The following is a 115,343-nucleotide window of genomic DNA, read 5'->3' as shown; positions in this document are numbered from 1 at the left end:
GTACTACTGGCTATTACTTCGCAACTGCCGTTCCCGACTCTGATTGCAATCTTGTTCCTTATCCTAACGACCACGTTCATCGTGACCACAGGTGACTCAATGACCTACACCATCAGTGTAGTAATGACAGGTACAACAGAGCCTAACTCAGCAGTTAGAACATTCTGGGGCGTCATTATGGGTGCAGTAGCTATCGCGCTTATCTCAATGGGCTCTGGCGGTATCTCAGCTCTGCAGTCGTTCATTGTGATTACTGCTGTTCCTGTTTCGTTTATCTTGCTGCCATGTCTATGGCATGCACCTAAGATCGCAAAGCAGATGGCAAGAGATCAAGGCATCGCTTAATACCTAATCCGATTTAGTTTCGGATAGCGTAGAACACTAAAAAGCCACTCAAGTGATTTACCTGAGTGGCTTTGTTGTATCTGTAGCGTTATCTATATCTAAGATACGTTTTCTAGTTTGTTGGAGCTTCATGGTTAAAACACTGTCTAGTCACCAAACCCCATTTTTCGTCCTGATATTGATCTTCCACGTAGTTACCTGATGTGTAGTCATTAACGACCTCTATCCAGAACTTAACTGCATGCTCTGCGCCCAGTACTTGCTTGATCTCCCAACTGCCTTTTAGATGTTCAAACAGTTCACAGATGAACCGTTTTCCTGCTTTGTTTTTACGAAAATAGGGCACAACATAGAAGTCGCAGATCTCAAACTCGTTTGGCACTTTGGTTTCAATGGCTGTTAACGCAGCAGGGACACCATCAATGTAGAGTAAATAGCCCGTTACGGTATCGCCAAGCGTCGGATAAATCTCGAACAAGCCGTACTCGTCAGGCTTATCGCCGATGATTTTTGAAAACTCGGCCGCATAGCCCTGATACAAATTTGCATATACCTGCTGATTGCCACTATACACTGTCACAATGTTCATAAACTGATCTCTGTATTATGTCGCACCACAGTTGCTATGAGCTCATCTTGTCTAAATCTATTCTCGTATTGATCATAGAACAGATAATAAATATCAAACATTCGCTTAAGAAAGTATCGCTTTACGGTAATAATTGGCGTCTTGGTTTTGCCCTTTAAATACAATGTAATTCTCTACATGCGTAACTAAGTCAAAACCGGCCTTGGATAAGATTTTATTTGAGCCGACATTACCCACTAACGCATAGGCATCAACATATTTAAGATTTGTCTGTTCCGTCAAGTAGACTAGAAACTGCTTTACTGCCTTAGACGCAATTCCTTTAGAACCAAAGGAATGACCCACTCGATAGCCTAGCTCACCACTGTGAGCGCTCTGGTCGATATCACGAATGTTGATTCTTCCACAGACTGTGCCATTGGCGTCCTTGATCAACATAGGGATCATCTCTCCGTTTTCATATTCAGTGAGAAAGCCGATGATTTGCTCGGCCACACCTGCATTTGAATAAAAGCGATCATCCCTAGCTGGAACAAATTGCTCAAACCACTCTCTATTTTCAACTTCAAACTCCAATAAAGCACTGACATCGCTTGGGTGAAGTAAGTGTAAAAATACATCCATAAATAATCGCCTACACTTATTTAATATGTCATGTTCAAACCTGATACTAAAATCACAAACAAGCCGAAGCAATTATGCGAGAGCCTTTAAGTCAGTTGGAATAGTGATAGTTGGCAGTGGTTCAAAAATTCCACGAGACTATTTACTAAAACAGCCCAACCAACACGACTGACAACAGTACGCCGCCGATAAAGCTTGGGGCATGAAATGGTCGAGCTTTAGATCTAACATACTCTTTCTCAAGATCTTCTTGGTAAGTTTTGACGGCGAGTTCTTTTACGTAGTTATTTTGCATAATAAGCTCCTTCTCTATGAATAGAAGAAGCTTAATACTTAAAGTTAAGTTGAGGTAAAGTGAAATTTTACATTAATTGTGCATATAAGATTGTTACTCGAGCATGACTCTAAACACATCATTGTTCACACCACCAACATCCACTAACTCTCCCGGCTTCATAAGAAGTAAGGTGTTTAATTGCCGCTTTGAACGTGGTGCTCTATTTTCTCTGATCACTAACATATCAACTAAGTAACCTGAGTTTTGCTTTGATAGTGAGCCCGAGAAAGTAACACTCTCTCTTCTATCGGCTAGAACCGAATTAAATGTTTTATCTTCTAAGACACCCGCCGAGATCGACGTCTCGCCATAAAAAAGCGTGATAGTTGTCGGATCAAGTGTTAGCTCTTGATTAGATGAACACCCCACTATCGCTAGGCACAACAAAAAAATAACTCGAAATTGCATACAATTAATTTTCTTTCTCACATTCTAATTCTATTTTCGGTTCTTGGTACATCGCTTCTATGAGCCCCAACGTAGTTACTCGTAATCAAGTTTAAGCTTCTTTAATCTGGAACTGAATAGGTACCTTTAAAATACTCGATACGCTCTAAAATCATTCTTAGCTTACACTCTTCGATTTGAACCCCGGCCCAAACAGAAGGCGTATACGCTTGACCAATAAATTCACACTCAGCGTCTCTATATTTCAACCAAGCTTGTTGAGCTCTTCGGAAAGGTTCTTCTAGATCGATGTGAAACTCGATTTTTTGCAATTCGGCTTCTTCCTCGACTATTCGCATAATGGCTTCTTGATATGTTTTATCGAGATCGATGTTTGCTACTTTCATTTTCTCTTCGACACACAGATAACCCGCAGTAACCCCTCCACCTTCAACGTTACAAGGATCTTCATCATCAACAGCGAAACAAGATGTAGTAACTAACGCCAGTAAAATTAATGACTTTTTCAAAAGCACCTCCAATACAGTCTAAAATCTGCGATATCTACTCGACAAGCACTAGTTCGAATCACCAGTATTGATCATTTCTTCGGGCTCAGGCTAGCTAAACGTTTAACTAACTATTTCTAACGGTATGAGAGTGTTCGGTACAGCCGACAATTTAACGAAGGAGCAGATCAGATCATCACCGACAATCTGACCGCTTAGTTTGAAGTGGGTTTAATTATGTTTAAGCAATTACATCTTGTGGTGGCGTGCCTTCACAGTTAGAAACGACGGCATCAATTTGGATTAGAGCATTCATAGGAATTTCAGAAACTCCGACTACCGTTCTTGCCGGTAAATCAGCATTAAAGAACGTTGTGTAAATCTCGTTCACCGCGTCAATATCTGAAATATCCTTAAGTTGAATATTAATTTTCACCGTATCGTCCATGCTGTGGTCAACACTTTCAATGATCGCCTTAATATTGTTCAAACATTGTTGAGCTTGTTCTTTTACACCACCAGCAACCACTTGATTTGTTTTCGGGTCTAAAGGTAATTGACCTGAAATATGATTGTAGTGAGAAAAAGCAACAGTATGCGAATAAGGCATGAATGGTGCAGCAACAGTATTATTGGTTTCAATAACCAGTAAGCGAGTGTCTTCTGGTAATTGCGGTGGTGTACCGTCGCCATGTGAAACGGATGTATCAATTTGAATTAAAGCGCCCATTGGTAATTCAGCTGCGTTAACAACGGTACGAGCAGGAACGTAGCTTGGGAAGAATTTAGCACACACTTCATTTACCACTTCCGCATCTGCGATATTTTTTAAGTAGATAGTCGTTTTAACCACATCATTCATGACATGACCGATGCTTTCTAGAATCGCTTTAATGTTTGCTAAACATTGTGACGTTTGCGCTTCGATACCACCATCAACCAACTCACCTGTGGTTACATCGATAGGCAATTGAGCTGAAAGGTTGTTGTAGTGAGAAAAAGCAGCTGTCTGCGTCGATACAGCACTTTGAGGCGCATTATCTGTATTTCTTGATACCTTAACTAGCGCACAAGGTGCTTGTGGTTTAGTACCTTCGCCGTTAGAAATAAGCGCATCCATTTGCACTAGCGCATCGCTGTTTGGTAGTGCAGCAACACCCACAACAGTACGTGTAGGTAGGCTGTTGTTAAAGAAGCTTTTGTAAACTTCATCGATAGCAGCAATATCAGAAATGTTTTTCACGAAAATATTAATCTTTACGACATCATCCATAACATGATCGATGCTTTCAACAATAGCTTTGATATTATTTAAACATTGTACTGCTTGATCTTTAATATCACCAATTACTATTTCTCCCGTTTTAGGGTCAACAGGAAGTTGAGCCGAAAAGTTATTATAATGAGAAAAAGCGACCGTTTGTGTAGATACAGAATTAATTGGTGCATTTTCAGTATTTCTTGAAATTTTAATGATATCGCTACTCATCGGAATTATCCTTTTAATAATATAGGAATACGTATTTATATTTAACAATCGTATTGGAAAGAATGATTAAAGTAGCGCCATGTTAAGTGAATTATTTTAGGGTAAACGTGATACCCGTCAGACTCCAAGGTGACTATAAATCAGCAAGTTACAGGATAATTAGTCATCACACGACTAATTATCCGTCATACTAGGCTTTATCAACTGCTAAATTCTATTTAATTTTAAGTCTATTCAATAATCCTGAATACTCTCTCTGAGAATACGGTGAGTAATTCCCGAATTTTAGATAATATTTGATAGGTTGTTCACAATAAATCAGCCTTATTATCAGAACCATTGAACTACCACAGAAATATCCTGCATAAACTCTTAAGCAATTTAACTAATTATTTTAAAGAGGCTGTTTTATACAAGTAAGTTAATAATATGTTCGATACTCAAATGCCAATAGTCTAACAACACCCATTATTAGATACATATCCTCATATAATTAAACAATTGAGAAGCCTAGGGTAACAGCAGAGAAAGGTGGTTGTGATACTAAGAAGTGGTGCTTTCTAAAATGAAGATGGCGTCAGACGAATTATCGACGCCATAGCTTTCGGGACATAAATATTGAGTAAAAACTAAACCGCTCTTGGGGTGGTATTGAAGTGGCGCTTAAATTCTCGGCTGAATTGGGATGGGCTGGAGTAGCCGACTCGGCGTGCGGCATCGTTGATTCGCAGGCCTTCTAACTGGATCAGCTCTTTGGCTTTGTTGAGCCTTACCTTCTTCAAGTATTGAAGTGGCGATTCAAAGGTGACGTTACGGAAAGCATTATGGAAAGCAGACACACTCATGTTCGCTTCATCGGCTAGCGATTGAACGGTAATGGTTTGGTCATACTCTTCATGTACTTTAGACAGTGCTTTGGCAACACGTGCGTAATGGCCGTCGTGATGGGCGAGATCGAATAACACACGCCCTTCTGAACCGGTTAGGGCGCGGTAGACAATTTCGCTGACCATGGCATCACCCAATATGTTGGCTTCGATGTCGCAATGCAGCATTTTCACCAATCGAGTAAAACTTTCTAGCATTTGCTCTTCCATCGGCGTGGACTCTAAGCCGCTAGAATTCTGTTTGTGCTTATTGCAGTAGCTCTCAAGAAAGCCTTGGTCTTCTAACTTTTTTACCAAGCTGTGCAAACGTTGAGAGTCAATGTTGATAGATAAACCAAGTAATGGTTCGCCATTAACAGGCAAGGCCTCACACTCCAACGGCATTGGCACACCGACTACAAGGTAATCTCCTGCTGCGTAAGTTACTGGGCGTTCGCCAATATAGATGTTCTTTTTACCTTGCCCGAGCATTATGATGCCAGATTGGTAAGTAAAAGGCTGACGCTGATTGCCACCGCTGCTTCTATATAACCACACGCCGTCAATTTCTGTTTCTCTGATCCCTTCGAGATCATCCCAACCTTTGTGTTCAACGTAAGACTGCATTAACTGAGCGAGTGTATTCATAACTGGCGATATTCCATTCAAGGTGCGGAGTGTATTTGCACAAAAGCCCAAAAAGAATAACAAGTTTGTAGAAATAGGCAATTAATTTGGAGAAACTGGCCTTCACCACCCTAAATTCCTGTACTAATATGCAAATATAGAAATTGAGCAACACATCAGAATAAAAAATCTAGCTTTACACAAGGAACCTACAATGCAATTTACTTATGTTAACCCTACAGTCATCCACTTCGGCCAAGGCCAAATCAACGCTATCAGCCAAGCGGTTGATACTTCAAAGAAAGTACTTGTCATCTACGGTGGCGGCTCAATCAAAAGCAATGGTGTTTACGACCAAGTAGTCGCATCTCTTAAAGATCACGCTTGGATTGAGTTTTCTGGTGTTGAAGCAAACCCAACCAAAGAGACGCTAGATAAAGCCGTCGCTCTTGTTAAAGAAGAAAACGTAGAATTCATTATCGCTGTTGGCGGTGGTTCGGTAATCGATGGTTCTAAGTATGTTGCTGCAGCGGCTAAATACGACGGTGACGGTTGGGACATCCTAGCGGGCAAACACCAAGTAACAGAAGCGACGCCAATCGGCGCAGTGCTGACGCTTCCTGCTACAGGGTCTGAATCTAACATGGGTGCAGTAATCACTCGTAAAGCAACTCAAGAAAAATTGGCATTCATGAACCCTGCGGTACAGCCTAAGTTTGCAGTAATGGACCCAGATGTAATGAAGTCTCTACCAGAGCGCCAATTAGTGAATGGTCTGGTTGATGCTTGGGTACACGTATGTGAGCAATACATCACAATGCCAACAGACGCGATGGTTCAAGACGGTTACGCAGAAACTCTGCTGAAAAACCTACTTGTACTGGGTAAGCAATACGACGAGCGTGACAACGACGCATGGCGTGCCAACCTAATGTGGACAGCAAACCAAGCGCTTAACGGCCTGATTGGTACGGGTGTTCCTCAAGATTGGGCAACACACATGATTGGCCATGAGTTCACAGCACTATGGCACGTAGACCACGCGCGTTCTCTTGCGATTGTTCAACCTTCACTACTTCGTAATCAAATCGAAGCGAAGCGTGGCAAGCTAGAGCAAATGGGTCGCAACGTATTTGGCCTAGAAGCGGGGGCTGATTTAGCCGAGCGTACAATCGCGGCAATCGAAGCCTTTTACCACAGCCTAGACGTTCCAACCATGTTCGACGGTTACGAAGCAACGAAAGCGGCAGCAATCGACAACGTTGTTGCTCAACTTGAATCACACGGTTACCTGCAACTTGGCGAAAACCAAGCAATCACGCCAGAGAAAACGCGTGAGATTTTAGAGTCTGCGATTCAATAGCAGTCAAAATTAGAGCAAGGAAAACAAGGTTCTAAAGAAAATCACCATAATCTAAAAATTTATTCCGTGAAACTGAACCAAATTCTTTGCCTTTGCGTATATCCTCAAGCAGCGTCCAAATCAGGCGCTGCTTTTTAATTTGCCCTACAAGATGCTATTAAATTCTCATAAGTCCTTAATTTAATGTGCAATCATATTTCTATATTGTTAAGGTAAACCTGTCTCTTTATTAGGTATGAACAACGATTTGAACAATCTCAAGGAAATGGTTAAGTTTAAGTCACTTAACAAGTGGTATGGTGATTTTCATGCCCTAAGGGATATCGATTTAAAGATTGAACAAGGAGAGATACTGGTGATTTGCGGGCCATCAGGTTCGGGTAAATCAACTTTAATCCGTTGTATCAATCAGCTAGAACCTTTCGAAAGTGGCGAGCTTTGCGTGTTAGAACAAGTACTTCCGAGTAAATTCAACACACCTGGCCAAGTTGGAATGGTGTTTCAGCATTTTCATTTATTCCCCCATCTTACCGTGCTTGAAAACCTGACTCTGTCGCCGATTCGTACGCTGAAAAAAAGCAAACGAGAAGCCGAGAAGCTTGCAATGCACTATCTCGAGCGCGTACACATCGCTGAACAAGCCAACAAATACCCAGTACAACTTTCTGGCGGTCAGCAACAACGTGTAGCTATCGCCCGTTCGCTGTGCATGAAGCCTGAATTACTGCTTTTTGATGAACCGACTTCAGCGCTTGATCCGGAGATGATCAACGAAGTGCTCGACGTGATGGTTGAATTGGCGAGCGAAGGTATCACCATGGTGTGTGTGACCCACGAAATGGGCTTTGCGAAACAAGTGGCCGACCGCGTTATCTTCATGGATGAAGGACAAATTGTGGAATCGAATACGCCACAAGCGCTCTTTGAAAACCCTCAACATGAACGTACTCAAGCGTTCCTAAATCAGATCCTGACTTATTGATGTTGATTCGAATTATTAAACCCGCCCTATCTGCTTTGGTACAGATTGTTGTACTGGTGGCTGCTGTTGTTTGGATTCTCGACTCTGGCGCACAAACCATGGGATACAGCTGGCAATGGGAGCGTGTGCCGGACTATATTGCTTTCTATGAAGATGGTGAATGGTGGCCTGCAGAATTAGTTGAAGGGCTACTGGTTACCATCAATATCTCTCTGATTTCTTTGGTTGCTACGCTGATCATTGGTTTAACGACGGCGCTATTGAGGAACTCAAATTCTGTGGTTGGACGCACCTTAGCCACCAGCTATGTTGAGTTGATTCGTAACACGCCGTTATTAGTACAAATTTATTTGCTCTATTTTGTATTTGGCCCCGTGTTAGGGCTGGATCGCTTTAGCACTGCCGTTTTAGCCTTGGCACTTTTCCAAGGCGCTTACACCGCCGAGATATTTCGTGCCGGTTTAAATGGTATTGCGAGAGGACAATTTGAAGCAGCTCAATCCTTGGGATTATCAAAGACCTATACTTACTGGGATGTGATTCTTCCTCAGGTGGTGCAACGCACCTTGCCACCTTTGACCAATGAAGTGATCTCTCTAATTAAAAACTCTTCGATTGTGAGTGTCATGGCTATTTTCGACCTGACAACCGAAGCCAGAAACATTGTTTCTGAAACCGCGATGCCATTCGAGATTTGGTTCTCTGTGGCGATCATTTATCTTGCTCTTACACTTTCACTTTCTGCCGTTGCTGCTTGGCTTGAGCATAAGCTCGGAGCTAACTGGCGAACACAATAAGGATTTATCAGCATGAAGCTATTTAAAACCGCGATTACAGCCCTACTTGCGCTTGCCGTAAGTTTGCCTGCACTTGCTTCTGAAACGCCTAACCTCGATAAAATCAACGAACGTGGCTCACTGCGCGTTGGTATGTCGACATTTGTTCCTTGGGCGATGCGTAACAAACAAGGCGATCTCGTTGGCTTTGAAATCGACGTGGCGAAACGCCTTGCCGAAGATTCAGGTTGGAAAGTCGAATTTGTACCTACGGCATGGGACGGCATTATCCCTTCTCTATTATCGAAGAAGTTTGATGTGATCATCGGCGGTATGTCTATTACTGAAGCGCGAGCTAAAAGCGTACTGTTCACTGAACCATACTCGCACTCTGGTGTTCAACTGGCTGCTAATAAAGAGCTAGCGGAAGGTTTTACTCAGATCTCTGATTTTGATTCTCGTCGCGTGAAAATTGCTGCTCGTCGTGGTGCGTTCACAGTTCAAGTGGCTCGTGAAACCTTCCCTAAAGCGAAAGTTCTACAGTTCGATGACGATGCTCAAGCATTCCAAGAAGTGTTAAACGGCAACGCGCACGCGGTTATCGCGTCTAGCCCGAAACCAGAACACGAAGCGATCAAAAACGCAGACACGCTATTTATTCCATTTGAAGAGCGTCTATCCAAAGGTAACGAAGCATTTGCAGTTCGCCTGGGTGAAACTGACAAGGCAGAGTTCTTCAACGAATGGATCAAAGCACGTACTGAAGACGGTTGGTTGAAAGAGCGTTACGAGTACTGGTTCTCTACTTTAGATTGGCAAGACCAGATTGCTCAAGGTCAGTAATCTGAAGTTGAGCTCACTTTTTAATATGAGCTAATCTGTCGAATCTAAATCAAGGCAGTGCACTGTTTGCACTGCCTTCTCATCGACGATTTAAGTAGCCTTTTTAAGTAGCTTTATTTGATTCGTCTTAGATCCAAGCAACAACCCAATAATAATTAATGTTTAAACAGGAATGACGTGAGTAGTACTAGCGCATTAACAACACCTAAGCCCAACGTTCATATGAAGCCTTGGTATCAACGCCTTACTCTTTTAGATGGTGTGTTACTCGCTGTCATTTGTGTGTTTGCAGGCTGGCTTTATTATCGCTCTGCTGTTGGTATTAACTACCAGTGGCGCTGGGAAGATGCGTTTACCCTGATTTTTATTCCGCCATCCGAAGGTAACGTCCCGTACTTTTTCCAAGGCTTGATCGCCACACTGCGCTTGAGTGTCTGGAGCATAGTGTTAGCACTCTCTTTTGGCACATTACTTGGCGTCGCAAGGCACTCCAAAATCGCTTTCTTCAGAACGCCTGCACTGATTTTTATCCAGTTGGTTCGAAATATTCCGCCACTGGTGTTTGTCTTCATCTTCTATTTCTTCGTTTCTAACCAACTGATTCCATTACTTGGTTTAGAAAGTATCTTACGTGAGCATAATGGCGAGATTAACGCTGCTCAAGGTTTCCTGTTCGGCCCAGCTAACCTTTGGGAAAACTTAGCGTCTGGTGTTATTTGTATTGGCTTACTCTCTTCTGCTTATATCGCGGAAGTGATTCGAGCGGGTTTAGAAGGTATTCCTAAAGGCCAATGGGAAGCGGCCGATTCGCTTGGCTTATCTGCATTGTCTAAGTATCGATTTGTGGTAGGCCCACAGGTGTTAACTGCCATCACCCCACCATTGGCTGGCCAAGCAATCTCCTTGGTTAAAGACACGTCGATTGTGTCTCTGATTTCGATCCAAGAGATGACGTTTGTTGGTACTGAGATGGCAAACTCTTCAGGTTTGATCTTCGAGATCTGGCTGATTGTTGGCTTCGTATATTTTACTTTGTGCTTTGCACTTTCGCGTCTATTCAAAGTGATTGAGCAGCGTTCTAGCGCCTACCTTAACCATCAGTAACACCATTAATCAAAAGTATCGACTCGCCCGACTATTCATTGCCCTTATCAATTTCACCTGATTGGTTTAAGCTATTGACTAATCAGGATTTATCTCTTCATATTTCTTCTTAGAAACACAGCAAAATACTCGCCTAATCACTATACTTAAAGTATCGAACTGCGTTGATTCTTCTCAAGGACATCACTCAACATGGACAATCATAAAGAAAGAGCTTTTTACGCTGTTGTTGGCGCCTTGGTTGGCGACGCCGCTTCAATGGGGCTGCACTGGCTGTATGACCAAGAGAGAATCTTACACGTAGCGGGTTTTGAGCCAGAGTTTCGCTCACCGAATCAGTTCGATTACCAAGACAAGGGCTACTTTGCGCACCAAGGTAAAACCGCAGGTGAACAATCGCAATACGGTGCTCAGCTCTTGGCGATGGTCGACAGCTTAGTCGACAATAAAGAATACGATGAAGCGAGTTACATCAAACACTTCCGCTTCTGGTTTGATTTTGGTGGCAGTTGGCGAGGTTACATTGATAAAGCCACTCGTATGAGCTTGCTGAACATCCATCAATTAGAACTAGAGAACGCCCCAATTACAGCTTGTGGCGCAGACGACACGCAGCTCCCCGCAGTGTCAAAGATCATTCCATTGGTGGCGTGTACTTACACCTCTCACACCTTACCAGCGATGGTAGAGAGCGCGGTACGAGTGACCAACAACAACGACAAAGCCGTGGAATGGGCGCAAGCCATCACCCTGTTGATTCAAGCAGCGATACAAGGTAATTCACCACTACAGTCGGTAGAAATAGTGCGACAAACTTGCAGCAGATTTATACATGATCAAATCGATGAAGCATTGGCTGAACCTGAGCTTTCAATAACAGATGCCGCGAAGAAGTTCGGATTGCATTGTGAATTGAGTGCCGCGTTTCCACTGTTGATTCGCATCATTGCGGGTGCTCAGAGCTTTAAACAAGCTATTCGAGATAACATCTTATGTGGCGGTGATAGCTGCGGTCGTGCGATTGTGATTGGCGCGGTATTAGCGACTTGCTTCTATGAAGAAGACGGAGCGATTCCAACAGAATGGCTAAACCAAGTCGAACTCAATGGTGGTGTTTTGTCTTTGCCGATTGAGTGATTCCCACAATAACGAACTAAAGTCTGACATAAGACAAGCACACTTCTAGGCCGGAGACTGTCGTTCCTATAAGGTTGGAACACACTGTGACAACTCATTCTTTAGCCAAACCACAAACGGGCTTTCTGGTTCATCGTGCTTGTCATCTTGTGTGAGCAATATGTACTGATGACCGGAAGGCACAAAGCCGAACGGTGCGATTAAGTTGCCTCTATTCAAATCATCAACCACCAATGGATAAGAGCCAAGAGCCGCTCCTAACCCATCAACGGCCGCTTGAAAGCAAAAATAGAAGTGTGCAAAGGTTTGGTTTGAAATAGCTTGCGGCACCATTCGGCTATCAAATTCACTATCTTCGGTGATGGATGCCCAGTGGCTCCAAGCGTTTGGTCGCGTGCTGCTGTGCAGTAATTTTACATCGGCTAACTTGTCTTTGACCTGTTGCCAGTAATCAGGCGAGAACACAGGGCCAACCCACTCTTCAACTAACGGAATCTGTTTATAATGCTCGATTACGTTGAAGTCGTCTCGGCGAATGGCCATATCTAATCCAGTTGCGCCTAATGTCACAGGTCCACCTGCGGTAGACAATCGGACATCAATTCCGGATTCGTTATAGAAATCACCGAGTCGAGGCATTAACCAACGCATGGTCAATGTGGGTTCGCATGAAACCTCCAACGCGTGATGATTCAGCTGATTAAGCTTGTGGACTCCAGTTTCCAAGGCTTGGAACGCTTGCTCTGTGTAACCTTTGAGTAGTTCCCCCTCTTTGGTGAGACACACATTCCTGCCCTGTTTATAGAACAAGGCGTGAGATAAGTGATTTTCCAATACCTTGATCTGCTTACTCACTGCGCCATGTGTGATATTGAGTTTATCCGCCGCATCACTGTAACTGCTCGAATGCGCTGCTATGTGGAAAGTATGAAATGCTTTCAAATGTCTCATGTGTGATTTTTTCTCACAGATAGATGGAGTTCATTTCGATTATAGGCAGCAATAAAAAACCATACAATGCTCGCTCATCAAATATAAAGAGTTGGAGTTATTATGGAGTGGTTAAGCCTAGCAGTATTGGGACTATTGATTGTTATTAGTCCAGGAGCTGATTTCGTTTTAGTTTTGAAAAACAGTGTCAATCAAGGAAGACAAGCAGGGATTTGGACTGCAATAGGTGTGAGTTTAGCGATTTGTGTTCACATCAGTTATTCAATGCTTGGGATCAGTTACTTAATCTCACAGAATGAGCAGCTGTTTGACATGATCAGATACGCAGGTGCAGCCTATCTTATTTATCTAGGGCTAAAAGGTATCTTGAGTGCGGACAACAAGCTTGCACCGATGGAAGATGCAAAACAAAGCACCAATGTTTGGCGCTATTTAGCCCAAGGCTTTTTATGTAACGTGCTCAACCCAAAAACCATGTTGTTCTTCTTGAGCATCTTCAGCCAAGTCATCTCACCTGATGCAGAAAACCAGCATGTCGCACTCGGCTATGGACTTTACATGATCGTTCTTCACGGCTTATGGTTTGGAATTGTCGCTATGCTGTTTACTTCGAATACATTGCAAAAGCATCTATTGAGAGCAAAGAAAAGGCTTAATCAAGCGTGTGGATTTGGCTTAGTGACGTTCGGAGCACTATTGGCGGTTAAGTCTTAAATAGAAGCTAAAACTAATAAACTCAATGATACAGTGTTCCATTGAGTTTATTTACAATTTCCAGCTAAGTTAACCAGTTTTAAGGCAGCTAATACTTTGGAGCCAACGAACGATTAGAGCTGCTGACTCTTGGGAGTTTCTATATTCCACCCTTCACCGATAGTATCTGATACCGCAAGCAGACCCTCAAGGTAAATGGAAACTTCTTCACTTGATTCAACTGTGAAATAAAAGTCCTTCTCAGTTTCCTGAGCAGCAAAGATTAGGTCATCAGTTAAAGTCAATGTGTTGGGTTTAACCATGTACTCACTCGACATTTCGATAGAGTGGTAACGTTTATATCCGTCTACAACGATCCCTCTTGGAACATTGCAGCGTGCTTCTTTAACAACGTAACTACCTGGCTTGATATTATCAAACAATACGTACTCTAGATCTTCGTAGACTGTCATTCTCAACGTCTCCGGTTCTTGAGCGAGTTCATCACCAATCTTTTCGTACATTAGAATCGAAAAAGTATCACACGGATAAACACTACCAACCTTAATGATCTTCGTAGTAATACCAATAGCTCCATCTCCATGAGGAGCAGATAGAGTATTCGACGCATTATGAGGTAACGTCATACAACCCGTTAAGCCAGCTACCAAAGCCATTGGCAGAAAACGTTTCATATAAAGCCTTTATTCTTATCAATGTAATTATTCGGCGACCCTATCATTAAAAATACAGACCGAAAACACAGATTGATAAAATATTGATATGGTTAGCATTATTTTATAATTCAGCTGACAATTCTCATATTTACACGTCATCTGTTGGAAAGATTAAGGCAACTATCTGATGGAGGTACAGGCTAAAGGAATGAGTTAATCTCAATTATTACAAACTATTCACGCCACATATAAACAAACTGATCGTTTTGCGAGGTGATTTCGAAGCCAAACCTTAAATACAACTCCCCAACTCGATTACCTTGTAAATAACACAACGCCACAGGCTTATTGAGTTTGGCTGCTTGAGCTAAGCAATCCATTAAAACTTGGCTACCAATACCTTTGCCATGGTATTCGGGCAGTAGGAAGAACCGACAAAAATAGAAGTGCTCGCCTTTGTCTTGCAACAACACACTACCAATCGCTTTACCCTGATATTCAATGATTTCAGGCCGTTCTTCTGCCCACTCTTCGGCATGTATATCTCGTTGAATCTGCTCGTCCCAGCCAAAAACAGCTTTGATTGGCTCAAATTCAGCCGCCTTTTTTAGCTCGAACAGAAATTCATAATCTGATGACTGAGCGGGTCTTGTCGAATACTTCAAAATATCTCCAACAATAATCAATGAACTATAACTAATGAATCAGAATCACCAGCGGCTTCATTTCCAAAAAACTCGCTCACGATAAGCAAGTGAGAATTGGAAGGTGCCATGCTTCAGTGTTCATGTAGGGTTTAGTTGATAGCGTAGAACTTCGTGTTTATCTTGCTCTGAGTAAAAGGTATTTAAGAACTGCCCACCACACTTCTCAATCACTTTTTGCGAAGCAATATTGCCGTACTCACAGGTAATAATAGCGTTTTCGGTAAGTACGTGACGTTGAACCCAAGACAACATATGACTTGCGATACCTTGTCCTCTCGCTTGTGACAAAGTCTCGTAGCCTATATGGCCGATAACGTCATGAATGTATTCACTGGTGCCATGACGAACTCTTATGACACCAAGGATTTGACCAGAGTCGATACAAAAATACGTAGAAGCAGGCGTCCAACCTTCTGGCAGTTCCTCACCTTTTGAATAAGCGACTCGCCTTTTTAAATACGCATCACTACTGTCAGAAATACCTGTATAAATATCTAACCCATCCTCAGAGCAAGCATTCACATAGCGATGAAAGGCTCTTGAGTGCGAAATATTAGCTTTGACCATGTCCATATAGTTTCGATTCCTAGTTACTGCTCTTTCGGGTTTAGCTATCAAGCCTAAGCTAAGTGCATGGTGTATTCTTGATGCCCTGTATGTTCATCAACTTGTTCACTCACAATAGAGAATCCTTGGGACAAGTAGAACTCAATCGTCGCTTGGTTCTCTTTATACACATTCAATGACAAGTTCAGACATTCAAGCTTCGCGTGTTGGATAAGTTGCTTACCAATACCACTGCCTTGATGTTCTGTACTGACAAAGATCGCCGCTAAGATCCCTTCATAAAGCGAATAAAAGCCACGAACCTCACCGTCTACTTGATACACGTAAGTTGTTGATGCCGGAATATATAGGTCACGCATATTAGCTACTTGCGACTCCCAAAACTCAGGAGCCACAAAGTCATGGGCCTTTATCGAGGCGGTTAACCAAATATCTAAAACAGCTTCAATATCATTTGGGTTGTACTCTCTAATCATCTTAATTCTCAGGCAATTAATATTGTTTAATGGGCTAACCAGTATGCCAAGAAGCGACTTAAACCTATTGAAGATTTACGACAATGTCCCAGTCAGAATTATTGAACGGCAATGATAGATCAATACCATTGGCCGCTATTGCTTCTTAACGTACTTCGCCGTAACAAGCATTTCACCGCCACCATCCAGCTTGCAATCTAACTGGTGATCTTTGCCTTCATTGATTCGTCTGATTACCACTTTAGTGCCGATTTTCAGTACAGAAGAACTGCCTTTGATTTTTAGATCTTTAATGAAGGTAACTTTATCGCCACTTTCCAATACAACGCCATTCACGTCCTTTACACGCGCAGCTTCTCTTTCTAAACGCTCTTCTTCTGGGTTCCATTCGTAGGCACACTCAGGGCAGATTAGGTTGTTTTGGTCTGGGTAGACATATTCAGATTGGCATTGCGGGCAAGGAGGTAGAGACATACGTTAATACTTCATTTAAATAGAATTTGTTCCATTTTAATGACTCTTGTTAGGCTTAGCGAGCATAAATCTAACAAGTTTTACGGAGAGCTAATTGTCGTAAAAAAGATCAGTACCTAAAACGAACAAACACAGCCGCTAAGCTGTGTTTGTTTAAAAAGTTGAGAAGCAGAACGGCTTAACGTTCGACTTTTGGTGAGTAAATCGAGTAAGCGGTGATTTGCCCTGCGACGATTGCCGAGAACATGAATAATGCCGACAAACCGATGCTTGGGATCGGTAAGATAGATTGCTCGAACACCGATTGGCTGGCACTCACTAATACTCGGCTACCCGGAACCAAAATGATGATCCCTTGCACGATATAAATAGAGCCTGTGAGCTCCATCTTCTTGGCAATCCAAGTTCCGTACAGAGTAATAAGAACCGTGGTTACCCAAGTACCCACAACCCAACCACTATCAAAACCGAGGTAGAACGGCCCCCACATGCCAAGAACCGCAACTGGCAAGCCAAGCAAGATGTCTTTAGGGCGCGCATTGAACATCACACCGATAGATACTGAGATCAACACCAAGCCTGATATGTGCATCCACATAGGTACCGCATTGGTATAGTCGATGGAGACTGCTTGTCCCCATATTGCTTCACCAATATTGAGACCCATGATAATCCCAACAAACAGCTTGATCAGCGTTAACGCACTCTGCCCTAGTAAACTAGTACCAGAAACGAGATCGTTAAACGCCAAACACTCTAATGCGTTGGCTATGGATAACCCTGGTACAAACAAGACGATCGAGGCGATACACAACGCCCACACCGGAATCGGCAACCCTGTACTTGCCAAAAATGCCACGAAGATACCCGTTAATAGTGCCGAGATGAATTCAACCGCAATTGCACGACGTGAATGTAAAACTTGCTGACATACCCAAACCATCAAACCCAATAACGCAGAAAAACCGACCGCTTCCAACGTACTGCCCACAAGCATCAGATAAGCTGGCGGGATCGCCATATTTGCAAGTGCAGTCACAAGTTTAGAGTAACCGACTGGCTCTGGCACAGGCTCACTGCTTGGTTGGTTAATGCGAATGATCGTATTGGCCAATAAACTCAAATTGATTGAGGCAGGCTTTTGGCGTTTCAAGATAACGGCGTTGTTATCATCAGGGAACTGATAATTTATCCCCGTTGGGGTCGCCTGAATCATCAAATCAACGCCATGCTTTTTTGCATAGAATTGGGTGTATTTTTCTAGCTTGTATGGAGCACAACCACTGCGGTGAAGAGTGTCACCAATTTCAACAATTTTGTTAATTCGGTACTGAGAAGGCATGGGAATTTTAGGCGAGACAAAATGTGCGGCAAATGTATCAAACGATAGACGTAATGACGAGAGTTTTGCATGAATTATCAACTAAATTAGTTACTTTTTTCTTCGAACGCTTTGAGGAGCCTATAACTCCACCCGCCTCGGATTCGCTTGATGAATGCTTTGACAGACTGGCAAGTTAAAATCATGCATCCAGATTGTTATTAATGGACATCAAAATACAAATGGAAATCAGTTTATGTTAACAGTCAAATTGCCTGTATTTATGTTTATTTTATGATGAGGCAACGTCACTAAAGTAGGTTTACACATCAAACTGAGCTTGTCTCACAAATAACGGGGATTTTTTGGTGTTTCTCTCCCAACGTTTTAGCGAGAGTTTAGTCACATTTTATTCACTCTTGAAACACCATATATGATTGAAAAACTAGCGTAGTGGTGGTTATGCGAGCACTTAGAATAAAAATGAAAGAAAAAGGTTTCGTTTTCAGTTAGATGTGGCATTATCAAACTCGTTAAGACGATGTGCGTACATCGTATAATGGCTATTACCTCAGCCTTCCAAGCTGATGATGCGGGTTCGATTCCCGCTGTACGCTCCAGTCTTCTTGATGCTTCAGTCTTACTCTTAAGACAGTGTGCGTGCATCGTATAATGGCTATTACCTCAGCCTTCCAAGCTGATGATGCGGGTTCGATTCCCGCTGCACGCTCCAATTCCTCTTTATGTTTCATTACGTGTTTTCTTCCAGCGATACCCTATTCAAAAAACTTCTCCACGCGTTAAATCTATAAGCATTAATCCATATAGCTTAAACCCATTTTGTTAAGTCTAACCAACCAACGCTAATTAAGCAGCTAGCGCTATTAACTCCTTAAATCGCTTCGAATTTCTTAAACCTTTTCCATCACATATTGCAGTCTAGCTTTTAACGATTTTCAAAATTGTTCAAATTTAATAATCTTGGTCAATATCCGAAAAAACAGTTGTGTTAATGTGCGCGCATTAGCAACAACCAAAAATAATTAAAAATGTTTAAAAACAATGAGTTAACAATAAACATCGAAGCAATCAATGTCGCACTGTCAAAAGTCGAAAATGCGAATAAAATTCAGCTTAATACGTTGAAAGGTTATGTGAGCAGCGAACCTGAACAGGCCGTGCTTGCGTTTCGTTCTTTAAATGAAGTGGACTCGATCGACGACAAACTGAAAAAGATCATGTCAGAGTTACCGCACCTGAGCGGCGAAGCACACCACCTGCTTGAAACTTCTATCTTGCTACAGTGATTCTAGCTATAGATAAGCCTCAGCCAATACAAGTTAGTTCATGTATTCCTGGACAGGTTGAGACTTATCTTTAACTGAACACAGCATTTAATCAATGACTTAGCGGTCACACAAAGCTGTACTGATTGGTTGAAATGAATAGGTGATGTAAGGCCCTCGGATTACTCCCAAAAGTTCCACCACTTTTTGCTGTTTTCTTCACGCTGCTGTTGGCCTTTTTCTGACCCTTTTCCTTCTTCTTTACGCTCTTGTTCCGCTTTCTTGTCTTTCTGCTTTTCTAATCCCGACTTTTCTTCGTCATTATCCATATCATCTTTAAGCTTTTCTTTCTTATCTTTGAGCTTTTCTTTACTTTCTTCGAGTGCTTCTTTTTCGTCTTCTAAATCATCAAGCTCTTTATCTAACTTCTTCTTGTCTTTCTTATTCTTACTTTTCTTCGCTTTCTTCTTTTTCTCTTCGATCATCGAATCAAGCTGCTTCTCACGATCATCAATTTCACCTTCAACTTTTTTTGCCTCAGCGAATGTTTTTACTTCTTCTAAATCGGGCTTACCTTTGCCTGCCCATTCAGGTTTAGCAGCAACACTGTGAGTCGACCAAGCTAATAAAGCACTTGATACTGCAAGCACTAGAACTGTCTTATTCATCCTTAAACTCCTATTCCTTTAGTCTTTTAAACCTAATACCTAAATAACACTAAAACAAGGTAGCCATACCTAGCAGTCATCTCTTTGAGCTAGATATGGCATCTGTATCACCTTATAACGTTAACGCTTTTATCATACCCGCTTCCGCATGCCCTGGGATATTGCACGCAAACTCTACCTTATTGTCACCATGGAAATGCCACAGCAGCTGCTTCGCTTTACCAGGCTTAACCGTGACTGTACTGCCCGAGTCATGAGCGTGATTACCCATATTTTTCATCATTTCACGGTGCTCTAATTGCTCTGAGGCAGAACCAATCGAAAATTCGTGGTCAATCTTGCCTGTATTCATCACCACAAACTGAACTACGTCATTAGGCTCAATATCGACCTTGTTCTTAAAGGTGATTTTCATATCGTCACTTAGCAGAACATGAACCACTTTATCCGGCTTTGCGCCTGTCGCAGGCATACCCACTTCAGACATACCTTCCATATTCATCATCGAATGGTCCATCTTTCCATCCTTCATCATGCTGTGATCCATTTTTCCACTCTCCATCATCGAGTGATCCATATTTGAGTGGTCCATTTCAGCAAAAGCCGTTGCAGTAGTTAATGTCAGTGCAATCGCAATAAGTGTCTTTTTCATGATCGTTCCTTAGAATAATTCAGTTATTTATTTGTTAGTTTCACATGTTCATGTGGTACGCCCTTACTCACTCTGTTTTGATAAGTAAGGGCTAGTAATCAATACGTTATTTGTTTGTCTCGTTTTGGCTGTGCGTAATCTCACGCTGCTTCCAAAGTTTAAAGATCGCAGGTAGCACCAATAACGTGAGCAATAACGCAGACGCCATTCCGCCAATCATCGGCGCGGCAATTCGTTGCATCACTTCCGAACCAGTACCCTCGCCATACATGATTGGAATTAGGCCAATGATCACCGTAAGAACCGTCATCATTACTGGACGAACACGAAGCCCTGCGCCCTCACGAATGGCATCCGTTAGGTCAGCTTGTTGAAGTGTTTGTTGGTTCTCCTCTGCATCGAGCTTTTTGTAGTGCCACGCTTGATTGAGATAAACCAACATGATCACTCCGATTTCAACCGCAACCCCCGCAAGGGCAATAAAGCCAACGCCGACCGCGATAGAGAAGTTGTAATTGAGGTAATGCATCAACCACAAACCACCCACCATAGCCAAAGGAAGCGTTGCCATGATCATCATCACTTCACCGACCCGTCGGAAGCTCAGGTAAAGCAACAGCATGATGATGGCGATGGTGATAGGCACAACGACACTCAAACGCTCCTTCGCACGCTCCATGTATTCGTATTGACCAGACCAAGCGAGCGAGTAACCCGCCGGTAATACAACTTGTTCGGCAACGACTTTTTGCGCTTCAGCCACGTAAGAACCTAAGTCACGACCATCAATGTCCACGAACACCCAACCGTTAGGGCGTGCGTTCTCCGTTTTGATCATCGGTGGGCCATCTTCATAACGAATATCCGCGACATCAGACAGTGCAATACGAGCTCCGTTTGGTGTCACCAATGGCAAGTTCTGCAACTTAACGACAGAATCACGATAGCTTTGTGGGTAACGGACATTGATTGGATAACGCTCTAGCCCCTCAACGGTTTCACCCACGTTCATGCCACCAACCGCAGTCGAGATAACCTGTTGCACTTCTTTAATGCTCAAGCCATATCGCGCAGCCGAGCGACGTTTAATGTCTATCGTCACATAACGACCGCCCGCAACACGCTCGGCGTAGACAGAAGCCGTACCACTGACACCATTTAAGATAGGTTCAAGCTGAGAGCCAATTTTCTCGATAACGTTAAGATCAGGCCCCGCTATCTTTATTCCGATTGGCGTTTTGATACCGGTCGCTAGCATGTCGATACGAGTCTTGATTGGCATAACCCACGCGTTCGTTAAACCGGGAAACTGAATCAGATCATCGAACTCTTTTCGTAACGACTCAGTAGTGACACCGTCACGCCATTCATCTCTTGGTTTAAGCTGAATAACCGTTTCAATCATGGTCAGTGGCGCAGGATCGGTTGCTGTCTCTGCTCGGCCAATTTTGCCCCACGTGGTTTCGACTTCTGGAATGGTTTTGATGAGCTTGTTGGTTTGTTGCAACAACTCACGAGCCTTACCTATTGAGATACCCGGATACGTGGTTGGCATGTACATCAAATCCCCTTCGTCCAAAGGAGGGATGAATTCACTACCAAGCTTACTGGTTGGGTAATAAGCAGACGCCATTAAGCCAAGTGCGATAACAATCATCACCTTTGGATATTTTAGGCTGAGGTTTAGAAGCGGTTTGTACATCGCCACTAGGCTACGGTTTACTGGGTTTTTATGTTCAGGTAGCACGTTACCGCGAATGAAATAACCCATTAACACAGGTACCAGCGTTATTGCCAAACCGGCTGCAGCCGCCATTGCATACGTCTTCGTAAATGCAAGTGGCGAGAACATCTTGCCTTCTTGCCCTTCTAGCGCGAACACAGGCACAAAGCTCAAGGTAATGATAATCAGAGAGAAGAACAGCGGTGCACCAACTTCTTCTGCTGCCTTACCAATCACCTGCCAACGGTTTTTGTCAGTGAGCGGAGTCCGTTCAATGTGTTTATGAACGTTCTCAATCATCACGATGGCTCCATCTACCATGGCGCCAATCGCAATCGCTATTCCGCCAAGAGACATGATGTTGGCGTTAATACCCTGCCAATGCATCACAATGAATGCACCCAAGATACCGACAGGCAGACTTAGTGCGATAACCAACGACGAGCGGATATGGAACAAGAACAGCGCACACACGACGGCGACCACGATGAACTCTTCAGCCAGTTTCTTCCATAGGTTTTCAACGGCTGAATCAATCAAAGTAGAGCGGTCATAAGTCGCGACAATCTCGACACCATCAGGTAAGCCGGCTTGCAGCTCAGCGAGTTTGGATTTAACCGAGTCGATCACTTCACTGGCATTTTCACCAAAGCGCATCACGATAACGCCGCCAACAGCTTCGCCCTCACCATTGAGTTCAGAGATACCGCGACGCATCTGTGGGCCAAGGTTAATATCGGCAATATCACCCAATAACAGTGGAGTACCTTTGTCGGTCACTTTTAACGGCAGAGATTGAATGTCTTCGATGCTTGTCAGGTAACCCGTAGTGCGAACCATATGTTCGGCTTCGGCAATCTCGACAACAGACGCACCGGTTTCTTGATTACCATCCTGGATTGCCTTGTTGATTTGCTGAAGCGTTAGGTCGTAAGCACGTAACTTGGCAGGATCTATCTGAACCTGATACTGCTTCACCATGCCGCCAACAGTCGCCACTTCAGATACGCCCTCAACGGTTTGCAGCTCATACTTCAAGAACCAATCTTGCAGGCTACGAAGATCCGCTAAGTCATGCTGACCGGTTTTATCTTGCAACACGTAACTGTAAACCCAGCCCACACCGGTTGCATCTGGCCCTAGTGTTGGCTTGGCACTCGATGGTAAGTTAGGTGCTACTTGGCTTAAGTACTCCAACACGCGTGAACGCGCCCAATACATATCGGTATCGTCATTAAAGATGATATAGACATACGAATCGCCAAAGAACGAATAGCCACGAACCGTCTCTGCACCCGGAACGGCTAACATCGCCGTTGTGAGCGGATAGGTCACCTGATCTTCAACTACTTGAGGTGCTTGCCCCGGATAGCTTGTTTTAATGATCACCTGAACATCAGAAAGATCTGGAATAGCATCAACGGGCGTATTTTTAACGCTGTATAAGCCGCCAAATACGATGGCTACAGTGGCAACCAGCACTAAGAAGCGGTTGCTAATAGACCAGCGAATGATTGCATTGATCATAGTTCGTCCTCACCCGTGCTATTCGTCGATTCGAGAGATTTGAGCACATAATCAGAACCTTGCTTCGCCACTAGAAACCGAATGGTTTGACCCTCGGCAAACTCAGATAAATCAAGGTCATCACTGGCTTGGAAATTCATTTCACCCGCTTTCCAATCCCATTCAGGCACTGGCTTGTGATTTACCGTGATCATTCCGAAGTCTGCCATCAGCATGGTGATGTCTCCCTTCACCCACACTTCGCCCGCCATTTGATGTTTGCTCACCTTATAATCCACAACCTCGTACTGCCCTGACTCTGTCTTTCTCATCTCAAAGTCAATTGCCTTACCACGTTGCACATCACTCATGTCCAAGCCTTCCGCAAAGGTGAAATTCATCACCATGCCCGGCCAATCCCATTCAGGTACAGGTTGGTGATTGATGGTCGCCATACGACTGCCTTGCATCACATCTGCAATTTCACCTTTTGCCCAAACTGTTTCGGCTTGCTCTTCAACGCCATTGATTCGCGACAAATCAGCGGATTGGCTAGATTCAGAATCCAACATGAAGTGCGCAGAGGTGACAATGTGTTCACCTTGTTCAAGCCCTTGCAACACCTCGATCTTCTCGCCAGCTTCACGACCTACTTCAATGCGTGCTGAACGGTATTTTCCCTCACCTTCGGACAACACCACTCGAGTCATTCCACCTGAATGGATAACCGATGATCTTGGTATGGTAAGTACGGCATCATCACTGATTGGCTTCAACGCAATATTGGCGAACATGTTCGGTTTGAGTTCGCCATTAGGATTCGAGAACTTCAAACGAACGCGTAAAGTTCGAGTTTTCGGGTCTAGGATTGGGTAGACATAATCAACGTTGCCCTGCCACTCCTTACCGGGAATCGCATCCAGTGTCATCTCTGCATTACTGCCTGATGAGATCCAGTGCGCTTGACGCTCAAACACCTCAGCATCAACCCATACTTCGCCTAATGGGCCCGCACTGATTACCGCTTGTGCAGGTGAAAGGTAACCACCTTCTCGGATGTTCAAACTCGCGATAACACCATCGGCCGGCGCTTTGATTTCAATGGTTTGCGAGGCTTTACCTCGGTGAGTGATCGAACGAATCTGAGCTTTATCGACACCCAAGGTGATCAAGCGCTCGGTGGAACCTTTTATCAATCCTTTGCGACCCGTTTTGTACGCACTAAGTAACTCTTCTTGTGCCTTAACCAACTCTGGAGAATAAAGTGTGAACAGCACATCGCCCTTATTTAACTTTTCGCCCACCGCGTTGATGTAGAGTTTTTCCACCCATCCAGAAACACGCACGTTGGTTTGCCATAGTGCACTTTCATCGAATGCCACGTAGCCAACAGTTTCAATGCGCGGTGATAGCGCTTCTCTTGTTACTTGTGCGGTTTTCACGCCAAGGTTATTTTCTACCGATGGGTCGATAAATACGGTTCCTGCCTTGTCTTCTCCCGCACTTGAATCATCAGCATAAACAGGGATTAAATCCATCCCCATAGGTGACTGACCTGGTTTATCACGCTGATAGTTTGGGTCCATTGGCGCAACCCAATACAAAGGTTCGTCACTGGTTTCTGTGCTAGTTGCCATTGCTGACATGTCGTGTGCTGGATTAATTAGAAAATGGTTCACACCAAAACCTAATGCACCACCGACCAATAAAGCGATAGTCGCTACTTTTACTGAATTCATTGTCTATTCCCTTATTGATTGGCTGTGTGTTTAGTTGCGCTTGAATTGAGTTGTGGTTGGTTTACTTGGTATTCAAAACCACTGACTAACGCGGCTAGCTTGCTGTTAACGATGTTGAGGTCGGTAATCAAACGCTGTTGTTCTAACTTCAGAGCAAGTTCATCCGCCGTTGCTGCAATAACGTCATTAAATTGCGCGGTATTGTTTTGATAACCTCTTTCCACCGCACTAATACGAGCGGCAGTTTGAGGAAGCAAGGACGTTTGATAGCGTTCTAATCGCTGGATCAGGTTTGATCTGTCCACCAGCAATGCGTTCACTTGCGCGTTCATTTGGGAAAGTAAGGTGTCTTTTTGAGATTTAGCTGCGCCAACTTGGTACTGAGCCGCAGACAAGTTCTTGTCTTGTCGGTTGCCCGTAAACAGAGGGATATCGACTGTTAGATAAGCGCTCACAAGATCAGAAGCAGGTTCGCCAGCCATGTTGTTCGCTTGTCGGTGGGCATACATCACTTCCACACCAAACTGAGGTGTATACGCTTGCTCAGCTAGCTCTACTTGAGTTTGATTAGATGAGATAGTCGCATCTGTGATCTTAACGAGCGGATGATCCATCAACAGTTGATAGTGCTTGGTTGAATCGCGGTTAGTCGCCAGCTTGCTCTCCAAGCTTGTCCAATCAATTTGATTGTTTGCATTAAGTACGCCCTGAGAATCAAGAACCTGAGAGCCTAGCCAATCAGAACCGAGCCACTCAGACAGCTGAGAGATTAGACGGCGTTGAACTTGCTGATTAGCTTGCAGTTTCTCATCAAGCTTACTGACTTGAAGCTGAGCATTAAGCAGATCTTGTGCTTCACTTTTACCAATCGAGTAATTGGTCTGCACATAGTTTTCTAGCTCAACCAACAAGCGTCGATTTTCACGCATCACACCTTCAGCGACTTGCTGATAACCCAATTCAAGCCATAACTGCGTCATGCTGTTAGCAACGGTAAGTTCGCGAGCCTGCACTTGAAGAGCTAACCCATCCGCTTGCTGACCGGCTTTTTTCTGCTGAAGATCGAGTGTATTGCCACGCTCAAATTGCTGCATTAGACCGACCGAAATATTGGTCATTGGGTCTTCATCAAACTGGAAGCTATCGACTGGCAGTCCACCAAATCCGACTTTCAATTTCGGATCCATTAAGGTTGCGCTCGCAATACCGGTTTCACGCATCGCTTGCGACTGAGCAAAGTACTGTTTGCGATTGCTGTCTTGGCTCAATGCTATCTCAATCAACGTATTGAGTTGCTGCGTTGAGCTTGCTTGGTCATGTGCTGAAATGTGTTGAGCATTTGAAGCTGACGCCGTGGTAGCCGCGAGCGTAGCACTTGAAAACAAGGTCATAGGCAAGGCAGCAGCAACCACTAAGCTCGTGTTCATGATAAACACAGAGGTTGTTGGTTTCATATTCACAATGAATGTCCATATCTAGCGCTAATTAGCGCATAAAAAAGATCGGCGTATCAGATTTATTGCTCTGATATCGCTAGGTTTTTAGATATAGATTTATGCGGTAGGTGGGCGTAACAATGACTGAGCGCGTGTGACTTTTTGGCCAATAGTGACCGATTGAAAACGAGCTAATGAAAAGGAAAATTGATTAACGGCTTGAACAGCCTGAATTGGATAGGAAGCAGTAGAACAAACAGAGATACAACAATTATGAATAGAATCCGAACCGCCTAGGCAGTGCGTACCCATCATATTGTCATCGTGAGAGCTAATTGAAGAAGAATGTGCAGTTGTTACTTCATCATCGGAAACGGTCATTTCAGTATGACCCTGCTGACTGGAATGATGAGGCATTGTGGCATGTGCAGCATGCTCACCACCTGCATCACCAGTTGCTACGCTAATGTCGCAACCCGTTGTCATGTTAGACAGATCTGATACCGCATTCGATGATTCACTATGATGGCAATCTGACTGAGGTGAGCCCATCTGAGCCATCATTACGTCGGCCATCAGAGCCGATGAACTTGAGGCATAGCTCGACACCAACATCGCGATGATGCTGAAAACAGTAATCCAAGTTGTTCGGAGTGTGTTTGTCATAGCTAACCTTTAAATTTATACGGTAACTATAAAGGTTACCCTTAGGGTAAGGTCAATATAATTCTTTGTACATCTGTATGATAGACCAGAAAAGGTTCTATTACCTTTTTGCATTAAATTGAGAGAATTGTTTGATTTGAGGAAATTTTCTTTAAAAATTATCCAATTAGCTAGCGAAACCTCTATCTGTGTATTTTACTTAAAATAGTGCAACCACGATTCACGGATGATACAAATGGCTAACAAAAAAAACGTCGAAGCAAACAAGAAAAATTCAGAAACCAAAAATGAGAAAAGTAACGAGCTAGAACAACAGAAACCAACAAAAAAAAAGAAGCTCAGACTGCATTCACACCTAAAAGTTAATATCCCACTTTTTCAATCACTCATGATGATTTTGCCATCATTGGCTAAACACGGAGCTGCAGAGGGTATAGACAATTCCAGCGGGGCTGTAGATCAAGTAACCGCAAATAGCGTGACAGAAAAATATGTCACCGATGACCATACACAAGCTGACTCATCAGCGGTTACTCATCAAGAGGCTCAAACGAGTGACAGCGACGTAAACTCCACCTTAAATGCAAGTCATGCCCCCCATGGTTCGAGCTCTCACTTGGTTCCTTCTCATCATTTGTCGACGCTTTCTCACCCGCAAATCCATTACATTCCTTCGGTATCGATGCCGACTATCTCCTCAGGAAATAACGGTCAGCCGACTCATTCGAATGCGCCTACGACGCCCGCTTTACCCGTCACCTTTATGCCAGAAGTCATAAAAGGTACCTACGGAGAGCTTCATGTTGATGCAAATGGTCAATACACATTCGTATTGAATCCAAATTCTCCTCAATACATCCTGTTAAACCAACACCAACCAGGTACTGATCATTTTGCGTTACATCTATCTAATGGCTCGAGCATCATTGTTCAGATACCGGTAACAGGTAAGCAAGACACGCCAAATATTTCTGGAGATCTAACAGGTGTAGTAACAGAAGATCATAATATTGATTCACAAGGCTTGTTACATGCGAACGGCAAAATTGATGTTATAGACCCTGACCAAAGTGAAAGTTCGGTTACGCCAGAAGTTATCTCAGGTAAATATGGTTCATTGACTATCGATGCTGATGGACATTGGCAGTATCAAGTTGATAACTCTCTTTCGAATGTTCAAGCGTTAACCGCAGCCACTTCATTGCACGAAAGCTTCACTATTCATACCAAAGATGGCACTCCACAAACCATTGATATGACAATTGGCGGGAACGACGACAATGCCGTGATTACGGGTGTGGATGCAGGAGCAGTAACAGAAGATTTAACGACACAAGTCCAAGGACAGCTTTCGGTAACGGACTCTGATCTTGGAGAAGACCACTTTCAAGCCTCACAAGTGACTAGCAATTTCGGTACGCTAAGCATCACAAAAGACGGTGCTTGGACATACAATTTAGATAACAATAACCCTGTAGTTCAAGGGCTTGGCCAAGGTTCGACTGCGACAGACATCGTCACTGTTCATTCTGCCGATGGCACAGCACATCAAGTTATGGTCACGATCAATGGCACTAATGACAAAGCCACTGTCAGCAGTGCGACCGTTGCCATAGATGAAACTGACAAAGTAGTAACAACTTCAGGTACCTTAACCAGCACCGACATTGATAACCCAGACAACATATTCACGCCGGATTCTATTTCAGGCACCAACGGTGACCTGACTATTGATGCCAATGGTCATTGGACATTCACCGCCAACAGCGCGTTTAACCAATTAAACGTCGGCGATAAAGTTGAAGAGACCTTCACTGTCTCGTCTATTGATGGCACACCGTCGACCATCAAGGTGACGATTAACGGCACTAACGACGCGGCAGTGATATCGGGCACCGACACTGGAGATGTGCACGAAGGTCATACTTATACTGAGCCAGACGGCCATATGACGGGCGGCAGCGTAGATGATCGCTCTCCAGATCATATGCATGGCAATATTGGTAAATTGTCGAATGATTTAATTCACACTGAAGGCCAACTTATTATCACTGATGCCGATAAAGGCGAGAGTCATGTCGCTACTGGCACTTATCAAGGGCATTATGGCCATATCATCATGTTACCAAGCGGTGAGTGGAACTATTACGCCTCAATTGGGCAAAATAGCACAGGCCGTAAGATCGATCGTTTAGGGCAAGGTGAAACGTTAACCGATACGGTCACTATCAAATCTGCAGATGGTACCCGTCATGATATTAATATTACGATTCATGGTGATAATGACAGCCCTTACACTTCATCTGAGGTCGTTTTAGTGAATGGCGACGAAGATAAAGCGATCATATTGACTGCAGCGCAATTATTGCAAAATACCGTGGATGTGGATGCGAATGATAGAGGTCAGCTAAGCATTGAAAATTTACAGGCAAATCATGGCGCAATAACGGTTAATCCCAACGGTACTTTTACTTTCACGCCGAGTAAAGACTACAACGGCCAAGTACATTTCAGTTATGACGTTAAAGATGCTCACGGTGGCGTAACTCATACAGGAGCAACAACCACGCTAGTCGCTGTGAACGATAACCCAGATGTGCAGCCAATTACCGATAGCGTCACCGAAGACACAGATTCTCATCACACTGTGGACTTACTGGGCTCCGCAAAAGATGTGGATGGAGACCCATTATCCGTGAACCATATTCAGGTCACTTTTGAAGGGCATACGGGCCCACTTCCTGTTGGCGTTAGTATCGCTCCAGATGGCCATACCTTAATCATTGATAGCCATAGCTCGGCATTCCAACATTTAAGCGCAGGTGAAAAGTCGGACATCACGATTCAATATACGGTGGCCGATAATCATGGAGGACAAACACCTGCAACTGCGACCATCACCATGATTGGCGCAGACGACAAAGCACAACTTCAATCTTCCACCATTGATATTACAGAAGGCCAAGCGTTACATACCTTCAACAGTTTAAGTTTTATCAATGGACAAATTGGATTGGTCGATCCAGACACTCATGATAAAACGGCGTTTGTACACAGTACGAGCGCGGGCAATCAAGGTTATGGTCGACTCTCAATGTGGCCAGACGGCCACTATACGTTCAGCCTTGATTGGGCAAGAAACCACTACGCTGATGATAAAATCGCGGCACTTAAGCAAAATGAAACGCTTACCGATCAATATCAAATCCAGACAAGCGATGGTCAAACCAAGCTCATCACAATAACCATACACGGTGAAGATAGCGGAGCTCGTATCGATGTACTGATGCCTCATTCATTACCAGCAAGTCAGCATATCTATGAAGAACACTTTGTCCCCGCAAGTCAAACTCATCTCTATGCTGGCGGTCGTTTAAAAGTCATCGACCCTGACCATGATGATGCTTATTTGCAACCAGAAACCATTCAAACCGCTCATCATGGCGAATTCAGAATCAACGCCAATGGTGGCTGGAATTATAAAATCGATAATTCTATCGATGAGGTTCAACACCTCGGTGCTGGGGAATCATTCACTGAGACACACACGGTTCACTCCAAAGATGGAACAGCAAGTCAACTGCTTACCGTGACGGTTCATGGTACCAATGATATACCCACCGTATCAGCAGAAGTGAAGCTCGCTCCCGGTGTCGAAGATACCGATATTCAACTGACCACATCGGAACTCCTAAGCCATGCTACCGATATTGACCACAACGATATTGGCCAACTCAGCGTCGCTAATTTAGTCGCGGATCATGGTTCCATTGTCGACAACAAAGATGGCACCTTCACGTTCCACCCAACGAAAAACTACAACGGTGATGTACATTTTAGCTATGACGTTAAAGATCCGCATGGTGGTATTACCCACACAGGCGCTAGCACATCACTGGCTGCTGTTGATGACAAAGCTATCATATCGGGCTTAGACACTGGAGATATTAACGAAAGTAGCAGACCTGACCGCTCTCCCGATCATGCACATTCAGGCATGGGGGAAATTACCAATGATCTTTTATATGTTGATGGAAAGCTCAATATTATAGACGGCGACAGTGGGGAAAATACCTTTGATAGCAAAGGTTTAGGTTATGCTTATCACGGTCAATATGGCAATCTCATGTTACTCAAAGATGGCACTTGGCATTATAATATTGAAGTAGGTCAACAAGCTTCAGGTGTTGGCAGAGCAATTGATAAATTAGGGGAGGGAGAATCATTAACTGATACCATCACTGTCTACTCAAAAGACGGCACAGCGCATGATATTGTGATTACCATTCATGGTGATAACGATAAACCTTATTGCTCATCGGAAGTTCACCTAAATTCAGGCAAAGAAGATACTGTTCAAGTACTCACGCTGGCTCAATTATTACAAAACACTGTAGATGTAGATGCTAATGATTTAGGCAAGCTCACCATTGAAAACCTACATACCGATCATGGCTCAATTGCCTCAAACCCTGATGGCAGCTTTGCGTTTACCCCAGAGAAAAACTACAACGGTGACGTCCATTTTAGCTATGACGTTAAAGACGCGCATGGCGGTATCACGCACACGGGAGCGAGCACGACCTTATCTGCGGTTAATGATGCAGGTGTGATCACAGGAGATAAATCAGGAACTGTCAGTGAAGATAGGCATGTCCAAGGTGATGCCCAACATACGATTTATACCGTTGGTGTGCTTGATGTCACCGATCCCGATGCGGGAGAGAATCATTTCCATGAAAACCATAATGTGCATGCGCTGCATGACCCATTTGGCGGCTCTTTCACCATCGGAAAAGCGGGCGATTGGAGTTACTCCGTTCCTAATTCCAACGTACAGCACCTTGCTAAGGATCAAGTTGAGACAGTGCAATACGAAGTGCTCACACAGGGCGGGGATAAACACATTGTTACCGTGAGTATCCACGGCACCAACGATGCGCCAACACTTTCAGTCACGCAGACTACGCCAACAACAGGTACCTTGACAGAAACGGATGTTGATGTAAAAGACACCCATTCTTTCTCGGTGGTAAATTCTAGCGGACAGTTTGGTGATCTGACGGTAGATCCAAACTCTGGTGCTTATGTTTATACTCCCAACTCTACTGTTGCAGGAATGAGTTTTGACAAGGCGACACATACCTACCACGGCACTGATGTGTTTGAAGTTAAAGTTGCGGATAACCATGGCGGGGAATCATCAAGGTTCCTAACCTTTGATATCAATGGCCAAGTCAATCTGATTACAGGGCAACAACCAACTATCACCACCACAGTTCCGCAAAACCCTGTCGTTACGACGGCGCAACCAAGTCTTCCAACTAGCAGTAACACGCCACCAAGTAATGCGGTTACTGTAGATTTGGCGACTTCAAGTGATAGCGGAAACTCGGATACTGACAACCTTACCAACGACACTACCCCAACGATTACCGGACACACTGATATTCCATTCTCGAAAGTCACGATTTACGATGATTCCACACCCGTTGGACATTCGGTATCTGATGCCTCTGGCCAATATAGTGTTGCAGTAAGCAGCTTATCGGAGGGCGATCATAATCTATCAGCCAAAGCATTGGCTCCTTCGTCAGTGCTACCGGCTACCTCTTCGCTTCTTTCCGTCCATATAGATACACAAGTACACGTCGGTATTCAAACAGACCCAATTACCGCCGACAATGTGATTAATGCTCAAGAATCCAACAGCTCCATTGACATCACCGGATCCGTTTCTGGTGATTTTAATACTGGAGATGTTGTCACTTTAAATGTAAATGGCATAAAACATACTGGCGCTGTCGATTCACATGGGCACTATTCAATTGCTGTTCCTGGTAGTGAATTAATTGCAGATGCTGACCAGAAAATTGAAGCCTCAATAGCCGTTACAGATAGCGCAGGTAATAGCGCACACGCCACCACCGATGTGGTTTACCAAGTCGACACTCAGGTAAGTCTCCCTACGATTACTTTTGAAAGCGCAGGCGCAGACAACTTATACAGCAAAGCTGAAATTGCCCGTGGTGATGCAAACACGATCACAGCAACCATTACGCCTCCTGGTGATGCTAAAATTGGCGAGCATCTTGTCGTTAATGGACAAGACCATGTGCTCGATGCCCATAGTCTACAGAATGGGTTACAAATAGAAGTTGCACCAGGCTCTCATGTACAAGTGACCATGACTGACGAACACGGTAATACCGCGGGTAGCCAAGGTTTTGCTGCCAGTGCAATACCTGATCCGATCATAGTCAAAGCGCCACCGGGAAGTCACCAAGTGTCCGGTTCACTGGGTACACCGCCACTACTCCCATCTTTAACGCCAGTGCCAACTGCACAACATGGTTGGCGGATTCATCTTCCAGATGGGAGTTATGTAACAAGCCATCACGGTCAATATGGAACATTAACCATTGACCCTCAGACTGGTGATTTACACTATCAAGAACAGGCAAATGTACACACAGGGCCACATGGCAGCGCTTCTGGTATTGGCCAACATGAAGACAAGTTCGAAGTTGCATTACAAGGAACAAATCAAGATGAAGTGGTTGCCCATGTGAACGTTCAAATACTCAGCCACGGCCCGGGAAATAGCGGTAAACTGAATATAGGTACCGAGGTGGTTGATATGACAATAACCCCTATTACCCATACCTCACACCCTGCTCCACCACCGCCTCCTCCGGTGTTACATGACGAGCCTGACATGTCTTCGCAAGCAGACTTTACCGTTACGCAAAGTGATGACAGCTATCTAGATTTGACTCAGCACGCTCACCAAGTACCAGACCAGAAAACCAGTCATCATGGTGCAGCAGCTTATCTGGATGCCTTGGGCATTAAACCCGATGCGACATCGACAACGGTTGACGATCAACCTGCGGACATGGATATCGTACTTGCACAAGTCGACCAACCAGATGCAGCAACACATGACCAAGCGCACTTGGATATGTCAGATGCGCTTGAACACCATGATGCGAACATCAACCATAACCAAGATGATGAGCATCACCATCACAACGACGTAGACGGGCTGCCAGACATAGACCCTAATCCATAACATCAAGTAAGATTGGGAGTATTGTCTGCTCCCGTAATCTCTTCTAAAGAACATACAGAACAAAGAAAGTGAAAACCAAAAAGGGAGCACATGATGTGCTCCCTTTTGCTTTCTATTTTCTTATGTGTTTACTATTCTGCGAATCTCTATAGCGATTACCTTTCACCAAACGCGACACTCACGTTCGTGTAAATTGGCTTCCACAAGTATTGGAAAACGGATTTCTCACCGGTTGTAATATCCACCTCGCCCGTCATACCTGGCAAGATAGAAAAACTCTCCGGATTATCACGGAAATAAGGAACATCCACCGAGACGACGACTTCGTAATAGATTTCACCGCGTTCACTTTGACTTGTGGTTGGAGAGATACTCTCAACCATACCTTTCAATGCGCCAAAACGACTGTAGTCAAACGCATCAATCTTGATTCGAGTCGGCTGCCCTACGCTCACAAAACCAATATCTCTTGGCGATAATCGAGCCTTAAAGTCAGCTTTCCCACCCACAGGAACAATTTCAACCACGGTACCACCCGGTTGAATTACCCCACCATTCTTGGTACTTGGAAGACTTTGGACTAACCCTTGTAATGGCGAAACTAACGTCGTGTTGGTTACTTTAGCTTGGCTTGAACGAACTCTCGCGTTAAGTGCGGACAAATCGGACACCGCTTTAGAACGGTCGTCACTGACTTTCACTTTTGCTTCTGCGAGTAGTTGTCCAATTTTTTGTTCGACCCCATCAGCTTGTTTAATCAACACCGCTTTTTTACCACGCGCCTCTTCGATCTTCTGTTCAATGCTTGCCAACTTTTGACGCATTTCCAAAACTCTTAATCGTGAAATATTGCCAGACTTGTACCCTTTTTCTAGGATATTCAATTCTTGTTTTGTCGCAGAAAGTTCTTTCTCATAACTCGGCAACGACTTCTCCAAACTACGGAGCTGTTCTGCAATCTGTTCGCTCTCTTTTTCAAGGACAATACGTTTCTGATAATAGAGACCCTTTTGAGCATTAAGTTGTGCTTTTTGCTGGCTTACGATCTCAGGGAAATCAATTTCAAACTCTCCGAAATTCGGTTCACGATCATCGAGCAAAGCATTCATACGTTCTATACTCGCCAGCAAGGTGACTTGTTGAGACCGTAATTCTTCCAATGCGGTTTGCTGAAAAGTGGCATCAAACTCTACCAACGGTTGACCTTTTTCAACCAGTTGGCCTTCCTTCACTAGGATTCGTTTTAACTTCCCGCCGATATCACTTTGCAGGACTTGTTTTTCCCCTTCAGGGATAACAGCTCCTTTGGCTTTGGCGATTTCATCAACTTGGGTGACTACAGACCAAGTGGCAAAAGCAATAACACATAAGGCAACCGACCATGTGGCCAGAGCTAATGTACGAGCCGTATTTTGTGATTCAACAAGTTCACCGTAGCGCTTGCCCTTCTCGATAGGTTGTTTAGCCATTAGCGACTCCTTGCTTAGACTTGGATTGTTCTTGTTGGGCTGCATTTTGTTCAGCAGACGGATCTTGTTCTTGGGAAGCTTGAGGCTCTGAAGGCTGTTCAGCCTCTAATGGGCCGGCATAAACCACGGCACCTTCATTGAGTACCACCACTTTATCGGCAAGCTTGATTAAATCCGGATCGTGAGAGGTATAGATCACCGTTGCTTTTCCTTTTTTCGAAGCCAGAAACTCGCCAAACACACGCTTAACATTTGGATGAGCATCAGGCACGGGGTTATCCATTAAGAACATTGGGTAGTCATAAACCAACGCTTTCGCGTCAATGAGGATCTGCGCAACACTGCCCGACAACATGTCAAAAAGGCTATCAGGTTGAATACTGCTGATTGAAGTATCCAACCCATCTGGCAACGTGGCGAACCAACGCTTGCCACCCACAAGTTCAATCGCAGAAATCATTTTCTGTACTTCGACTTTATGTCCGTCGTTTAGCCATTCACGAATACTCAACGTGAGCAAATCGGGATAAGCCGCTCGAATAAAGCACCAATGGCGATAGAGCTGTGGATCGTATTGAACTAGGTTAACCCCTTCAAGCTCAACCATCCCGTTTTGTATTGGCTGTAGACCAGACAGCACTTCGATCAACGTTGATTTTCCGCTTCCCGAAGGCCCCGTAATTGCAACAATTTCGCCAGCTTCAATATCAAAACTTACACCACTCAATGCAGGGCGACTTTGCTTCGGATAACGTAGTGTCACCTGCTCCAACTTCAAGTTAGGTGCTAACGTTGGCAGCGGGTGATGTTGGTAGCTAAATTCGCGCTCAGACGGTTGAGACAGAATACGGTTCACCTGCAACTTGGATTGATTAAAGCTATTAAAACGCATCGCGCTGTTCGCCAATACCTGAGCAGGACCTGTCACTTTAGATATCAACATCATTGAAGCAATCAAACCACCAGGCGTCATTACTTGTTCAAAAATAAGTCCTATTCCTAACCCCATAACCGCTAACGTCGAACCCACACCAATGAAGTAATAAATCGAGGTGTATCGACTCTGGAGAACCGATTGATTGAACGTCACTGTAGATGCAAGAAGGTTGGCCTTTTGGAAACGTTGAATCCAGTGCTCTGATAATCCAGCACTGCGAATAAAGGCGAGTTTAGATGACAACTCATTGGTCATGTTCTGACGATTAGTTCCTGCCACCGTTGATTGTATTGAGCGTTTGCTGCTAGAGCGTATCGAGCGTTTTGCTAGCAAGTAATAAAGAATTAAAGAAACAATAGGAACCAGCACCAACCATCCACCTAACACACCAATCGCAAGTACAAAGATAAGAATGAATGGCAGATCAAACAGCGCATTTCCCAAAGGCCCAGACAACACGCCTGAAATGCGCTCAGACAACATCACTTGGTTTTGTTGACTAGACGACGCTGTTTGTTGATTTTGAGCATAACTATTTCTAAGCAGACGCTGAACAAGAGATTGAGAGATCTCGCGACTGACTCGATTTGCCACCGAAGCAAACACTCGGCTGCGCAATGTTCTTAACCAACCCATCATCACAAACAACAAAGCCGCGCCAATAGCAATACCTTGCAACTCATGCCCCGCGTCACCACCAATCACATGGTCATAGATCGACATAGTGATGAATGGAACAGCAAGCGCAAACAAGTTGGTGATAAAGCTGACCAACAGCAATTTAGGAATGATGGGACGAAACGCATGTAACCGTTCACCAACCCAATCAGGAGAAGCCTTCTCTAATGGTGGGCCATCTATAACAATACAAAACTGCGGAACATCGGTAATGGCTTCATTCGCGCTAAAGGCAACAAATTGCTTCGATTCTAAATGACCTGAGATCAACTCATGTTCACCAAGAACCAGTAAGACTAATTTGTGTTCACCTACCTCATCGAGATTAGCAACCAAGCGATAGGGTAATGCAAGCCTATCGAACATGGCGAACATGTCGTCGATTGATTCAATGCCATTCTCATCGACCCATTGATGTGCGAACAACTGGATATTAGCATTAACTTCCAACTGCTTAAGAACGGAAAGGCTCTCGGTTTCTAAATGATTCATCACCTCTTGTCGACCGCTGGTATCTGCACGGTTGTTCGTACCTGAAGGGTTACCAATATCTAAACGATTCATACGACGGCCTCCTGCTTGATCTCGCTTTCGACCGTAATGGCTCGGCTTTCCACTGTAATGATTCGATTAGCTAGTTCGCGAAGTTTCGAATGGTAGCTCACCACAAGTAAGGTGCGCCCTGCAGCCACTTCTTCTTCCAACACTTTAGCTAGATTCCCAAGGGCATCTAAGTCGAGTGAAGAGTCCGGTCTCTCTAACATGATTACGGGCTTGTCACTGGCCAGCTGAGTCGCGATATTGAGCATTTTCACGTTACCCATACTCAACAAAGAAGCACTCGTATGGCCAATTTGTGTCTCTAGTCCATCGGGTAATCGAGTAATCTCTTTGGTTAAACCCAAACGCTTTGCATAGTCACTGGCACTTTGCGTTTTCTCAGGGTCAAACCCGCACAAGTTGTCGAGAATAGTACCCGACACCAACTGCCCTTTCACGCCACAGTAGGCAGCAATATTGGTTACGGATGCGATTGAAACTGCAGCTCCGTTAATGAAGCACTCACCCGCTTTCAGATCATCGATACCTGCAATCGACGACAATAAATGACTGTTGGTGTGGCGATCCTCACTCTCTAACAATATCAACTCACCTTTATTCAGTGTGACATCTGCATGAGAGAGTTCACCGTATCTTTCAACGGTCGCTTGCTTGATTTCCAACGTCTCAAAGTCAGATAAGTGGTTCTCAGCTTGCTCAGAATCTGAAGAGTCCGATAGTGATAAGTCACTCAATTTTTCTATTGCCTGATTGGCACTGTGTATTGAATTAAGCTTGATTCTAACCCCAACCAGAGCACTCAAAGGCGCAACCGCTCTGCCAGATAAGATAGAACATGCCGCCAAGCCACCAGTAGTTAACTGACCATCCAACACCCATAAGCTGCCAGTGATCACGAGTAAAACTGACGTGGCTAATGCTGCAAGTTGAATACACTCTTGTGCGAAGGCGTTTTGCTCTTCCTCTTTCGCTTTAGACTGAGAGCGAACATTATTGAGGGATTTAAACTGATTGAAGATTCGAGACTCAACGGCCTGACGTTTGATTCCCTGAATGGTTTGGCTCAGCAAAATCAAGAATGCTTTTCGCTCCTGCTCATCTTGAGAGGCTTCTTCACTTAGGCTTTTAACGCGAATAGAAGATAACCAAACGATTCCGAGAGTAATAAGCCAAACTGCCAAAGGTATCGCCACCAGCTCACCGCCAATGTAAGCCACCAACCCCAAGAAGATCAGTGCAAAAGGTAAGTCGATAAAGCCAGCTATTACCCCACCAGAATACCAGTCTTTGACTTTTGATACGGAACCCAACCCCTCTTCCACGCCCCCAACCCCTAGGTGGCGAATATGACCGGATGAAGCATTCGTCACTCTTTCAACTAAGGTTTGGTAGGTCGCTTTCTCGGTATTACTGGCGGCCGCAGACAAAAGCCAAGTACGCACGAATCGAATCAATGCTTCCATCGCGACGGCCAATGTCGCACCAGCCAATAGCAAAGTGGCAGTACCGTAACTTTGGTTAGGTAAAATACGATCGTAAATTTGTAAAACCGTTAATGGAACGGCAAGAGAGAGAAGATTTATGAGTAAAGAAGGCAGTAGGACTTTCCCTACCACCCCTTTGTTTTTCATTGAACTTGCGGGCATACACAATCCTTATCCATGCTTATGAAATAAGATTGGTACACCATGTTGGGTATTGCAAGGTAACGAACTGATTTAACGTGTTTTTCAATATAAATATGACACAGATCTTCCTACACAAACCTTCCGTTCTGTTCGTGCTTTACAATCTGTTGTCATAATCCTCAATCGCCTGCTTTAACTTTGTAAAATCTGAATCACATAAGTGCTTTCGTAATGAATCAAACTTCTCTTCAGGCCACTCGTATATTTTCATCGAAATCAGTTCTTCAACAACGGACCTATCGAAACGGTACTTAACGACTTTCGCAGGCGAGCCTGCCACAATGCTGTAGGGCTCAACGTCTTTTGTAATGACACTGTTCGCCGCCACTACTGCGCCTTCTCCGATGGTGACTCCCGGCATGATCATGGCTCGCATACCTAGCCACACCCCGTCTTTGATATGAGTATCACCTTTGCCAATGTAGGCTTCTTCGATCACATCCATAAATGGATACAGTGAAAACCAATCAACTCTGTGTGTATGGTTGCCGCCCATCAAAATCACGACCTCTGCGCCAATACAGACATAATCGCCGATATGGAGTTCGTCGATTTCCCATCGAGGCTCCCACTGGCGGCTGACTTCGTCGCCGTGTAAATAGCGCACTACCGATTGTTCAAAGCCATTATCCCAGCAATCGCTGTAATAACTGTGTTGGCCTTTGATATGAATGTTGGGGTTGGTGACGACTTCATGCAGCAACTCGAATTTGGACCAATGCTTCTTTTGCATTTTTACCTCTGGTTAACTTATTCGTTTAAATATCAAAAAATCGACAATGCTGATCTAACGTGTACAAACGAATACCCCATATACACAGAAGTTAAGGGGGTCAATAGTCAGTATCACGCTTAAATAATAGCAATGCCGCTAAAACGAAAAAGGCGTCAGTGGATTCGAGGTTGCTTTAGGAGAGGAAGTAATTTCACGTGGTGCTCAGTATAGTAACGATAACTCGATTGGAAAATTTACAAGTGAATTGTATCTGTTTAATCGCACTAATTTGACAGAGATATGTGATTAATAAGGTTACAAATATCGGTTCATGGAGAACCAGAAAAATATGAGCCTGCAATATTACACAGGCTCACGTTTAGACTCATGCTTAGGCTCACGCTTTGATCTAGGCTCAACGACTACATGCGAGCAAGCTGTACTTTTCTATCTTTATTCACCACACAGAAGTTACCGCGCTTAGTACGACACTTAGAACATCTCTCACACTCTACTGGGCTTCTATCCCCTTCCTTCCAACGCTTAACTAAATGGGGTTCAGAAAGCAGCGGTCTTGAAAGCGCGAAGTATTCAATACCCGTGTTGTTCGCGATAGCTTCAATGGCCTCAAAATCGGTTAAGCCGCCTACCGTAATAACTGGGATATCGACATCTTGGCTGATCGCGTGACCATATTCATGGAAGTAGCCTTCTGCTTGAATAGTAAAGCCATCGTGTGACTCGCCAATCATGGTGTCGGCTTTACCATGGATGTTGCCTGACACTACGATGCCATCAACACCTACTTCTTCTAACTTTTTGCACACGAGACGTGTTTCATCAAAGGTCACGCCACCTTCAAAAAACTCCGAAGCAGTCAACTTAACCAAGATAGGGAAATCGTCGCCAACTAACCTGCGCGTTGCCGTGTAGATCTCAAGCAAGAATCGCATACGATTGTCTAAGCTACCGCCGTATTCATCTTCACGCTGGTTGTAGTAAGGGCTCAAAAACTGGTTGATTAGGTACGTGTGAGCGGCATGAATTTCTACGCCATCAAAACCCGATTGTTTCGCTCTTAGTGACGCTTTGGCAAACGCATCAACAATGTAATCAATTTCGTCCTTGGTCATCGCTTTACCCAGTGTCTGAGTCCCTTTTTCAGGAACTTCACTCGGGGCAAAGATCACTCGCTCGCCAAGGTCATACGTGGTTTTGGTGCCACCGTAAGCCAATTGCATCACGATTTTAGAGTCGTTGTCGTGAACCAGTTGAGTTAGCTTTTTATATTCCTCGATAAACGAGTCGTTATACATGCCCATCATGCCAGCATTCGGCTTCTCTTCTTCAACGATGTTAGCGTAACCAGTCACGATCAAGCCGACTTCACCTTGAGCCAACTCTTCATAGATAGCGTAAAGCTTGTCTGTCATATGGCCATCTTCTGTTGCCATATTTTCCCACGTCGCGCTTCGCATAAAGCGGTTCTTCAATGTCATGGTGCCGATGCGGGTTTCTGTAAACAAAGTACTCAAGTCTAATCCTCATTAAAATCGTTTTGCGAGTTACCCATTGCTGATGGGTACTGATTCAAGCGGATAGTACAGAGAATCTGGTAGGCAAAACTTAAGCTAGATTAAGAGAGCGGCACTCTCACATAAGAAAGAGATAGAAAGCAGCAGAAAGAGATTACGTAATGTCATTAGAAGGTCGCACTAACGCCAACAAAGTGGATACGTCCATCGAAAGAGCCATTGAGCAAGTTACGCCCTTTCGGTCCATCGCGATCCATATCAACCGAACCTAAGTCCGCGTATTCGTAGAACACATCGATCAAGATATCATCCCAATACGTTGAAGCACCTACCGAGTAGCGATATTGTTCGCCTACAGGAAGGTCAACCCATTGCATTGACGGATCGTCTTGAGGCGATGTTTCATAAGAGAAGCCGGCTTTTAAACGCCAGTCTGAGTTAAGTTGATAATCAGCACCAACCGCAAATTTCCAAACATCATCCCAATCACGCTTGATTGGAACCCCGCCCACGGGATTACTACCAACTGATGCACCAAAGTCTAGTACTGTCTCGTCCCACGCGCTCCAACGGTGGAACTGAATACTTGCAAGCAGGTCTAGTTGAGAATTCAGTGCATAACTCGCACTGACATCGATAATTTCAGGTAAAGCAATATCTGTCGATAATGAATTCAAAACGCTAGCACCTAGTTTTCCATTCACGTCATTGTTGAATTCATGCTCTAGCTTAGAGCGGTAACTCGCGCCAAGCTTAAGTTTTTCTGTTGGTGTGTACATTACGCCAAGGTTATAGCCATAAGCCCAGTCAGTGTCCTGTTTGGCCGTTAACATTGAAGTCGTTTGTTGGAACGCAGCCCAACTGAATTGAACACCTGCGCCTACTGACCATTGGTCATTCAGCTTGTAACTCAGTGATGGATTGACTTGCATTGCAGTCAAAGTGATTTCTTCTAGAAGGGCTGCTCCCGCCCATTCACTTCCGTAATCAAGGCTTGAGCCACCAACAGCACCAAGTGCAATACCAAGGTGCAGTTGGTCTGTTACTTGATGCGCGTGGAAAGCACCAAATGACGGCATAACTGAATGAGCTTTACCATCTTGCTTATCACCGTTGTCTTGATATTTCATCTCAAGATCGAACGCCATAGTATTGATGGTCGTTTTGCTTTCGCCCATGTGAGACATGGTTGCAGGGTTAGTCCACATCGCAGCAGCAGAGCGAGTGTAAACACCGTCCCCGGCGCCGGTAGTACCAGCATTAGCGATGACAGCTTCTTGTAAAAATAGACCACTTGCGAAAGCATTTAAGCTTGTAAAAATTGCGGTGGCAGCTAGCGAGTAAGTAAAAGTTTTGTTCATCAGATTGCTCATTTAGCCTTAGACATTAAATTGATCTAAGGTTACCGCAAAGCCCTATAAACAATGGGAATACCCGTTATTACTTTACAAGCGTTATTTGAACTTTCTAGCGACGTATGGACGCGGCTTGTCTCGATGAATTTCACGTTGAGCAGCAATTGCTCTGTTCTTACCTAACCCTACCTTTATTTGATACCAAGTCTCGTAAAATAAGGCGAACCCAGGACTGGACCACCAAGTCTTGTTGTAGAGTTTTTTATTAGCTGCGACGACATCTGGCGAACGATTCGCGCACTCAAGTGCCAACGCATAAGCTTCAGCGTAAGGATCTTCGGCGATTTTAGTCACCAAGCCATAGTCTTTCGCTGTTTCGCAGTCGATCACTTTAGCGGTCATCGCCATTTCTAAGGTGTGATCTTTACGCATCAGCTCGCGAAACGCGATGGCGCCTCCCATGTCAGGAATCAAACCCCATTTGGCTTCCAATATAGAGAAGGTCGCGTCTGGGCTAGCGATTCTAAAATCGCCACCACTGGCTAATTGAAGGCCGCCTCCCCAACAACGACCATGAATCGCAAAAATAACAGGGCAAGGGATCTCTCTCCAACCAATAGAAAAATACTGAGCCGCATTTGGCAATGTCGGCAACCATTTGAACAAAAGCTTCATCGCCCCAACTTTACTGTTCAATAACGATTTAACATCGAGCCCTGAACAAAAATCCGTACCATTACCTTTCACTATCACAGCGCGAATCTCGTTATTCTTTTTGAGTTCTCTGATCATATTATTGACGCCTTCAAACATCGCCATATCAATAGCGTTGAGCTTATCGGGTCTATTCAGCACAACGGTGGCAATTTGGTTTTCATCAATGGAACAAGTGATACGATCGAGGTTTGGCATGGTGGCTACCTTATGAGTGGTCAGACCTTTAGATTATACATTTTGTTAACATATGCCAAACTTGCACATCAAGAAGCGAGACCTGTGTTGCTTAACGCCTCCCCCTTACACCAACGACATCAATAAAAAAGCAGTGATGGATCGCTCCATTCACTGCTTTTCATTCGTAGCTTTGATTGCGAATCTCTTTGATTGCCAGTAGCTTTGAATACCAGTAGCTTTGATAATCAAGGGATCTCAGTTTTGATAGAACCTATGTTCTTCGAGATTTCAGTAACAAGAAGATGAAGTAGCTGCCACCAATAATTGAAACTAACGTCCCTGCTGCAAGCTGCGCTGGGAACACTACCACTTGCCCTAACCAGTCTGCAAATAGCATGAGTGCAGCACCAATCAAAAACGACAAGATGATCTGCTCTCGCACCAAACGAGCCCCCATCATTGCAGCGATATGCGGAGCTAACAAGCCGACAAATGCGACTGGCCCCATAGTGGTTGTCACGACCGAACATAAGATCGCAACAATACACAACAGCGCCACGTAGGCGATATTGATATTCAGCCCTCTGGCACTCGCGAACTGTCGGCCAGTAGCAATTAAGGTCACCCAACGGCTCAATAGCAAAGCAGCCCCGATAGAAGCCGTTATCACCATGGTCATAATCATTGCTGACTCAGGTTCAACACGATAGGTAGAGCCTGCTAACCAAGCCAATAATGTGTATTTCCCCTCACCCACTCGCGTTAAAGAGAATTGCACCAAAGCTTCCAAAACTGCGGTTAATGAAATACCTGTGAGAATCAAGATCGAAGGTGCAAACTGATGCTTCTTGCCAAGGAATAGTAATAAACACAGTGCAATCGCGCTGCCTAAGAAAGCAATCCAAGGGCTCAATGAGTGAATCGAATAACCCATAAACAGGCTACTGAAAATCAACGCCAGAACAGCGCCCGCCGACACACCAAGAATGTCTGGGCTTGCGAGCGGGTTGTAGACCAATCTTTGTAAAATCACACCAGCCACCGCCAAACCACCACCAGCGAATATCGCAGTTAACATTCTCGGCCAACGAATCGACCATTCAAATGCGTCTGGGATAACAAAATAGCTCATATCAGAAGAAGGCTGAGATAATGCACTCAACGCAAACAGCCCAAAAATCATTGTGCCCAACAAGAAGTAAGCCACAGGTGAAATAAACTTTGGCCCTTTAGGCATCGAGAAAAACAGCTGATCTTGAGCCGATAATTGCTTTCTCGCAATAATGATCAACGCTGGAGCGCCAATGACCGCGGTTGCCGTCCCTGTTGGAATCATATCCAAAGACCATTGTGCCAAGAAGATCGCTAAACTGTCAGTGACGCAAAGCAGTAACGCACCTAATACACAGCTTGCGACGAGTTCAGATTTGGCCTTTAAGAAGCCTAAATGCCTCGCAATGTTCGGAGCTATCAAACCAATAAAGCTGATCACGCCCACTGAGGTAATCGACACCGACACCAACCAAACGCCAACCGCCATCAATACAAAGAATGTTGCGCCAATATTGAGCCCGCGTGCTGCTGCCCCTTCAGTGCCAATCGAAAGTAAAGTCAGGACTCTTGGTGCCAATAAGAAGATGGCAAAGATCGGAAGTAGCTTAGGTATCAGCCAAATTACTTGTTCCCAACCGTTTTGTCCTAGATCACCCGCTCCCCATACAAACAAGTTCTGTGCGTACTGGTCGTTAAGCAGGATAATTGCTGTCGCAAATGCCCCTAGCAACAAGTTGACCGCCATGCCCGCCAAAACAATTGGCAAGCCGCTCATGTTTTTGATTCCGACAATCGAAACAATCAGCCCCATCGCCAGCATTGCACCGATCAGAGCGAACCAAACTGAATACTGAGCAACCAACATCGGCGCAACCACATTCAGAATAACCAGACCAAGCCATGCACCTGACGATGTACCGAGTGTCAGTGGAGACATCATGCGATTCTGCGTCAATTGTTGAAACAAGCTACCGATGGTGCCAAGTGTTCCGCCAACCAAAATCGCCATGACCAAGCGAGGCAAGTTGACATAGATTAACGCCATCAACTCGAATGAATCATCAACCATTGAGTTGAATCTCGCGCTGTCACTGATCAGTGAAACTTGCTGGAGCAGCTCACCGATAGGGCCAAATTCAGATTGCCCTAACCATAAATGAACAAGGGAAGCGAAAAACAGCGCTGCCCCCATCACCAAACCACTGGATTTCATTACTGCTCCGCTAACGTCAACAGCGATTGCGCCATAGCTTCTGCGTTATACAAAATCGACATGGCACCGCCGTAACTCCAACTTGCCGCTACTGGGCTAAATTGACCATTACGAACAAAAGGCATGCTCTTCCAAACCGGAGAACGGTCTAGTTTGTCTTGATATGGGAAAGGTTCAAAGTAAAGTGCAATGCCCTTCTTTACGTTCTTAAGCTCTGTCATTCGTTTTTGACTGATGCCCCACTGACTCGCAGGAAGATCCATCGCATTTTCAAAACCTAACTGTTCAAGCGCATATTGTGGAATAGAGTTATCGCCGTAAATGAACACCGATGTGGTGCTCGCAAAACGGAAAGAGGTCACTTTCGGTTTGTCACCCGGATACGCTTTGTCTAACTCAGCTTTTAGAACAGCGATACGTTCACCCATCACTGCCAATTTGTTGTTCGCTTGCTCTTCTTTGCCAAGCAATTTACCTATCTTCTTGAAGTTCTCTATAGCAGCCGCTGCATTGTTGTGTTGTTCACTGTACGTTTGGTAGTAAAGTACGGGCGCAATTTCAGAGAGTCGATCCTGAAGATCTTTCTGCGGTGAAGCGATGAGAATCACATCAGGGTTTAGCTTCTTCAAAGCAGAAAAGTTGGGCTCAGTTCGAGTGCCAATGTCCGCCACGCCTTCTGGGATCGCAGGTTGAACAACCCAATCGGTATAACCTGCAATATCAGGCACCGCTACTGGTGTGATACCGAGTTCAATCACTTGTTCAGCAATGTCCCAGTTTAACGCAGCCACTCTAACGGGCTGAGCTTCAAGGGTTTTAACGCCCTCGCTGTCTTCAACTTGGTAATCGGCCATCGCATTAAACGATAAAGCGCTCGCTAATACGGATACCGCCAACTTTGTATGCAAGCTCTTTATTTTAGAAACATGGGAAGCTATTCGTAGTAAATTCATATTGTTGCCTACTCAATCTAAATTCTATATTTATTCAAACGACAAAAGCAGCCCAGTAAAGGCTGCTTTAAATTGATAACCCTAACTTAGTTAGAATTCGTAATTAACATTAAATTCTACAGTTTGCTCTTGACCGTACCAGCAATAGCTCTCATTCCAACAAGTGTAATACTCTTCATTGAATATGTTATTTGCAACGACATTAGCTGTTGCGTTCTTAAGCGAGCTGTTAACCTCTCCTAAGTCATAACCTAGAGACAAATCAACTAAAGTATATGATGGTACTTGGCCTTTATTTTTGTCTGACGTATCGTTTAGAACCGTTTCTCCCACATAACGTACGCCACCACCAACTCTAAGACCACTCATTGCACCACTACGTACAAAGTAGTTAGCCCAAACATTAGCAGTATGATCTGGTACAAATACTGGTGTTTGTCCGATATTTGATGCATTTCTATCTTCAGTAATTTCCATATCTGTGTATGTGTAGTTCGCCAACACATCCAAGTTTTCAGTGACTTGTGCTCGTCCTTCCAACTCAATACCTTGTGAGCGAATCTCGCCAACTGAAGTCCATGGTGAAGCGCCATCAGGACGAACTCCAACATTTTTCTTATTCACTTGGAACAGAGCCATCGAACCTGAAATCATATTCTCATATGAGTCATACTTAAGACCAAACTCGACTTGTTCACCGGTTTCAGGATCTAAGTTATTACCGTTAGTATCTAACTTTACACTCGGTTCAAAACTGGTAGCAAAGTTTGCAAATGGAGATAAACCATTATCAAATTTGTACAAAGCACCTAAGCGGTATGAGAAATTAGTATCATCAGTATCCGTTTTAATTGGTGCACCACCAAATACTGATACTTTTGTCGTTGTTTCGACTTTGTCAAAACGACCACCAGCAATGAACACCCAATTATCAATCAACATCTGGTCTTGGAAATAGAAACCAAGCTGACTTACTTCAATGTCGTTGTTTTGATAATACGTTTTTGTAAAATCATTCGGGTTCAGCTTATCGTTATTTGGATTGTAAAGGTTGATGCTATCAACACCTGAGAAAGCGTCGTAGGCTACATCACCCTCTATGTTTCGATAATCCACACCAAAAAGTAAATAGTGATCCAATGAGCCAGTGGACACTAAGCCCGATAGTTGGTTATCAACACTAATGCCAGAAGAACTTTCATCGGTACTATATGCCGAACGAGCCAATGAGCCAGTTGAAGCATCAAAATTGCCACTGGCGGTACTTTCTTGATAAAAGTCCGTTTTCATATAACGGAAATTCTGAAGAAATGCCCAATTTGAGTTGAAATCATGGTTAAACTTATAACCAGTAATCAAGAAATCACGTTTGATGGTGTTGTAATTAACATCCCCGGCAAATGTCGAAGGTGATACTTTTCCTGATTCAATCGCCGCTAATGGGAGTGTCACGTTCTGACCTAATGCAGGGTCATTCTGATAATAAAGATTGAAGTTAATAAAGGTTTTATCAGACACATACCAATCGATTGATGGCGCAATCACATAGCGCTCTTCCTCAACACCGTCTACTTGCGTATCTTTCTTACGACCCAGAGCAACCAAGCGATAAGCAACGTTGTCACTCAAAGCACCCGTTGTATCAATTGAAGCTTCAACTAAGTTATCTAAACCCGTTGCTAAGCCAATTTTCGTAGACTCTTCGAACTTAGGCGCTTTTGCAATGATATTAACCATGCCTCCTGGTGGCATTGATCCGTAAAGAACCGATGTTGGACCTTTAAATATTTCCAAACGCTCCATCGCAATAGGATCAATCTGAGGTTGTACGTTCCATCCAGGAAGGATTGGCAACATCATTCCGTCATAATAGTTATTCGTAGAGTCAAAACCGCGAATTTTAACCCAATCACTAAGAACCACTGCACCACCTTTATTCTCGGTTGATACACCTGGTGCATAACGAAGAGCTTGCATTACAGACTTAACACCACGTTGTTCCATCTGTTCGCTTTCGATAACGTTAAGTGTTTGCGGCGTTTCTTCTGGCGCTAAAACGGTTTTCGTTGCTGTATTACGGTAGGCTTTACCCATAACAGTAATAGTTTCTACATTCGAATCTGCCGAAGTAGCGGTATCTTCCGCGAATGCTTGCGCTGAAAACGCAGTCAGCAACGCGACTGCCAATGATGAATACTTAAAACGAGTGTGAGTGGTCATGATTCCCTCGGTACCAATGCTTAATTGTAAATAGTAATAAATCTCATTTGCATTGTATGTATCTAGAGGTAGGATAATTAACAATTTGGTGCAAGTTCAAAAAGAACTTGGCCTATTTTGAGTAAAACTAGGTCAATTGCTGATTAAACACACAATTGATCTAGTAACATTTGACCTAGTAGCGTTTGACCTTGTAGCCTTTGACCTTGTAACACAAAGGCTTTTGAGAAGGGGGGAGAAAGTCGGAGAGCTGAAATATGACTACGATTTAATAATAGGAACCCAGTACTCCATTTCCGCATCAGAAGCATGCGCTTGATAACCAAATGGGTACATCTCAAGTTCATAACCATCAACGCCACGATAACCTGAATTTGGAAGCCAATTAAGCACAAACCAACTTAGAGTATGGGGTAGATGCTCTATAGGACCACGGTGCTTTACTACTGCATAGGTTTGCTTAGGGATGTTCAGCACCTCTAACTTATCAGAGATAATACTAGGCAGTTGCGGGATAGAGATCTCGTCATGAAGCTCAACGCCCGCCCAATAGTAAATATTGGTTCCGTCAAAGCAAGACTGAGTCAGGTCAACAACACCAATAAACTGGAGCATGTTAGCGTCAGGGATTTCAACCTCACCCTCTAAACGTGACCATAGCTGAGGGACTTTCTGTGCGAAGTCTTGCGTGAGTGAAAACAAGCCACTGATTTCTGATGTCATTCCTTTCACTAAGAAAGGCTCTCTTTCATCAATGCGCACTTCCACAAAGCTTAACGCCCTATTTTCTGAATTACTCACCGTTTCTGATACTTGTATCGGCTTTTTTAACCCTACTCTTTTGCCTGCTTTTCTATACTGACTTGGGCTTACCCCAAACATTTGCTTAAACGAACGGCTAAAGCTTATTTCTGAATTGAATCCGAGACCAAGCGCAATATCGATAACACGATCTTTTCCATCAAGCAGCTCTTCGGCAGCCTGACTTAACTTTAACTCTCTCACATAGTTCGCCACGGTAAGCCCGGTTTCGGCTTGAAACACTCTTTGCAGCTGCCAACGAGACCAACAGCTTTGCGTCGCTAAATCTTCTAGCGATAACGCAGAGCTAAGATTCGCATGGATATAAGCCAGAACGCGGCTGATACGGTCAAATGCAGGTGTGTTCATATTCAAGCTTTCGTCTTCTCTATTTTTGACTAGGGCGTGTTGGGTTCAACAATACTTTTATCACTTAAAGTGGCTTTTATCACTGAAAAAAGGACAGCCCACCCAAACTTTATAAATCTCAAAAACGTAAAAAGCACCGAGTAGATGCCCCATTTTGTATGGTTATCCTCGACTATGTTCGTTATGATAACGCAACTGATTCTCATTTATTGATTTAAGATGCTTCCCCAACTGCACAAGATTATCACTCGTCGGAAAGCCCCGTCTCTACATCAAAAAATCTTCGCTTACTCAAAACAAGTGAGCCCTTATTTAAGCGGAAGCTTTGGTGCACATAATAACAAGAGCATTGCGGTAACAAATGAGAATAGCCATAAAGAGCTCAAACGAGTTTACGATGGTCTTGCGCAAAGCCACCCAGAAGCTGGCAAAGCGTATTGGTTAACACGAACCTGGGATCTCGTGTGTTGGCAGCCTATCTATGTGACTTTCATTTCTATCTACGGGCTTCATTCATTGCCCGACATCAAGAATATCGGTCAATTTAGATACAAAGAGTTCATTACTGGCTACCGCTTCTTTAATGGTGATCATCAACATGGTTCACCAGAAGAGCTGATTCCCGATGCTGGTGAAGCCATTCTTGCACTGACTGAGTTTTATCGAAGCCAGATCAGTGAATGGACACGTATTCGCCCAGGATTTACCAATCATTTATTGGCCGATCTATTGTTAGGCAGTTTGATAAAACTTCAGCAACACGAACCAAGCCTGACCAACGATTACATTATTGCGCAAGCTAAGCTTTGGTTAGAAGCATGCCAGTTGTCTGAAAATCATTTAGACAGCCTTAAAGTGGACTCTAGTTCGGGGATGTTAAAACTGATCAGAATCAGCTGCTGCCTGGTTTATAAGTGTGATTCAAGAAAGTACTGCGACGATTGCCCTAGGCATCCAAACAACAAAAAAATCGCTTAGTCACGCCATTTATTACAGCTAATACACCTATTAAAGTTCAATACGACGAGCCTTCTCCCATTGAGCTTCGCTACTGATCTAATTACAGGACTGACATGTTTCAGCTTTCAAACATAAAAATTGTTCGTGATGAACGAACCATTCTCTCAATCGAAGACCTCGCGATTCCGACCAATGAACTGACAGTCGTTCTTGGCCATAATGGTTCGGGTAAATCTACACTCGTTAATTTACTCTCAGGGCAGATGTCGCCGGATCACGGCAGCGTGGAACTAGACGGCGCTTCCCTCTCTTCATTCAAAAGCAAAGATTTAGCGAAAAAAATTGCTTATCTACCGCAAAAGCTCCCCGCTTCTGCAGGCTTAACCGTAGAAGAGTTGGTTCGTTTAGGTCGCTTCCCATGGAGAGGCGCGCTAGGCCGTTGGAATTCAGAAGATAAGTCGATTATCCAACAAGCGATGGAAAGAACCGGTGTCACTGAATTCTCGCAAGCCTTGGCGGATGATTTATCTGGAGGAGAACGTCAACGCGCGTGGGTATCGATGTTGTTGGCTCAACAATCACCAGTACTAATCCTTGATGAACCAACTTCGGCACTGGATGTGCATCATCAGTTTCAGCTTATGGGTTTACTGTCTGAACTAAACAAAACGGAAAATGTTGGGGTGATCGTCATTTTGCACGATTTGAATCTAGCACTGCGTTACGCGACACACATCGTTGCACTGAAAAAAGGTCAGATTGCTTTTGAAGGCAGTGCGGAGAAGTTATTAGATGAACAAGCGCTATCAGCTTTGTATGAGTCTTCTGTTCGCCTGATCGATCATCCAGTTCCAGCTAAGACAGCAGCAAGCGAGAAGGTTGCAGTCGTCTGTGAATAGTTCGGGCATTTCAGCTTAAGTCTAAGCTCTGAGCTCTAAGCTCTAAGCTCTAAGCATAAAGAAGGCCATTGAAGTCTCAGAACTTTAATGGCCTTTTCGTTTTTCACTCGCTAGCTAAATAATTAAATAACTAATTAACTAGCTCAGCTGCGACTCTCTCGCTTCTTGACTACTGAAACCACGCAAAATATTAATCAGAGTAACAATAGTGAACAACATGATGACAAGCGATAAATGCCACGCTTCTCCTAGCCCTAACTGAACCAACCCCATACTCACCATTGAAGACACCACCATCTGCCCGCCGCCAGACATCGCAGCAGCCGCGCCAGCGTTCTTCTTATAAGGCAACATCACCAACGCCTGAGCACAAGGCAACGCAATACCATTGCCAAGAATCATCAAGAACTGGCCAAGCATGAGATACAAAGGCTCAAGTGGGCAAAAGAAAAGCCACAACGCCGCAGAGATATGCAATACAGGGGTACATAACAGAGTTTTCTTGTTGCCCAACATGGGGCGAATACGGTTACATAAACTTGTTCCACCCAGCATGCCTAAAGCAGGAATCACCGCCCACATCGCGTATTCATCAGACGTCATGCCAATCTGATTTTGCATAATAAATGGCATCACTGATACGGTAGTGATCATCAAACTAAAGTTAAGCCAGCCAATACTCGCAAAGCTCATAAAATAGCGAGAAGTTAATAACTCTTTGTATTGAGAAACCATTTTCTTTGGCGAAGGGATAGCCGAAACCTGAGTGACGGTTTCTTTAAACTTGAACGCCAAAACCACCCAAGCTAATGAGACATAGCCAAGTAGCGAGATGAAAACCATGCTCCAGCCGAAATGGAAGTTAATAAACCCACCGATAACCGGTGCGATCAAAGGTGTTATAGACGCAACCATAGCAATGTAAGACATCGCGAGCGGCAAATCTGCCCCACTGAATCTATCCCGTGTTGAGGCGCGAGCAAGTACAGCGCAACAGCCAGTCCCTAAGCCTTGCAGAAAACGTCCCATTACCATGCTAGTAAATGAATGGCTAAAGAAGATGATCATTAATAGCCCAAGCATGGCGATTAATAATCCGCTCAGCAGTACTTTCTTGCGCCCTAGAGCATCGGAAATTGGGCCATAAATAAACTGAGAAGGCCCAAAACCTAACAAATAGACACTCACCAAGAGCTGAGCTTGCTCTAGCGAGACATCGAAATCTTTCGCGATCCAAGGTAATGATGGAAACACCAAGCCCATACTGAGTTGGCCAATACTGATGACCAAACACGCAAGTAAGATCGATTTAAAATCAAATCGACGACTCATGATGTAAAGTATCCAATATAACCGCTGTTTTGAGGCCGGGTGGTTTGAGAATAGATAGCTTGGGTATTAACCTCACAACATACAGACAGAGAAAACAGCGAAGATGTTGCAAGGGTAGTATTCATTATGCTCCGAAGGAATCGAATAGAGAGTGGCAGGCTAAACATACGTGAGCTTGTATAATCATACAATACTCGCTCAACTAAATAAGTGAATAGTCACTTTTCAGTAACCCAACCTTTGCACCTATCGACCACAAGCTAAACTAATACCACGTCATGACAATCAAGGGACTTCCATGAACACTCATCATCGTATTCTTTCCTGTGCTTTGGTGCTCATCGCATCGAGCCCAATATCCTCTGCTTTTGCATGGCAGGCAGAGAAGATCACCAACGGGCTAGAGATCCCATGGGGGCTCGCTTATGTCGATGACAGTACTATGCTTCTCACAGAAAAAGCAGGCGTCATTAAACACGTTAATTTAAAGACGGGTGAGCAAAGCACGCTGTTCAGGCTGCCCAATGTTTGGGCGAAAGGCCAAGGTGGTCTGTTGGATATCGCGCTCTCCCCTTTTGAAAACGAAAAGTTCTACGTCACTTACAGTAAAGACGTCGATGATGAAGGCGTAACGACACTGGCTTCTGCTAATTACAGCAATAATGAAGTTACCAATTGGACAGACGTGTTTGTATCTAAATCCAGAACAGACACTGGGCGTCACTTTGGTAGTCGTATCACCTTTGATGATAGCCACCTGTATTTTTCAATCGGCGACCGTGGTGATCGAGACAACGGCCAAGACACCATGACTCACGCCGGATCAATATTACGATTGAATGCTGATGGAAGCACACCAAGCGATAACCCATTCTCGGATAACAGCAAGGTGCTCAATGAGATTTGGAGCTATGGCCATCGTAATCCACAAGGCTTGTATTACGACTTCCCGACCCAGAAGCTGTGGTCGATTGAACATGGTCCGCGAGGCGGTGACGAAATCAACTTAATAAAAGCAGGTGCCAACTACGGGTGGCCTGTCACATCACACGGAAAAGAGTATTGGGGCCCAATTAGCGTAGGCGAGTCTGAAACTAAAGATGGCATTGAAGCGCCGAAAAAAGTCTACGTTCCTTCAATCGCTCCGGGGAGCTTGATTGTTTACCAAGGGGATAAATACCCAGAGTTAAAAGGAAAGCTGCTGGCTGGCGCACTTAAGCTTACCCACATCAATATTGTGACAGTCAATGGACAAGGTGAGGCAATCAAAGAAGAACGTATTTTAGAAGATTTAGGCGAGAGGATAAGAGACATTGAAACTTCACCAAGCGGCGACATCTTTTTCAGTACCGATAATGGCAACCTGTATCGCTTGAAAAAGTAGTCAAAACCTCGCTCCAATAGAAACATGATACTTACAATGAGGTTTATAAATATAAGCCGTTAAAATTGGGTTCAGGCACCAATTAGCGGCTTAATAATTTAGAAAATAAATGTGCCAAAACAGTGCAATTACTCCAAATTCGTCATCAATTTCGACCACCTTTTTCACAAAAACTACAACAAATCACCATACAACTGTAACTCCATGATATTTAAGGAATGCAAAGTTTGACTACCCCCAAGTTTCTGCAACCTTTCACTATGGATTCGATTGACTATCCCCTGATTTGATTTAGACTTCATCTCGGCTAGAAAGAAAGTTCTTTGTATATAAACATTTCGTTGGATTACTAGTAACCCCGTTGTGTTGTACGCAATAGCAATAAACTTTTCCGCGCTATCAGTGCCACAATTGGCTCAAAATAAAAATTTAATTTTAATTTTAGGATATCATCATGTCTAACACAGTTACTGGTAAAGTAAAATGGTTCAACGAAACTAAAGGCTTCGGCTTCATCGAGCAAGAAAACGGCCCAGACGTATTCGCACACTTCTCTGCAATCACAGGCGACGGTTTCAAAACTCTTGCTGAAGGCCAACAAGTTGAGTTCACTGTATCTCAAGGTCAAAAAGGCCCACAAGCTGACAGCATCAAAGTACTTTAATCTAGTATTTTAAAGCTTTCTAAAAATAGCCAGCCTCTGCTGGCTATTTTTTTACCCGCTATTCAGAGATTTAAGGTAACAAGACACCCTACTACCGATGAAATAGACCAATTAAAATAAGCGCTAGAAGAACGCGAACAGCGCAGAGAGAACAAAATCCCCTACTCTATGCTTCTAGACTTCAGCATCCTGAGCTGTATGAGAGTAAGTGAAGTGTGTGGTGGTATTCGATGGGAAGATTTAAACGAAGAACTTAGAACTGTGATCGTACGTGACCGAAAAAACCCACGTAAGAAAGAAGGCAACCAAATGGTCGTCCCTCTACTCGGTGAAGGTGCAAGCCGCTTGTTCGAGAAAGGCTTTACCATTGAGGAAGTTGCTCAAGTAACTGGGCATAGGAACCTAAATACTTTGTGGCAGGTTTATACCCAACTGTTCCCGCATAAATTGCATGGACGTAAAATATAAAAGCGATTAATGGTTTATAGTGAATTTAAAAATATTGACTCGAAGAGACCTATTTGTGTTCACAAGTAGGTCCCTTGCTGATGGTGAACAAAAGCTATTCAACCTATCAAGGTCTTGGACAAAAGTGAGTTTAATAAAAGATTGCAGGAGCAACACATAATCACCCAGAATAATCGGTTACAATCTTAGAGATTTTGCTACTTGCAACACATCAAATGGTTGTGAGAAATACGTGTCGGAAAAGTTTTTAGCATCTTCAATTCCCACCTCCACGACAGAATCAATGGTATCTGGAAAACCCCTTACTAACTTTTTCCACTGCTCAAGAGGCTTTTCATCGTTGGTAAATGATACATATCGAAGCATTATACGAGTGTACTCCGCTCTCTCAGCAATTGAACATCGCTCCATAGCCCTTTCGAACGCAAACAGCAGAACTCCTTTTTTGTTCTCATCAGTTAAGTTATTAAACCAAACATTTTGGATTCCCTTGCTATATTGAAAGCTGTTTCGTTGAGATAAACAGAGTTCAACCTTTTCGTCTAGAGCTAGATAAGACTGATCCATATCAGCTTTTAAGTGCGCCTCCCAAGTATCCGAAGCAGACACTGAAAAAGCTACCAACGAAAGCATAGAGATAAGGATCTTACAACGCATTATGAACGCACTCCCAGAACTTGCGCTCTTCCCCATGAGTATTTAGTGCTGCCATTCCTGAAAGTTGCACTAGCCTGCTTCGCTCAAGAGCCCCAACAGCTGCCACGGCATCTTGATATAGCACCCAATCATAGGTAGTTGCATTATATGACGCAGATGCAATAGCAACGCCTTTATAAGAGTCGCGTCCAGCAAAGATTTGGAAGAAAGGAACTGCCTTAATGATCTTGTCTAGAACAGAGCTCATGTCTGTGATGTGGTTCATTTGTTCAATGTATTCCTGCGTACGAGCTGATGGCTTAAAACCCTCAACACGACAAAACTCACCTTTAACCATAATCTATAACTCGCCTTAAAAATTAGGTCTATGATTTTAATAAAAAAACAAACAAAAGGAAGGTGACATCCGCACTAAATTAGTAGTGATAGTGACTAAAAGTAGATCATAAACACTAATCAAACTTAGTTTAGACATAAGACTTGTAGCTAATCGAACGAACTGAAATAATCTTCCTTTAGTTACCACAGTCTCTGAGCTCAATAATTATATGGTTGACCTATTATTTTTCTTAGCTTTAGCTGTCTATTTTGTATTTTGGTCTGGAAGTGATACCAGCAAAAAACAAGCATCTATCGCCATGTCGGTTTATCTTGTATACCTGTTTGTTTACAAGATTATTCCCCCTTTCCCAGTAATGACGACCAAGTATGATGGCCAGCTCTACGGCTTTCTGCCACTTGTTTCGTTAGGCGTTATCTTGCTCCCCCATTTTAATGGTCAATCACCTGAAGTAGTCACACGAACATTAGGCTGGCTAGGAATCATTACCGCTATTTTCATTATGCTTTGTTTTAAGTTCTACGTCTGGTAGTCCTAAATTTTAAGCTCATTCAACTAGCCTTGTCTTTACCTCAATAGCTGGTACCTATTACCAGCGAATATAAGTTTCATTAAAACACGCTACTTCCGGCCCACCTAGCATCAGCCACATACACTATTATTTTCAAACACTTAATATAAATACCAACCTAGGTCAAAGTGGTGATACTTTTACGACTGAAGAAGATAACAAGCTCAAAATTATGATGCGTGTAAGCCCAGACTCTCGACTCATCATCTGCTATGTTCCAAACAAGGGAACTTCTTCACTGTGGTTTCTCTCTACTACAAGAATTAACGTGTTGACGATGATCATGTGGGCCGTTATGAATCCAAATTTAAATGCTAAAAAGGTGCCTATTGGCTCCTTTTTATTTATCCAGCTAAGCTTTGGGCATAGAAACTAGCAAGCATTAAGGTGATAGAAACAGCAAGTAACACAAAAAGCCAAACTAAAATATAAAGATTTCGTCTCTTAGAAATGAAGCGATTGTTTTGTTTAAAGTACTTATCATTATTCAGAATGTTTTTCATGTCTTCGACCGTTAACACATTCTCATACGCCTTCTTCGATTGCTCATACATATCTCCAAACCTTTTTTGATCTTGAAATGATTCAACCAAAGCAAAACCAAATAAACTTGTAAACACAAATAAAGCCAGACCAATCACTAAAACAAATACATCCGAGCCAATAAAAGCAAATAAATCAGAATAGCTATAACTCTCACTGCTTTTCGAAAAGATCCTAAACAAGATGGTTGAAATTGCGAAGGTCGCGACACCAAACACACCCGTCTTAATTGAGTTTGCAACTTTCTCAGCAGCTTCCCCCGCTTTCTGTGCCGTCACTTGCATTTGGTCAGCTAACTTACTCGTAGCATCGATATAACTCTTCACGTCATCTTTCTGTGAAAGGATAAAGCTTGAATACGCTGAAGCTAAAACAGGCTCATTCACGCTCAATAAATCATCAACATGTAAAGGAATAATATTACGGGTTACACCAAGCTTATCTACTGAACTACCTTCATACACCCACTTATACAATGACCATAAATATCTAGCATCAATATTTACTAAAGCTGCAAAATCATAAGAACCTGAAATGTCTTTTAAGCCTTTAAGCTGATACTCGATTGACTTACTATTTATTGAAGTTAGGTTAGCAAAAAAACTTATTAGGTAAGCATTCAATAGACCATTAAATACACTAGCAATAGCCTTTAGCTCTTTAGGATCACTCACTAACAACTTGAAGTGCCCAGGTAAAAATGGCCACTCCGATGCATTAGAAAAATGACCTAAAGTTCCTCGAATTCGCTTTGATTCATCAGCATCAGTTTTATTAAATTTGGGGTTAAATGAGTTAACTGAAAATTGACTCTTAGGTACAAAATAGAAAAACTCCGAATGAGACAAAGACTCGAAGTCACCTAAAAGAGCTACCCCACGAGCATCTCTCCGACCATAACGAGTAACGATCTCACCATGAACTTGCTCTAGAGACTTTCCTTTTAGATACGCTGACAGTGAATCAATTGAATAAACCTGGTCGACCAATAACCCAGGTTTTGGCTCAGCTGTCGACTTGAATATAGATAGGGAAAAAGAAAGTACCTCTTCACCCTCTAACTTTTCTATCTCATCACGTAAATCACCAAAGCGTTCTTCAAGGATAACTTCAGGTGTTGTATTCGAGAACTCTATAGAATCATCCAGGTCATGGAAAACTTTTATCGTAAATCGGTCTTGATGCTTTCGGTATTTTTGAAGAAAACTAGCCAACGAATCAACATCACTTTCAAATAAGTTAGCTAGTTTGCAAGATGCAGAGAAGTGAGTGAGAGATTCAGTGATGCCTTCCCACTCTTGAACTGGTTTTGCCCAAATACTTCTAACATCATCTAACATGATTACTCTTCTTTCCTGAAATGCTCGAAACCTTCGTCAGAGAAGATGATTACACCCTTTCGACCGTGTTCTTCATGAGGCAAAATAATTTCATCTAAATTATCAATACCGTATTTCAAACTTAATTCAATTTTGTCTGTCAAATTAATCACAGTGTTCTTCTTTGCCTTCACATCTGTCATGTTAATTTGAAAGTGAGGGTCAAATGCGTGCTTCCCTTTTTTCTTAGCGGGGAGCTTTAGCAACTCATCTGCAAAGTCTTTTGCCACAAAGTGTTTATCTAATGCTTTGTGCTGACCAAAGACAGTCTCAACCAACTCATTATAAACAACGGTTTGACCGTGGTTGTTTCTTAGGTAGGTGATCAAGTGATTACGTAACGCTGTATAATCTGATTTAAAACCGTCTCGTTTTACTTTCTTGAGAGCACCATCAATCGCATTAAATGCATTGGCTGTATTTACATTATCAGATCTTACTGGATATACATCCAGAAATTTTATCCAAAAAGCATTGGCTCTTGATACAAACAAGCTAGCGGGCTTACCTGACTCAAAGCGAATAAGTGCTGTATTTAGAGCTTTTTTCTCTGTGGGTAGACCATATTGATGTTCGAAATCTACAACACTCGCGAACTCTTCTTGCTCCATTTTAACTAACACTAGGATATCAACGTTAGCTTCAGGTGGTTTGCAGTGAATAAGCAGTAAGCTACCTGGCGTAACCTTTTTATCGAGATGCTCGATTCGCTTTTGTGATACTTGTTGAGCATCCAAAAGGCTAGCAGAAAACTCTTCACATAACGCCTGCCAATGAGGCGCGTGTTCAATATACTTAAGAAACTCTAGTTCAACTGAAGATCCTTCATTAAAAATGAACTCTTGAGTATTCTCATTATCCTGAGTATGTGTAACTGCCAATTTAGCAAAGTCTTGAAAATTAGCACTAGAGTTAACATTACCCACAAACTTTTTGTACTCACCAGTTTCAATGAACAGGTGATAACAACTTGTATTCATATATTTCATTAACTAGCAATCCACATTTATTACTATAACTATCAACAAAAAAGGCGACCCTGAGGTCGCCTTCGCTTTTCTAAATCACCGCCTTCATGACGGTGGTAATAACTTTCCCGATTACCGCGAACTCGTCGAGTTTCTCCTCATTCACGATAAACGAATCATATTCTTCTTTGTTGTCTGAAATGACGTTATAGCCCTCGGCCATGATGTCGTACTTCAGGCGTTTTATGTAAACGTGCTTACCAATGCGAACAACATAGACACCATGCTTTACGGGGTGATCGAGTTCTCGGGTATCGACTAATACTTCATCGCCGTCGCTCAAAGTGTCTTCCATTGAGTCACCGTGGCAAATGATGATACGAGCATCTTCTTCTGTCAGGCCGAAACGTTTTAACCATAAGCAAGGTAGGAATTCGGTTCTGAGTTGGTATTCAGTATCGTTTTGAGCACCAAACCCACAAGACGCATAAACGTTGTACACAGGTACAGCGCACATATCGCCTATTTGAGAAGTGGCTTTCACAGACTTAATATTCGAAATCTCTGTGACATTGTCATCGATGACGTGATGAGATTCACTTAACCAATTGTTTCTCATGGTTTTATCATTCCAACAGAAAATGGACTTAGCAATAGCCTGTCTCCACAAACTCACAACCCAGTCTCCTTAAAGAGACTAAAGCGCACATTAAAGTGTATTACCCTAGTAACGAAGTCATCGCATAACAAACTATAGCCGCAGTTTAAGATCGGTATTGTATATGACTACCTGCGATAAACTGCAAACCGCTAAGAACTATAACACGCCATTACTGTGGTGGATATGATGCTAAGCCTTTGAATATTAGACATGTGTTAGACGCTGCATTTAATTTTCAATATTTTAGCTCTCTAAGCAATATTTGAGAATTAAGCTCACAGCAATCACAGCAATCACAGCAATCACAGCAATCACAGCAATCACAGCCAGAATAAATGCCGCTAAAAGCACACTGAACACTGTTTCGATTCGTAAAAAACAGAAGCGAACAGAGTGGTAAACATCTTTCTAAAAATAGCCAGCCTCTGCTGTAATGCCGTTCACTTAAGAGCGAACGGCATTAACCTTTAACGGTCAATTTCTATTGTTCACAGATCGACTTATTGCGGGGGATACCAACCCTGCTCTTCCATCACATAGCGAGTACTAAATGGTTCACTAAAGCGTTTCTGAAGTTCCATGACCTTAATCATGTCTATATTTTTCATTCTTTCCGACGTTTGCTCTTCAAGAGGTATTAAATCGACAGCGTTTCTATCAAATACCTCTTGGGCATCCTGCTCTTGAATAGCTTTGAGCAAAGCTTCAGTTTCGAAGTATGAACATTGTCTGTCATTGTAGTTCGCAATGTAGCTAGCTACGCTCTTTTTGTCTTCAATCGAGAGTGATTGAAACCAATCAGACTTTGGAAACGGGATTTCGTTTTTCTGAGCTAACTCAATACAAAAATCGATTCTCTGTAACCACTGTTTCTCTAAGCTCTCCACACTTGTTTGGCTATAGGCACAACCAGATAACAACGAAAGAGCTATTAAAACCTTACTTCGATAATTCAACCACACACCCCCAGAACTTTTGTTCCTCTCCATTTGTGAATATCTCACGTTCCATTGCTATTTTAAGGATCGTATTTCGAGTATAAGAGCTTGAACTCAACATCGCTTGACCAAACGTATCCCAGTCATTTTCTCTGATTGTTATCATCGTTTCAAACGGGCTTTTCGTGACACTTGGTGTGCCAAAGATAAAATAAAATGGAGTTGCCGCTAGAACTCCAGCTAAGAGGTTCCCTGATTCCATAATCGACTTAATATCAGCTACATCTCTCTTGCTTCTCTTACTAAGCTGCATGTTTTTTATTTCACAAACACCAATAGTTGCCATATCAATACTTCTCAAATTGCATACATTCTAGATGTTTTTTAGATATTTAGACTGGAATTGTCAATTCGCAAAAGTTGATGGTATGCACGTAAATAGAACAATCCGCACATTTACTGTCAGAAACATCATCTTAACCATAAACTCAGACCAATTAACTTAATGAGTGCTATCTATTTCAAAAAATAAACAGAGAGTTGTCGCCATCTGATTTTTCTATTTATCATAATCTAATGATTTTAATGAAACTCACTCGAAAGAAAATAACGACTTACTATCAGTCAATTCGGGGCAACAGTTAAATCAAGTATTACTAAAAATTTCTTCTTGCTAGCTAACTGTTCTACTTCGTTTATACTAGGCACAACTTATCTATAGGCTGTGATTTCAAAAAACTCATTGGTACACCTATAGTACACCTCATCCGATTGGAACCCTTACATCACATGGCTCTAAAACCCACAATCTATAAGTTTCGTATTTCTTTAACCGATATGAATCGCGACTATTACGACTCTTTTAATCTAACGGTTGCACAACACCCTTCTGAAACAGAACAGCGCATGATGGCTCGAATCATTGCTTTCTGTATTAATGCATCTCCTGAACTTGAGTTCACTAAAGGATTGTCTAGCATTGAAGAACCGGATTTATGGCAGAAGTCATTGGATGACCAAATCTTAGAGTGGATTGATGTGGGCGAACCCGATCCAGAACGCGTAAAGAAAGCGACTCGCTTATCTAAGTCTGTGAGTGTGTTCAGCTTCAACACTAAATCGAATGTTTGGTGGGAACAGAACAAAGGTAAATTCGGTTACCTGAAAGCTCAGATCGTTCGTCTAGACAACGATGGTATTGAGCAACTAGCAGCGATGACACAACGTACTATGGACCTTTCCGTAATGCTGTCGGGTAACTCTGCGTTTGTAAACAGCGACACTCAATCTGCAGAAGTCACGTGGGAAGAGCTACAGAGTAATGACTGAGATCCAAACTCAGACTGAACCTCAGCGCCAAACTAAGCTCGAAGCGTGTTTGCAGATCGCTGGTCTCGATTCAGTCAAAGCGTTGACGACTGGCTATGAAAAAGAGTTAAAGTCATTTATTGATGAAAACCATGCTCTGTTTAGACACGCTTGCGAGAACAAACCGGACAACTCTGCACGTCAGACGTTGCTTGGCCTGTTAACCAAGGTACATATCGATGCAAGCTATCGCTTTGAAAGCAATAAAGAAGCGAATGAGGCGATGCAAAATGTATTCGATACTACAGTGGGCACTGAGTACAGCGACAAGTTTCAAAACTCTAACGCTCAGCAGTTAAAGTTAATCACTCATTTGTGGTTGTTCATTCAGGGACGACTAGGAATGGATTACAGCCTTGCTAATGATCACGCAGCAGTAGCCGCTTCGTTGCTATCTCGCGTATCAAAAAACACCGATGATGAGATTCGCGTAGAGTTTATGGCAAGTTTTTATGATGGTTTGAATATCTATCAAGCTGAGAACAAGCCGTCCGGTTTTGTTCACCACTTTAAGCGTTTGTTTAATCTTTCTTAAGCATTCCACCAGCTGCTGTACCCAAATTTGCGCTTTATAGATTCTGTAGAGCGCATCTAATTTTCGTTCCAATCAACCTACCTCGAAAATGCAGATTCCCTACTCGCTCATTGTTCACTCTAGGGAATGACGACATTCGCAGTCATTGCACTTTACTTCATTGCAAGCACAAAAAAGCCCCGCAGAGTGCGAGGCTTAGAATCTTGATTGTCGATTTTCTAAGGCTAAATCGAGCTTATCAAATAACGAAACGTATTAACGCAGGCCGTGTAAGAACTCATGGCGTGTTGCTGGGTTTGATCTAAAAATACCCCCCAGAGCTGTTGTTGTTGTTTCGCTGGTTGCGTCCATTACACCACGAGATTTCACGCAGTAATGAACCGCATCCATGGTTACAGCAACATCATCCGTTTCTAGCAGCGTTTGTAATGCTACAAGGATTTGCTGCGTCATACGTTCTTGAACTTGAGGACGTTGAGCAAAGAAACGAACGATTCGGTTGATCTTCGAAAGACCAATGATCTTACCTTGCGGAATGTAAGCCACTGCGGTTTTACCATCAATGGTGACTAAGTGATGCTCACATGTGCTGGTGACGGTAATGTCTTTTACACGAACCATTTCACGAACACCCATCTTGTTTTCGATCACGGTGATTTTAGGGAAATTGGCGTAATCCAAACCAGAGAAAATCTCATCCACATACATTTTTGCAATACGTTGCGGCGTTTCTTCCAGGCTGTCATCTGCAAGATCAAGTTCAAGGAGAGTTAGAATCTCACGCATATGGTGTTCGATTCGTTCCTTTTTCTCTTCTCGGCTAACCTGGTTAGGACGCATTGGTGTCTCTAATCCGCGGCTTGCTAGCGCATCTTTAACCAACTTCGCTGATTCGCTAAGACCTGACATTGAACTTCCTCTTTTAATACCCCTTCTGGATGGCAAACAAGGATACTCGGAATTTTGATTAAATACACCCATATTTTAAGGGAGGTCATTATTTACGGGGCTTAAACTATGCTAAAGTGGCTGCAATTTCGTTGGCGAACATCTGTGATTTGATAATTATGGAGCCACCATTGCCAACCACTAAATCAAAATAATAACGACCAAAGGATTTCAATTATGGGCTGTTGCGACGCTCCCGGCTTAATGCCAATTGAAGAAGCACTAGATAAGCTGCTATCACCAATCAAACCAATCCAAACGACTTTATCTCTACCTCTTGCTGAAGCATTAGGTTATGTCCTTGCTGAAGATATTCTTTCCCCTATTTTCGTACCTCCTTTTGATAACTCAGCAATGGATGGCTATGCACTGCGCTTAGCAGACCTAGAGAACGGTAAAGTACTGCCATTGGCAGGCAAATCTTTTGCAGGCCAACCGTTCGAAGGTGAATGGCCAAGCAATACCTGTATTCGCATTATGACCGGCGCAAAAATCCCTGAAGGTTGTGACGCTGTCATCATGCAAGAAAATACGGTCGAAACTGACGCTGGTATTGAGATTCAACAAGACGACATCAAGCTGAACAACAATATTCGCCCTACTGGTGATGACATCAAACAAGGTGATATCGTTCTTAGCCGTGGTGAACGTTTAACACCTCGTGATATTCCAATGATTGCTTCACTGGGTGTAAGTCACGTGACGGTGTTACACAAGCCTAAAGTCGCGTTTTTCTCTACTGGCGATGAGCTAAAGCCACTAGGCCAACCTCTTGAAGACGGTCAGATCTACGATAGCAACCGATACGGCATTAAACCGCTGATCGAAGCCTTTGGTTGTGAAGCTATCGACTTGGGTATCATCCCAGATTGCCCTGCAACGCTTAAAGAAACCTTCGAGAAAGCACAGCAAATAGCAGATGTGGTTGTGACTTCTGGCGGCGTGAGTGTTGGTGAGGCGGATTACACCAAAGACATTTTGGAAGAGATCGGCCAAATCGGCTTCTGGAAACTGGCAATTAAACCTGGCAAACCGTTCGCATTCGGTGAATTAGATAACGCGTGGTTCTGTGGCTTACCGGGTAACCCAGTTTCAGCGATGATGACGATGTACGTGTTGGTTCAGCCTATGCTTGCTAAATTGGCTGGTCACACAGCGTGGACAGATCCGGAATCTATTCCTGCTATCACCAAGTCTGCATTCAAAAAAGGCCCAGGCCGTACTGATTACCAACGTGGCATCTACTCGATTGAAAACGGTCAGTTTGTCGTAGAAACAACAGGTAATCAAAGCTCTGGCGCTTTCCGCTCAATGAGCTTAGCAAACTGCTTTGTGGTACTGGAGCGTGAACGCGGACGTGTAGAAGTGGGTGAAACGGTTCAAATTCAGCTGTTTAACTCGACGCTTTACTAACGAGGCTTGTGATGGAAATACTGTCTGACGCAGAGATGCTTCGTTACAACCGCCAAATCATCCTTAAACAGTTTGATTTTGAAGGCCAAGAAGTACTAAAGCAGAGCTCAATCTTAGTATTAGGGGCAGGAGGCTTAGGTTGTGCCTCTGCCCAATACCTTGCGACTGCGGGTATTGGTAAGCTAACACTGATCGACGATGATGTTGTCGAGCTTTCAAACTTACAACGACAAGTCCTTCACACCGATGCTGATATTGGCAAGAAGAAGGTCGATTCTGCCGCTGAGTCGCTGCAGGTATTGAACCCTCATCTGACAATTGAAACTGTCGACCACAGGCTTGATGACCAAGCACTTGGAAAGTTGATTGAAACTCACTCCCTTGTTCTTGATGCCAGCGACAACGTAGAAACGCGCAATCAGTTGAACCGCTTGTGCTACACATCGAAAACGCCATTAGTCTCTGGCGCTGCGATTCGCATGGAAGGTCAGATTAGCGTATTCACTTATCAAGACGACGACGCGCCGTGTTATCAGTGCTTGAGTGCTCTATTCGGCAACGCTGCACTCAGCTGTGTTGAAGCCGGTGTGATGGCACCAGTTGTCGGAATGGTAGGTGCCGCTCAGGCTTTGGAAGCTATTAAGGTTATTGCTAAGTTTGGACAACCAAAGCAAGGCAAACTTTTGATTCTCGATGCTATGTCGCACAGCTGGCGTGAGATGAATTTAATGAAGATGCCTAATTGTTCGGTGTGTGGATAGACACAGTCGTAATCCTCTCCCACCGAAAACTTAAGCCTAAGCCTTGACTAAAGTCAGGGCTTTTTTAGAGCTCTACATTAGCTTCTCACATCGATTTATCAATTTGAAATACTCTATGAAAGATTAGTTTCATTTGAGTTCTCATTTTGAGAATATAATGAACACCTCAGCAAACTGAAATATAATAGCTAAAAATCAACAACTTAAAATTGGCACATAACTTGTAACTGTATCTAAACCTTCTATGACAAGGATGTAGATATGAGAATTACAACGTTAAGTTTGCTATTAAGTGCGTCTTTTGTCGCCAACTCCGCGCCATTCGATACCTGTCCAAGCCAGGCTTACCTCTTTCAATCAAAACCCGTTGAGGTTTGGGGTGTCAACCTAGTAACAGGTTCAACAACCCTTCTAGAAGACGATACTGGTATGAATGCCAATATCAATGGTGTTGGTTTCGACTTTCAAGACAGATATATCTACGGTTACGACACAACAAACAAACGCTTGGTGCGCCTTGGACAGGATTTCCAAGCTGAAGTCATCAATACCAGTGGATTACCAACCGATCACACCTTCTATGTGGGTGACGTATATGACCACGTTTACTACTTATACCGCACGGGCAAAGGGCTATTCACCGTTGACCTATCTCCTTTAGATGCCGACCCAAATGCGACCGTCACTGTAAATAAGATTGCAAACAGCCCCGCAACCGTAAAACTGACCGATTTTGCTTTTCACCCAAGTGATGGTTCTCTATATGGTATCGATAATAACTCCGGAGGCTTATACAGCTTCAACCCTACAACCGGTGCCGAAACCTACATCGGTGATACTGGAGAGTTAGGTACATTCGGAGCGGGTTATTTTGATGTAAACGGCTATTACTACGTATCTCGAAATCAAGATGGGAAAATCTACCGAATCAACCTATCTCCCGACAACGCGACCAATATCGCAGCAGGAATTGTTCCAGCCGTTGAATTTGTATCGAATGGACCTTCTTCCGGCCAAAACGATGGTGCACGCTGTGCTAATGCCCCAGTTGTTGACGAAGATTCCAACATCGACTTCGGTGACGCGCCAGATAGCTACTTGACTCTGCTCGCTAGCAACGGCCCTCGACATGAACTTGATGGCATCACCTGGTTAGGTACAAACGCACCCGACGCAGACCTTGATGGCTACGTCACACCACAATCAGATGAAACTGTCGGGGTGGATGATGAATGGGCAAACGGTGGCATCGGTTTTGTTACCGCACTTGAAGCCGGACTTGATTCAAAAATTATCGTAGAAGCTTCGACCTCTGGGTACCTATCAGCTTGGATCGATTGGAACCAAGATGGCAGCTTCGATGGTGCTAACGAACAAGTATTTACCGACTACCAATTGGATGCTGGTGAAAACGATCTGTTCCTAAATGTCGATATCAACGCACTAACGGGGACTACTTGGGCTCGCTTTAGATTCAGCCAACAAACCAACCTGAGCTACTTTGGTGGTTCGACATCTGGTGAGGTAGTTGATATTCAAGTTGATGTTCTTAACGACGGCGCTACAGCCCGTTACTTCCCAAGTGCTTCTGGTTACGCAACCTTGGCGTATGAAGATAACTGGCCTTATAAAGCTGATTACGACATGAATGATGCTGTGATTATGTATCGCATCACAGAGATCTTAAAAGACGGAAAAGTGGTTAAATCAACCATCGATGGACGTCTTGCGGCGGTAGGTGCTTCGTACAGAAATGGGTTTGCTGTTCGACTCCCTAACTTAGACCCGAGCTTAGTGAGTAGCGGAAACTCCTACATGAAGCACAATGGTGCATTCACTGCCCTCGACCTAGAAGATGGGCGTAGCGAAGCAATATTTGTTATCGCCAATGACCTAACAGAAAAAATCAGCACTGGCTGTACCTTCTACCGTACCAATAATGGATGTAAAGAAGATGAGCAGTTCTCATTCCAAATCGGTATTACCTTAGCGGGAGACGGTGTGAGTACTGACAGTTGGACTGACATGCCTTACGACCCATTCATCTTTGCAACGCCTGGGTATTATCACGGTGAAAACCTACCTCTACATCCTGGACGTAGTTGGGAGGTTCACTTGCCAGACCAAGCTCCAACTGAAGCATTTGATACAGTAAATCTATTCAATACGGGGCTAGGTGTTGACGACAGTGACCCCGCTGCGGGCAAGTATTTTAAAACCGCAGACAACCACCCTTGGGCGCTACTGATTACTTCAGACACGGAATGGGAATGGCCACTGGAATACGTAGATATTGTCACTGCCTATCCAAACTTTGCGAACTTTGCTGAATCCGGTGGTACTCAATCAACCGATTGGTTCCAAACACCTGCCGCTGACCAATGTTACTTGCCTTAGGAGAATGATCATGAATATGCCAATTAAACAGACAGTAACAAACGGTCACGAAAATTCGAACAGTGCTTTGTTACCTAACCAGTCCAATACCGAACATAAAAAGGGTACGCCGCAGTCGCAATGTTGGGGGTTGTCGAAATCCATACGTATTACATTACTCATTGCACCACTGGCGTTGTTAGGTTGTGGGGGCGGAGGCGGCGATGGTGGCTCATCAGCGTCAAGCCCATCGCCTTCAACACCTGCGGTGACATCACCTGTGACGTCAACACCAGTGACGTCAACACCGGCAACGTCAGCGCCTGTTACATCAGCACCAGTGACGCAAACACCAGCAGCGTCAGCACCTGTGATATCAGCGCCCGTTACATCACCATCAGTGGCCTCAACACCAGTCAATGTCGCTATAAACCCGGCGCCGACACCAGTTAACGCGGTGCTCTCCAACGGCCCTCAAGCGTACAAAATGGATGAACTCGTAATCCCTGATGGTTTCGATTACAACTCTGTAGATCAATTCGACCTCAGTATTGATATCAGTAACATCTCAACCGATCGTTCGTTTGTATCTGTATATAGCCGATTTACCACAAGAACAGATTCAACCTACAAGCCGGATTATTCAAGTAAGGTCATTGGCGGCCCTTTAGACAACGGAACATTCACCTCCAACTTTGCGGCGCCTTTAAGCGAAGATACTCTGTTGATCGAAATCTGGTTTTATGACGGTCAAGCACCGCTACAACAAGTCGTTGCAAGTAACGACTCACAAATCACTTGGTAAACGTAAAGGAATGAAAAGCGCTGAGTTCACTTAGACAATGGCTAAATTCAGTTGGAGTTAGGCAGCAGTCTCGAAGTCAAAAGTCAAAAGTCAAAAGTCAAAGCATAAAGGTGAGCAATGAGGCTCACCTTTTTATTTGGGCGCTATTTCAATTTTCAGTACTGGTTATGTTCACTTTATCGAAAGCCTGTCTTATCTTTTAAAGATGACTTTCAAAGGCTTACTTTATGAAACAGTTGAAAATAGGATTCGTTATATTGTCGATTGGTATTGGGCTACTTTTATTTCTCACCTATTTCCCGATGACATCTTCTACCGGAGAACGCATTGAAGCCACAGTCATCTCCAATACGCTCACTCAATCCCTAGACGGACATAGGCGCTACCTCACGGTTGAAACTCAAGACAACGAAATATTTCGCGTTTCCATTCCACCAACAATAGACTGCCCTCTTGATTCTGTGGTCGTGCTTGATACATTAAACAATCAAATAACCGGACAAAGCAGCTATCAGTTCATCCACTGCCGGGCTGCGCCTTAGTCGCCGATATAACAACAAGAATGGATATAAGAAGAATGAATCAGCCACTCATTTCACCAGAACAACTTCAACAACGTTTGCTAGAAGAAGACAATATTGTAATCCTCGACGCCAGTATCGAATTTCAGATCCCAAGTGAGTCAGAAAAGATCAAAGGGCAAATGATTCCTGGAGCTATTCGTTTCGACTACGATAAAGACTTTTGTAACAAGCACACTCTGCTCCCTCACATGTTCCCGACCGAAAAACACTTCAATACACGCGCACAAGAAATTGGTATCAATCAAGACAGTACGATCGTGGTTTACGATAACTCAGGAACTTTTGCCTCGCCTCGCGCATGGTGGATGTTTATGGCAATGGGACATAACAACGTTTATATCTTAGATGGCGGTTTACCAGCATGGATAGATGCAGGCTACGTAACAGATACCGACTTCAAAACAACAGTGCAAACCGGCAATTTTGAAGGGAGTATTCAAGGCAACTATTTTGTAAACGCTCAGCAGATTGAAAGTTACTCAACCAGCAAGAGCGCGAACATTGTAGATGCGCGTTCTCAAGCTCGTTTCGATTCAGAAGTTCCTGAACCACGTCAAGGCTTACGTAGTGGCCACATCCCAAACTCAGTTTGCTTGCCGTTCGCTCAAGTCTTAAATGCAGGTAAATTGAAACCTAAAGAAGAGTTAGTTGACATTTTCTCGACCCTAAATTTAACCCCCTCTCAACCTATGTTCTTTAGTTGTGGTTCTGGGGTAACGGCTTGCATCATCTTATTAGCCGCTAAACTGGCCGGTTATTCAGGTGATATGGGTATTTACGATGGTTCATGGACTGAGTGGGGCGCGAATGAGAAGCTACCTATTGCCGTAACTAAAATGTAATTCAGCTTCGCTTAATGACACTGTTAGAATATACTGTGCATGCATACGGAGCTTGCTAAAGGCTATGGTTGCAATTCAGAACACTTAAGCATCTTATTGCTTAACACGCTAGGCACTTAATAGCTCAGGTGTTTAACGCAATTGTAACTTGAAGACGTAATCGCTCGAAGATGCAGTCGCTTGAAGACATGCTTACTTAACGATGCTGTTACTTAACTATGCAGTCACTTAACGACATAGTAATTTAGTGACTGAGTTAACGCTACCTCCGTGTAAAACCATACGATTTCTAGAAAAAACCGTGATTAACCATGGGTTAATTTTTACCATGTTTAAGAGTGTTAATATTTCACTCAAGAATCTCTGTTCGTAGCCGTTACACTATTTAATCATTGATATATTCATCTTTGATGTTTTTATGCCTCGTTGCATTAATCACACTGGCGATATAAACGTTTGTCACTTGCAGTCTGTTAAAAGTAGTCACCAACAAAAGGCATCTCATGGCTCTATTTAAGAAAAATATCTGGTCGCTGTACGCTCTGATCGTGCTGCTTACCCTGATACTTTTCAGCGCCTTTGGCATAACCAAGTGGCAATCAAACAGAGATGACTTTACTAAGCAACAACATATCCAAGTTGAGATCTTCTCTAGCTCAGTAAACTCTCTATTAACCAGCCAAGAAGCACTGCTTGAAGTGGTTGGACATCAGCTTGCTCAGCAGTCCGATTTTACCCGCACAGCTTCGATTCAAATTCGGCCAATCTTAGATAAACTGCTCGACACTCACCCCGCTATTGCAGCTTTTGGTTTGTTAAATCCTCAAGGGGATTACCTGTCAATCAGCTCAAACCTACAGCTGTCTGACCAATTTAATTTACTAGACCTCCCATACACCAAAGACTCATTTCTAGAGGCTGTATCTAGCGAAAAAATGGTTTTGGGGCGCACTTATTTCCATGATTCTCTTAACAGCCTCGTGATCCCATTGAGAAAATCCATTTCTATTGATGGCAAGAACGTTGATGCGGTCATGACAGCAGGCTTACGCTTAGACAGCACAATCTTGTTTGAAAACAATGCGCACGCAGGCAGTTACAACACGTTAACTCTACTTAGAACCGATAACTATCGTCAGTTTTTTTCTAGCGATATCGAGTCGCTAGACGCTTATTTGACACCGGTTAACAACGACCTGATGGCTCGCATTGCCAAAAGCTTTTCAGAACAAGTGAGTGTCAGCGTCGAAGATGCTAAAACGGGCAAATACACGTATTCTTTCTGTAACGATGACGGCGCATTCCCATCACTCGTTAGCGCTAGGTACATTCCAGACTACAAACTTTGGGTTGTCGGCCGAACAGACCTAGGGCACGTTGATGGTATATTCGCAAAAGAGTTCGGCGCTCTTTTCTTTGTTTTTATTATTCTTCAGCTTGGTTTCTACTTCTTAGTAAAGTCGATTGCCAAGAACGAGCAACGAACTCGCAGTCAACTGATTTACCAAGCCAATCACGATCCATTAACCTCTCTCCCCAACCGTTCATATATGCGCAAAAACATCGGTAAATGGATTGAAAATGAATCAAAGCCATTCTCGCTGCTGTTTATCGACATCGATAACTTCAAATGTGTTAATGATACCCATGGACATGACTTCGGAGACAAGGTGCTCAAACAAATTGCGTTACGTTTGATGCGGTTCCGCTCTCGAGTCAGCCTATTAGTGCGAGAGTCTAGTGATGAGTTCTTGTTTTTAACACCGCTGAGTAGTGAATCTGAAATTAAACGACTATCAGAACGAATTATTGACGTTCTCTCTCGGCCCTATGAAGTTGAACACTCTCAATTCTTGTTGGGCTGTAGCATAGGTATTGCTAGGTTCCCAGAACACGGAAAAGATTTAGATAGCCTGTTGCGCTCTGCCGACATTTCTATGTACAAAGCGAAACAGCAGCAAAACTCATACAGTATTTTCACGACTGAGATGCAAGACGCACACCTCTACAAAATGAAAGTAGAACAAAGGCTTCGTATTGCTATCGATAAACAAGCTTTATTTATGGTTTTTCAACCATTGGTTCGTGCAGATAAAAGCACTCACGGTGTAGAAGCGCTTGTGCGTTGGGTAGATGATGAACTGGGTTTTGTCCCGCCAGACGTATTTATTCCTATTGCTGAAAGCACAGGTTTAATGCAAAAACTCGGCACCTTTATTATTGAATCTAGTGTTATGCAAATCGCTCATTTACACCGAACGACGAACCAAAATATCGGATTATCGATCAATATATCAGTCCGTCAATTCTCGCATGCGTCGTTCTCCGATCACTTGTTCGCGACACTAGAGAAGTATCAATTCTCGGCGAGCAGCTTAACACTTGAGATTACCGAAAGCCTGTTTATTGAAGATGTAAACTTAGTAAAACCCATTTTCGAAGCCTTACATGAAAAGAATATTAAAATATCTTTAGATGACTTCGGTACAGGCTATTCATCACTGAGCATGTTGAAGGATCTCCCTATCGACGAGCTTAAAATTGATAAGAGCTTCATTGATAACATCGCAGTCGATCAACAGTCACTAACAATGGTCCAGAACATCATCGCTATCGGTAAAAACTTCGGTATGGTGGTGCTGGCAGAAGGCGTAGAATCAAACGAACACTTCGCGATTCTAAAAGCATGCGGATGTGACTTAATGCAAGGTTACTACTTCTCTCGTCCTATTCCTTACGATGAACTGTACGCGTATCTCTCCTCTCCAAAAATCATGGATAAAGAGTCAGAACCTATTCTTTAGCGAGAACAAAAAGGGAGCCCAAAACTGGCTCCCCTGTTTTGTATTCAGCTAATCATCTAACTCAGCATGTTTCAACTGCTCATCCAAGTTAAGTACCGTTAATGCATTGCTTACGCTGGTTGCAATTACATCGACCACGCCAGTTCTTAATGCGCCTAACAAAGCGAGTGGCTTACTGTTCTCGGCAGCGATAGCGATTACTTCGGCGATAGGACGGAACTCTTCCAAGCCTAAGCCGATGACTCGGTCGCTCATTACCGTGTTCGCTGCTTTGCCGTGTACATCAAAAAAGTCGTAACCCGCAAAGTCACCGACCACACCTTGTAATAAGCGAGACTGAACAACCTCACCCGCAGTAAACCAGCCTAGATCGACCATGTAGCTGTTTTCACTCATATCACCAATACCGACCAAAGCAACGTCGGCCTTTCTGGCTAGATCGAGCGTTTGCTTAACGGTACTATTTTCCATGAACGCGGTTTTTTGTGCTTTGTTTTCTGCATAAGCGGGCGCGTACAAGGTCTCAGACGAGCCTCCGTACTTTTTGGCTAGCTGCCTACATATATGATCGGCATTAAACATTCCGCCTCTTGGGTGAATGCCGCCAATACCACACACGAATTTACAGTCACGTGGCGTGATTACACCAGTGTGGTGAGCAACAGACGATACGTTTCGACCCTGCCCAACCGTTACCACCATGCCGTTTTTCAGGGTGCTCGTTAGGTAGTTAGAGACCAAACCCGCAACTTGGAGTCGTTGCTTCTCTTCATTCGGTTGATCTAATGCAACAAGCGCACGCTTCACACCAAATCGTTCGATCAAGCGTTGTTCTATCTTCGCACTGAATACTGGGTGGTACTTCACCGTGATCTCAACAATACCCTCGTCGCGTGCCTGCTTGAGCATTCGACCAACCTTTGCACGAGAGATAGAGAACTTTCTAGAGATCTCTTCTTGCGTAGCGCCATCTTGATAGTAAGCAACCGCGACTTCAGTGAGGAGATCAGTGTTTTCTTCGGAAACATCTTGGATATTCTTACTCATATACCACGCAACCTATATTTAACAATTATTTTACCTGCTTTGAGAACAAATGTTCGATGCGTCAGCAAGTGATACACAAGTTTACACCGCGAACATATGTAACGGCAAGGTTCATTTGCTCACTACGATAAACAAGGTTTTGATGTTGATTAATTCCCCTCCCTTTACTCGTTAAACGTTTGCTTGGATACCCCATGATTACTAGAGCGAAATATATTTGACTGAAGTCACCATACAGCACTATTTACCGTTGACTTTGGTGCTAGATCGGATAAATATGGCTACATCATTTACTCATCGAGCGATCAAATGTTCTGTGCAAATGTTCGTTCGGAGAAAAATTTAAATTAATGTAAGTTAAGCTCTCTGGTACAGCCACTGAGAACTTCATTAGTTAGCTTACAAATGCCCACACCTCTCATATTAAAGAGGTGTTATGCAATAGATAGGATGATCAAAATGAGCAATAAATTAGAGCAACTTCGTAAACTAACAACTGTTGTAGCTGACACTGGCGATATCGAAGCTATCAGCAAGTACACTCCTGAAGACGCAACAACTAACCCATCTCTAATTCTTAAAGCCGCTCAAATTGCTGAGTACGCACCTCTAATCGATGCTTCTATCGAATACGCTAAAGCGCAAAGCGCTGACAAAGCTCAGCAAGTTCAAGACACTTGCGACATGCTTAACGTAAACATCGGTAAAGAAATCCTGAAAGTTGTACCTGGCCGTATCTCTACAGAAGTAGATGCTCGCCTTTCTTACGATATGGAAGGCAGCGTTGCTAAAGCGCGTCAACTTATCAAAATGTACAATGACGCTGGCATCACTAACGACCGCATCCTTATCAAACTGGCTTCTACTTGGGAAGGCATCCGTGCTGCTGAAATCCTTGAGAAAGAAGGCATCAACTGTAACCTAACGCTTCTATTCTCTTTCGCTCAAGCTCGTGCTTGTGCTGAAGCTGGCGTTTTCCTTATCTCTCCTTTCGTTGGCCGCATCATGGACTGGTACAAAGCGAAAGAAGGTCGTGATTTCGAAGCTTCAGAAGATCCAGGCGTGATCTCAGTAACAGACATCTACAACTACTACAAAGAGCACGGTTACAAGACTGTTGTTATGGGCGCAAGCTTCCGTAACATCGGCGAGATCCTTGAACTTGCTGGTTGTGACCGTCTAACTATCGCCCCTCAACTTCTAGCAGACTTAGAAGCGGCAGAAGGCAAAGTAGTAGAGAAGCTTATCGACTCGAACGGCACTAAAGAGCGTCCTGCTCCAATGACGCATGCTGAGTTCCTATGGGACCACAACCAAGACGCAATGGCTGTAGAGAAGCTAGCAGAAGGCATCCGCAACTTCGCAGTTGACCAAGGCAAACTAGAAGACATGATCGCAGCTAAGCTGTAATCACTACATAATAAATAAGAGGAACGAATTTCGTTCCTCTTTTACATCTATCCACAAATTTTTTATTTCGAATCAATTTTGGAAGCAATTATGAACCGCAAACATTTAGCTAACGCTATTCGTGCACTCAGCATGGACGGCGTACAACAAGCAAATTCAGGCCACCCAGGCGCACCTATGGGTATGGCTGACATCGCTGAAGTTCTTTGGCGTGGCCACTTGAACCACAACCCGGCAAATCCAGAATGGGCTGACCGCGACCGTTTTATCCTGTCTAACGGCCATGGTTCAATGCTGATTTACTCTCTGCTTCACCTAGCAGGTTACGAGCTTTCAATTGAAGATCTTAAGAACTTCCGTCAACTGCACTCTAAGACTCCAGGTCACCCAGAGTACGGTTACGCACCAGGCATCGAAACAACGACTGGTCCTTTAGGTCAAGGCATCACTAACGCTGTGGGTATGGCGATGGCTGAGAAAGCGCTAGCAGCGCAGTTCAACAAAGAAGGCCACGACATCGTAGACCACTACACTTATGCATTCATGGGTGATGGTTGTCTGATGGAAGGTATCTCTCACGAAGCATGTTCTCTAGCGGGTACGCTAGGTCTTGGTAAGCTGGTTGCTTTCTGGGATGACAACGGTATCTCTATCGATGGCGAAGTGGAAGGTTGGTTCTCTGACGATACACCTAAGCGTTTCGAAGCTTACGGCTGGCACGTAATCCCTGCAGTAGATGGTCACGATGCTGACGCTATCAACGCAGCTATCGAAGCCGCTAAAGCAGATCCTCGCCCTACTCTAATCTGTACTAAAACAGTGATTGGCTTTGGTTCTCCAAACAAAGCAGGTACGCACGACTGTCACGGTGCACCACTAGGTGCTGAAGAAATTGCAGCAACACGTAAAGAATTAGGTTGGGAGCACGGTCCTTTTGAAATTCCGTCGGAAGTTTACTCAGAGTGGGATGCGAAAGAAGCAGGCGCAGCTAAGGAAGCAGCGTGGAACGAGAAACTTGCAGCTTATGAAGCAGCATACCCTGAGCTGGCAGCTGAATTCAAACGCCGCGTAAACGGTGATCTTCCTGCACAGTGGGAAGAGAAAGCAAACGCAATTATTGCTGATCTTCAAGCTAACCCAGCAAACATCGCATCACGTAAAGCGTCTCAAAATGCGCTAGAAGCGTTCGGTGCTATGCTACCTGAGTTCATGGGCGGCTCTGCTGACCTTGCACCTTCTAACCTGACTATGTGGTCTGGCTCTAAGTCTCTTGAAGCAAATGACTTCTCTGGTAACTACATCCACTACGGTGTACGTGAATTCGGTATGACGGCGATCATGAACGGTATCGCTCTGCACGGTGGTTTCGTACCATACGGTGCAACGTTCCTAATGTTCATGGAATACGCGCGTAACGCAATGCGTATGGCTGCTCTGATGAAAGTTCAGAACATCCAAGTTTACACGCACGATTCTATCGGCCTAGGCGAAGATGGCCCGACTCACCAACCGGTTGAACAGATCGCTTCTCTACGCCTAACGCCAAACATGAGCACATGGCGTCCATGTGACCAAGTTGAGTCTGCAGTGGCTTGGAAACTGGCTATTGAGCGTAAAGATGGTCCTTCTGCACTTATCTTCTCTCGTCAAAACCTTGCACAGCAAGATCGTGACGCAGAGCAAGTCGCTAACATCGCTAAGGGTGGTTACATCCTGAAAGATTGTGAAGGCAAGCCAGAACTTATTCTTATCGCAACAGGTTCTGAAGTAGAGCTAGCAGTTAACGCTGCTGCTGAATTAACTGCTGAAGGTAAGAAGGTACGCGTAGTATCTATGCCTGCAACTGACGCATTCGATAAGCAAGACGCGCAGTACCGTGAATCTGTACTTCCATCTGACGTTACAGCGCGTATCGCTGTAGAAGCTGGCATCGCTGACTTCTGGTACAAGTACGTTGGTTTCGGTGGCAAGATCATCGGTATGACAACGTTCGGCGAATCTGCACCAGCAGGTGAGCTATTCAAGATGTTCGGTTTCACTACTGAAAACGTAGTAAACACAGCAAAAGAACTTCTCGCTTAATCTTGAATAAATTGGCTCGACCTTAATTGGGTTGATACATACTGAAAGCCCCGCATGAAAGTGCGGGGCTTTTTTGTATTTCTAATTCAACCTAAAGTTAACGGCTATTTCTCTTCGAAACGCTTCGCCAAATGATAGAACTCATTCACTTGCTCTTTTAACTCAGTCGAGTGATCTTTCACTGAGTGGGTGGCAACCAAATTTTGCTCTGCGGTAGAAGCGATAGACTGCATATGCAAGTTTACTTCGCTCGATAGTTCACGTTGTTTATGAGCAGAGCTTTCAACAGATTGCATCAATTCATTCATCGATTGCATTAGGTTTTCAACTTCAGATAAGCGCTCTGCACTCACCTTCGCAACATCACCACACGCGTCTGTTTGGTCTCGGTTAGCCAGAATATCTTTTTGCCAGCCTTCAATCGTCGCCAGCATGGTATCGATGCTCGCTTTGATCTGAACCGTGGCCTTTGACGTTCGACCGGATAGTGCACGTACTTCGTCGGCCACAACCGCAAAACCTCGTCCTTGCTCGCCCGCTCTAGCCGCTTCAATCGCAGCGTTAAGTGCCAACAAATTGGTTTGCTCAGCAATTCCACCAATCTCTTCCATTATCTTGCTCACGCTTTGCGCTTGGTCGCTCAATTGGTAAGTCGTGTGCGTCGCTTTCTCCGCCTGAGATGCCAAATTTTCTAGGTTGCGATGGGTTTGATCAATGCTCTCTTTAGCACCGGCACAAGTTTGCAAGGTAACATCGACTATTTGGTGAGCTTCTTCTGTACGAGAAGAGACTTCGTTGGCGGTTACTTCAACCTCTTCAGTTGCTTCACGCACCTGAAGAATATCTTTTGTTTGCTGATCAAGCGCTTCAGTGACTTGGTATGACGTCGCATTAAGATTATCAGCTAAATCTTGCAATGGTTTCGCTGAGTCGGTCATACGACCTAACACAGTGCGGATTCGTGCAGACAGCAGTTTTAGGTGAAAATCGGCAACAGAGAACTGACTGTTACCTGAGTAAACAAGGCGACTGACGCTATCGAATTTAGATTGCAGTTTTTTCAACTGTCTTGGCGTATCAATAAGTTCTTGTCGGAAAAACAGTGCTAGGGCAGAAACAGGAAGAAGACTCAAGATCCACTGCGATGCTTGCCCTACTTCAACGAGATTTGAAATCAGAGGCGCAGCCAAAGAGCCTAGCAAAACAGCGTAACGAACACTGTCACTGATCTGTAGCGACCATTGGCGACCAGACCTTTCAGCCTTCAATAAGCCTTGATAAGCTTTATCTGCAATCTGTACCCATTCACTTTTGGGTTTAACTCGCACAGACTGGTAACCGCTCACCTCGCCGCGATCATAAATAGGAGTAACGTAAGCATCAACCCAGTAGTATCCACCGGATTTAGTTTTGTTTTTGACGATCCCGCGCCACGCCTTGCCCTGTTTTAGATTAACCCACATATCGGCAAAAGCCGCTTTAGGCATATCATCATGCCTAACAATATTATGGTTTTTCCCTAGTAATTCGTCTTGGTTGTATTCCGCAATACGGCAAAAAGCATCATTACTGTAAGTAATCACACCTTTAAGGTCAGTCGTAGAGACAAGTTGTTCATTTTCGCTTAAAAGCGTTTCACGAGATTGAGAAGGAGAGCTGGCTATCATTATATTAACTTTTGTTAACTATTATTGTAACCGAGGAATATATACAATTATTAAAGTTCTTACAAAATTCGAACGTAACATTTTGTGTAAATGATCACTATTTACACAAAAAGTTCAAATGCTCTACACCATTAATATGACGACGATTGTCCAACTGCAAAATGTGTTGAATTTTTGCGGCTAACTACAGACTCATTAACAGTCTCAAAGCGATGGGTAAAATTGATTTTTTCCCCTCGCTTTTGCTTGGTAGAGGTTTTTGTCTGCACAAACATACAACTCTTCAATACAGGTTACTTCATTATTTGGTTCTGAGAGACCGATACTCACCGTCACATCAATTGCTTTCTGATTGTAAATCACAGCACCTGACTCCACTGTTTTAATGATCCGTCCGGCAATATTCTTAGCATCCTGAAACGAGGTATTATCGAGTAAGATCGCGAACTCTTCGCCTCCAATCCTAGCAAATAGGTCTGTTTTTCGCATTAAGCACTCAATATTTCTAGCCAAACTAGTCAGTACATAATCGCCGGCTTGGTGCCCATAGTTATCATTAATTGCTTTAAAGTTGTCCACATCAATCATTAGCATTGAAACTGATTTATTTTCTCTTTCATTCATGGCTAACAGTGATTGAGAAATTTCAAAAAAATAACGACGATTGTATATATTGGTCAGGTTATCAACTGTCGAAAGTTGTTTAAACGCTTCGGCGCTTCTTTCTATCTCTTCATGAGCTAAAATACTATCCATCCGATTATTCAACATTGATTTCGACAATAATATCGTTGCAGGTATATATATTATTGAAAATATAACCAAGCTAATATGTTGATGCTCACCATAATAAAGCATGATAATCATTTGCGGTATCAACATAGAAAAGAAGAAAACAAGATACGCACGATATAATGATGACATTGAAAGCGCAGCAGCGGTTATAATACCAATAATGAGAACAAAGCTAACAAATTCAAACGGCTGAGGTGCATACTTCATTATTAGTAATGATGATGCCGTCCAAGTAATTGCTTGAAATATATTAAGAACTACAAACATTATTTCATTACGATTCAAACCATTCTGATTTAAAGTATTTAAATGAAATGAGAACGATTTCGCATTATAAAACCTTGACCATGCTAATAAAACTTGACTAAAAAACCAAAGACTTAAAACATGTATTGGAATAAATTTGAAAAAAATAGCTCCATAAGCAATAGATACAATAAGCATCGCAACCATTGCCCTAGGAGTCTGTTCAACGACATTTTTAATCAACCTAGGATGAACATTAGCCATTCCCACTCCAACCAATATACAATAACTCGAATATATGAACCTATTAACTATGATAAATAGACTAAAGCACTCAGTTAATATTAAAAAATAGTGTAGCTACCATTATACTTTCCGTCACTTTATCTGCAACCACCTGACTACAGGCACAATAACTATGAAGTTGTGTACCTTCACCAGGCAACCTACTAAAACCAAATTTACTATCCGGTATTTTTTAATCTCGATGCTTTTGCACTAAAAGCAAAGATTACAATGACTGCAAGCACGAAAGGCAACACGTAAATATTAAGTTTCTGCCATCCTGCTGTCGATTCTAGCCAGCCAGAAAGCATAGCCGTAATAGTCACACAACCAAAAACAACAAATTCATTTAACGCTTGTGCCTTCGCTTTATTTCTCGGTTGATACGACTGACTAAACAACCCCGTTGCCGCAATAAACATAAAGTTCCAACCCACCCCTAGCACAACCAACGCGGCTCTGAAGTGCCAGATAGATTCGCCATGAATGTTAATCGCAATACAAACAACAAACAGTACACCGCCCACCAAGATCATCACTCTTGAACCGAACTTTTCAATAAGCGGTCCAGTAAAGAATGCCGGGACAAACATCCCCAACACATGCCACTCAATCACACCAGCAGCCTTAGTGAAATCGAACCCGCAGCCGATCATTGCCAATGGTGTTGCCGTCATCAAAATGTTCATTACGGCGTAAGCAACCATTGCCGCAAACACAGCGCCAATAAAATTAGGCGCTTTCACTATCACACTAAGAGGGTCTGCTTTAGTCGCCTGACTATTAAAAGAGACTTTTGGAAACTGAATGGTTTGTAAGATGAGTAACGCAAGAATGTTCAATCCAATCAAAGAAGCAAAAGCACCAATGTACAAGCCATCTTGTGACCACTGTTGAGACATAATCGCCAAGTTAGGCCCGAGTACCGCAGCTAAAACGCCACCAGCCATAGAGATAGAAATCGCTCGATGACGGGCATTTTCATCACATACTTCGATTGCAGCAAACCGATAAAGCGTACCGAAGCCTATGCCTATCCCAAGCAGGAAAGTGGCGAAACAAAACAGATAGAAATGTTGTTGAGATAGCGCGTAAGTAGCAAGGCTAGCCCCTGTAATGCCAACCGCATTACCGATACTAAACCCTCGTTTTCGACCTAACTTACCTGAAATTAAAGACGCTGGAATAGTGGCAGCCATCAACCCCAAAAACTGCAGTGCAACGGGCAAGGTTATCATGCTGACACTGGGCGCAATCTGCTTACCTATCAAGCCAATCACCGAGATCAGCAATATGTTACCCGTCATCAGCAAGGCCTGACACAGTGAGAGCAGCCAAACATTTCTATTCATCTTCGTTCCTAAATATCAGCACAGCTGGTCAATAGAACAAAAATCCAACAAATACGCAACTCTTTGTTACTTCTCATGAACTCACCAAAGCACTAAATTAAAGGCCTCGATTTTCGGCTTCGAAGAGTATTCCGCCAAAGATGCTGTGTTCTTCTCGACTTGGCGCTTTAGATTTGAAATTATTATTACTCAAGCTAATAATAATTTTTGGTTATTAAAAGATCACATTGTTCATGAGCTTTGTTACTTAGAAGCTCATTAATTTTTAAGCTACGGAATGTAAAAATGAGTATGATTAATCCGATTTGGCTCAATACATTTAAGACTCTGGTTGAAGTTGGTCATTTCACCCAAACCGCAGAAAAGCTGTATATGACACAACCCGGAGTCAGCCAGCACATCAAAAAGCTTGAGCAAGCATGTGATTGTGACCTGCTTTCTCGAGAAAATAAGAGCTTCGAGCTAACCGAGCAAGGTCGGATTATGTATCGGTATGCGATCAAGCTAGAGAAAGACCAGGAAGACCTTTTCGAGTCTCTGAGTTTTGATAATCCTTATGCTGGACAATGTCATTTGTCTTGCTCTGGTTCACTCTCTTTACGTCTATATCCCAAGCTTCTTGAACTTCAGCAGCAACACCAAGACCTCTGCATTAATCTGGAAGCGGCTCCAAACAAAAAGATATTGAATGATCTACTCCAAGGCACTACCGATATAGGCATTATTAGGCACTCGCCTAACGACAGTTACTATCAAAGCCAAGTCATCGGTAAAGAAGCCTTGTGCCTTATTGCGCATCACAGCCTTGCTGGACGAAAAATTACCCCGCAAGTTCTGAATGAAATAGGCCTGATCGCTCACCCCGATTCCGATCACTATCTTTCTTTGTACTTCGATTTATGTGGTGATAAAGATTTAGCGACTATTAACGTCAATGAAATTCCGAAATCTGGCTACATCAACCAGTTACATCAGATCTTGCTGCCAGTATCTAAAGGACTTGGGTTTACCGTGTTACCGGCTGGCGCGGTCGAGCACTTCCCTGAAAGAGACAAGCTGCATGTGGTGGTGCCAAAGGTGGAAGTTGAAGAAACGCTGTATTTGGTTCAAAAAAGAAACCGAAAACTGCCGCACCGATACGATACGGTTATTGATTTGATTAAGCAGAATATTTGTCGTTAGTTCAGCACAGAGATAAAATTAAAGCCTTTAGCCACCGAAGTTAAAAGCTATAATGTCAAAGGTGTGCCGGTAATCAGCTATTCAGATGTGCTAAGCACCTCATTAGCTAGCTCGAAGTCGTACTTATCTAACGCACCTCGCACCTTTTTCAAAACATCCGAATGTGGGTATTCGCTGAGCAACGCTGATACATATTGCGCCGCATCGTTATCATAAGTATTAAGCAGTAATAGTAACTTCCTACGTTGCTCCGAGGTGATACTAGATGAGTCAGAACTATCACCAAGATTGATCTCCGCTTCCTCAGCGTATGAGGCTTCAAATTCATTCTCAACCGCTTGAATCAATTCAGCCAACCTAGAGTTTCCTTGTTGAAGATCCTGCTCATCACACAAACCGTTGTGAGCTTTATCTTCTAACTCTCCCATTAAATCAGCCAACTGGAGTCCGCCAATCGACACTGCCATGCTTTTCAAGGTATGCAAGTTTCTTTCAAGCGTAGTCCAATCGTCTTGTGCCAAATTATCAAACGCATCAAGCATCATACTTGGCGCACTGCTATGGAACTTCTCAACCAGTTTATTTTGTAGTTCCGAATCATGAAGAGTGAGTTGGTCGAACCGCTGCAGAGAAAACACACTGATAGCATCATTGCTATTGGGTTTACTTGTTAGGTATTCAAGTTGCTTTGCCTGCTCATCTAACAGAGCCGCCTTACCTTCTACCATCACCTCAGGCACTATGTATTTGGAAATCAAAGAGGTCGCTTTATCAATAATGATAGGCTTATCCAAAAAGTCTGTGACACCCGCTTCTCTTGCTCTTTGTTTGGCATCAGCAAACACGTTGGCCGACATCGCAATAATAGGCACTTCTTTATTAAATTCACGGATCAATCTTGTTGCTTCAAAGCCATCCATAACCGGCATTTGAAGATCCATAAGAATCATTTCATAACGATTGTTTTTGGCTAGCGTGACGGCTTCTTCTCCGTTTTCAGCCAAGTCAGCATTCAGATTCGCACGCTTGAAAAATGCCAATGCTAGGTCTTGATTTAGCTCATTATCTTCAACCAGTAATATCTTTTGGCCCTTAAACTCGATGTGATAATCCAGCTTGAGCTCCTGTGATTTAAAGTGCGCCAGTTCTTCAGCATCCGACCTAGGTAGAGTAAGAACGAAAGAGAATTCACTACCCTCGCCTAATACGCTCGTGACCAAAATCTCACTGCCCATGGCTTGCACGAGCTTTTGACTGATATTCAGCCCCAAGCCAGTGCCTCCAAACTTTCTCGTGGTAGTAGTGTCAGCTTGGCTAAATGCTTGAAAGAGCTTATGCCTATTTTCTTCTGAAATCCCTATCCCTGTATCTGAAACAGCCACCTTCATACTCACGCTGCTCTCACTGGATTCAAGATGTATAACATTCAAGATCACGTGGCCACGAGAAGTGAATTTAACGGCGTTACCTACCAGATTCAGAATGACCTGAAACAATCTTAATGGGTCACCAATCAACGGAGTGTTTAACTCTGGATCTATCGACATGGACAACTTAAGTCGTTTCTCTGCCGCTTTCGATTCCATCAATTCAATGACATCTTGGAATGTCGTCACGGGATCAAATGGGATGCTATCAATGACAAGCTGTCCCGCCTCTATCTTAGAGAAGTCGAGGATGTCGTTAATGATACTTAACAGCGAATGCCCGGAACGGTGCACTTTCTCGATATAGTTTCGAGCAACAGGGTTAGATATTTCGCCAATTGCCAAATAAGACAAACCAATTATTGCATTCATTGGCGTTCTAATTTCATGACTCATGTTAGCCAAGAATTCCGATTTCGCTTGGCTTGCAAGATCCGCTCTCTCTTTCTCCTCAGCCAATTGCTCATTGAGGTACTTCATTTCTGAGATATCGAACGCCCAAAACAGTGTGGCGCTCTCCCCATCAAGCTCAAACAAGTAATAACTCACTAGAGCCACAAAGCGAGTGCCATCTGATTTTCTTAGCACTAACTCTCGGTTTTCTACCTTACCATTGAGCTTAAGCTCCTTGTGTACCTCTTCGCGTACCGCTAACGAGTTATGAATTGCAGCTACATCAATATCATCAAGCTCTTCGCCTTCTACGACGAACAAGCGTTTTGCGGTGTCGTTGGCATAACGAACCTGCTCCTCAAATACCACCGCTGCGGCAATCGGAGAGCTATTGAGCATATTGTAGAGTTGATTCTGCGCCTTTTTAAGGGCTTCAGTCGCTTCATTAGCAATACTGATCTGCTTCGCTAATTTACGGTTCCAGAAAATAATAAGCAGAAGGATAACCAGCGAGAAAACCGAAATGGTGTAAACTAACTGGTAGTCGACCCTTTCTATCGCTTTAGGTGCCGCCCACTTTGCTGAGATCTTCTGATGTTCTTCTGCGGAAATACTCTCAATCGCTTTATTAACAATGGAATAAAGCAAAGGTTCTGATTTGATGACATGTAAAGTTGGTGAGAGGAAAAAATCGAGTCTTCCGATAATTCCGATCTCCCGGTGACCAAATGAGTCAATCAGATAATTGAGCACATCGACAGTATCGATCATGCCATCTAAGGTATTATCATCCAGTCGGTTGAGCCCATCTTCTGTGGATTCTACCAGCACCCATTCAACGTTCGGGTATTGCTCGATAACCGCATCTGTATTTGCTGCATTCTTCAAGATACCGATTTTCCAACCCTCAGCTTCTTCAAGTACCAAGCTGCTGATATCTCGTCTCGATGCAATAGCCAGACGGCTTGAAAACAAGCTTTGAGCTGCTCTAACGTTGTCTCCTAATGAACGATTCTCTCGAGCTGCAGAGACCAATTCCACTTCATGATGATCAACCAAGCTTCGGGTCTCAGACCAACTCGCCACGTCTACATGGTTGATGCCTAACCCTGTTTTCTGCTCAATGAGCGTTAGATAGTCGTCAATCATCCCGATGTATTCACCGGTATTGGATACCGCTTCATAAGGCAGCGAATTCGGATCGATACCTATCCGAACATCCGGATTGCCTTTAATCCACTTCCTCTCTTCTTGGCTTAGGTTTAGGAGCTCTCCCGTCAGATTATTGGTTTGGTAAACATCGGCGATATAGCGTTTCGCCGCGTCACCGAATGAATTGAACTGCTCGACCGATGGAAAATACACATGGTTGCGCTCTAATGACTGAACATCAAAATAGAAAGTCATCGAACCAGAATTGATGCTCCCTCCTTTGGTTCGATAATTTGCCACCTTAGTGACCGAAGACAAATGAGAGGTGTGTCTTTTCTCTCCATATTCATCAACTAGGTTACCGATATGCCAAGATTTTATTGGGCGATTGCTATTATCCACTTGCGCGGTGATCACCTGAAATGAACTGTCCGTGTCGAAAATTTCAAAAATTTCGGTTAACTCTTCATAACGGTCATTTACGATAAAATAGGCGGATATTTGCGCTATGATATTCGCCTTTTTAAGCACTTGGCTTAGGTCATTCTGAACCTGAATCTCGATAATTTGGCTTATACCATTATCGCCCTGTTTAAGGTTTTTAATCGCGGCATTGAAGCTGTCTCTAATTTCCTCACTCTTAAAGTCAACATAGATCGGATACTCAACTTTGTACTCGTCATGTAACGTTAGCTCTGTCATTTCAATAAAACGAGTATTGGTGACAAACCACTCTAGTACTCTTCGTTCAACCATTAACAGGTCAACATTTTGAGCCCTCAACTGCGAGAATGCTGATTCAAGATCTTCGTAATCTTCGACACGATCAATGTCTAAGTTGCCCCTCAAAACTTCAACAGCGTTTTTAATTGGGGATGTTTCGTCGAACAATAACGCCCCTAATGATAGGACTTTCGGGGATTGCAGTTGGAGTTTACGGCGAGTAAGTGAAACCGGAACAAACTCAACATTAAGAACGTTGTCACTTAAAAAGTGTACATTAGGACCATCAAACTGAACACCAGAGACAAAGGCAATAGAGTTGTTGTTATCAATAGCCTTTCTAGCGGAGCTAGGAGGGAGAGTGACAACGTCACCAAGCTGATACCCCATATCATTAAGAGCACGTTGAATAATGTCATGTTCCAGCCCAACCGCAGTGCTGTCTGGGTACATATATGGAGGGTTACCAAAGCCAAATACACCTTTTAGTGGAACTCGATAGGGAGAGGTATCTAACCACTTTGATAAAATCCTATTCTTCTTGTCTATATCAAAGGTTGCTACCTGCTTGTTGAGTAACGTCAGTAGCTCTTCTTCATCCGTTCGGACGACCATTGATGCTTCGAGTCTTTTCCAATGTTCAAGCACGTAATTGATCGTTAAATCATGAACACCAATATTTTTCGCGAGATCCATAGTAGTGATGGGTTCGCCAACAATCCCGTCGACGTCTCCTTCACCTAGGGCACGCACTGCATCAATAACGTTATCAAAATCGACTCGTTCAATAGAGTTCAATTGAACGCCAGCTCTTCGTAAATCAATGTTTTCATTAACCATAGCAATGCGGCGTTTACTATTTTGATCTAGGTTTCCATCGAGTTTATTATCGCTAGGGACTATTACAGCCACCTGATAAGGAATATAGGGTTCGCTTGCAAGAAATCGCCCCCCTTCACTTGGGTCAAACTGTTGAAATGGGAATACATCGCCTCGCCCATCGACTAACGCCGCTTTGGCCTCGACACGCGAGTTAACGGTGATAAACCGGACATGGACACCAAAACGCTGTTCAAGATCCAATGTCCAATCTTTGATGACCCCAGACACCAGCCCATCGTCATCGATGAATGAGTACGGGTAATGGTCGGTAAGGGCAATAAAGGTGATTGTTGGCTGGTTTTCTAACCACTGATTTAACGTTGCATCGTCCACTTCGCCGGCATCTGCACTGCGAATAACCAGCGACCACACTAAGATTCCAACGACCAGAGATGCTACAAAACGATTTCGCGACAACATCCAGCTATCACTCATCTTTGAACTTCTCTTTAATTGCTAGAATCTCGGGTAGCTTGAGAAAGAACAGATCGACGATAGTTGGGTCAAAATGTTTGCCTTTTTGTTCTTCAAACAAATTCAGCGCTTCATCGACACTCCAGGCTTTTTTATAAGGTCGCTCTGCGGTCAGAGCATCAAACACATCGGCAACTGCTGCGATACGTCCGACTAGAGGAATATCTTCGCCAGCTACTCTGTTTGGGTAACCACTGCCATCCCACTTTTCATGGTGATACTGCGCGACTTGAATAGCCATACGCATCAGTTTGGAATCACTCTGCCGACCAAGAATTTCAACACCGTACTCGACGTGTTTCTGCATGGTAGTCCACTCATCGGCATCCAATTTTCCGGGCTTGAGTAGCACACTATCGGGAATGCCAATCTTGCCAATATCATGCATTGGTGCTGCATCGCGCAGAGTCTCAGCGTCTTCGTCAGTCATTCCCAAGGCTTTCGCTAACACTTCACAGTAATGACTCATGCGCTTAACGTGCATCCCGGTTTCATTGTCTTTGAATTCAGCCGCCCTCCCCAAGATGTTCAGTGTTTCTAGCTTACCGAGATTGATCTCTTGAGTTTTCTCTTTGACTTGGCTGAACAAAGCGCGTTGTTGGTCATAAAGCGCAATATGGGTTTTTACACGCTGAAGTGCGATTTCTGGGGTTATGGGTTTGGTTAAATAATCAACAGCACCTAAGGAGAGCCCTTTTACTTCTGCTTCAGGATCCATTTTAGCGGTCACAAATATAATCGGTATATGCGCGGTATTGGGCTGAGCTTTCAATTGGCGACATACCTCGTAACCATCTATATCAGGCATCATGATATCTAGGAGAATCAGGTCCGGCTGAGGCACCATCTTTGTAATTTTGATACCGATAGTTCCGTTAATTGCGACCTTAACTTGATAGGTGTCTTTGAGTATTGCTGTTAACACATCCAAATTGCTTGGTGTGTCATCCACAACTAACACTATAGGCTTCTGACTCATTGACACCTCTTATAAAAATCAAACAGTTATAAACATAGTGTAGAACGGTTTTTAGAGGTTAATCAGAAAAAATAGCAATTGATTTTGGAAAATGAAGAATAGATCTTCGAGTATATCAAGCCAACACCAGTTACAGTATGGCAGACAAAAAAGAGCTCCTCATAATGTAGGAGCTCTTCTCATTTCGGTCGCTAGAGATTCAAACGGTACAGCGATGCCGTAAATTAGCGACCAGAGTAATACATGCAGATTCGAACGCCATCGAACTTGCGAATTTCAAATGGGATCTCGTAGATAGACTCCATCACGGACTCTTCAACCACCTCCGAAACCTTGCCCGACTTAATCACTTGGCCTTTTTTCATCGCGACAATGTTATCTGAGTAACAAGAAGCAAAGTTGATGTCGTGAATCACGATAACCACCGCTTTATTAAACTCATGCGCTAAGCGACGCAGCGTCTGCATGATTTCAACCGAGTGTTTAATATCCAGGTTATTAAGAGGCTCATCTAAGAACACATAATCCGTATCTTGCGCCACAACCATCGCAATAAACGCCATTTGACGCTGACCACCACTCAACTCATCAAGGTATTTGTTTTGAATATCAGTAATACCTAGATGCTCTAACGCTGTATCAACAATTTTGTTGTCTTCGTCTTTCAAGCGACCTTGCGAATGTGGGAAACGGCCAAAACAGACCAATTCACGAATCGTAAATCGCATATTAATGTTGTTTGACTGTCGTAATACGGCTAAGTGTTTCGCTAGCTCTTTGGTATCCCATTCAGCCAGTAACTTGTCGCCAATAACCACTTCACCCGCGTCACTCTCTGTTAAGCGACTCGCCATAGAAAGCAGCGTACTTTTACCCGCACCATTGGGGCCAATGATAGAAGTCACTTCTCCTTTCGGGAACATAGCACTGGCATCATCCACCACAAGGGTCTTGCCATACTTCTTACTTAAACCTGTTAATTTTATCACTACTCACTACCTTTACTGAATTCTGGTGCGTAACAACAAGAACATAAAATACAAACCGCCGACCAAGTTAATGACCACACTCACAGTGGTTTCAAACGCCATTACTTTTTCGATAAACCATTGGCCTGAAACCAATAGAACGACAGCTAACAAACTGCTCGCGATGATAAGCACACGATGCTGGTAAGATTTAAATATCTGACGAGCTAAGCTCACGGTGATCAAACCAAAAAACAGCACAGGGCCAACCAAAGCAGTCGATACTGCGACCATCACAGACACAATCACCAAGGTAATCTGAGTCAATCGCTTGGTGTTCACGCCCAAGCTTGTCGCGTTATCAACACCAAGCCAAAGCACATCAAGCTTAGGCGCTAACAACCACAAGCCAAGCAAGCTCAAACTCAGTGGAATAAGGCTGAGGTAAACCAGTTCACCTTTCACGTTATTGAAGCTCGCGAACATCACATTTTGCAGCACTGCAAACTCGTTCGGGTCAATCAACATCGCAAGGAAGTTAGCCAAGCTTGAGAATACGCTGCCGCACACAATACCAATCAACAACAGTGTAAATACGTTGTTTCGCTTACTCTTGAAGTAAAAATGGAACAGCGCAAACGAGAACAAGATCATCACAGTCACAGACAGTGAAAAGTTCGCGCTTGCATCAATTACCCAAAAGCTAGTACCACCAAACACAAACAGAAGCACCGTTTGCACCAACATGTATAAACTGTCAAAACCCAAAATTGAAGGGGTTAGAATTCGATTATTGGTGATGGTTTGAAAAACCAATGACGATGCAGAAATCGCCACCGCCGCCAACACAATCGACAGCAGTTTTGGTAGTCGCAGAGACAAGAAGAACTCGTAGTTATCCCACGTAAGTCCCTGCCCCACAAATACTGCCGCCATACCCAAAGACGCGATAGCCAGAATCGCAATTTTTACTGAATCAGGCATTCGACTTGTCTCTCATGATCAGGTAGATAAAAATCAAGCCGCCAAAGACACTGATTACCATTGAGATTGGAATCTCGTAAGGAAAGATGATGACTCTCGCTAACAAGTCGCAGGCCAATACCAAGATCACGCCCCAGTAGGCTGTCCAAGGCAGGATTTTTTTCATGTTATCACCCATCATCAATGACACTATGTTCGGCACGATAAGACCAAGGAATGGGATAACACCGACGATCATCACCACGGAAGAGGCACAGATAGCGACCAATGCAACACCAATGAAGACCATCTTCTGATAATTGAGGCCGATGTTTTTTGCGAAGCTTTCACCAATACTTGCCGCACTGAACTGACTCGCAAAGTAATAAGCCAACACACATGCAGGAACCGCGAGGTAAAGGATTTCATAGCTGCCTTGCAATACACTCGCAAAGTTCGCCATCGTCCAAGCCGACATGGTTTGTACTAAATCGTATTTGTAAGCGATAAAGGTTGTTAGAGATGAGACAACGTTGCCATACATGATGCCAATCAAAGGTACCAACACCGCATTCTTGAACTTCAAGTGTTGTAGAAAGCGGACCAATAGCATGGTGCCTAACACCGCAAACGCAAAGATAAAGCCTAAGTAGCTCCATTGAGCGGCATTGCCCAGCACTAAAATACCAACAATGTACCCCAACATGGCACAGTCAATCGTGCCCATAGTCGAAGGCGCAGCAAACTTATTCTGAACAATCTGTTGCATTATCAAGCCAGCAACACTCAAGCCAGCACCGGCAAGCACAATCGCGAACAGTCGAGGGATCCGACTAACAACATAAATAGAGTTGGCGTGTTGGTTGCCATAGAAAAAGTCGCTAAAACTGATCTCAGCGACTCCAATCATTAATGACGCAACGCATAACACAACAAGAAATACAGCAGCTGAAATGGGTTTCAACATAGAAATAATACTAAAGGTAGGATCGGAGAGACCATATAAATAAGAGGAAAAGGGCTTATAAGAACACTCTTATAAGCCCGAGAATCTGATGATTAGTAACTATTGAATTGTACGTTCAATGTCACCCAGCATTCTGTGAATCGCTGTTACGCCACCACCAACCAGATACCAAGCACTTGAATCAAGGTAAACAATGTTGCCTTGCTGCGCTGCAGGTGTTGCCGCAACCAGTGGGTTATCAAACAGCTGTTGTGCGCGCCCTTCTGACTTACCGATCGCTTTTTCACGATCAAGAACGTAAAGCACTTCAGGCTTTGCGTCAGCAATGTATTCGAACGAGATTAGGTTGCCGTGATTCCCTTTAATCGGAGCCACTATCGCGCTCTTTGACTCCACAAAACCAAAGTCGTCAAAGATGATTGAGAAGCGGCTGCCCTTATTAAACATCGCAATATTGTTGCCGTTGTTCATTAGCATCATTGCTGAAGTTTCGTCAGACGCGACTTTGTCATTGACCGCCGTGATAGAAGCTTGAGTCTCTTTAATGATCGCTTCTACTTCGGCTTGCTTACCAAAGAGCTTGCCTAGCGAGCGCCAGTTTTGCTGAGCATCAGCCCAGTATTTATCACCATTAATAGAGAACATGATGGTTGGGGCGATTTTTGCTAGTTGATCGTAAACCTTTAGCATGCGGTTTTCGGCAATGATAATGTCAGGCTTCAGCATGTAGATAGCTTCAAAATCAGGTTCATTCAATGAGCCCGTACTTGCCGTCGTATCCTTGTACGAAGCTAGGTAGTCAGGCAGCAAGCTGTGAGGCGCGCCAACTGGCTGTACACCAATTTGGTCAAGCACATCCAAGCTACCAAAGCCAAGTACCACAACGCGCTGTGGTACTTCAGTAAACTGCGCCGTGCCCTTTACGTGTTCAATGGTGATTGTTTCCGCTTGAGCGGTCATTATCAATGATGATGCAAGAGCGATAGCAAGCCCACCCAATAACTGGCGAGCTGAATTGATTGTTTTCTTCATGTGTCTTCCTTTGCCATGGATACAAACCACCACTCATGACAATAAAAGTCACATGACTCATAAATGAGCATGGGGCGTACATAACGGCTAAATAACGATAATTTAAAGTCTGTCATTGCTTTGACAACAAACTTGTAACGCAAGTGAGAATTATTATCAATAATATTTGCGTTAAACTGGCGACACAACAACTTTATTATTCAGAAATGTAAAAGTGAGTATTCATATTTTGCGTAGTCAGGAAAGATATTAGGAATCAGAAACAACAAAAAACACGAAGAGGAGAATGACCATCAATCTGAAGAAAAACTGATGGGGAAAAGTGCCCGAAACCCTGCAATTACAACGCGAAAACCCTGTAATCACACGCCAAACCCCAGAGTGAAGAATTACAATTTACAATGTAAAGGCGCTATATAACAGACACTTAATGACAACCAAGTCAACTAATCAAATAAAAACCCTAATGACAAAGAATACGAAGCGGTGCAAAGCCGAGCCTCAGTCAGATACCATGGTCAATCCCCTGTCCTTCGTTCATTTAACTATCAACAAGCGACGGCAAATCATTCAAAAATATTTTTAAATTTAATTAGAAATAGGGTTGTAATTTAAAAAACTAGGCGTATAGTTCGCCACCTGGCTCTAATCTATAGAGCTGTTAATGCTAAAGTAAGTCCAAGTTCCACAAAGACAGTTCTCGATTCCCTCGTTACACCATCTCTGCGTCAGCTTTCACCTAGATAGTCATTCAATAGCTTTTAAATTAAATCCCACTACCGTTCTATTCGTCATTTGCTTTCTTTTTAGCGAATTCAAAATAGATCGACTACTTAAATATAAATGTAATAAACACAAGGCACAGTTATGTCACGCAGAACAACAAGACAAACCCATTGGTACCAACTATCACGCGAAAAAACAGTCAATAAACTAAAAGGTAATAAATGCTCAAGATTAAAATAGACTTACACAAAGAAGAAATTTCATGGGTCACCGAGATTCGACAGCTCAATAGCGATATACTCCACCGCCACATATTGCCCAAGCTACAACATCACAGTTATCTCATCGACTTTGAATTTAATGAACGAGAAAGCATCGGAACTATCGTTTCAGGCAACGGAAACACCCTAGGACATTTCACACTCCTATAGCATTTCCCATCGGCTACAGAAAGAAGCACCGTCTAGTTCGACAGATATAAAAAAGTCAAAGATGTCACCCTCAATTCGCTCTAGCAGAACAAAATAGAGTAGAAGTAAAACAGATCAGAAACCTAGCCCTTTTTGCATTTCACACGCGGCTAACGCTAGCTAGGTTATCGTACTTCTATTGAAACCAACTTATATCAAACTCTGAATCACCAATGAGTCATTATCAGTGCATTCATGGACTAATAAGTTAACGGCATCGACCTTAACTTTTGATCAAGAGTATATAAGTGTTCTGCAGCTTGCATGTGTTGAGGGTAGTCACTGAACTTCTCACGATTTTCCTCATTCATCTTACATGTCTCATCCACCAGCATTAACTTCCAATACAGCTTTGTCGTATGCAGCATCGCCAGTAAAGGTTTGAACACCTCTTTCTCATAAGCTTGAATCAACTCTTCAATCAATTCGTCACGCTCGTTTTCACTTGCGATTGAACCTTCGGTTGCCGACAACACTTTTTGATACTTCAGGTTTTGTTGCAGCTTATCCATAATCGTTTGGTTTTCTTCCGCTAACTCAACAAGCTTCGACTTAATAATGTTCACCCAATTCTCTTGGCTAAGAACCTCATCATCGATACTCGCAAAATCTTCACGTATTTGACGTTCGACGTCTTTTTGAGCTTTCTTTAAAACCGCACGCACCTTTTGGAAAGGCAGCTGATATTCCTTACTTAGCTCGATAATCAGTTTGTGAAAACCACCATTTGGAAGGTGTAAGTTTTCCTTAAACGTCGCCATTGCGGCTTCTTGCTGCTCTGTAAGGTGAGTCATTCTGTTTCCTATTATTTATCACTTATGGTGCTGAGCCCGCGATCATACCACTATATAACCTCGTTTCTTCGGTAACTTGATAGGTTATATCTAGGTGCGTACTTAAATTCTCTCAATACGTTATCTTTTGGCTACTTATTAATCCATATGGCGTTAAATGGTAAAGCTGGTCATCGATTAAAATCCATACTGCACCTGTTCCAACAAAACAGACTTCTAACTTATACAGGTACTTAAATGAAAAAGATTGCACTTAAGATTGAGACTGTGCGAGTCGAATACTCACCAAACTCGCGACCATGATGGCTAAATAAAAACTGCCGATAATGGACTCCATGAACACAAAGAATTGAGCAATAGGCAAAGCCGGTGATATGTCGCCATAGCCAACCGTGGTCAAGGTGATAAAGCTAAAGTACATCGCATTGAACAAGTTGGTCAGCCAGATTTGCTCTTCTAACCCGTTAAATGCATTAGGGAAGATTTCTAAAATCAACAAGTAGATAGTCGACCAAGCGAACCCTAACAACAAGTAAATACAGATAGAGCCGATAATGTGATTGGGCGTCACCGTCTTTGCTTTCATTACCTGTTTGAGAGCGGAATAAATATGTGAGAACAGAAACACCGCCAATGCCGTTAACGTCACTATCGAAAGGTTATAGTCCTCCAAAAACGAGAATACCCCCGACACCGTAGCGGTTATCAATAGCAGACCATACCAAGAGCGATACAAGGCTCGCTCTTTATGTATTCCCACTATCGAAATAGCCAAAGTAATAATGATCAAAAACAGAATGGTCTTTTGACCTTGCGGATAAAACTGCTGCATCACCGCGCAACCAAAAAACAACACCAACAGTGCATAGAATAAGAAGTAGAAGTTGTCGTCTTTAGAGACTGGCTTCATCTATTTTTCCTCTGCCTCTGCTGGTTTTTTCTCAGTTTCTTCTTGGTTTTTCTCTTCAAGTCCAAGCCATGCCATCATCAGCTCATAGCTTAAACTCAGTATCACAGCACCAACAAACAGACCAACGATTCCTGACATCGCCATTCCGCCCAACGCACCCAGTAGAATAACCAACATTGGGATATGAGAGCCGCGGCTCAATAGCATCGGTTTCAAAATAGCGTCACTGCCACTGACCAAAATACACCACACTAAGAACAGGCTCGCCGCTAGCGTCGATTCAACACTGAACATGTAAATAATTGCAGGCAATAAAGCAAGAATCGGCGGAAGTTGAATAATTGCAATGAGCAGAACAGCTAATGCCCAAAACGCAGCCGCAGGAACGCCTGCAATCACTAAACCAATTGCTGACATAATGGATTGAATCACAGCAACACCTATCACACCCTGCACGACACTACGTACCGTTGATTTAGATAACTGTACCAACTCTTCACCTTTACCATCGGTTAGGCGAGCCACTAAGTGAGTGACCCCCGTTTGGCACTTATCGGCGTTACTCATAAATGCGCCAGCAATGATGGTAGAAATAATAAACTGAATAAACCCACCGCCGAGAGAGCCTAAAACAGAAGCAGCTTTCGTCGCAAACTGTTTCAGTTCGTCAGCATACTTTATGAACGTACCTTCAATATTATTGGAGGCAGCTACCAAGGTTGAATATACCTTCTCCCCAATGAATGGAATATCTTGTAAAGACTCTTTCGGTTTAGGCAATGACAATGTGCCATCTTGAAGCCCTGTCATCAGATCAGAAGCGCTGGTGTAGATACCAGAAGAAAGCGCCGCCAAAGGAATAAACAGAAGAATCACACCAATAAAGCTGAGTAATGCGCTGGCTTTTCCTTTCGACATTCCCGTCTTATTTGAAATCGCGACAGCAACTGGATAGAGCGCAGTCGCAATGATCGCCCCCCAAATAACCAATAGAATGAATGGGCGTAAAATCGCAAAACACCAGTAGACGAGCATAGCAATCGCTGCAATTTTGATGGCAGCGTCTATCGCCTGTTTTGAAAAATCGTCGGTTAACTTCATGAGACGTCCTTGTTAGACAAAATTAATGCTGATTTTGTAGAAACTTCCAATTCCGAGTTTCTAGGAATAAAGAGGCCAAAATCATATATATGCCAATTAGCAATAATTGGAATATGCGAATAAAAGTGTTGCTATCGATATCGCCGGAGCTCATCAATGTGCTACCGACAAGTACTAGCAAGGTACTAAATGCAGTGGCGAAAATCGGTGCTTTTTCGGGAACCGTATAGATCTTCTTAGCAATCACAATAGCGACCAAGCCTATGAATAAAGAGTAGAAGATAATATTCGGAACAATCGAAAGGATTGAAAAAGCCGCTATCGCAAGCAAGCCACCAATGCCATTACTGATCACTAGAAATGCACTTAATTTGAATGATTTTTCTGAAGTGATCATTAACGATAACAACGCAATAAACATCATGGTTAACAATGCTTCAGATATCTGAAAAATAAAGAAAAAGCACACAACGGGATAAGAGATAATCATCGCTAGGGAAGCCTATAACGTTGCATCACTAAAAAGCAAAACGCTTCCCGAAGGATCGGTTAAAAGCGTTTTGCGCTTTTTTGAGGGAGTGTTGACGTAGATGAGCTTAGAATGACGAGGTTACTTCTCCCTCGCCACGATTAAGACCATTTTTAGCTCGCTCTAAATTTAACCGCGAAAGATCTGTGCACCAAGAAGGCTCTCACGTGATCGTAAATCAGATTAAACACAAACGCGTAAATGGTAATAAAAATGGTCACGCCGATATCCATTAAGAATGCCTGCCAAATCCCCACATTAAGCAAGAAAGCCATCACTGGGATCGTCGCTATCAACAAGCCTGCTTCAAACAAAACCACATGGAATATTCTCAGCTTAAGTGAACGCTGAGATTTTTCACCCGTAAAGTAGCGATCAAAAATGCGGTTAAAACAGTAATTCCAAATCATAGCGATTGTAGCAACAACTATCATGGTTCCTGATAAGGCATTCACATCATGATCGGTAAATATCGCCAAGCCTATAATTGAAAGTGTTACGGCCAAAACTTCGAATAACACTGAGTGGAACACTCTTTCTAAAGTACTCATACATTCCTCTAAATAATCTAGTCTGTGTTGGATTAGCTCGGATTATGTCATCGGAAATAATAAGAGAAAGTTAACAGCCATCAGGATTAGTGATAGCCTGAGCATTATCATCCCATTTGGTATTGAGCGAGAGGTAACATGTACAGTTTTGAGCAATTAAAAGTCTTCGTCACCGTGTGTGAAAGTGGCTCTTTTTCTGCTGCAGCACGCAAGCTGAAACGCGCTCAGTCTGGTGTCAGCCAATCGATCGCCAACCTAGAAATAGCTATCGACCAAGAGCTGTTTAACCGCGAGAAAAACATCCCTGTTTTGACCAACACAGGTAAAGCCTTATTGCCTGTCGCTAAGTCGATTCTCGACCAACAAAAGTACTTCGACCAAAAAGTAGAATCGCTGACACAAGAAGATGAACACGAACTGATCATTGCCATTGATGAGAGCATCATAGATAAGAATTTCATTAAGATAATCAGCTCACTAGCCGATCAGTTTCCAATCACACACTTCGATATTATTACCACCTCAACCTTCGATGTTGAAGACTTAGTGAGACGTGGCAAAGCGCAGATAGGAATCATCTATGCGGATGGTGAACTTAAAGTGGATATGGACTTCTTCTTACTGGGCCAAGCACGTTTTCTTACGGTTAGCTCCGCCACTCACGAACTGAGCCAAATGCCCGTCGTTCAAGACTCAGACCTAAAGCGCTACCGCCAATGTGTGCATCGTAGTTCGAAGCAGCGCGAATTGTGGTTCACCTATGGCATCAGCTCCATGCTTTGGTATGCCAACAACCACAAAACGATCATCGATCTCGTTGAACAGAACGTAGGGTGGGCAAATGTGCCAGAAATGATGGTGATGGAAGGCATTCAGAAAGGTGACTTGGTTGCTCTGCCAGTGGCACACGAGCATGGCGGCTGGATAACCCCTGTCGGTTGCTTGGTGTCGCGTAGCCACATTAATGGACCAGTGCTAACCAGTCTGATTGAGAAATTAGAAGGGTATTCACTGCAATACAATCAATGGCAGGCAAACTAGCTCAACACTACATTGCAATATCGGTAGTGCGTTTCTCCGTACTACCGCATTTCTACACGTTTCACCGATAAATATCTTTGTCGTCTGGACAAAACACCCTAGTTGATGTCCCAAAGTGACCTAACTACACTGCGATCCCAACGGGTTTGTCTTTTCAAACGAATGCAGACAGACCCAAATCGCTCTTTAACACCACTGACCTAACTTCAAATCTCCCACATGAGTGTTTTGCATCGCAGCCACTGATGACAGCTTCAAATAGATCACTTTTTGAATTTAATTCACCCCAGTTTATGAGCGCTCTTTGAGTGCTTTTCTATATCTAAATGAACCTTTTGGAAAATTTGTCGTGAACGTTTTAAGAAATATTTGCCCTGAGAAAATGGGTAAAGAGCGTAACAAACGAGAGTATGATTTACGCGTACTTAATTGTGTCAGTGAAAGCGAATATGAATCGCGTATGGCTGTATGGAATAGCCTAGCGTTAACTGCTACTCCGTCTGCTTCGGAAACAAAAGGCTTCATCGATGAGTCTTTCAACAAGCTTCAGCAAGACCTGAAAGACGCTAGCCGTGAGTTATCGATTAACTACACCGACTTCATCGCAATGGCGCACGAAGAGATCAACTACATTAGGATTTTCGTTGCTGATAAAACTGCGCAATACGGCTGGTACGCTGCGATCGTTCTTATGATCATCGGCACCGTTGCTCTGTGTATCCAGTAAGTTAGACCACACCTTTTACTGGCTACTGCATCGAACGCTTTAATGCGATCTAACTAGAAAACAAATGACGAGTCTCATTTGTTTTCTAGTCTATTCCCCCCTTCACTCTCCCATTAGGGACAGCAAATCCTGCGTCGCTTGTTTCGGATCTTCTGCGTGACATATCGCAGACACCAATGCCAATCCATGAATGCCCGTTTCAGTCAGCTGTGGGATGTTCGATTCGTTAATACCGCCAATCCCAACAATTGGAAGCTTGGTCGTTTCTAACGCCATTTGAATGCCTTCGTAACCCCAGTGTTTCTTAAGATTTGTCTTGGTCGGTGTCGCAAACAGCGCACTAAGGCCAATGTAATCAATCGGCAAGCTATCGGCTTCTTGTAGCTGTTGCTCCGTCTCAATCGATAAACCAAGAATCTTATCCGCGCCAATCAGCTTGCGTGCTAACACGGCTGGCATATCCGATTGCCCCAAGTGCAAACCATCGGCATCAACGGCCAATGCCACATCGACTCGATCATTAATGATCAAGGGCACACCCGTTCCAGATAAAATCGATTTAACGGCTTCTGCACGCTCAATGAACGCTCTTACGTCCCCATGCTTTTCTCTTACTTGAACCATAGTGACGCCACCAGCTACCGCTTGCTCAACTACGAACTTAAGCGTTTCTAGATCTTGTTGGTCGTCTGTCACCAGATAAAGTTTATAAGGGTTCATCGCGTACCTTTGAAGTCGATTTTTAGAATTGGTTTTCTGCCATTTTACCGACAAATCACATCCTATGCATGGAAGTTAGCACTTAATTCCTTAAGTTAGGCGGGGGAATTCAAATACGCAACTCGTTGAAAGCATATCGGAAAACCTGATTTTTTTAACAAAAGCGTTACTTATTACACAAACTATTCGCTTTAGCATGCCCAGAATGCTGTTTTATGAAATACTCCCCTATGAAGGAATCAGGTCAATATAGGGATAGTTATGCGCCACCTTTCTATAGCGCTCAAGATCAAGCTGGGTTATGCCATCTGCTTGCTCTTTTTCGTCATTTCAGGCCTTGTGAGTTACAAAGGTATTCAAACCTTGTCGAACGGCTTTAGTCAATACAGTGAACTCAGCCACAAGGCGACATTGTCAGGCAACATTCAAGTGCACTTTCTTCAGATGCGTTTAGCCTCTGAACGTTACTTAGAGTCATTGGATGATCAATATGAAGCGAATTATCAATCGAGCAAACTTGCGATTGATGAACTGCTGAACAACTTAATCCAAACCACCACCAATACAGACAGCTTGTCGAGCCTGCAATTAGTGCAAGACAGCGTCGCAGCGTTTGATGCGGCTTATGGTTCAATGAAACAGAGCCAACTGCTCATTGAACAGTTAGTTAACGTGGAAATGGTCACACGAGAAACCAACGCACTAAAAGCTGCTCAGAGCTTGTTGTATGAGTCTTACAACAACAACGATCCAAACGCGAGCTTATACGCGGGTATGTTGATGGAGAACTTCCTCGCCGCCAAGATCACTGTGCTGAGTTACTCAAACAACAACGACCTCAAAACCTATGAAGCCGGTAAAGATATCTTTGAATACGCGTTGCCGGGTATCGAAGGCGACATTGAATCTCTCAAATCATCCCCTTACCAAAGCGAGTTGATTGAAGATTTCTCTAACCAGCGCGAAGCGTATGCAAAAGGCTTTGAGCAAGTTCATCAACAAATGATCGAGAACACGCAAAGAACGGCAACTCTTGCCTCGATTGGCGACAGCTTGGCAATCGCTGTGGCTGATGCTCAACGTATTCTGGAGCAGCAGAAACAAGCACTCACCCCTGTACTGCAGGCCAGTGAAAAACGTTCGATTCAGATCATCTTCTTGCTAACCGGTGTTGCGTTAGTTATTGGCATGACGAGTGCTGTGTTAGTGACTCGCTCTATTACCAAAGGCATCGCACAGGTTAAACAGATCACAAACGAGCTTTCTCAAGGCAACTTAAATGTTGAAGTGAACATCGAGAGCAAAAACGAGATAGGCGAACTGCTGACCAACATGGAGATCACCATTGAATCTCTGCGCGATATCGTTGGCCAAGTGAACCGCTCTAGTGTGCGTATAGGTGAGATGTCGGAATCGCTTAATCAAGTGACTAACACCAGCTCAGCTAACGCGACCCAGTTAAACAATGAGATGATCAATATCTCGTCAGCCGCCGATCAGTTGGCTTCTAGCACATCAGAAATTGCTGCAAGTGCTAACCACGCGTCTCAAGTTGCAAACCAAGCCACCGAGAATGTGGCGATGGGACTCAAAGAAGTAGACAAGACACTGCATGAAATTGGCAGCGCCGATGAAAGCATGCAGGTGAGTAGCCAGAAAGTGACTGACCTACACAAAGAGTCGATGAACATTGGTGCCATTCTTGAAGTAATCAAAGGCGTTTCTGAGCAAACTAACCTGTTGGCATTGAATGCGGCTATTGAAGCAGCGCGCGCAGGTGAACAAGGTCGCGGATTTGCTGTCGTAGCCGATGAAGTAAGAACGCTCGCTAAGCGCACCCAAGATTCTGCAAGCCAGATTGACGAACTCATCACCTCACTGCAACGTGGCGCTAAAGATGCGTTAGAGTCGATCAAAGAGAGCCACAGCACGGTTTCAGATGCTTCAACTCAGGCACAGCAAGCTTCTCAGAACTTACATGTGATCAACCAACACATTCAAGATCTGAACCAAGCAAATAGCCAGATCGCAGTATCCGTCGATGAGCAGGATTGCTTAACCAAATCACTGGGTGAAAATGCGCAAGGTGCTAATACCATCGCGCAGAGAAACCAAGAGTCGGTCAGCAGCATTTCAGGTGCAGCAAGTGACTTAACCGAAGTTGCTCATCACTTAGAAAACCAAGTGAATCGATTTAGAACCTAGCTAACTTTCTGTCTCTGTTATTCAAAGTCTCTGTTATTTAGAGCCTCGCTTATTGAAAATATAGCGAACACGGTTTATATAATAAGAAAGTCCCCAGCACATTCGTGTTGGGGGCTTTTTAGTGAACTAAATGCTTATAACCAGGTTGAGCTTACTGAATCTTCAAACGTTGAATCAGTGTCTCTTCATCTAGCTGATACAGCTCATCAAGTAAGTTCATTTGCAAGCTACCTGGGCCGCGTGAGTTCTCAGCGGCAATCTCACCAACCACGCCCAATACCGCCGCTGCAGCCAAACCACTTTCTTCACCAACAGCAGCAAATGCGCCCGTCAATGCCGTTAAGGTGCACCCCATGCCGGTTACATACGGCATCATTAGATGACCGTTGTTTAACGTCACAACACTGTCTTTGGTGACAACGTAATCTGTCTCGCCAGAAATCACCACATTCGCGCCGTATTCAGCCACTAAGCACTGTGCAGCGCCTAGTGCAGCATCACTGCTATCTAGCGCATCAACGCCTTTACTCTGCGCTTGCTCGCCCGCTAGTGCGATAATTTCAGACGCGTTACCACGAATAATCAACTTATCCGCTAAACGTGCAATTTCACGAGAAGTCTCGGTACGCAGCGTACTTGCGCCACAACCCACAGGGTCAAGAACCACCACTTTGTTGTTCGCATTCGCTTGTTCAACCGCGAAACGCATTCTTGGCGTCCAAACACTGTCTAACGTGCCAATGTTAATCACAAGCGCGCCCGAGAAAGACATCATCTCAGCCAGTTCTTGTTGTGAGTGCGCCATGATAGGTGAAGCGCCAATCGCCAATAACGCATTGGCCGTATTGTTCATCACGACGTAGTTGGTGATATTCACAACCAATGGTTTTTGCTCTCGTACTGCGCGCAACGATTGGATGATTTGTTCAGTTAGCATGGGTAAGTCCTTATTCGTTAGAAGTCGTTTTAAGCCGCTGCAGGTTGGCTAGCGACAAGGTTTAGCCGTGATTAGTCATTAAGAGCGTTCAGCCCTTGCTGCCAAAAAGCCACTTCCATACGCGTTGCGGTTTTGAAGATATGAACGATGTTTTGACCGCGCTCGCTGTTAATATCAATTTCAGCCAGTAGCTGATTGAAATATTCCGCGCCCGTTGCCACGCCAGACTGGAACTCTTCTCCGCCGTAAAGCTGTAACCAGCTCGCGTATGGGTTGCCTTCTAAAACAGTATCGCTGCTTTCTAATAGCGCTTTACCAATCACGGCATAACCAATTGAACACGGAGCCAATGCCGCATACAGATCGACAAGATCACCCGTCATTCCGGCATCTAGAACGTAGCGCGTGTAAGCGACTGTGCCGAAATCTTCAGGCTCGTTCTCTAAATCAGATTCCGTTAACCCCCACTCACCACAGTAAGTCACGTGGTGTGAAATTTCAGAATCTAGCAGTGCATGAACACTTGGCAGTGCACGGCGCATGTCAGCCAGCGTTTTCGCTTTGTAAATCGCCAACGCATAAGCACGGGCATACTGTTTCAAGAACAGAAAATCTTGCTTCAAGTAATGCAGAAAACACGGCTGAGCGAGTGTGCCGTTTGCCAGCGTTTTAACAAAATCATGCTCGGTGTAGTCTTGCCAATCTTGCTGACAGGCTTGGATTAAGTCTTGGTATTTCATGAGATTCCTTAGTCAAAAGTCGGTACGTAATCAGCGGCTTTTGGTAGTGATTTGATAATGCCTTTGTCGAACATGAACTGCGCGTAATCGTCGTAACGCTTCATATCTACTGCAGAAGGGCGAAGTGCGAAACGGGTTAGTGTGTCATTCCATGCGCGTTGGTTAAGCTCGTTGTTCAACGTATCTGGTGAATACGCCACAAACTCGCTCCATGACTCTTTTGGATGGTTCACGATGTAAGTCGTTGCTTGTTCCAATGCTTTGTTGAACGCTTTGATCGCTTCATCGTCGTGCTGCTTTGCGTTTGCCACAAAGATCAGCTCATCGTAAGCTGGCACACCGTGCTCTTCTGGGAAAAACGCTTTGGCTTTAAAGCCTTCAAGAGCTAACTGGTTAGTTTCGAAGTTACGTAAGCCACCCCAGATTGCGTCTACCTTGCCCGATGCCAATGAAGACGACAGTGCCCAACCGACATTGATGGTTTGCACGTCTGTAAACGCAACATTTTCTTGCGCTAGCATAGTGCCGATGGTCGCTTCTTCGTTACCCGCAATCGCAATACCGATCTTTTTGCCTTTCAGATCCGCTAGCGAATCGTTCTTGCCGTTATCTAAAACCATCAGCGTGTTCAGTGGTGTTGCGATAAGAGTTGATGCACGAACGAGAGGCAAGCCAGCTGCTACATCCATAGTTAGGCTTGGTTGGTAGGTTACGGCTAGATCGACTTTACCTGCTGCGACCAGTTTCGCTGGTGTGCTTGGGTCTGCAGGCTCTTGGATTTCAACGTCTAAGCCTTGCTCAGCAAAGTAACCACGCTCTTGAGCAATCACAATTGGGCCGTGGTTCGGGTTCACAAACCAATCCAACATCAGTGTCAGTTTCTTTTGTTCAGAATCCGCAAATGCATGGCCTGAAACCAATGAAGCAAGCAGTGCCACTGCACCTATCAATTTTGTATTTTTCACAGTTAACCTTTCCTTTTGAATATTCTTATTGTGTGTGTCGAGCTAATTTTTAACGAGGTGTTGTTTAGATAAATAGCCTTGAGCGAAGCTTTATTAAACAAAGAGTTATTGAGCGAACCATCACTGGTTCTCCCAAGGGATAGCTTTTTTAAGTAATTTGTCCGTGATGAAGTAGAGCGAGATTGAAAGCACCGCCAAGATAAACAAGGCCGCAAACATCTCATCGATGATCATGCGCGCGTTGGCTTGAAGCATTAAGTAACCTAGCCCTTCACTCGACCCCACCCACTCGCCGACGACTGCACCAATTGGGGCTATCACCACCGCCACACGAATACCAGACGCCAATGTTGGCAGTGCCGCAGGCAGTTGGATATGACGAAGCAATTGCCATTTAGATGCACCCATGGTCTTAGCAAGATCAAGGTAGCCTGTTGGTGTATTGCGTAAGCCGTCGTAACAACATGCGGTCACAGGGAAGAAGATAATGATCGCCGCCATCACCACTTTCGAAGCGATGCCATAACCAAGCCACAGCATCAATACTGGCGCGATCGCAAACACAGGGATCGCTTGGCTAGCGATTAAGATAGGCAACAACCAACGTTTCAGCGGTTCAAACATCAACATCTGTAGGGCGAAAAATAGCCCCATGGACAAGCCGAGCAATAGACCAAGTAAGATCTCTTGCGCAGTCACCCAAGTGTGCTTAAGTAACACATCGTAGCGTTCGATTAGCTTGATGAAGACTTCGGCGGGAGTCGGCAGAATGAAGCTCGGCATTTCGAAGATAACCACTACCATTTGCCATAAACCGAGAATCACAGCACCGCTGATAATTAATCGAGCAACAGGGTTCATCTGACGAGAACGTATAGTGCTAGCTGGTGTGTTAGCTGAACTTTCCTCCATTGAGTTTTCTATCTTGGAGCTATCAGTAACTTCGCTTCGCGTTAGATCATTCATAATCACGCTCCAACTGATCTAAGATCGCTTGTTGTAACTCAGCGCATTCACCATCTAACACTCGTGGTGTCGCCGTGTTAGGCACAGACAAAGACTGAGCATTCGCAGGTGTGCCTTGCAACACATACAAGTTGTCCGCCAAACGCACCGCTTCTTGTGGATCATGAGTAATCAACACAACGGTTTTATCTCTTAACAGTTCACACGCTAAACTTTGCAGCTTATGTCTTGTTACCGCATCCAGCGCAGAGAACGGCTCATCCATCAGCACCACTGGCTTGTCTTGCATTAAGGTTCGAGCCAAAGCAACACGTTGACGCATGCCTCCAGACAACTGATCCGGCATCGCATTCGCATAATCAGCTAAACCAACTTCAGCTAACAACTCGTGTGCTTGATTGGTTTGCCGTGCTTTATCAGAAGCTGGATTTTGAAAACGATGACTCAGGCAAACATTGTCGATGACCGATAGCCACGGCAATAACAAATCTTGCTGCGCCATGTAAGCGATGCGATCCGTTAAAGGCAATTCATCAGAGGTTGCCAATGTGCCCTGCCACTCCACCTTGTCGTCCAGCAACCCTGCCAGATAACGCAATACCGTGGTTTTTCCGCAGCCACTTCGACCCAGCAATACTGTCCACTTACCTGCGTTTAAGCTAAGCGACAACCCAGACAAGGTCGCGTACTCGCTGTCGTTATAACGTAAGGAGGCATTGCTGAGCTGAACACCAACGGTATTAACGGACATTACCGTGTCCAGCGAAGAAGTGATTTACAGGGCCATGACCTTGACCGATTTGCAACTCATCAGCATGAGCAATCGCGCGAGAAATGTATTGTTTGCCTAGGTCCACAGCCTCTGCCAGCGTGTTGCCCTGAGCTAAGAAAGAAGCAATAGCAGATGAAAGCGTACAACCCGTACCGTGGGTGTTTTTGGTAGGAAAACGCTTTGCGCTAATCAGAGCAGACGTGGTTGGCAGAATCAGTAAGTCGTTACTGTTCTCATCTTTCTCTAAATGGCCGCCTTTTAGGAGTACCGCTTTGGCACCCAAAGCACGCAGGTCTTCAATCATGCCCTGCATTTCAGCTTCGCTTTCAGGTACCGGTTTACCCGTAAGTGCTGCGCCTTCTGGCAAGTTCGGGGTAATGATATCTGCCAACGGAATCAGCTCTTGCTTTAGCGTAGTAATGGCAGCGTTTTCTAAAAGAAGGTCACCACTGGTTGCAACCATTACAGGATCAATCACTAAGTGCTTAGGCTGGTATTGCTTAATTTTGTCCACAACGACTTTAATGATTTGCGCATCAGCCAACATGCCGACTTTTACTGCCACGATATTGAGGTCAGTAAAAACCGCATCTAATTGGCTAGCGACATGGTCGAGTGGAATAGGGAAAATGGCTGACACACCTTGAGTGTTCTGGGAAGTGATCGCGGTAATCACAGAACAAGCAAAACTACCGGTAGCAGACATGGCTTTAATATCAGCTTGGATACCGGCACCGCCGCCACTGTCAGAACCCGCGATGGTTAAAACAATCGGAGTATTCGTGCGAATCGTGTCTTCAGCAGAGTGCTGCTGTGTTGAGGATTTTGTAGTTGAGGCTTTTGGCGTTAAATCTTTTGAAATAGAACTGTGTGTCATTGTCGCTCCTACTATCTTACAAGACGTAGGAGAACGAACACTGATCGAAGGAGAAGTCGCATTAGGCTCATGAAAGCTTTCATGGGTGCAGACGTAGATCGAGTGCTTATAGTTCCCTACGCCAGTATTAACTGAATCAGGTTCAACGGGTCTCGATTAACGATCTCAGCAAACACCAAATAAGGTATATGCCCCCCGACTATTGATAGCGATAGTAACAGCACTCTCACAACTGAGATACTGATTTTATTCAATTATAAGAATTATTCATCAATGAAATTCACTGAAGGCTGTGCTCTGAACACAGAAAAACAACGTAGGGCTGCTGGCTCCATTAAACATTACGGCCTCCAAATAAGAGGCCGTATTTATTCGAATGCTTAATCACGTTAAAGATTTAAAACGATACTTGGCTGTTCTGACCAATCAATACCTGAACACTATTTTCAACAGCATAGATATCAAAACCATCAGCAACCGGATCAGCATTGTCTTCATCACTGTCATGCTGTGCGGTACAGGTATAGCCTAAAGAGTAAGTCCCTGGATCAATGAAGCCCAGAGAAAACTCATAGTTGGTCTGCGCTTTATTCAATGTCACTGACGCTGAAGTGATCGGTTTTTTCTCCGCTGTACCACCAATTGGTGCCATGTCAGCTTTAACGATGTCACCTTCATACAAATAAACCGATTGAACGAAGGTATTGTCATTTGTCGGGTTACAAGCTCCAAAAGTTGTTGTCGCTACAGTACCTTCAATGTTTCCTGTCTCAACCTTATTGATAAGGCTCACAGACGTCCTTTGAATGGTGTAATCAGGGAGACTTGAACTGTTCTTTAATCCGCGTCGAAGATCGTACTCAACAACAAAATCGTTACTCTGTTGGTTCACATTGAATGAGTTGTTAAAATACAGCACACCAGCGTTATCTTCTTTACCCACACCTTGCGGGCACGCGCCATTACCTTTCACCGTTAACTGACGGTTCGTATCATCGTTTTCTATAACGTAAGAAGGTGTTGTTGGGTGGTCACCATCATGAGCAAACACACACAACTTATAACTGCCTACCGGGATGACCTCATTTTTAATCAAAGGAAGCGCCTCGCTGCCTTGGTAATCCAATAAATTAATACTGAGTGGAATAGGGTCTTCACCGTCTGGCAAAGGATCACCGTTTTTGTCAACGTAGTTACCATTGTCATCCGTTTTATACACGTCATAAACTAGTGGCGAACCTCCCCCTTGAGGAAGTAAAGCCACCTTGCTGAATGTCACCGTCACATCTTTAACATCATCGACGGGCGCATCACTCACACTCAAGGTAATGGGTGTCGTACTGCTTGATGATCCTGAGTCTCCGCCACAACCAACAAGCCCTGCCAGCACAAGGCTCGCTAAAGCCGTTTCCTTTAAATATTTCATAACTCATTTCCTATAAAATCACTGCTCAATAAAGGGCTTATTTGAGTGCCCTCTTATTCTTTTTCTTGTTGTGACCCATAAATAAACAGCGCTATTGTTTAATGTTTATGTCCCTACGATTCAGGGCGTTCCTCATCCAAAAGCACTGTTCATCAAGGTGCACATATCAAGTCGCACATAGGTTAATTAAGTCTAGTAGGCAAATTGTCAGTAGCAACGCATATTTGGCAAAGGTGCTGTCAATTGTGTTGAAATGGTCGGTATGCATAGGGTCGGAGAGGATGATTTTAAACAACTTGATCAAAGTGAATAATCGCCACCAAGATCAAAAAAGGCCGTTAAGACAGCCTATTGCTGAACTTAAACGACCTTTTCATTGAATTTTGATTAAGCTAAGACGATATCAGCTCAGTCAAACTCACTTATTTTTGAAGTTGCTCTTTAGCGGCTTCAACCTTAGAAAAATCTAGGCCAAGCTCTTCAACTGCTTCTTTGATTAGCGCAGGGTTTTGCATTACCTGACCCATCAGCATTTGAAGCTTATCTTGTGGTAAACCAAGTTGGCTGATTGTCGCCATTGCTGCAAGAGGGTTTTCGGTCAACGTCTTGAATAGCTCGCTGATCTGCTCGTCGCTAATATTGTTCTCTTTCAACATCGCTAAAATCGGGTTCATTTTTTTGCCTTTGAAACACTAAATTAAGTAGGAGCACAGCATACCATCTAGCTGTGCTCGATTGTACTAGCAACTTATATTTTGCCAGCTGTGAAGTAACCCTAAGCCTAGCGAGACTCTAATGGGTAAGAACGGTAGCTCCACATGCCATAGGTTCTAAGCGCATCGCGGTAGATGCCTAGAAGCTCACCACTGCTCGCTTTCTTAAGATCTTCTAGCGGCTTATCTGGGTAAGAAACGGTATCGAAGGTAATACCCTGAGGACCCGTTTGCCAGCTAGCGATCTCAAACAGAGTTTGACCACGACGAACATGGCTTGCCGAGCTAATAATGGTCGCATGTTTAATATCATGACGAGCAAGAGCATAGCTACTGAACAAGGCATTACCTACCGTGCTGGTCGCGTAGTTCTCTTCAATGATGCGATCTTTGCTTACCCCTTTATCGATAAGCCAATCCGCCATTAACTTGCCTTCAGTCTTATGGTTCTTCGGCACGCCACCCGTTAACACGATCATCGCATCTGGGTTCGCTTTCGACATTGCTAATGTTGTTTCAAGACGTTCAATCAAGATTTCATGCATAGAGCCATCTGGGTTAAGCGCGTAGCCTAAAGTGACGATGGCACCGTGGTCGCTCAACAGCCCCTTATCCGCAGACTCTTTAAGAGGAGTTTCTAACACGCGGTCGACCGTAGCAAAAATGCGTTTAATATCTTCTGCCTTACCTTTATTCAGGCTCTCTAGCTTCTCCATGTGCTTGTTGGATTCACTTTCATTGCCTTCAAAACGCAGCCAAACCGCAAGGTAAGCATGAAGATCGACATCGTCTGGCGCAACCGTCAGTGCTTGTTCAAACAACTCAATAGCGCGCTCTGCGTTCTTGTTGTAGATCTGAGCATTCGCCGCCGAGATCAACAAATCAGTACGGTAAGGTTCTAGCTGGTACGCTTCTAACAATCGGTTAGTCACAATTTCCATGTTGCTTGGCATTTTGGCCGTGAAGCCCGCGTGTGAAATTCTTGCCGGAGACTTAAACGCCTGCAACGCATCAAGAAGTAGTTGGTCGACAACTTGTCGCTCAGTCACCAACTGCGCGTAATCCGCTGAAGCTTGTACTGCGCCATCGTTAGCGGCAAAAGAATAAGGTGTTGCGCCAAAAGCAAGCATGCCACCAAGAGCGAGCGCGATAATGTTCTTTTTCATGGAAAAATCCTGTGTCGTTAAGTGTTCAAATCAGATTTGCTCCCCAATGTAAGCCCCCAAGATTAAAAAACCGTGAACCACACCAGAATCTCCGAGGTTAATATTCATTTGTTGCATAAGGTGTGGCAACAGATCACGATTTTGAACTTACCAATAAGCCTGCGCATCGAGATAATTTTGGTTTAAAGGGGAATTCACCGATCATTTTGGAATATCTAACTGAGGATTCCATACGCCCTATTCCACCGAAAACCACCCTTCACAAACCCGAACTCCGTAGAAAACAACACGCCCAAACAGCAACTTTAAGCTCATTTTTCAACAACTTAAAATTCAACACACTGAATCATTCGATTCCATTCTCGCTCTAATAACGAAGTTTTAAGCGCATAGATTTAAAACACGCATCAACCGGTTTTCAAATAAATTAAAATCAATTATTGAACGATCGTTCAAGAGGTGCTTTAATGAATTATCAATACAAGGAGTTACCCCATGCTTAAGTTCTATTTTCACCAAACACCCAACCCAATGAAGATCGCTCTGTTTCTAGAAGAGACAGGCCTAGATTTTGAACTCGTTCCTGTTGATACCTTAAAGGGCGAGCAACACACGCCGGAATATCGTTTGATTAACCCGAACGGTAAAACACCAGCCATTGAAGACGATGGACAGCGCGTGTTCGATTCTAACGCTATCCTTTTGTACCTATCAGAGAAGACTGGCGAGCTTGGGGGACAACCAGAAGACAGAGCTGAACTGCTCTCTTGGATGATGTTTATCGCCAGCGGCCTTGGCCCTTATTCAGGTCAATCGGTACACTTCCGTCATGCTGCGCCAGCAGGTCTAGACTACGCTGTGAACCGTTACCTACGTGAAGCACAACGTCACTACGAAGTGTTAGAGAAGCACCTGGAAGGTCGTGAGTTTTTCGTCGGAAATGAGTACACCATTGTCGATGTCGCTGCATGGGGTTGGATTGATAAAGCACCTTTCGTACTTGGTGAAGAAGGCTTAGAACCTTACCCGAACTTGAAGCGTTGGTTTAACGCAATCAACACCCGCCCTGCTGCACTGCGCGCTCGCGAGATTGGTAAAGGCATTGAATTTAAAACCGAACGTGATGAAGAAGCGAAACGAGCACTGTTTCCTTCGAGTTATGCGAAGTAGCTGAAGTAAAGTTTGATAATAAGGCTCGGTAGTTACCTACTGAGCCTTATCATTATGAAGTTGTTAGTGGACTAAAAAATCCACCTAAAAAATATTCAATAAAATATACGTTACGTACACTTACTATTAGAGATCTTATACTTAAACAATAACCCTTAAATAATTAAATATAGCTAATTATAAGTTTGAATCTTTACAATAACTTCTGAGCCGTATTTATTACACAAAGAATTGATGAATTCTGGTTCAATAGAAGAACAAAATGATAAGTAGCCCTGAAGATAAAATTTATCTTTTTCATCTAGGGTATCCCAATTAAAAACCATTGTTCTAACTTTTCTTTTATTACATCGCCCGACAGAAACTTTCCCATCATTAGTTAGTATTAAGCCTGTCACACTCATTCTATTTCTTTTAGATGAATGGTACGTTTTATTTACATTAATCTTTAACTGTCCTGGTTCTTCTAATTCTGAAACAATTTTAAAAACTTCTTTTTGTATTTTCCTTAATACATTAGGTTTTGACGTGGAAAAGAACAGATCATCAGCATACCCAGGGTGAGCGCATGAGTG

Annotated in this window: 97 protein-coding genes, 2 tRNA genes, 3 pseudogenes and 1 riboswitch (1 of these 103 running past the window's edge); of the genes and pseudogenes, 35 read left to right on the top strand and 67 right to left on the bottom strand. The window is 43.7% G+C overall.

The genetic code is table 11. The annotated features are described in order from the left end of the window. On the top strand, positions 1 to 345 hold the final stretch of the coding sequence (locus tag AB4407_RS11095) for a BCCT family transporter (protein ID WP_372120583.1). 1,242 nt of this gene lie to the left of the window's left edge; the window shows 345 of its 1,587 coding nt (coding positions 1,243-1,587); its start codon lies beyond the left edge, outside the window; its stop codon occupies positions 343 to 345. Positions 346 to 457: 112 nt separating this feature from the next. Here the strand turns inward: AB4407_RS11095 and AB4407_RS11090 are convergent, their stop codons facing one another. From AB4407_RS11090 to AB4407_RS11060, 7 genes are all read right to left on the bottom strand, one after another. Next, positions 458 to 934 (bottom strand): GNAT family N-acetyltransferase, encoded by a 477-nt coding sequence (locus AB4407_RS11090; protein ID WP_372120582.1) that lies wholly within the window; start codon positions 932 to 934, stop codon positions 458 to 460. Positions 935 to 1,039: 105 nt separating this feature from the next. Next, entirely contained in the window at positions 1,040 to 1,558 is a 519-nt protein-coding gene (locus AB4407_RS11085; RefSeq protein ID WP_372120581.1) for a GNAT family N-acetyltransferase, read from the bottom strand. A 145-nt stretch (positions 1,559 to 1,703) separates the two neighbouring features. Further along, on the bottom strand, positions 1,704 to 1,853 hold the full coding sequence (locus AB4407_RS11080) for a hypothetical protein (protein ID WP_170213741.1): 150 nt from the start codon (positions 1,851 to 1,853) through the stop codon (positions 1,704 to 1,706). A gap of 93 nt (positions 1,854 to 1,946) precedes the next feature. Further along, entirely contained in the window at positions 1,947 to 2,303 is a 357-nt protein-coding gene (locus AB4407_RS11075) for a hypothetical protein (RefSeq protein WP_372120580.1), read from the bottom strand. A 101-nt stretch (positions 2,304 to 2,404) separates the two neighbouring features. Next, positions 2,405 to 2,818: a lysozyme inhibitor LprI family protein gene (locus AB4407_RS11070; protein ID WP_372120579.1), complete on the bottom strand. Its 414-nt coding sequence runs from the start codon at positions 2,816 to 2,818 to the stop codon at positions 2,405 to 2,407. Between the two features lie 214 nt (positions 2,819 to 3,032). Continuing rightward, on the bottom strand, positions 3,033 to 4,280 hold the full coding sequence (locus AB4407_RS11065; RefSeq protein ID WP_372120578.1) for a RidA family protein: 1,248 nt from the start codon (positions 4,278 to 4,280) through the stop codon (positions 3,033 to 3,035). 629 nt (positions 4,281 to 4,909) lie between these two features. After that, complete coding sequence (locus tag AB4407_RS11060) at positions 4,910 to 5,794, bottom strand: AraC family transcriptional regulator (RefSeq protein ID WP_055318921.1); 885 nt, start codon at positions 5,792 to 5,794, stop codon at positions 4,910 to 4,912. Between the two features lie 193 nt (positions 5,795 to 5,987). Between AB4407_RS11060 and AB4407_RS11055 the strand changes: the two genes are divergently transcribed. The 6 genes from AB4407_RS11055 to AB4407_RS11030 all read left to right on the top strand — a co-directional run bounded on the left by AB4407_RS11055 (position 5,988) and on the right by AB4407_RS11030 (position 11,978). Continuing rightward, positions 5,988 to 7,136, top strand: coding sequence for an iron-containing alcohol dehydrogenase (locus AB4407_RS11055; RefSeq protein WP_372120577.1), 1,149 nt, complete (start codon positions 5,988 to 5,990; stop codon positions 7,134 to 7,136). Between the two features lie 235 nt (positions 7,137 to 7,371). Next, entirely contained in the window at positions 7,372 to 8,118 is a 747-nt protein-coding gene (locus tag AB4407_RS11050; protein WP_372120576.1) for an amino acid ABC transporter ATP-binding protein, read from the top strand. Beyond that, on the top strand, positions 8,118 to 8,915 hold the full coding sequence (locus AB4407_RS11045) for an amino acid ABC transporter permease (protein ID WP_009845515.1): 798 nt from the start codon (positions 8,118 to 8,120) through the stop codon (positions 8,913 to 8,915). The genes AB4407_RS11050 and AB4407_RS11045 overlap by 1 nt, the downstream gene beginning before the upstream one ends. A gap of 12 nt (positions 8,916 to 8,927) precedes the next feature. After that, positions 8,928 to 9,737: a transporter substrate-binding domain-containing protein gene (locus tag AB4407_RS11040; protein ID WP_017093706.1), complete on the top strand. Its 810-nt coding sequence runs from the start codon at positions 8,928 to 8,930 to the stop codon at positions 9,735 to 9,737. Between the two features lie 177 nt (positions 9,738 to 9,914). Then, the gene (locus tag AB4407_RS11035) at positions 9,915 to 10,841 is read left to right on the top strand and encodes an amino acid ABC transporter permease (protein ID WP_372120575.1); all 927 of its coding nucleotides are present in this window, start codon (positions 9,915 to 9,917) and stop codon (positions 10,839 to 10,841) included. A 192-nt stretch (positions 10,842 to 11,033) separates the two neighbouring features. Then, positions 11,034 to 11,978: an ADP-ribosylglycohydrolase family protein gene (locus AB4407_RS11030; protein WP_048662587.1), complete on the top strand. Its 945-nt coding sequence runs from the start codon at positions 11,034 to 11,036 to the stop codon at positions 11,976 to 11,978. Positions 11,979 to 12,044: 66 nt separating this feature from the next. Here AB4407_RS11030 and AB4407_RS11025 read toward each other — a convergent pair whose 3' ends face one another. Further along, the gene (locus AB4407_RS11025; RefSeq protein WP_372120574.1) at positions 12,045 to 12,929 is read right to left on the bottom strand and encodes a LysR family transcriptional regulator; all 885 of its coding nucleotides are present in this window, start codon (positions 12,927 to 12,929) and stop codon (positions 12,045 to 12,047) included. Between the two features lie 102 nt (positions 12,930 to 13,031). Here AB4407_RS11025 and AB4407_RS11020 point away from each other — a divergent pair, with 102 nt between their 5' ends. Continuing rightward, positions 13,032 to 13,643, top strand: coding sequence for a LysE family translocator (locus AB4407_RS11020; protein WP_048660025.1), 612 nt, complete (start codon positions 13,032 to 13,034; stop codon positions 13,641 to 13,643). 113 nt (positions 13,644 to 13,756) lie between these two features. Here AB4407_RS11020 and AB4407_RS11015 read toward each other — a convergent pair whose 3' ends face one another. From AB4407_RS11015 to AB4407_RS10990, 6 genes are all read right to left on the bottom strand, one after another. Beyond that, positions 13,757 to 14,317, bottom strand: coding sequence for a hypothetical protein (locus AB4407_RS11015; protein ID WP_055318923.1), 561 nt, complete (start codon positions 14,315 to 14,317; stop codon positions 13,757 to 13,759). Positions 14,318 to 14,532: 215 nt separating this feature from the next. Further along, positions 14,533 to 14,964, bottom strand: a complete 432-nt coding sequence (locus AB4407_RS11010) for a GNAT family N-acetyltransferase (RefSeq protein ID WP_048662585.1) — start codon at positions 14,962 to 14,964, stop codon at positions 14,533 to 14,535. Between the two features lie 120 nt (positions 14,965 to 15,084). After that, positions 15,085 to 15,579: a GNAT family N-acetyltransferase gene (locus tag AB4407_RS11005; protein ID WP_055318924.1), complete on the bottom strand. Its 495-nt coding sequence runs from the start codon at positions 15,577 to 15,579 to the stop codon at positions 15,085 to 15,087. A gap of 47 nt (positions 15,580 to 15,626) precedes the next feature. After that, positions 15,627 to 16,049 (bottom strand): N-acetyltransferase, encoded by a 423-nt coding sequence (locus AB4407_RS11000; protein WP_048662584.1) that lies wholly within the window; start codon positions 16,047 to 16,049, stop codon positions 15,627 to 15,629. Between the two features lie 135 nt (positions 16,050 to 16,184). After that, on the bottom strand, positions 16,185 to 16,523 hold the full coding sequence (locus AB4407_RS10995) for a zinc ribbon domain-containing protein YjdM (RefSeq protein ID WP_372120573.1): 339 nt from the start codon (positions 16,521 to 16,523) through the stop codon (positions 16,185 to 16,187). Between the two features lie 178 nt (positions 16,524 to 16,701). After that, positions 16,702 to 17,865 (bottom strand): threonine/serine exporter family protein, encoded by a 1,164-nt coding sequence (locus AB4407_RS10990; protein WP_372120572.1) that lies wholly within the window; start codon positions 17,863 to 17,865, stop codon positions 16,702 to 16,704. Between the two features lie 524 nt (positions 17,866 to 18,389). On the opposite strand from AB4407_RS10990, the gene AB4407_RS10985 reads away from it, so the two are divergent. The 3 genes from AB4407_RS10985 to AB4407_RS10975 all read left to right on the top strand — a co-directional run bounded on the left by AB4407_RS10985 (position 18,390) and on the right by AB4407_RS10975 (position 19,151). After that, a tRNA-Gly gene (locus AB4407_RS10985) sits at positions 18,390 to 18,464 on the top strand. A gap of 38 nt (positions 18,465 to 18,502) precedes the next feature. Continuing rightward, positions 18,503 to 18,577 (top strand) — tRNA-Gly (locus AB4407_RS10980). Between the two features lie 316 nt (positions 18,578 to 18,893). Continuing rightward, positions 18,894 to 19,151, top strand: coding sequence for a hypothetical protein (locus tag AB4407_RS10975; protein WP_372120571.1), 258 nt, complete (start codon positions 18,894 to 18,896; stop codon positions 19,149 to 19,151). Between the two features lie 161 nt (positions 19,152 to 19,312). Here the strand turns inward: AB4407_RS10975 and AB4407_RS10970 are convergent, their stop codons facing one another. From AB4407_RS10970 to AB4407_RS10945, 6 genes are all read right to left on the bottom strand, one after another. Further along, the gene (locus AB4407_RS10970) at positions 19,313 to 19,798 is read right to left on the bottom strand and encodes a hypothetical protein (RefSeq protein WP_048660016.1); all 486 of its coding nucleotides are present in this window, start codon (positions 19,796 to 19,798) and stop codon (positions 19,313 to 19,315) included. A gap of 112 nt (positions 19,799 to 19,910) precedes the next feature. Further along, positions 19,911 to 20,450: a cupredoxin family protein gene (locus AB4407_RS10965; protein ID WP_048660015.1), complete on the bottom strand. Its 540-nt coding sequence runs from the start codon at positions 20,448 to 20,450 to the stop codon at positions 19,911 to 19,913. Positions 20,451 to 20,556: 106 nt separating this feature from the next. Next, complete coding sequence (locus tag AB4407_RS10960) at positions 20,557 to 23,700, bottom strand: efflux RND transporter permease subunit (RefSeq protein WP_372120570.1); 3,144 nt, start codon at positions 23,698 to 23,700, stop codon at positions 20,557 to 20,559. Then, positions 23,697 to 25,418 (bottom strand): efflux RND transporter periplasmic adaptor subunit, encoded by a 1,722-nt coding sequence (locus AB4407_RS10955; RefSeq protein ID WP_372120569.1) that lies wholly within the window; start codon positions 25,416 to 25,418, stop codon positions 23,697 to 23,699. The genes AB4407_RS10960 and AB4407_RS10955 overlap by 4 nt, the downstream gene beginning before the upstream one ends. An 11-nt stretch (positions 25,419 to 25,429) precedes the next feature. Further along, on the bottom strand, positions 25,430 to 26,872 hold the full coding sequence (locus tag AB4407_RS10950) for a TolC family protein (RefSeq protein WP_372120586.1): 1,443 nt from the start codon (positions 26,870 to 26,872) through the stop codon (positions 25,430 to 25,432). A gap of 99 nt (positions 26,873 to 26,971) precedes the next feature. Continuing rightward, positions 26,972 to 27,520, bottom strand: coding sequence for a hypothetical protein (locus AB4407_RS10945; protein ID WP_132745601.1), 549 nt, complete (start codon positions 27,518 to 27,520; stop codon positions 26,972 to 26,974). Between the two features lie 235 nt (positions 27,521 to 27,755). Here AB4407_RS10945 and AB4407_RS10940 point away from each other — a divergent pair, with 235 nt between their 5' ends. Next, entirely contained in the window at positions 27,756 to 34,595 is a 6,840-nt protein-coding gene (locus AB4407_RS10940) for a VCBS domain-containing protein (protein WP_372120568.1), read from the top strand. Between the two features lie 155 nt (positions 34,596 to 34,750). On the opposite strand, the gene AB4407_RS10935 is transcribed toward AB4407_RS10940, so the two are convergent. From AB4407_RS10935 to AB4407_RS10885, 11 genes are all read right to left on the bottom strand, one after another. After that, a complete protein-coding gene (locus AB4407_RS10935) occupies positions 34,751 to 36,064 on the bottom strand; it encodes an HlyD family type I secretion periplasmic adaptor subunit (protein WP_132969329.1) in 1,314 nt (437 codons plus the stop codon). Next, on the bottom strand, positions 36,057 to 38,243 hold the full coding sequence (locus AB4407_RS10930; RefSeq protein ID WP_372120567.1) for a peptidase domain-containing ABC transporter: 2,187 nt from the start codon (positions 38,241 to 38,243) through the stop codon (positions 36,057 to 36,059). The genes AB4407_RS10935 and AB4407_RS10930 overlap by 8 nt, the downstream gene beginning before the upstream one ends. Beyond that, a complete protein-coding gene (locus AB4407_RS10925; RefSeq protein WP_372120566.1) occupies positions 38,240 to 39,886 on the bottom strand; it encodes an ABC transporter transmembrane domain-containing protein in 1,647 nt (548 codons plus the stop codon). The genes AB4407_RS10930 and AB4407_RS10925 overlap by 4 nt, the downstream gene beginning before the upstream one ends. Positions 39,887 to 40,025: 139 nt before the next feature. After that, positions 40,026 to 40,661, bottom strand: a complete 636-nt coding sequence (locus AB4407_RS10920) for a CatB-related O-acetyltransferase (RefSeq protein ID WP_372120565.1) — start codon at positions 40,659 to 40,661, stop codon at positions 40,026 to 40,028. 404 nt (positions 40,662 to 41,065) lie between these two features. Continuing rightward, on the bottom strand, positions 41,066 to 42,178 hold the full coding sequence (locus tag AB4407_RS10915; RefSeq protein WP_372120564.1) for an NADH:flavin oxidoreductase: 1,113 nt from the start codon (positions 42,176 to 42,178) through the stop codon (positions 41,066 to 41,068). 167 nt (positions 42,179 to 42,345) lie between these two features. Further along, positions 42,346 to 43,539: an OmpP1/FadL family transporter gene (locus AB4407_RS10910; RefSeq protein ID WP_372120563.1), complete on the bottom strand. Its 1,194-nt coding sequence runs from the start codon at positions 43,537 to 43,539 to the stop codon at positions 42,346 to 42,348. A gap of 93 nt (positions 43,540 to 43,632) precedes the next feature. Beyond that, entirely contained in the window at positions 43,633 to 44,445 is an 813-nt protein-coding gene (locus AB4407_RS10905; RefSeq protein WP_372120562.1) for a crotonase/enoyl-CoA hydratase family protein, read from the bottom strand. Positions 44,446 to 44,698: 253 nt separating this feature from the next. Further along, positions 44,699 to 46,693 carry a Fe(3+)-hydroxamate ABC transporter permease FhuB gene (gene fhuB / locus AB4407_RS10900; RefSeq protein WP_372120561.1) on the bottom strand — a complete coding sequence of 665 codons (1,995 nt, stop codon included), beginning with the start codon at positions 46,691 to 46,693 and terminating at the stop codon, positions 44,699 to 44,701. Continuing rightward, positions 46,693 to 47,646, bottom strand: a complete 954-nt coding sequence (locus AB4407_RS10895; protein WP_372120560.1) for an iron-siderophore ABC transporter substrate-binding protein — start codon at positions 47,644 to 47,646, stop codon at positions 46,693 to 46,695. The genes fhuB and AB4407_RS10895 overlap by 1 nt, the downstream gene beginning before the upstream one ends. Before the next feature lie 90 nt (positions 47,647 to 47,736). Then, positions 47,737 to 49,866 (bottom strand): TonB-dependent siderophore receptor, encoded by a 2,130-nt coding sequence (locus AB4407_RS10890; RefSeq protein ID WP_372120559.1) that lies wholly within the window; start codon positions 49,864 to 49,866, stop codon positions 47,737 to 47,739. Between the two features lie 261 nt (positions 49,867 to 50,127). Beyond that, positions 50,128 to 51,036, bottom strand: coding sequence for a helix-turn-helix domain-containing protein (locus tag AB4407_RS10885; RefSeq protein WP_372120558.1), 909 nt, complete (start codon positions 51,034 to 51,036; stop codon positions 50,128 to 50,130). 219 nt (positions 51,037 to 51,255) lie between these two features. On the opposite strand from AB4407_RS10885, the gene AB4407_RS10880 reads away from it, so the two are divergent. Together AB4407_RS10880 and AB4407_RS10875 are read left to right on the top strand one after the other, a co-directional pair. Continuing rightward, positions 51,256 to 52,014 carry a siderophore ferric iron reductase gene (locus AB4407_RS10880; RefSeq protein ID WP_372120557.1) on the top strand — a complete coding sequence of 253 codons (759 nt, stop codon included), beginning with the start codon at positions 51,256 to 51,258 and terminating at the stop codon, positions 52,012 to 52,014. Between the two features lie 95 nt (positions 52,015 to 52,109). Next, complete coding sequence (locus AB4407_RS10875; RefSeq protein WP_372120556.1) at positions 52,110 to 52,895, top strand: ABC transporter ATP-binding protein; 786 nt, start codon at positions 52,110 to 52,112, stop codon at positions 52,893 to 52,895. Positions 52,896 to 53,033: 138 nt separating this feature from the next. Here AB4407_RS10875 and AB4407_RS10870 read toward each other — a convergent pair whose 3' ends face one another. Further along, the gene (locus AB4407_RS10870) at positions 53,034 to 54,227 is read right to left on the bottom strand and encodes a multidrug effflux MFS transporter (RefSeq protein WP_372120555.1); all 1,194 of its coding nucleotides are present in this window, start codon (positions 54,225 to 54,227) and stop codon (positions 53,034 to 53,036) included. Between the two features lie 298 nt (positions 54,228 to 54,525). Between AB4407_RS10870 and AB4407_RS10865 the strand changes: the two genes are divergently transcribed. The 3 genes and pseudogenes from AB4407_RS10865 to AB4407_RS10855 all read left to right on the top strand — a co-directional run. Then, a complete protein-coding gene (locus tag AB4407_RS10865; protein WP_372120554.1) occupies positions 54,526 to 55,611 on the top strand; it encodes a PQQ-dependent sugar dehydrogenase in 1,086 nt (361 codons plus the stop codon). 454 nt (positions 55,612 to 56,065) lie between these two features. Then, positions 56,066 to 56,275, top strand: coding sequence for a cold-shock protein (locus AB4407_RS10860; RefSeq protein WP_004731543.1), 210 nt, complete (start codon positions 56,066 to 56,068; stop codon positions 56,273 to 56,275). Positions 56,276 to 56,347: 72 nt separating this feature from the next. After that, a pseudogene (locus tag AB4407_RS10855) lies at positions 56,348 to 56,743 on the top strand (site-specific integrase); the annotation flags it as partial. A 177-nt stretch (positions 56,744 to 56,920) separates the two neighbouring features. Here AB4407_RS10855 and AB4407_RS10850 read toward each other — a convergent pair. After that, complete coding sequence (locus AB4407_RS10850; protein ID WP_372120553.1) at positions 56,921 to 57,400, bottom strand: hypothetical protein; 480 nt, start codon at positions 57,398 to 57,400, stop codon at positions 56,921 to 56,923. Further along, on the bottom strand, positions 57,390 to 57,737 hold the full coding sequence (locus AB4407_RS10845) for a hypothetical protein (protein ID WP_102536427.1): 348 nt from the start codon (positions 57,735 to 57,737) through the stop codon (positions 57,390 to 57,392). The genes AB4407_RS10850 and AB4407_RS10845 overlap by 11 nt, the downstream gene beginning before the upstream one ends. 301 nt (positions 57,738 to 58,038) lie before the next feature. Here AB4407_RS10845 and AB4407_RS10840 point away from each other — a divergent pair, with 301 nt between their 5' ends. Then, positions 58,039 to 58,272, top strand: coding sequence for a hypothetical protein (locus AB4407_RS10840; protein WP_372120552.1), 234 nt, complete (start codon positions 58,039 to 58,041; stop codon positions 58,270 to 58,272). A 383-nt stretch (positions 58,273 to 58,655) separates the two neighbouring features. Here AB4407_RS10840 and AB4407_RS10835 read toward each other — a convergent pair whose 3' ends face one another. From AB4407_RS10835 to AB4407_RS10815, 5 genes are all read right to left on the bottom strand, one after another. After that, complete coding sequence (locus tag AB4407_RS10835) at positions 58,656 to 60,194, bottom strand: hypothetical protein (protein ID WP_108020895.1); 1,539 nt, start codon at positions 60,192 to 60,194, stop codon at positions 58,656 to 58,658. A gap of 2 nt (positions 60,195 to 60,196) precedes the next feature. Further along, the gene (locus AB4407_RS10830; protein ID WP_181360057.1) at positions 60,197 to 61,213 is read right to left on the bottom strand and encodes a nucleoid-associated protein; all 1,017 of its coding nucleotides are present in this window, start codon (positions 61,211 to 61,213) and stop codon (positions 60,197 to 60,199) included. A gap of 79 nt (positions 61,214 to 61,292) precedes the next feature. Further along, entirely contained in the window at positions 61,293 to 61,877 is a 585-nt protein-coding gene (locus AB4407_RS10825) for a helix-turn-helix transcriptional regulator (RefSeq protein ID WP_408063689.1), read from the bottom strand. Positions 61,878 to 62,362: 485 nt separating this feature from the next. Continuing rightward, complete coding sequence (locus AB4407_RS10820) at positions 62,363 to 62,818, bottom strand: hypothetical protein (protein WP_372120551.1); 456 nt, start codon at positions 62,816 to 62,818, stop codon at positions 62,363 to 62,365. Continuing rightward, positions 62,802 to 63,146: a hypothetical protein gene (locus AB4407_RS10815; protein WP_372120550.1), complete on the bottom strand. Its 345-nt coding sequence runs from the start codon at positions 63,144 to 63,146 to the stop codon at positions 62,802 to 62,804. The genes AB4407_RS10820 and AB4407_RS10815 overlap by 17 nt, the downstream gene beginning before the upstream one ends. A 443-nt stretch (positions 63,147 to 63,589) precedes the next feature. Between AB4407_RS10815 and AB4407_RS10810 the strand changes: the two genes are divergently transcribed. Both AB4407_RS10810 and AB4407_RS10805 read left to right on the top strand, forming a co-directional pair. Beyond that, the gene (locus tag AB4407_RS10810) at positions 63,590 to 64,129 is read left to right on the top strand and encodes a YaeQ family protein (RefSeq protein WP_004731545.1); all 540 of its coding nucleotides are present in this window, start codon (positions 63,590 to 63,592) and stop codon (positions 64,127 to 64,129) included. After that, a complete protein-coding gene (locus AB4407_RS10805) occupies positions 64,122 to 64,703 on the top strand; it encodes a hypothetical protein (RefSeq protein ID WP_372120549.1) in 582 nt (193 codons plus the stop codon). Before AB4407_RS10810 ends, AB4407_RS10805 begins: the two co-directional genes overlap by 8 nt. A 255-nt stretch (positions 64,704 to 64,958) precedes the next feature. On the opposite strand, the gene folE is transcribed toward AB4407_RS10805, so the two are convergent. Next, positions 64,959 to 65,612, bottom strand: a complete 654-nt coding sequence (gene folE, locus AB4407_RS10800; protein ID WP_004731548.1) for a GTP cyclohydrolase I FolE — start codon at positions 65,610 to 65,612, stop codon at positions 64,959 to 64,961. 216 nt (positions 65,613 to 65,828) lie between these two features. Between folE and moeA the strand changes: the two genes are divergently transcribed. From moeA to AB4407_RS10785, 3 genes are all read left to right on the top strand, one after another. Then, complete coding sequence (gene moeA / locus AB4407_RS10795) at positions 65,829 to 67,064, top strand: molybdopterin molybdotransferase MoeA (RefSeq protein ID WP_372120548.1); 1,236 nt, start codon at positions 65,829 to 65,831, stop codon at positions 67,062 to 67,064. Between the two features lie 11 nt (positions 67,065 to 67,075). Beyond that, positions 67,076 to 67,825 carry a molybdopterin-synthase adenylyltransferase MoeB gene (gene moeB, locus AB4407_RS10790; RefSeq protein WP_372120547.1) on the top strand — a complete coding sequence of 250 codons (750 nt, stop codon included), beginning with the start codon at positions 67,076 to 67,078 and terminating at the stop codon, positions 67,823 to 67,825. Between the two features lie 261 nt (positions 67,826 to 68,086). Next, positions 68,087 to 70,222 (top strand): LruC domain-containing protein, encoded by a 2,136-nt coding sequence (locus tag AB4407_RS10785; RefSeq protein WP_372120546.1) that lies wholly within the window; start codon positions 68,087 to 68,089, stop codon positions 70,220 to 70,222. A gap of 45 nt (positions 70,223 to 70,267) precedes the next feature. On the opposite strand, the gene AB4407_RS10780 is transcribed toward AB4407_RS10785, so the two are convergent. Further along, a complete protein-coding gene (locus AB4407_RS10780) occupies positions 70,268 to 70,669 on the bottom strand; it encodes a pentapeptide repeat-containing protein (protein WP_372120545.1) in 402 nt (133 codons plus the stop codon). A 19-nt stretch (positions 70,670 to 70,688) separates the two neighbouring features. Between AB4407_RS10780 and AB4407_RS10775 the strand changes: the two genes are divergently transcribed. The 4 genes from AB4407_RS10775 to AB4407_RS10760 all read left to right on the top strand — a co-directional run bounded on the left by AB4407_RS10775 (position 70,689) and on the right by AB4407_RS10760 (position 75,236). Next, positions 70,689 to 71,006, top strand: a complete 318-nt coding sequence (locus AB4407_RS10775) for a hypothetical protein (protein WP_372120544.1) — start codon at positions 70,689 to 70,691, stop codon at positions 71,004 to 71,006. Positions 71,007 to 71,233: 227 nt separating this feature from the next. Next, positions 71,234 to 71,548, top strand: coding sequence for a hypothetical protein (locus AB4407_RS10770; RefSeq protein ID WP_372120543.1), 315 nt, complete (start codon positions 71,234 to 71,236; stop codon positions 71,546 to 71,548). 35 nt (positions 71,549 to 71,583) lie between these two features. Further along, a complete protein-coding gene (locus tag AB4407_RS10765) occupies positions 71,584 to 72,432 on the top strand; it encodes a sulfurtransferase (RefSeq protein WP_372120542.1) in 849 nt (282 codons plus the stop codon). Between the two features lie 503 nt (positions 72,433 to 72,935). Continuing rightward, entirely contained in the window at positions 72,936 to 75,236 is a 2,301-nt protein-coding gene (locus tag AB4407_RS10760; protein WP_372120541.1) for a putative bifunctional diguanylate cyclase/phosphodiesterase, read from the top strand. 48 nt (positions 75,237 to 75,284) lie between these two features. Here AB4407_RS10760 and AB4407_RS10755 read toward each other — a convergent pair whose 3' ends face one another. Next, entirely contained in the window at positions 75,285 to 76,283 is a 999-nt protein-coding gene (locus tag AB4407_RS10755; RefSeq protein ID WP_372120540.1) for a sugar-binding transcriptional regulator, read from the bottom strand. 459 nt (positions 76,284 to 76,742) lie between these two features. Here AB4407_RS10755 and tal point away from each other — a divergent pair, with 459 nt between their 5' ends. Both tal and tkt read left to right on the top strand, forming a co-directional pair. After that, positions 76,743 to 77,693, top strand: coding sequence for a transaldolase (gene tal / locus AB4407_RS10750; protein WP_372120539.1), 951 nt, complete (start codon positions 76,743 to 76,745; stop codon positions 77,691 to 77,693). Between the two features lie 90 nt (positions 77,694 to 77,783). Next, positions 77,784 to 79,775 carry a transketolase gene (gene tkt, locus AB4407_RS10745; RefSeq protein WP_372120538.1) on the top strand — a complete coding sequence of 664 codons (1,992 nt, stop codon included), beginning with the start codon at positions 77,784 to 77,786 and terminating at the stop codon, positions 79,773 to 79,775. A 104-nt stretch (positions 79,776 to 79,879) separates the two neighbouring features. On the opposite strand, the gene AB4407_RS10740 is transcribed toward tkt, so the two are convergent. From AB4407_RS10740 to AB4407_RS10730, 3 genes are all read right to left on the bottom strand, one after another. Then, positions 79,880 to 81,442, bottom strand: coding sequence for a methyl-accepting chemotaxis protein (locus tag AB4407_RS10740; RefSeq protein WP_372120537.1), 1,563 nt, complete (start codon positions 81,440 to 81,442; stop codon positions 79,880 to 79,882). 204 nt (positions 81,443 to 81,646) lie between these two features. Then, on the bottom strand, positions 81,647 to 82,747 hold the full coding sequence (locus AB4407_RS10735; protein ID WP_372120536.1) for a GGDEF domain-containing protein: 1,101 nt from the start codon (positions 82,745 to 82,747) through the stop codon (positions 81,647 to 81,649). Positions 82,748 to 82,947: 200 nt separating this feature from the next. Beyond that, complete coding sequence (locus AB4407_RS10730) at positions 82,948 to 84,120, bottom strand: MFS transporter (RefSeq protein WP_372120535.1); 1,173 nt, start codon at positions 84,118 to 84,120, stop codon at positions 82,948 to 82,950. Positions 84,121 to 84,411: 291 nt separating this feature from the next. On the opposite strand from AB4407_RS10730, the gene AB4407_RS10725 reads away from it, so the two are divergent. Further along, on the top strand, positions 84,412 to 85,302 hold the full coding sequence (locus tag AB4407_RS10725; protein WP_372120585.1) for a LysR family transcriptional regulator: 891 nt from the start codon (positions 84,412 to 84,414) through the stop codon (positions 85,300 to 85,302). A 77-nt stretch (positions 85,303 to 85,379) separates the two neighbouring features. Here the strand turns inward: AB4407_RS10725 and AB4407_RS10720 are convergent, their stop codons facing one another. The 6 genes from AB4407_RS10720 to AB4407_RS10695 form a co-directional block, all read right to left on the bottom strand. Continuing rightward, positions 85,380 to 90,314: a response regulator gene (locus AB4407_RS10720; RefSeq protein WP_372120534.1), complete on the bottom strand. Its 4,935-nt coding sequence runs from the start codon at positions 90,312 to 90,314 to the stop codon at positions 85,380 to 85,382. Then, complete coding sequence (locus tag AB4407_RS10715; RefSeq protein WP_372120533.1) at positions 90,307 to 91,332, bottom strand: HD domain-containing phosphohydrolase; 1,026 nt, start codon at positions 91,330 to 91,332, stop codon at positions 90,307 to 90,309. The genes AB4407_RS10720 and AB4407_RS10715 overlap by 8 nt, the downstream gene beginning before the upstream one ends. A 224-nt stretch (positions 91,333 to 91,556) precedes the next feature. Continuing rightward, positions 91,557 to 92,321: an ABC transporter ATP-binding protein gene (locus tag AB4407_RS10710; protein WP_372120532.1), complete on the bottom strand. Its 765-nt coding sequence runs from the start codon at positions 92,319 to 92,321 to the stop codon at positions 91,557 to 91,559. 12 nt (positions 92,322 to 92,333) lie between these two features. Then, the gene (locus AB4407_RS10705) at positions 92,334 to 93,284 is read right to left on the bottom strand and encodes an iron chelate uptake ABC transporter family permease subunit (RefSeq protein ID WP_372120531.1); all 951 of its coding nucleotides are present in this window, start codon (positions 93,282 to 93,284) and stop codon (positions 92,334 to 92,336) included. After that, entirely contained in the window at positions 93,277 to 94,230 is a 954-nt protein-coding gene (locus tag AB4407_RS10700; RefSeq protein ID WP_372120530.1) for an ABC transporter permease, read from the bottom strand. The genes AB4407_RS10705 and AB4407_RS10700 overlap by 8 nt, the downstream gene beginning before the upstream one ends. A gap of 99 nt (positions 94,231 to 94,329) precedes the next feature. Next, the gene (locus AB4407_RS10695) at positions 94,330 to 95,262 is read right to left on the bottom strand and encodes a siderophore ABC transporter substrate-binding protein (protein ID WP_372120529.1); all 933 of its coding nucleotides are present in this window, start codon (positions 95,260 to 95,262) and stop codon (positions 94,330 to 94,332) included. Positions 95,263 to 96,209: 947 nt separating this feature from the next. Here AB4407_RS10695 and AB4407_RS10690 point away from each other — a divergent pair. Next, the gene (locus tag AB4407_RS10690; RefSeq protein ID WP_004731601.1) at positions 96,210 to 96,419 is read left to right on the top strand and encodes a hypothetical protein; all 210 of its coding nucleotides are present in this window, start codon (positions 96,210 to 96,212) and stop codon (positions 96,417 to 96,419) included. 239 nt (positions 96,420 to 96,658) lie between these two features. On the opposite strand, the gene AB4407_RS10685 is transcribed toward AB4407_RS10690, so the two are convergent. From AB4407_RS10685 to AB4407_RS10665, 5 genes and pseudogenes are all read right to left on the bottom strand, one after another. After that, entirely contained in the window at positions 96,659 to 97,252 is a 594-nt protein-coding gene (locus AB4407_RS10685; RefSeq protein WP_372120528.1) for a hypothetical protein, read from the bottom strand. Between the two features lie 253 nt (positions 97,253 to 97,505). Continuing rightward, positions 97,506 to 98,162, bottom strand: a complete 657-nt coding sequence (locus AB4407_RS10680) for a potassium channel family protein (protein ID WP_372120527.1) — start codon at positions 98,160 to 98,162, stop codon at positions 97,506 to 97,508. Next, entirely contained in the window at positions 98,163 to 99,263 is a 1,101-nt protein-coding gene (locus tag AB4407_RS10675) for an AI-2E family transporter (protein WP_012600929.1), read from the bottom strand. Between the two features lie 22 nt (positions 99,264 to 99,285). Further along, a pseudogene (locus tag AB4407_RS10670) lies at positions 99,286 to 99,756 on the bottom strand (hypothetical protein); the annotation flags it as partial. Positions 99,757 to 99,905: 149 nt separating this feature from the next. Further along, positions 99,906 to 100,343: a PACE efflux transporter gene (locus AB4407_RS10665; protein WP_372120526.1), complete on the bottom strand. Its 438-nt coding sequence runs from the start codon at positions 100,341 to 100,343 to the stop codon at positions 99,906 to 99,908. A gap of 138 nt (positions 100,344 to 100,481) precedes the next feature. Here AB4407_RS10665 and AB4407_RS10660 point away from each other — a divergent pair, with 138 nt between their 5' ends. Further along, on the top strand, positions 100,482 to 101,384 hold the full coding sequence (locus AB4407_RS10660; protein ID WP_372120525.1) for a LysR family transcriptional regulator: 903 nt from the start codon (positions 100,482 to 100,484) through the stop codon (positions 101,382 to 101,384). A 382-nt stretch (positions 101,385 to 101,766) separates the two neighbouring features. After that, the gene (locus AB4407_RS10655; protein ID WP_008216337.1) at positions 101,767 to 102,111 is read left to right on the top strand and encodes a hypothetical protein; all 345 of its coding nucleotides are present in this window, start codon (positions 101,767 to 101,769) and stop codon (positions 102,109 to 102,111) included. A 102-nt stretch (positions 102,112 to 102,213) separates the two neighbouring features. Here the strand turns inward: AB4407_RS10655 and thiE are convergent, their stop codons facing one another. Next, positions 102,214 to 102,831, bottom strand: coding sequence for a thiamine phosphate synthase (gene thiE, locus AB4407_RS10650; RefSeq protein ID WP_372120524.1), 618 nt, complete (start codon positions 102,829 to 102,831; stop codon positions 102,214 to 102,216). Between the two features lie 261 nt (positions 102,832 to 103,092). Between thiE and AB4407_RS10645 the strand changes: the two genes are divergently transcribed. Further along, positions 103,093 to 105,036, top strand: a complete 1,944-nt coding sequence (locus tag AB4407_RS10645; RefSeq protein ID WP_372120523.1) for a methyl-accepting chemotaxis protein — start codon at positions 103,093 to 103,095, stop codon at positions 105,034 to 105,036. A gap of 151 nt (positions 105,037 to 105,187) precedes the next feature. On the opposite strand, the gene thiM is transcribed toward AB4407_RS10645, so the two are convergent. The 9 genes from thiM to AB4407_RS10600 all read right to left on the bottom strand — a co-directional run bounded on the left by thiM (position 105,188) and on the right by AB4407_RS10600 (position 113,598). Continuing rightward, entirely contained in the window at positions 105,188 to 105,973 is a 786-nt protein-coding gene (gene thiM / locus AB4407_RS10640) for a hydroxyethylthiazole kinase (RefSeq protein ID WP_372120522.1), read from the bottom strand. A 71-nt stretch (positions 105,974 to 106,044) separates the two neighbouring features. Then, positions 106,045 to 106,713 carry a thiaminase II gene (tenA, locus tag AB4407_RS10635; protein ID WP_372120521.1) on the bottom strand — a complete coding sequence of 223 codons (669 nt, stop codon included), beginning with the start codon at positions 106,711 to 106,713 and terminating at the stop codon, positions 106,045 to 106,047. 8 nt (positions 106,714 to 106,721) lie between these two features. Next, on the bottom strand, positions 106,722 to 107,678 hold the full coding sequence (locus tag AB4407_RS10630; protein WP_372120520.1) for an ABC transporter substrate-binding protein: 957 nt from the start codon (positions 107,676 to 107,678) through the stop codon (positions 106,722 to 106,724). 120 nt (positions 107,679 to 107,798) lie between these two features. After that, positions 107,799 to 108,539, bottom strand: coding sequence for an ABC transporter permease (locus AB4407_RS10625; RefSeq protein ID WP_372120584.1), 741 nt, complete (start codon positions 108,537 to 108,539; stop codon positions 107,799 to 107,801). A gap of 97 nt (positions 108,540 to 108,636) precedes the next feature. Beyond that, positions 108,637 to 109,395 (bottom strand): ABC transporter ATP-binding protein, encoded by a 759-nt coding sequence (locus AB4407_RS10620; RefSeq protein ID WP_372120519.1) that lies wholly within the window; start codon positions 109,393 to 109,395, stop codon positions 108,637 to 108,639. Beyond that, entirely contained in the window at positions 109,385 to 110,293 is a 909-nt protein-coding gene (thiD, locus tag AB4407_RS10615) for a bifunctional hydroxymethylpyrimidine kinase/phosphomethylpyrimidine kinase (protein ID WP_372120518.1), read from the bottom strand. Before thiD ends, AB4407_RS10620 begins: the two co-directional genes overlap by 11 nt. A gap of 96 nt (positions 110,294 to 110,389) precedes the next feature. Then, positions 110,390 to 110,501: riboswitch (TPP riboswitch) on the bottom strand. Positions 110,502 to 110,690: 189 nt separating this feature from the next. Beyond that, on the bottom strand, positions 110,691 to 111,719 hold the full coding sequence (locus AB4407_RS10610) for a DUF4382 domain-containing protein (protein WP_372120517.1): 1,029 nt from the start codon (positions 111,717 to 111,719) through the stop codon (positions 110,691 to 110,693). Between the two features lie 422 nt (positions 111,720 to 112,141). Beyond that, positions 112,142 to 112,393, bottom strand: coding sequence for a DUF2999 family protein (locus AB4407_RS10605; RefSeq protein WP_004731647.1), 252 nt, complete (start codon positions 112,391 to 112,393; stop codon positions 112,142 to 112,144). A 107-nt stretch (positions 112,394 to 112,500) separates the two neighbouring features. Then, complete coding sequence (locus tag AB4407_RS10600) at positions 112,501 to 113,598, bottom strand: ElyC/SanA/YdcF family protein (protein ID WP_372120516.1); 1,098 nt, start codon at positions 113,596 to 113,598, stop codon at positions 112,501 to 112,503. Between the two features lie 495 nt (positions 113,599 to 114,093). Here AB4407_RS10600 and AB4407_RS10595 point away from each other — a divergent pair, with 495 nt between their 5' ends. Next, positions 114,094 to 114,768 (top strand): glutathione S-transferase family protein, encoded by a 675-nt coding sequence (locus AB4407_RS10595; protein WP_372120515.1) that lies wholly within the window; start codon positions 114,094 to 114,096, stop codon positions 114,766 to 114,768. Positions 114,769 to 114,941: 173 nt separating this feature from the next. Here the strand turns inward: AB4407_RS10595 and AB4407_RS10590 are convergent. Next, positions 114,942 to 115,343 (bottom strand): annotated as a pseudogene (locus tag AB4407_RS10590) (RNA-directed DNA polymerase); the annotation flags it as partial.

The organism is Vibrio sp. 10N.261.46.E11, from assembly GCF_041472735.1.
In the GTDB taxonomy this organism is placed as follows: Bacteria; Pseudomonadota; Gammaproteobacteria; order Enterobacterales; family Vibrionaceae; genus Vibrio.
Note: the sequence above shows the minus strand (reverse complement) of the source record. Positions and strands in the feature narration are given on the sequence as shown.

Bases quoted from the DNA above. Each gene is read 5' to 3' on its own strand.
- AB4407_RS11090 (WP_372120582.1), bottom strand. From the start codon at position 934: ATGAACATTGTGACAGTGTATAGTGGCAATCAGCAGGTATATGCAAAT.
- AB4407_RS11085 (WP_372120581.1), bottom strand. From the start codon at position 1,558: ATGGATGTATTTTTACACTTACTTCACCCAAGCGATGTCAGTGCTTTA.
- AB4407_RS11080 (WP_170213741.1), bottom strand. From the start codon at position 1,853: ATGCAAAATAACTACGTAAAAGAACTCGCCGTCAAAACTTACCAAGAA.
- AB4407_RS11075 (WP_372120580.1), bottom strand. From the start codon at position 2,303: ATGCAATTTCGAGTTATTTTTTTGTTGTGCCTAGCGATAGTGGGGTGT.
- AB4407_RS11065 (WP_372120578.1), bottom strand. From the start codon at position 4,280: ATGAGTAGCGATATCATTAAAATTTCAAGAAATACTGAAAATGCACCA.
- AB4407_RS11060 (WP_055318921.1), bottom strand. From the start codon at position 5,794: ATGAATACACTCGCTCAGTTAATGCAGTCTTACGTTGAACACAAAGGT.
- AB4407_RS11055 (WP_372120577.1), top strand. From the start codon at position 5,988: ATGCAATTTACTTATGTTAACCCTACAGTCATCCACTTCGGCCAAGGC.
- AB4407_RS11050 (WP_372120576.1), top strand. From the start codon at position 7,372: ATGAACAACGATTTGAACAATCTCAAGGAAATGGTTAAGTTTAAGTCA.
- AB4407_RS11045 (WP_009845515.1), top strand. From the start codon at position 8,118: ATGTTGATTCGAATTATTAAACCCGCCCTATCTGCTTTGGTACAGATT.
- AB4407_RS11040 (WP_017093706.1), top strand. From the start codon at position 8,928: ATGAAGCTATTTAAAACCGCGATTACAGCCCTACTTGCGCTTGCCGTA.
- AB4407_RS11030 (WP_048662587.1), top strand. From the start codon at position 11,034: ATGGACAATCATAAAGAAAGAGCTTTTTACGCTGTTGTTGGCGCCTTG.
- AB4407_RS11025 (WP_372120574.1), bottom strand. From the start codon at position 12,929: ATGAGACATTTGAAAGCATTTCATACTTTCCACATAGCAGCGCATTCG.
- AB4407_RS11020 (WP_048660025.1), top strand. From the start codon at position 13,032: ATGGAGTGGTTAAGCCTAGCAGTATTGGGACTATTGATTGTTATTAGT.
- AB4407_RS11015 (WP_055318923.1), bottom strand. From the start codon at position 14,317: ATGAAACGTTTTCTGCCAATGGCTTTGGTAGCTGGCTTAACGGGTTGT.
- AB4407_RS11005 (WP_055318924.1), bottom strand. From the start codon at position 15,579: ATGGACATGGTCAAAGCTAATATTTCGCACTCAAGAGCCTTTCATCGC.
- AB4407_RS11000 (WP_048662584.1), bottom strand. From the start codon at position 16,049: ATGATTAGAGAGTACAACCCAAATGATATTGAAGCTGTTTTAGATATT.
- AB4407_RS10995 (WP_372120573.1), bottom strand. From the start codon at position 16,523: ATGTCTCTACCTCCTTGCCCGCAATGCCAATCTGAATATGTCTACCCA.
- AB4407_RS10990 (WP_372120572.1), bottom strand. From the start codon at position 17,865: ATGCCTTCTCAGTACCGAATTAACAAAATTGTTGAAATTGGTGACACT.
- AB4407_RS10975 (WP_372120571.1), top strand. From the start codon at position 18,894: ATGTTTAAAAACAATGAGTTAACAATAAACATCGAAGCAATCAATGTC.
- AB4407_RS10970 (WP_048660016.1), bottom strand. From the start codon at position 19,798: ATGAATAAGACAGTTCTAGTGCTTGCAGTATCAAGTGCTTTATTAGCT.
- AB4407_RS10965 (WP_048660015.1), bottom strand. From the start codon at position 20,450: ATGAAAAAGACACTTATTGCGATTGCACTGACATTAACTACTGCAACG.
- AB4407_RS10960 (WP_372120570.1), bottom strand. From the start codon at position 23,700: ATGATCAATGCAATCATTCGCTGGTCTATTAGCAACCGCTTCTTAGTG.
- AB4407_RS10955 (WP_372120569.1), bottom strand. From the start codon at position 25,418: ATGAATTCAGTAAAAGTAGCGACTATCGCTTTATTGGTCGGTGGTGCA.
- AB4407_RS10950 (WP_372120586.1), bottom strand. From the start codon at position 26,872: ATGAAACCAACAACCTCTGTGTTTATCATGAACACGAGCTTAGTGGTT.
- AB4407_RS10945 (WP_132745601.1), bottom strand. From the start codon at position 27,520: ATGACAAACACACTCCGAACAACTTGGATTACTGTTTTCAGCATCATC.
- AB4407_RS10940 (WP_372120568.1), top strand. From the start codon at position 27,756: ATGGCTAACAAAAAAAACGTCGAAGCAAACAAGAAAAATTCAGAAACC.
- AB4407_RS10935 (WP_132969329.1), bottom strand. From the start codon at position 36,064: ATGGCTAAACAACCTATCGAGAAGGGCAAGCGCTACGGTGAACTTGTT.
- AB4407_RS10930 (WP_372120567.1), bottom strand. From the start codon at position 38,243: ATGAATCGTTTAGATATTGGTAACCCTTCAGGTACGAACAACCGTGCA.
- AB4407_RS10925 (WP_372120566.1), bottom strand. From the start codon at position 39,886: ATGCCCGCAAGTTCAATGAAAAACAAAGGGGTGGTAGGGAAAGTCCTA.
- AB4407_RS10920 (WP_372120565.1), bottom strand. From the start codon at position 40,661: ATGCAAAAGAAGCATTGGTCCAAATTCGAGTTGCTGCATGAAGTCGTC.
- AB4407_RS10910 (WP_372120563.1), bottom strand. From the start codon at position 43,539: ATGAACAAAACTTTTACTTACTCGCTAGCTGCCACCGCAATTTTTACA.
- AB4407_RS10905 (WP_372120562.1), bottom strand. From the start codon at position 44,445: ATGCCAAACCTCGATCGTATCACTTGTTCCATTGATGAAAACCAAATT.
- fhuB (WP_372120561.1), bottom strand. From the start codon at position 46,693: ATGAAATCCAGTGGTTTGGTGATGGGGGCAGCGCTGTTTTTCGCTTCC.
- AB4407_RS10895 (WP_372120560.1), bottom strand. From the start codon at position 47,646: ATGAATTTACTACGAATAGCTTCCCATGTTTCTAAAATAAAGAGCTTG.
- AB4407_RS10890 (WP_372120559.1), bottom strand. From the start codon at position 49,866: ATGACCACTCACACTCGTTTTAAGTATTCATCATTGGCAGTCGCGTTG.
- AB4407_RS10885 (WP_372120558.1), bottom strand. From the start codon at position 51,036: ATGAACACACCTGCATTTGACCGTATCAGCCGCGTTCTGGCTTATATC.
- AB4407_RS10880 (WP_372120557.1), top strand. From the start codon at position 51,256: ATGCTTCCCCAACTGCACAAGATTATCACTCGTCGGAAAGCCCCGTCT.
- AB4407_RS10875 (WP_372120556.1), top strand. From the start codon at position 52,110: ATGTTTCAGCTTTCAAACATAAAAATTGTTCGTGATGAACGAACCATT.
- AB4407_RS10870 (WP_372120555.1), bottom strand. From the start codon at position 54,227: ATGAGTCGTCGATTTGATTTTAAATCGATCTTACTTGCGTGTTTGGTC.
- AB4407_RS10865 (WP_372120554.1), top strand. From the start codon at position 54,526: ATGAACACTCATCATCGTATTCTTTCCTGTGCTTTGGTGCTCATCGCA.
- AB4407_RS10860 (WP_004731543.1), top strand. From the start codon at position 56,066: ATGTCTAACACAGTTACTGGTAAAGTAAAATGGTTCAACGAAACTAAA.
- AB4407_RS10850 (WP_372120553.1), bottom strand. From the start codon at position 57,400: ATGCGTTGTAAGATCCTTATCTCTATGCTTTCGTTGGTAGCTTTTTCA.
- AB4407_RS10845 (WP_102536427.1), bottom strand. From the start codon at position 57,737: ATGGTTAAAGGTGAGTTTTGTCGTGTTGAGGGTTTTAAGCCATCAGCT.
- AB4407_RS10840 (WP_372120552.1), top strand. From the start codon at position 58,039: ATGTCGGTTTATCTTGTATACCTGTTTGTTTACAAGATTATTCCCCCT.
- AB4407_RS10835 (WP_108020895.1), bottom strand. From the start codon at position 60,194: ATGTTAGATGATGTTAGAAGTATTTGGGCAAAACCAGTTCAAGAGTGG.
- AB4407_RS10830 (WP_181360057.1), bottom strand. From the start codon at position 61,213: ATGAATACAAGTTGTTATCACCTGTTCATTGAAACTGGTGAGTACAAA.
- AB4407_RS10815 (WP_372120550.1), bottom strand. From the start codon at position 63,146: ATGGCAACTATTGGTGTTTGTGAAATAAAAAACATGCAGCTTAGTAAG.
- AB4407_RS10810 (WP_004731545.1), top strand. From the start codon at position 63,590: ATGGCTCTAAAACCCACAATCTATAAGTTTCGTATTTCTTTAACCGAT.
- AB4407_RS10805 (WP_372120549.1), top strand. From the start codon at position 64,122: ATGACTGAGATCCAAACTCAGACTGAACCTCAGCGCCAAACTAAGCTC.
- folE (WP_004731548.1), bottom strand. From the start codon at position 65,612: ATGTCAGGTCTTAGCGAATCAGCGAAGTTGGTTAAAGATGCGCTAGCA.
- moeA (WP_372120548.1), top strand. From the start codon at position 65,829: ATGGGCTGTTGCGACGCTCCCGGCTTAATGCCAATTGAAGAAGCACTA.
- moeB (WP_372120547.1), top strand. From the start codon at position 67,076: ATGGAAATACTGTCTGACGCAGAGATGCTTCGTTACAACCGCCAAATC.
- AB4407_RS10785 (WP_372120546.1), top strand. From the start codon at position 68,087: ATGAGAATTACAACGTTAAGTTTGCTATTAAGTGCGTCTTTTGTCGCC.
- AB4407_RS10775 (WP_372120544.1), top strand. From the start codon at position 70,689: ATGGATGAACTCGTAATCCCTGATGGTTTCGATTACAACTCTGTAGAT.
- AB4407_RS10770 (WP_372120543.1), top strand. From the start codon at position 71,234: ATGAAACAGTTGAAAATAGGATTCGTTATATTGTCGATTGGTATTGGG.
- AB4407_RS10765 (WP_372120542.1), top strand. From the start codon at position 71,584: ATGAATCAGCCACTCATTTCACCAGAACAACTTCAACAACGTTTGCTA.
- AB4407_RS10760 (WP_372120541.1), top strand. From the start codon at position 72,936: ATGGCTCTATTTAAGAAAAATATCTGGTCGCTGTACGCTCTGATCGTG.
- AB4407_RS10755 (WP_372120540.1), bottom strand. From the start codon at position 76,283: ATGAGTAAGAATATCCAAGATGTTTCCGAAGAAAACACTGATCTCCTC.
- tal (WP_372120539.1), top strand. From the start codon at position 76,743: ATGAGCAATAAATTAGAGCAACTTCGTAAACTAACAACTGTTGTAGCT.
- tkt (WP_372120538.1), top strand. From the start codon at position 77,784: ATGAACCGCAAACATTTAGCTAACGCTATTCGTGCACTCAGCATGGAC.
- AB4407_RS10740 (WP_372120537.1), bottom strand. From the start codon at position 81,442: ATGATAGCCAGCTCTCCTTCTCAATCTCGTGAAACGCTTTTAAGCGAA.
- AB4407_RS10735 (WP_372120536.1), bottom strand. From the start codon at position 82,747: ATGGCTAATGTTCATCCTAGGTTGATTAAAAATGTCGTTGAACAGACT.
- AB4407_RS10730 (WP_372120535.1), bottom strand. From the start codon at position 84,120: ATGAATAGAAATGTTTGGCTGCTCTCACTGTGTCAGGCCTTGCTGATG.
- AB4407_RS10725 (WP_372120585.1), top strand. From the start codon at position 84,412: ATGATTAATCCGATTTGGCTCAATACATTTAAGACTCTGGTTGAAGTT.
- AB4407_RS10720 (WP_372120534.1), bottom strand. From the start codon at position 90,314: ATGAGTGATAGCTGGATGTTGTCGCGAAATCGTTTTGTAGCATCTCTG.
- AB4407_RS10715 (WP_372120533.1), bottom strand. From the start codon at position 91,332: ATGAGTCAGAAGCCTATAGTGTTAGTTGTGGATGACACACCAAGCAAT.
- AB4407_RS10705 (WP_372120531.1), bottom strand. From the start codon at position 93,284: ATGCCTGATTCAGTAAAAATTGCGATTCTGGCTATCGCGTCTTTGGGT.
- AB4407_RS10700 (WP_372120530.1), bottom strand. From the start codon at position 94,230: ATGTTGAAACCCATTTCAGCTGCTGTATTTCTTGTTGTGTTATGCGTT.
- AB4407_RS10695 (WP_372120529.1), bottom strand. From the start codon at position 95,262: ATGAAGAAAACAATCAATTCAGCTCGCCAGTTATTGGGTGGGCTTGCT.
- AB4407_RS10690 (WP_004731601.1), top strand. From the start codon at position 96,210: ATGCTCAAGATTAAAATAGACTTACACAAAGAAGAAATTTCATGGGTC.
- AB4407_RS10685 (WP_372120528.1), bottom strand. From the start codon at position 97,252: ATGACTCACCTTACAGAGCAGCAAGAAGCCGCAATGGCGACGTTTAAG.
- AB4407_RS10680 (WP_372120527.1), bottom strand. From the start codon at position 98,162: ATGAAGCCAGTCTCTAAAGACGACAACTTCTACTTCTTATTCTATGCA.
- AB4407_RS10675 (WP_012600929.1), bottom strand. From the start codon at position 99,263: ATGAAGTTAACCGACGATTTTTCAAAACAGGCGATAGACGCTGCCATC.
- AB4407_RS10665 (WP_372120526.1), bottom strand. From the start codon at position 100,343: ATGAGTACTTTAGAAAGAGTGTTCCACTCAGTGTTATTCGAAGTTTTG.
- AB4407_RS10660 (WP_372120525.1), top strand. From the start codon at position 100,482: ATGTACAGTTTTGAGCAATTAAAAGTCTTCGTCACCGTGTGTGAAAGT.
- AB4407_RS10655 (WP_008216337.1), top strand. From the start codon at position 101,767: ATGGGTAAAGAGCGTAACAAACGAGAGTATGATTTACGCGTACTTAAT.
- thiE (WP_372120524.1), bottom strand. From the start codon at position 102,831: ATGAACCCTTATAAACTTTATCTGGTGACAGACGACCAACAAGATCTA.
- AB4407_RS10645 (WP_372120523.1), top strand. From the start codon at position 103,093: ATGCGCCACCTTTCTATAGCGCTCAAGATCAAGCTGGGTTATGCCATC.
- thiM (WP_372120522.1), bottom strand. From the start codon at position 105,973: ATGCTAACTGAACAAATCATCCAATCGTTGCGCGCAGTACGAGAGCAA.
- tenA (WP_372120521.1), bottom strand. From the start codon at position 106,713: ATGAAATACCAAGACTTAATCCAAGCCTGTCAGCAAGATTGGCAAGAC.
- AB4407_RS10625 (WP_372120584.1), bottom strand. From the start codon at position 108,539: ATGAACCCTGTTGCTCGATTAATTATCAGCGGTGCTGTGATTCTCGGT.
- AB4407_RS10620 (WP_372120519.1), bottom strand. From the start codon at position 109,395: ATGTCCGTTAATACCGTTGGTGTTCAGCTCAGCAATGCCTCCTTACGT.
- thiD (WP_372120518.1), bottom strand. From the start codon at position 110,293: ATGACACACAGTTCTATTTCAAAAGATTTAACGCCAAAAGCCTCAACT.
- AB4407_RS10610 (WP_372120517.1), bottom strand. From the start codon at position 111,719: ATGAAATATTTAAAGGAAACGGCTTTAGCGAGCCTTGTGCTGGCAGGG.
- AB4407_RS10605 (WP_004731647.1), bottom strand. From the start codon at position 112,393: ATGAACCCGATTTTAGCGATGTTGAAAGAGAACAATATTAGCGACGAG.
- AB4407_RS10600 (WP_372120516.1), bottom strand. From the start codon at position 113,598: ATGAAAAAGAACATTATCGCGCTCGCTCTTGGTGGCATGCTTGCTTTT.
- AB4407_RS10595 (WP_372120515.1), top strand. From the start codon at position 114,094: ATGCTTAAGTTCTATTTTCACCAAACACCCAACCCAATGAAGATCGCT.